The sequence below is a fragment of the Spirosoma areae genome (assembly GCF_054781775.1).
The window spans coordinates 57,672-173,014 of sequence record NZ_BAAGTT010000029.1; the positions used below are offsets into that span (position 1 = coordinate 57,672).

97 protein-coding genes and 1 pseudogene (2 of these 98 cut by a window edge) are annotated in these 115,343 nt (G+C 49.8%); 39 read left to right on the forward strand and 59 right to left on the reverse strand.

Annotation, left to right across the window (positions count from 1 at the left end; translation table 11 throughout):
- The 5 genes from ACYVI1_RS16865 to ACYVI1_RS16885 form a co-directional block, all read right to left on the reverse strand.
- Positions 1-1,780 carry the 5' portion of a TonB-dependent receptor gene (locus tag ACYVI1_RS16865; RefSeq protein ID WP_460911859.1) on the reverse strand. 536 nt of this gene lie to the left of the window's left edge, so only the first 1,780 of its 2,316 coding nucleotides appear in the window; its start codon is at positions 1,778-1,780; its stop codon lies off the left edge, out of view.
- A gap of 593 nt (positions 1,781-2,373) precedes the next feature.
- Positions 2,374-3,687, reverse strand: a complete 1,314-nt coding sequence (locus ACYVI1_RS16870; RefSeq protein WP_460911861.1) for a tetratricopeptide repeat protein — start codon at positions 3,685-3,687, stop codon at positions 2,374-2,376.
- Positions 3,688-3,786: 99 nt separating this feature from the next.
- Complete coding sequence (locus ACYVI1_RS16875) at positions 3,787-6,030, reverse strand: DUF4331 family protein (RefSeq protein ID WP_460912051.1); 2,244 nt, start codon at positions 6,028-6,030, stop codon at positions 3,787-3,789.
- A 55-nt stretch (positions 6,031-6,085) separates the two neighbouring features.
- The gene (locus tag ACYVI1_RS16880) at positions 6,086-7,840 is read right to left on the reverse strand and encodes a DUF4331 domain-containing protein (protein ID WP_460911863.1); all 1,755 of its coding nucleotides are present in this window, start codon (positions 7,838-7,840) and stop codon (positions 6,086-6,088) included.
- Positions 7,841-8,447: 607 nt separating this feature from the next.
- Positions 8,448-8,945, reverse strand: coding sequence for a DUF3299 domain-containing protein (locus ACYVI1_RS16885; protein ID WP_460911864.1), 498 nt, complete (start codon positions 8,943-8,945; stop codon positions 8,448-8,450).
- Between the two features lie 90 nt (positions 8,946-9,035).
- On the opposite strand from ACYVI1_RS16885, the gene ACYVI1_RS16890 reads away from it, so the two are divergent.
- From ACYVI1_RS16890 to ACYVI1_RS16910, 5 genes are all read left to right on the forward strand, one after another.
- Positions 9,036-10,598: a sensor histidine kinase gene (locus ACYVI1_RS16890; RefSeq protein WP_460911866.1), complete on the forward strand. Its 1,563-nt coding sequence runs from the start codon at positions 9,036-9,038 to the stop codon at positions 10,596-10,598.
- A 4-nt stretch (positions 10,599-10,602) separates the two neighbouring features.
- Complete coding sequence (locus ACYVI1_RS16895; RefSeq protein ID WP_460912052.1) at positions 10,603-11,259, forward strand: response regulator transcription factor; 657 nt, start codon at positions 10,603-10,605, stop codon at positions 11,257-11,259.
- Between the two features lie 157 nt (positions 11,260-11,416).
- On the forward strand, positions 11,417-12,052 hold the full coding sequence (locus ACYVI1_RS16900) for a peroxiredoxin (protein ID WP_460911868.1): 636 nt from the start codon (positions 11,417-11,419) through the stop codon (positions 12,050-12,052).
- A gap of 134 nt (positions 12,053-12,186) precedes the next feature.
- Entirely contained in the window at positions 12,187-12,432 is a 246-nt protein-coding gene (locus ACYVI1_RS16905) for a hypothetical protein (protein WP_460911870.1), read from the forward strand.
- A gap of 113 nt (positions 12,433-12,545) precedes the next feature.
- Positions 12,546-13,319 carry a glycoside hydrolase family 25 protein gene (locus tag ACYVI1_RS16910; protein ID WP_460911872.1) on the forward strand — a complete coding sequence of 258 codons (774 nt, stop codon included), beginning with the start codon at positions 12,546-12,548 and terminating at the stop codon, positions 13,317-13,319.
- Between the two features lie 70 nt (positions 13,320-13,389).
- On the opposite strand, the gene ACYVI1_RS16915 is transcribed toward ACYVI1_RS16910, so the two are convergent.
- The 4 genes from ACYVI1_RS16915 to ACYVI1_RS16930 all read right to left on the reverse strand — a co-directional run bounded on the left by ACYVI1_RS16915 (position 13,390) and on the right by ACYVI1_RS16930 (position 15,979).
- A complete protein-coding gene (locus ACYVI1_RS16915; RefSeq protein ID WP_460911874.1) occupies positions 13,390-13,674 on the reverse strand; it encodes a putative quinol monooxygenase in 285 nt (94 codons plus the stop codon).
- A 48-nt stretch (positions 13,675-13,722) separates the two neighbouring features.
- Positions 13,723-14,466 carry a shikimate dehydrogenase family protein gene (locus tag ACYVI1_RS16920; RefSeq protein WP_460911876.1) on the reverse strand — a complete coding sequence of 248 codons (744 nt, stop codon included), beginning with the start codon at positions 14,464-14,466 and terminating at the stop codon, positions 13,723-13,725.
- A 79-nt stretch (positions 14,467-14,545) separates the two neighbouring features.
- A complete protein-coding gene (locus tag ACYVI1_RS16925; RefSeq protein WP_460911878.1) occupies positions 14,546-15,184 on the reverse strand; it encodes a DedA family protein in 639 nt (212 codons plus the stop codon).
- Positions 15,185-15,217: 33 nt separating this feature from the next.
- Positions 15,218-15,979, reverse strand: coding sequence for a phosphosulfolactate synthase (locus ACYVI1_RS16930; protein ID WP_460911881.1), 762 nt, complete (start codon positions 15,977-15,979; stop codon positions 15,218-15,220).
- Between the two features lie 130 nt (positions 15,980-16,109).
- Between ACYVI1_RS16930 and ACYVI1_RS16935 the strand changes: the two genes are divergently transcribed.
- The 3 genes from ACYVI1_RS16935 (at position 16,110) to ACYVI1_RS16945 (ending at position 20,571) form a co-directional block, all read left to right on the forward strand.
- A complete protein-coding gene (locus ACYVI1_RS16935; protein ID WP_460911883.1) occupies positions 16,110-16,559 on the forward strand; it encodes a PaaI family thioesterase in 450 nt (149 codons plus the stop codon).
- A gap of 845 nt (positions 16,560-17,404) precedes the next feature.
- Positions 17,405-19,414, forward strand: coding sequence for a hypothetical protein (locus tag ACYVI1_RS16940; RefSeq protein ID WP_460912053.1), 2,010 nt, complete (start codon positions 17,405-17,407; stop codon positions 19,412-19,414).
- Between the two features lie 701 nt (positions 19,415-20,115).
- Entirely contained in the window at positions 20,116-20,571 is a 456-nt protein-coding gene (locus ACYVI1_RS16945) for a PPC domain-containing DNA-binding protein (protein ID WP_460911885.1), read from the forward strand.
- Between the two features lie 61 nt (positions 20,572-20,632).
- Here the strand turns inward: ACYVI1_RS16945 and ACYVI1_RS16950 are convergent, their stop codons facing one another.
- The 3 genes from ACYVI1_RS16950 to ACYVI1_RS16960 form a co-directional block, all read right to left on the reverse strand.
- Positions 20,633-21,229, reverse strand: coding sequence for a bifunctional nuclease family protein (locus ACYVI1_RS16950; RefSeq protein ID WP_460911887.1), 597 nt, complete (start codon positions 21,227-21,229; stop codon positions 20,633-20,635).
- A 98-nt stretch (positions 21,230-21,327) separates the two neighbouring features.
- A complete protein-coding gene (locus ACYVI1_RS16955) occupies positions 21,328-22,290 on the reverse strand; it encodes an electron transfer flavoprotein subunit alpha/FixB family protein (RefSeq protein WP_460911889.1) in 963 nt (320 codons plus the stop codon).
- A 100-nt stretch (positions 22,291-22,390) separates the two neighbouring features.
- Positions 22,391-23,128: an electron transfer flavoprotein subunit beta/FixA family protein gene (locus tag ACYVI1_RS16960; protein WP_460911891.1), complete on the reverse strand. Its 738-nt coding sequence runs from the start codon at positions 23,126-23,128 to the stop codon at positions 22,391-22,393.
- A 184-nt stretch (positions 23,129-23,312) separates the two neighbouring features.
- On the opposite strand from ACYVI1_RS16960, the gene ACYVI1_RS16965 reads away from it, so the two are divergent.
- Positions 23,313-23,642 (forward strand): tetratricopeptide repeat protein, encoded by a 330-nt coding sequence (locus tag ACYVI1_RS16965; protein ID WP_460911893.1) that lies wholly within the window; start codon positions 23,313-23,315, stop codon positions 23,640-23,642.
- Between the two features lie 46 nt (positions 23,643-23,688).
- Here the strand turns inward: ACYVI1_RS16965 and ACYVI1_RS16970 are convergent, their stop codons facing one another.
- Complete coding sequence (locus ACYVI1_RS16970; RefSeq protein WP_460911895.1) at positions 23,689-24,474, reverse strand: hypothetical protein; 786 nt, start codon at positions 24,472-24,474, stop codon at positions 23,689-23,691.
- Between the two features lie 217 nt (positions 24,475-24,691).
- Between ACYVI1_RS16970 and ACYVI1_RS16975 the strand changes: the two genes are divergently transcribed.
- The 5 genes from ACYVI1_RS16975 to ACYVI1_RS16995 all read left to right on the forward strand — a co-directional run bounded on the left by ACYVI1_RS16975 (position 24,692) and on the right by ACYVI1_RS16995 (position 28,749).
- The gene (locus ACYVI1_RS16975; RefSeq protein ID WP_460911897.1) at positions 24,692-25,507 is read left to right on the forward strand and encodes a DUF6597 domain-containing transcriptional factor; all 816 of its coding nucleotides are present in this window, start codon (positions 24,692-24,694) and stop codon (positions 25,505-25,507) included.
- Between the two features lie 75 nt (positions 25,508-25,582).
- Entirely contained in the window at positions 25,583-26,413 is an 831-nt protein-coding gene (locus ACYVI1_RS16980) for a hypothetical protein (RefSeq protein WP_460911899.1), read from the forward strand.
- Positions 26,414-26,446: 33 nt separating this feature from the next.
- Positions 26,447-27,064 (forward strand): DinB family protein, encoded by a 618-nt coding sequence (locus tag ACYVI1_RS16985; RefSeq protein ID WP_460911901.1) that lies wholly within the window; start codon positions 26,447-26,449, stop codon positions 27,062-27,064.
- 14 nt (positions 27,065-27,078) lie between these two features.
- Positions 27,079-27,519 carry a nuclear transport factor 2 family protein gene (locus tag ACYVI1_RS16990; RefSeq protein WP_460911903.1) on the forward strand — a complete coding sequence of 147 codons (441 nt, stop codon included), beginning with the start codon at positions 27,079-27,081 and terminating at the stop codon, positions 27,517-27,519.
- A gap of 219 nt (positions 27,520-27,738) precedes the next feature.
- Positions 27,739-28,749 carry a hypothetical protein gene (locus ACYVI1_RS16995; RefSeq protein WP_460911905.1) on the forward strand — a complete coding sequence of 337 codons (1,011 nt, stop codon included), beginning with the start codon at positions 27,739-27,741 and terminating at the stop codon, positions 28,747-28,749.
- A gap of 33 nt (positions 28,750-28,782) precedes the next feature.
- Here ACYVI1_RS16995 and ACYVI1_RS17000 read toward each other — a convergent pair whose 3' ends face one another.
- From ACYVI1_RS17000 to ACYVI1_RS17010, 3 genes are all read right to left on the reverse strand, one after another.
- On the reverse strand, positions 28,783-29,973 hold the full coding sequence (locus ACYVI1_RS17000) for an Nramp family divalent metal transporter (protein WP_460911907.1): 1,191 nt from the start codon (positions 29,971-29,973) through the stop codon (positions 28,783-28,785).
- Between the two features lie 63 nt (positions 29,974-30,036).
- Positions 30,037-30,510: a Dps family protein gene (locus ACYVI1_RS17005; RefSeq protein ID WP_460911909.1), complete on the reverse strand. Its 474-nt coding sequence runs from the start codon at positions 30,508-30,510 to the stop codon at positions 30,037-30,039.
- A gap of 91 nt (positions 30,511-30,601) precedes the next feature.
- A complete protein-coding gene (locus ACYVI1_RS17010) occupies positions 30,602-31,540 on the reverse strand; it encodes a sugar phosphate isomerase/epimerase family protein (protein WP_460911911.1) in 939 nt (312 codons plus the stop codon).
- Between the two features lie 747 nt (positions 31,541-32,287).
- On the opposite strand from ACYVI1_RS17010, the gene ACYVI1_RS17015 reads away from it, so the two are divergent.
- The 3 genes from ACYVI1_RS17015 to ACYVI1_RS17025 all read left to right on the forward strand — a co-directional run bounded on the left by ACYVI1_RS17015 (position 32,288) and on the right by ACYVI1_RS17025 (position 40,490).
- Positions 32,288-35,356: a SusC/RagA family TonB-linked outer membrane protein gene (locus ACYVI1_RS17015; protein WP_460911913.1), complete on the forward strand. Its 3,069-nt coding sequence runs from the start codon at positions 32,288-32,290 to the stop codon at positions 35,354-35,356.
- Positions 35,357-35,476: 120 nt separating this feature from the next.
- Complete coding sequence (locus tag ACYVI1_RS17020) at positions 35,477-37,000, forward strand: SusD/RagB family nutrient-binding outer membrane lipoprotein (RefSeq protein ID WP_460911915.1); 1,524 nt, start codon at positions 35,477-35,479, stop codon at positions 36,998-37,000.
- Between the two features lie 139 nt (positions 37,001-37,139).
- Complete coding sequence (locus ACYVI1_RS17025) at positions 37,140-40,490, forward strand: VCBS repeat-containing protein (protein WP_460911916.1); 3,351 nt, start codon at positions 37,140-37,142, stop codon at positions 40,488-40,490.
- A 3-nt stretch (positions 40,491-40,493) separates the two neighbouring features.
- Here the strand turns inward: ACYVI1_RS17025 and ACYVI1_RS17030 are convergent, their stop codons facing one another.
- The 3 genes from ACYVI1_RS17030 to galK form a co-directional block, all read right to left on the reverse strand.
- The gene (locus ACYVI1_RS17030; RefSeq protein WP_460911918.1) at positions 40,494-41,174 is read right to left on the reverse strand and encodes a cell division ATP-binding protein FtsE; all 681 of its coding nucleotides are present in this window, start codon (positions 41,172-41,174) and stop codon (positions 40,494-40,496) included.
- Positions 41,175-41,257: 83 nt separating this feature from the next.
- Complete coding sequence (gene fsa, locus ACYVI1_RS17035) at positions 41,258-41,923, reverse strand: fructose-6-phosphate aldolase (protein WP_460911920.1); 666 nt, start codon at positions 41,921-41,923, stop codon at positions 41,258-41,260.
- A 28-nt stretch (positions 41,924-41,951) separates the two neighbouring features.
- Positions 41,952-43,121: a galactokinase gene (gene galK / locus ACYVI1_RS17040; protein WP_460911922.1), complete on the reverse strand. Its 1,170-nt coding sequence runs from the start codon at positions 43,119-43,121 to the stop codon at positions 41,952-41,954.
- 344 nt (positions 43,122-43,465) lie between these two features.
- Here galK and ACYVI1_RS17045 point away from each other — a divergent pair, with 344 nt between their 5' ends.
- The 3 genes from ACYVI1_RS17045 to ACYVI1_RS17055 all read left to right on the forward strand — a co-directional run bounded on the left by ACYVI1_RS17045 (position 43,466) and on the right by ACYVI1_RS17055 (position 45,446).
- Positions 43,466-44,185: a tetratricopeptide repeat protein gene (locus ACYVI1_RS17045; protein ID WP_460911924.1), complete on the forward strand. Its 720-nt coding sequence runs from the start codon at positions 43,466-43,468 to the stop codon at positions 44,183-44,185.
- A gap of 71 nt (positions 44,186-44,256) precedes the next feature.
- Entirely contained in the window at positions 44,257-44,607 is a 351-nt protein-coding gene (locus tag ACYVI1_RS17050; protein ID WP_460911926.1) for a transmembrane 220 family protein, read from the forward strand.
- Positions 44,604-45,446 (forward strand): hydroxymethylglutaryl-CoA lyase, encoded by an 843-nt coding sequence (locus ACYVI1_RS17055; RefSeq protein WP_460911928.1) that lies wholly within the window; start codon positions 44,604-44,606, stop codon positions 45,444-45,446. Before ACYVI1_RS17050 ends, ACYVI1_RS17055 begins: the two co-directional genes overlap by 4 nt.
- Before the next feature lie 55 nt (positions 45,447-45,501).
- On the opposite strand, the gene ACYVI1_RS17060 is transcribed toward ACYVI1_RS17055, so the two are convergent.
- Entirely contained in the window at positions 45,502-46,026 is a 525-nt protein-coding gene (locus ACYVI1_RS17060; RefSeq protein WP_460911930.1) for a DUF7935 family protein, read from the reverse strand.
- Positions 46,027-46,109: 83 nt separating this feature from the next.
- On the opposite strand from ACYVI1_RS17060, the gene ACYVI1_RS17065 reads away from it, so the two are divergent.
- Positions 46,110-46,406, forward strand: a complete 297-nt coding sequence (locus tag ACYVI1_RS17065) for an iron-sulfur cluster assembly accessory protein (RefSeq protein ID WP_460911932.1) — start codon at positions 46,110-46,112, stop codon at positions 46,404-46,406.
- Between the two features lie 114 nt (positions 46,407-46,520).
- The gene (locus ACYVI1_RS17070; RefSeq protein WP_460911934.1) at positions 46,521-50,360 is read left to right on the forward strand and encodes a sensor histidine kinase; all 3,840 of its coding nucleotides are present in this window, start codon (positions 46,521-46,523) and stop codon (positions 50,358-50,360) included.
- A gap of 63 nt (positions 50,361-50,423) precedes the next feature.
- Here ACYVI1_RS17070 and ACYVI1_RS17075 read toward each other — a convergent pair whose 3' ends face one another.
- Positions 50,424-51,017, reverse strand: coding sequence for an HNH endonuclease (locus tag ACYVI1_RS17075; protein ID WP_460911936.1), 594 nt, complete (start codon positions 51,015-51,017; stop codon positions 50,424-50,426).
- Positions 51,018-51,305: 288 nt separating this feature from the next.
- On the opposite strand from ACYVI1_RS17075, the gene ACYVI1_RS17080 reads away from it, so the two are divergent.
- Positions 51,306-51,677 carry a CoA-binding protein gene (locus ACYVI1_RS17080; RefSeq protein ID WP_460911938.1) on the forward strand — a complete coding sequence of 124 codons (372 nt, stop codon included), beginning with the start codon at positions 51,306-51,308 and terminating at the stop codon, positions 51,675-51,677.
- Between the two features lie 57 nt (positions 51,678-51,734).
- Here the strand turns inward: ACYVI1_RS17080 and ACYVI1_RS17085 are convergent, their stop codons facing one another.
- The 7 genes from ACYVI1_RS17085 to selD form a co-directional block, all read right to left on the reverse strand.
- The gene (locus ACYVI1_RS17085) at positions 51,735-52,742 is read right to left on the reverse strand and encodes a 3-oxoacyl-ACP synthase III family protein (RefSeq protein WP_460911940.1); all 1,008 of its coding nucleotides are present in this window, start codon (positions 52,740-52,742) and stop codon (positions 51,735-51,737) included.
- 63 nt (positions 52,743-52,805) lie between these two features.
- The gene (gene purS, locus ACYVI1_RS17090; RefSeq protein ID WP_460911942.1) at positions 52,806-53,057 is read right to left on the reverse strand and encodes a phosphoribosylformylglycinamidine synthase subunit PurS; all 252 of its coding nucleotides are present in this window, start codon (positions 53,055-53,057) and stop codon (positions 52,806-52,808) included.
- Positions 53,058-53,117: 60 nt separating this feature from the next.
- On the reverse strand, positions 53,118-53,885 hold the full coding sequence (gene pssA / locus ACYVI1_RS17095) for a CDP-diacylglycerol--serine O-phosphatidyltransferase (protein ID WP_460911944.1): 768 nt from the start codon (positions 53,883-53,885) through the stop codon (positions 53,118-53,120).
- Positions 53,882-54,520, reverse strand: coding sequence for an MBL fold metallo-hydrolase (locus ACYVI1_RS17100; RefSeq protein WP_460911945.1), 639 nt, complete (start codon positions 54,518-54,520; stop codon positions 53,882-53,884). Before ACYVI1_RS17100 ends, pssA begins: the two co-directional genes overlap by 4 nt.
- 107 nt (positions 54,521-54,627) lie before the next feature.
- A complete protein-coding gene (locus ACYVI1_RS17105) occupies positions 54,628-55,329 on the reverse strand; it encodes an SAM-dependent methyltransferase (protein ID WP_460911946.1) in 702 nt (233 codons plus the stop codon).
- 61 nt (positions 55,330-55,390) lie between these two features.
- Complete coding sequence (locus ACYVI1_RS17110) at positions 55,391-56,158, reverse strand: alpha/beta fold hydrolase (protein WP_460911947.1); 768 nt, start codon at positions 56,156-56,158, stop codon at positions 55,391-55,393.
- An 81-nt stretch (positions 56,159-56,239) separates the two neighbouring features.
- Positions 56,240-57,331, reverse strand: coding sequence for a selenide, water dikinase SelD (gene selD, locus ACYVI1_RS17115; protein ID WP_460911948.1), 1,092 nt, complete (start codon positions 57,329-57,331; stop codon positions 56,240-56,242).
- A gap of 328 nt (positions 57,332-57,659) precedes the next feature.
- On the opposite strand from selD, the gene ACYVI1_RS17120 reads away from it, so the two are divergent.
- A complete protein-coding gene (locus ACYVI1_RS17120; protein ID WP_460911950.1) occupies positions 57,660-61,046 on the forward strand; it encodes a TonB-dependent receptor in 3,387 nt (1,128 codons plus the stop codon).
- Between the two features lie 192 nt (positions 61,047-61,238).
- Here the strand turns inward: ACYVI1_RS17120 and ACYVI1_RS17125 are convergent, their stop codons facing one another.
- From ACYVI1_RS17125 to ACYVI1_RS17135, 3 genes are all read right to left on the reverse strand, one after another.
- Entirely contained in the window at positions 61,239-61,520 is a 282-nt protein-coding gene (locus ACYVI1_RS17125; RefSeq protein WP_460911951.1) for a type II toxin-antitoxin system RelE/ParE family toxin, read from the reverse strand.
- Complete coding sequence (locus ACYVI1_RS17130; protein WP_460911952.1) at positions 61,517-61,750, reverse strand: hypothetical protein; 234 nt, start codon at positions 61,748-61,750, stop codon at positions 61,517-61,519. The genes ACYVI1_RS17125 and ACYVI1_RS17130 overlap by 4 nt, the downstream gene beginning before the upstream one ends.
- 117 nt (positions 61,751-61,867) lie before the next feature.
- Positions 61,868-62,863, reverse strand: coding sequence for a patatin-like phospholipase family protein (locus tag ACYVI1_RS17135; RefSeq protein ID WP_460911953.1), 996 nt, complete (start codon positions 62,861-62,863; stop codon positions 61,868-61,870).
- A 253-nt stretch (positions 62,864-63,116) separates the two neighbouring features.
- Between ACYVI1_RS17135 and ACYVI1_RS17140 the strand changes: the two genes are divergently transcribed.
- Positions 63,117-64,091: a polyprenyl synthetase family protein gene (locus ACYVI1_RS17140; RefSeq protein ID WP_460911954.1), complete on the forward strand. Its 975-nt coding sequence runs from the start codon at positions 63,117-63,119 to the stop codon at positions 64,089-64,091.
- Positions 64,092-64,200: 109 nt separating this feature from the next.
- Here ACYVI1_RS17140 and ACYVI1_RS17145 read toward each other — a convergent pair whose 3' ends face one another.
- Positions 64,201-65,571 carry a GAF domain-containing sensor histidine kinase gene (locus ACYVI1_RS17145; RefSeq protein WP_460911955.1) on the reverse strand — a complete coding sequence of 457 codons (1,371 nt, stop codon included), beginning with the start codon at positions 65,569-65,571 and terminating at the stop codon, positions 64,201-64,203.
- A gap of 109 nt (positions 65,572-65,680) precedes the next feature.
- Positions 65,681-66,472 carry a sterol desaturase family protein gene (locus tag ACYVI1_RS17150; RefSeq protein ID WP_460911956.1) on the reverse strand — a complete coding sequence of 264 codons (792 nt, stop codon included), beginning with the start codon at positions 66,470-66,472 and terminating at the stop codon, positions 65,681-65,683.
- Between the two features lie 201 nt (positions 66,473-66,673).
- On the opposite strand from ACYVI1_RS17150, the gene pafA reads away from it, so the two are divergent.
- Positions 66,674-68,350, forward strand: coding sequence for an alkaline phosphatase PafA (pafA, locus tag ACYVI1_RS17155; protein ID WP_460912054.1), 1,677 nt, complete (start codon positions 66,674-66,676; stop codon positions 68,348-68,350).
- Positions 68,351-68,486: 136 nt separating this feature from the next.
- On the opposite strand, the gene ACYVI1_RS17160 is transcribed toward pafA, so the two are convergent.
- Entirely contained in the window at positions 68,487-69,263 is a 777-nt protein-coding gene (locus tag ACYVI1_RS17160; RefSeq protein WP_460912055.1) for a biotin--[acetyl-CoA-carboxylase] ligase, read from the reverse strand.
- A gap of 106 nt (positions 69,264-69,369) precedes the next feature.
- Here ACYVI1_RS17160 and rsfS point away from each other — a divergent pair, with 106 nt between their 5' ends.
- Both rsfS and ftsH read left to right on the forward strand, forming a co-directional pair.
- Positions 69,370-69,765, forward strand: coding sequence for a ribosome silencing factor (rsfS, locus tag ACYVI1_RS17165; protein ID WP_460911957.1), 396 nt, complete (start codon positions 69,370-69,372; stop codon positions 69,763-69,765).
- 177 nt (positions 69,766-69,942) lie between these two features.
- Positions 69,943-71,970 carry an ATP-dependent zinc metalloprotease FtsH gene (gene ftsH / locus ACYVI1_RS17170; protein WP_460911958.1) on the forward strand — a complete coding sequence of 676 codons (2,028 nt, stop codon included), beginning with the start codon at positions 69,943-69,945 and terminating at the stop codon, positions 71,968-71,970.
- A 125-nt stretch (positions 71,971-72,095) separates the two neighbouring features.
- Here ftsH and ACYVI1_RS17175 read toward each other — a convergent pair whose 3' ends face one another.
- Positions 72,096-72,587 carry a metallophosphoesterase family protein gene (locus ACYVI1_RS17175; RefSeq protein WP_460911959.1) on the reverse strand — a complete coding sequence of 164 codons (492 nt, stop codon included), beginning with the start codon at positions 72,585-72,587 and terminating at the stop codon, positions 72,096-72,098.
- 148 nt (positions 72,588-72,735) lie between these two features.
- Here ACYVI1_RS17175 and ACYVI1_RS17180 point away from each other — a divergent pair, with 148 nt between their 5' ends.
- The gene (locus tag ACYVI1_RS17180) at positions 72,736-74,589 is read left to right on the forward strand and encodes a glycoside hydrolase family 2 protein (protein WP_460911960.1); all 1,854 of its coding nucleotides are present in this window, start codon (positions 72,736-72,738) and stop codon (positions 74,587-74,589) included.
- Positions 74,590-74,679: 90 nt separating this feature from the next.
- Here ACYVI1_RS17180 and ACYVI1_RS17185 read toward each other — a convergent pair whose 3' ends face one another.
- From ACYVI1_RS17185 to ACYVI1_RS17290, 22 genes and pseudogenes are all read right to left on the reverse strand, one after another.
- Complete coding sequence (locus tag ACYVI1_RS17185; protein WP_460911961.1) at positions 74,680-75,396, reverse strand: GIN domain-containing protein; 717 nt, start codon at positions 75,394-75,396, stop codon at positions 74,680-74,682.
- Between the two features lie 226 nt (positions 75,397-75,622).
- A complete protein-coding gene (locus ACYVI1_RS17190) occupies positions 75,623-76,864 on the reverse strand; it encodes a NupC/NupG family nucleoside CNT transporter (RefSeq protein WP_460911962.1) in 1,242 nt (413 codons plus the stop codon).
- A 124-nt stretch (positions 76,865-76,988) separates the two neighbouring features.
- Complete coding sequence (locus ACYVI1_RS17195; protein ID WP_460911964.1) at positions 76,989-77,564, reverse strand: Uma2 family endonuclease; 576 nt, start codon at positions 77,562-77,564, stop codon at positions 76,989-76,991.
- A 73-nt stretch (positions 77,565-77,637) separates the two neighbouring features.
- A complete protein-coding gene (gene ppk1, locus ACYVI1_RS17200) occupies positions 77,638-79,983 on the reverse strand; it encodes a polyphosphate kinase 1 (RefSeq protein ID WP_460911965.1) in 2,346 nt (781 codons plus the stop codon).
- Positions 79,984-80,050: 67 nt separating this feature from the next.
- On the reverse strand, positions 80,051-82,051 hold the full coding sequence (gyrB, locus tag ACYVI1_RS17205) for a DNA topoisomerase (ATP-hydrolyzing) subunit B (RefSeq protein ID WP_460911966.1): 2,001 nt from the start codon (positions 82,049-82,051) through the stop codon (positions 80,051-80,053).
- Between the two features lie 372 nt (positions 82,052-82,423).
- On the reverse strand, positions 82,424-82,828 hold the full coding sequence (locus tag ACYVI1_RS17210) for a hypothetical protein (protein ID WP_460911967.1): 405 nt from the start codon (positions 82,826-82,828) through the stop codon (positions 82,424-82,426).
- 103 nt (positions 82,829-82,931) lie between these two features.
- Entirely contained in the window at positions 82,932-84,143 is a 1,212-nt protein-coding gene (locus ACYVI1_RS17215) for an alanine dehydrogenase (RefSeq protein WP_460911968.1), read from the reverse strand.
- Positions 84,144-84,238: 95 nt separating this feature from the next.
- Positions 84,239-84,658, reverse strand: coding sequence for a tRNA (adenosine(37)-N6)-threonylcarbamoyltransferase complex ATPase subunit type 1 TsaE (gene tsaE / locus ACYVI1_RS17220; RefSeq protein ID WP_460911969.1), 420 nt, complete (start codon positions 84,656-84,658; stop codon positions 84,239-84,241).
- Between the two features lie 76 nt (positions 84,659-84,734).
- Complete coding sequence (locus tag ACYVI1_RS17225) at positions 84,735-86,024, reverse strand: Gfo/Idh/MocA family protein (protein WP_460911970.1); 1,290 nt, start codon at positions 86,022-86,024, stop codon at positions 84,735-84,737.
- Positions 86,025-86,117: 93 nt separating this feature from the next.
- Entirely contained in the window at positions 86,118-87,851 is a 1,734-nt protein-coding gene (locus ACYVI1_RS17230; protein ID WP_460911971.1) for a RagB/SusD family nutrient uptake outer membrane protein, read from the reverse strand.
- 48 nt (positions 87,852-87,899) lie between these two features.
- A complete protein-coding gene (locus tag ACYVI1_RS17235; RefSeq protein WP_460911972.1) occupies positions 87,900-91,151 on the reverse strand; it encodes a SusC/RagA family TonB-linked outer membrane protein in 3,252 nt (1,083 codons plus the stop codon).
- 181 nt (positions 91,152-91,332) lie between these two features.
- Positions 91,333-93,105, reverse strand: a complete 1,773-nt coding sequence (locus ACYVI1_RS17240) for a phospho-sugar mutase (protein ID WP_460911973.1) — start codon at positions 93,103-93,105, stop codon at positions 91,333-91,335.
- 62 nt (positions 93,106-93,167) lie between these two features.
- Positions 93,168-93,395 carry a DUF2442 domain-containing protein gene (locus tag ACYVI1_RS17245; protein ID WP_460911974.1) on the reverse strand — a complete coding sequence of 76 codons (228 nt, stop codon included), beginning with the start codon at positions 93,393-93,395 and terminating at the stop codon, positions 93,168-93,170.
- Between the two features lie 13 nt (positions 93,396-93,408).
- Positions 93,409-93,597: pseudogene (locus ACYVI1_RS17250) on the reverse strand (DUF4160 domain-containing protein); the annotation flags it as partial.
- A 207-nt stretch (positions 93,598-93,804) separates the two neighbouring features.
- Entirely contained in the window at positions 93,805-95,982 is a 2,178-nt protein-coding gene (locus ACYVI1_RS17255; protein ID WP_460911975.1) for a peptidase domain-containing ABC transporter, read from the reverse strand.
- Positions 95,983-96,089: 107 nt separating this feature from the next.
- The gene (locus ACYVI1_RS17260; RefSeq protein ID WP_460911976.1) at positions 96,090-96,599 is read right to left on the reverse strand and encodes a peroxiredoxin family protein; all 510 of its coding nucleotides are present in this window, start codon (positions 96,597-96,599) and stop codon (positions 96,090-96,092) included.
- Positions 96,596-97,279 carry a hypothetical protein gene (locus tag ACYVI1_RS17265; RefSeq protein ID WP_460911977.1) on the reverse strand — a complete coding sequence of 228 codons (684 nt, stop codon included), beginning with the start codon at positions 97,277-97,279 and terminating at the stop codon, positions 96,596-96,598. Before ACYVI1_RS17265 ends, ACYVI1_RS17260 begins: the two co-directional genes overlap by 4 nt.
- A gap of 751 nt (positions 97,280-98,030) precedes the next feature.
- Positions 98,031-98,237 (reverse strand): hypothetical protein, encoded by a 207-nt coding sequence (locus tag ACYVI1_RS17270; protein ID WP_460911978.1) that lies wholly within the window; start codon positions 98,235-98,237, stop codon positions 98,031-98,033.
- 19 nt (positions 98,238-98,256) lie between these two features.
- Positions 98,257-98,478 (reverse strand): hypothetical protein, encoded by a 222-nt coding sequence (locus tag ACYVI1_RS17275; RefSeq protein ID WP_460911979.1) that lies wholly within the window; start codon positions 98,476-98,478, stop codon positions 98,257-98,259.
- 155 nt (positions 98,479-98,633) lie between these two features.
- Complete coding sequence (locus ACYVI1_RS17280) at positions 98,634-99,161, reverse strand: helix-turn-helix domain-containing protein (RefSeq protein WP_460911980.1); 528 nt, start codon at positions 99,159-99,161, stop codon at positions 98,634-98,636.
- 354 nt (positions 99,162-99,515) lie between these two features.
- Entirely contained in the window at positions 99,516-100,577 is a 1,062-nt protein-coding gene (locus ACYVI1_RS17285; protein WP_460911981.1) for an NAD-dependent epimerase/dehydratase family protein, read from the reverse strand.
- 93 nt (positions 100,578-100,670) lie between these two features.
- Positions 100,671-102,623 carry a KUP/HAK/KT family potassium transporter gene (locus ACYVI1_RS17290; protein ID WP_460911982.1) on the reverse strand — a complete coding sequence of 651 codons (1,953 nt, stop codon included), beginning with the start codon at positions 102,621-102,623 and terminating at the stop codon, positions 100,671-100,673.
- 354 nt (positions 102,624-102,977) lie between these two features.
- On the opposite strand from ACYVI1_RS17290, the gene ACYVI1_RS17295 reads away from it, so the two are divergent.
- From ACYVI1_RS17295 to ACYVI1_RS17330, 8 genes are all read left to right on the forward strand, one after another.
- Positions 102,978-103,748, forward strand: a complete 771-nt coding sequence (locus ACYVI1_RS17295; RefSeq protein WP_460911983.1) for an FHA domain-containing protein — start codon at positions 102,978-102,980, stop codon at positions 103,746-103,748.
- 81 nt (positions 103,749-103,829) lie between these two features.
- Complete coding sequence (locus ACYVI1_RS17300; protein WP_460911984.1) at positions 103,830-104,777, forward strand: hypothetical protein; 948 nt, start codon at positions 103,830-103,832, stop codon at positions 104,775-104,777.
- A gap of 6 nt (positions 104,778-104,783) precedes the next feature.
- Positions 104,784-105,386: an FHA domain-containing protein gene (locus tag ACYVI1_RS17305; protein ID WP_460911985.1), complete on the forward strand. Its 603-nt coding sequence runs from the start codon at positions 104,784-104,786 to the stop codon at positions 105,384-105,386.
- Between the two features lie 3 nt (positions 105,387-105,389).
- On the forward strand, positions 105,390-106,181 hold the full coding sequence (locus ACYVI1_RS17310; protein WP_460911986.1) for a PP2C family protein-serine/threonine phosphatase: 792 nt from the start codon (positions 105,390-105,392) through the stop codon (positions 106,179-106,181).
- Between the two features lie 50 nt (positions 106,182-106,231).
- Positions 106,232-107,005, forward strand: a complete 774-nt coding sequence (locus ACYVI1_RS17315; protein WP_460911987.1) for a caspase family protein — start codon at positions 106,232-106,234, stop codon at positions 107,003-107,005.
- 33 nt (positions 107,006-107,038) lie between these two features.
- A complete protein-coding gene (locus ACYVI1_RS17320) occupies positions 107,039-109,258 on the forward strand; it encodes a serine/threonine-protein kinase (RefSeq protein WP_460911988.1) in 2,220 nt (739 codons plus the stop codon).
- A gap of 19 nt (positions 109,259-109,277) precedes the next feature.
- A complete protein-coding gene (locus tag ACYVI1_RS17325; RefSeq protein WP_460911989.1) occupies positions 109,278-110,183 on the forward strand; it encodes a tetratricopeptide repeat protein in 906 nt (301 codons plus the stop codon).
- 29 nt (positions 110,184-110,212) lie between these two features.
- Positions 110,213-111,868, forward strand: coding sequence for a LamG-like jellyroll fold domain-containing protein (locus ACYVI1_RS17330; RefSeq protein ID WP_460911990.1), 1,656 nt, complete (start codon positions 110,213-110,215; stop codon positions 111,866-111,868).
- A 159-nt stretch (positions 111,869-112,027) separates the two neighbouring features.
- Here ACYVI1_RS17330 and ACYVI1_RS17335 read toward each other — a convergent pair whose 3' ends face one another.
- Positions 112,028-112,810: a hypothetical protein gene (locus tag ACYVI1_RS17335; protein ID WP_460911991.1), complete on the reverse strand. Its 783-nt coding sequence runs from the start codon at positions 112,808-112,810 to the stop codon at positions 112,028-112,030.
- The gene (locus ACYVI1_RS17340) at positions 112,807-113,394 is read right to left on the reverse strand and encodes an RNA polymerase sigma factor (protein WP_460911992.1); all 588 of its coding nucleotides are present in this window, start codon (positions 113,392-113,394) and stop codon (positions 112,807-112,809) included. The genes ACYVI1_RS17335 and ACYVI1_RS17340 overlap by 4 nt, the downstream gene beginning before the upstream one ends.
- Before the next feature lie 230 nt (positions 113,395-113,624).
- On the opposite strand from ACYVI1_RS17340, the gene ACYVI1_RS17345 reads away from it, so the two are divergent.
- Together ACYVI1_RS17345 and ACYVI1_RS17350 are read left to right on the forward strand one after the other, a co-directional pair.
- Positions 113,625-114,464 carry a class I SAM-dependent methyltransferase gene (locus ACYVI1_RS17345; protein WP_460911993.1) on the forward strand — a complete coding sequence of 280 codons (840 nt, stop codon included), beginning with the start codon at positions 113,625-113,627 and terminating at the stop codon, positions 114,462-114,464.
- 155 nt (positions 114,465-114,619) lie between these two features.
- A protein-coding gene (locus ACYVI1_RS17350; protein ID WP_460911994.1) for a WD40/YVTN/BNR-like repeat-containing protein crosses the window boundary here: on the forward strand, positions 114,620-115,343 show its 5' portion. The gene runs 608 nt beyond the window's last position; the window shows 724 of its 1,332 coding nt (coding positions 1-724); its start codon is at positions 114,620-114,622; its stop codon lies off the right edge, out of view.

Consider the following 115,343-nt stretch of genomic DNA (forward strand, 5'->3'; position numbering starts at 1 on the left):
ACAAATACCACACAGCCGCATTGATGAGTAGTTTTGGAAAGGGTTTAACAATAAAGCCCAGGTCAGAGCCATAAGCGGGTGGCAATATCTCCCGCCCGCCCTGCGGAACAACCACCCGTGTGTCGTTAGAATGAAAGCCCTTACCAGTGTTCAGATACACCTGTACTCTCGTATTGACAGTGTAGTACAGATTCAGTTTGGGCGAGATGGCAGTTGCGGTAGCCTGTTTTTTTACAACCGGCAGTTCTAAAAAATCTTCATACTGGTTACGAAAGTAGTCGACCCGGACGCCCGCGTTGGCTGTGAATTTAGCCGAAACCTGAATTAATTCGTCGACATAAACAGACGCATTCAACTCATTGATATTCCCAAACTGGATCGAATTTAGGGTTTCGGTTCGATTCGTTGTATGCGAGAGTTCTGTATTCTGAGTAATATCCTGCCGGTATTGCGCTCCCACAGTCGTCGTCCACTGACTTCGGCCTACATTAGTTTGCGTTGAATAGCTGCCATTATAGCCGAATAAATTCCGTTCTTCTTTCTGCCGGATTTGATCGCCATTGCTCGAATCGGCTAAGAAAAAGGTGAAGTTAGAATACAACTCAAAGGTATAGTTGCTATAAAAAAACTGGTTTTTGATAATATGGTTCCTGGGTGTTGCTGTCACAAGCTGCGCGTTCAGGTTTGTGCGGCTGGTTTCGCCCCCTTCTGTAGGGTCTATTGAGCCAAAAAAGTCCGTCAGGCCGGATTCAACTGCCCGGTCGGGAATCTGCCCGGAGTGGTTCCATTTGCTCCAGAATGTTGAGCCGCTGAGCGTTAGATTTGTGTTGGATGAGAGGTGCCCGTGATACTTACCGATTACGTTCAACCGTTTGAAATTCTGGGGGTTATCAAAATATGAGTTTGTATATGAATACTCGGAAGCCAAATAAGCTGACTGATTTTTGGCCTTTCCTTTATGCCCCAGCAAGTCCAGCCCGGCCACGGCGCGATAGGTGTCATACTGCCCCGCTTCAAGTTTCACAAACGAACGGTCGAGGGCCGTCCGCGTGCGGAAGTCGACCCAGCCTGCCGTGGTAAAATTGCCTTTTTCGGCATGATAAGGTCCTTTTTTGAAATCGACCCCGTCAACTAATTCCGGGATTACGAAGTGCAGGTCGGCATAGCCCTGCCCATGAGCGTGCGAGACCATATTGACCGGCATCCCGTCGACCGTCAGGCGGATGTCGGTGCCGTGATCGATGTCGAAGCCCCGCAAAAAAATCTGCTCAGCTTTGCCGCCACCCGCGTGTTGACCTATAAATAGCCCCGGCACTACCCGCAAAATTTCCTGCGAATTTGTAATGGGCCGAAGTTTAATATCCAAACTACTGATTAGTTGCTGGTCATGCGCCCGCTGCGCCAACACCTGCACTTCGCTCAACTCGACGGATGCCGCACTGAGTGTAGTTCGTATACTTGTCGTATGGTCATTCTGTACCATTGCATCAACAATCTGCGAACTGAAGCCAACGTGTGAGATCTCTACTTTATAAGGAGCCGCCACCAGCGCGTCAAAACGGTACTGACCTAATTCGTTCGTTGTAGTAGCTTTATTCACCCCAGTCAGTTGCACACTTACTCCGCTCAAGGGCAAATTTGTCGCCTGATCGTAGACTGTTCCCCTAATGTTGCCCAAGTGTGCGTAGGTCTGTACACTGGCAAGTAAAAAAAAGATAAGTAGGAGCCAGTTCAACCTGTTGGCAAATCCTGTATGAAATAGACTATAGAAAAAAGACATATCCGAAGCATGGATACGGTACGTCGGCATAAATGGCGGACAGCACCAGGTGTAATAATAAGACAAATAAAGCCAGTCGTCTGACTGATAAGAAGCGGTCAGAAACACCGGCTTCCTGTCTTATCGTGACCTGGGAGGTGGGGATATAACCCGGTTGGCGCCGGACAAACGTATAGATTGATAGTTAACTAAGGGGATCGTTACAAGTTCATATACGGGTGTTACAAACGGCCAGGACAAATGAGGGAGACAATGAGCATCAACTCCATATACAACTGAAATTAGATGATGAGGTATCGTATCGGTAGCTGACTGGTAGCGGGTAGCTAACGCTTCATTCAGGAAATCCTCAAGGCTGCTCATACGTAAATATCGACACTCCTGATAGTGGCCGTCTACGTTAGTTTCCACCAGCACGAACTCATACTGATCCTCCGGGCGGCTTAGGCAGCCCGCGCCAATCACCAGTAGGTAATTAGCCAGTAAGAGGAGAGCGATCCAGGAGCGGGCCAGCATCGGGTTAGTAAAGTGATTGGCTTCTTAAATAGTGGACGGCCTGTAAATGACCCAGAAACCAATAACCAGGCTATAGGTCAAAGTGTATAATTCGGATTTGTTTTTCGGGCGGCTGCAATGAGTTTATTGCCCTGGGCTGCATTACCTAAAGCCAATTCAATTGCCCCGGCCTGTTGCAGCAATTCAGGATCTTTTTTTCCTGTACGCAAAGCCACCTGCATGTGTTGCTGCGCTTTTTTCAAATCATTTTGCTTGTAAAAAACCCAGGCCATTGCCTGATTCACATCTATATTTTTAGGCCGCTTTTGATACTCTTTCAATCCGTAAACCATTGCTGAATCTAATTGCCCTGACTTTATGTAGAGTTTACAGAGTTCCAGATCGACGGCATGGCCGGAGCGGGCATCGTCATCCAGCATTTTAGCAACTTCAATAAATTTCTTTCCGGCTTTTGCCCGATCCCCCTGTAACGCGTAGATTTCAGCCATTTGCTCGTGGAATGAAAATTCGGGCATAATTTTAGCCGCTCTGTCCAGCGTGACTAAGGCTTTATCATACTCTTTCCGGGCTTTTTGAATGCGGGCCTGCCCGGCCAGTGCGAAGGCATAGCTGGGACGCATCGTTAAAATTTCGGTATACTGTCGTTCAGCATCGGCGAGCCGTCCTGTTGTTTCGTACAAATGACCGAGGATGTTTTTGCTCCAGCAATAGGGTTCCGAACCGGGCAATCCCGCCTGTACGGCTAACTTCATTGCCTCAATGGAACTGGGATAATTACCGTAGATCTCGCGCAGATAGGATGCCCGTGAGTACGACTCAAGCGAAGGTTTCAACCCCTGCATTTTATCCGACACCACCACCGCTTCTTCGTAGTTACCCAGTTCGACATTGGCATCGACCAGCACACCGTACACATAGGCATTATTGGGGTTAATCTGCCTTGCTTTTTCGGCCAGTTCGCGGGCTTCAGCAAACTGGTGCTGCGACATTTTGACCGACGATTTAAAGGTAGTAGCCTCAAAGTTTTTAGGATCCATTGCCAGCACACCGTCTAAAATGTGCAGAATAGCCGGATAGTAATACGGGTGTTCGCCCGTAATTCGAGCTTCCGATAAGTAAATTACAGCCAGTTGAAGCCGAGGTTTTATCTCATTCGGCTCTTTCCTGACTCTATCAGTCAACTCGGCCACTTTTTCTTTTGTTCGCTGCCACTCGGTTGCCGATGCTAATTCACCCCGCCGTTCGTAAAGAGGTGGTATGTCCATCGTAGACAGGGTGGTTGTGGCGGTTTCTTTTTGCTTATTCGTGCAGCCGAACGGTAGGAACAAGACCGATAGCATCAGGATAGCTGCAGGCAGGAGTTGTTTACCGGGAAATGTAAAAAAACACATAGAGGAAAAGTAGTTTACGATAGTTGATTTGTGAAGTACGGTACATAGTTTAAGTTTTAAATAACCGCCACTATATACCGTACTTCATAAACCTATTAATTAATGCCGGACCACCTTAATGGTCTGCCGGTCGGTTGGCGTCGTCACCTGCAGGAAGTAAACGCCCGGTTGTTCACCCAATCGGATAGTTCGGCGTTCAACAGCACCCGCTTCGCTTACCAACTGCTGGCTGAATCGCTGACCCCGGCCATTTGTTAGCCACAGTTGCACCGGCTGACCAGCCGCTCCGCGTACCTCAACCGTAACTTCGTTATTGGTAGTCGGATTGCCCAGCACACGAACAGCTAACGGCGCAACCGGCTCGGCACTCAAACGGGCTGAAGCACAGAAGTTTGCAAAGTTGAAGAGGTAAGTGACTTCCGAAGCTGCGTCGCCTACGTAACGGGCTTTTACCAGAATATCGCGGCCATCCCGGCGTCGCTCAGCGTCAATTACGCCGTTAACCTTCGTGCTATATTGTTTGACACCTGCAGCCTGGTATTCAACTACCCGGTTTTGATCTCCGCCTATACGCCCGAAGACGACATCACCTGAGATGCAGTTATAGGCTACCACCGTGACTGCCAGAGGTTTACCCGTGTTTGCTTCCGGTCCTACATAGCCATTGCCAATAAAACCACGCCAGGGATCCTGCACAAAGGGAAACGCTGGTTTGAAAGTTGTATCGTTTTTGGTAACTCCGGCATTAAAACCGAGCACTTTCCCCAACTGGGGCGTAACCGGGGATTGACCGGGCACGAAATCATCGTACCACAACCCAATGGCCGCCAGCACCACACCCCCTACCGCCTGCAACTCAATGGTGGTCACGTCATCCTCCAGCCGGCGCCCGTTGGGGAAGCCATCCATGTTAGGAATGAACTGCATACCCGGCTTGGCATAGGCGGGGTCGGTCAGCCCCAGCACGGCCGCCTGCACCAGGCCCAGGGAGGAGAAGTTGGGGTCGTTGCGGGGGGTGGAGGGCACGGCCATGTTGAGCCGGAGCATGTCGCCTAAGGTGGGCAGGAAGTTGTTGACGAAGGGCTTGCCGGCCGACAGGGGGTCGCCGGGGGTTTTGCCCGTGGCGAGTTGGTAGGGTCGCAGGTTGGGCACGCCGGTGTAGAAGATGGGCAGCAGGTCCACCGCTCGGGGACTGGCATTGTCGGGCAGCAGGATAGTACCAAAGATAGCATCATCAAGCGCTGTGCCCGTCACACCCGACGTGCCTTTCACGCCATATAAACCGGGCTTGCCATTGCGAAAATCAAACGCCCCTAAAGAATTCTTCTGAATCCGAAGAGCCGATAATCCTGGCACGGCACCCCCAAATTTAGAGTCGTCCATGTACAGAGCTAACTCTGGATTACTGAAGTACTTGGCGAACTGCAGGTCCTGACCACCATACGGTTTGAAGGTATTCCAGCGGTCTTTCATGCCGATGGGAATAATAACTTCATTGGTCAGGGGCATACCCAGCCGTGAGACCTGAACGTACTCACCATCATAACTCACGTCGTTTTCGTTGTTGATGGTTTTAATTCGCTGACGGCTGCTGGACGCCCACACACCGATCACAAAGTCAGGGTCGAGAATGTTAGCGGCCTGCGAAACGCTCTTGCCATTTTTCTGCAAGGTGGAAACGGGTACTTCAAGAGCAATTGTATGAACGTTGTAACGAGCCAGTCCATCGCGGCCCGGTTGCCGGAATCCACCTACATCGAACGCGCCACCGAGATCGACAAAGAACGGGTCATCGATTGGACCACAGAAAACCCGCTCACCCGTTGAAGCTGTGGCAATGGCTTTTGTGGCTAACTCATTGTAATTAGCTGCACCCAGTCCCACCGTTTTATCCTCAATAGAGCGCGGGCCAATGTTAGGCGGTGGTACGATGCCATTACTGACGATAGTCGTCCACGTATTTCCCCCGTTCATGCTGCGCTCGCAGGTGTAGGTGGCTTTTTGGTTTTGCTTGCCTAACCGAATGTTGAAAAATGTGGTAGGATCTTCGTTTGTGATTTTAAACGTGAACCGATAGGTAATGTCATCACCCGGCGTGGCTGTATTATTGTCCACATGGATTTCATAGCGGATGCGTTCGCCAAAGTTGTACCAGTTTGGACCACCTGCTGCGTCCTCAAACGGAATGTAGTTGGCAATAAGAACGATTTTCTCCGCATTGACTGGGCTTTTGAAGGCATAAACGTCGGTGTTGTCGGCCAGCGGGTCATTTGAGATTAAGGGAGCCTCGCGGTGCGACGACGCCATAACCTGACTGAAAGGCAGATACATCAGAACTGCCATCAGTAATAGGGTAAGATTTTTTTTCATTGTCTTGTCCAAAGAATGATGAGCAGAATTAATAACGATTCTTTTTAGTGAAGTCGAAGCCTCTCCACGGAGTCTGAACATAGGGGAATGAGGCTTTCAGCGTCGTATCGTTTTTGGTAACGCCCGCACTGAAACTGAGCACCTTCACTAAATTGGGTGTAACGGGGGATTGACCGGGCACGAAATCATCGTACCACAACCCAATGGCCGCCAGCACCACACCCCCTACCGCCTGCAACTCAATGGTGGTCACGTCATCCTCCAGCCGGCGCCCGTTGGGGAAGCCATCCATGTTGGGAATGAACTGCATACCCGGCTTGGCATAGGCGGGGTCGGTCAGCCCCAGCACGGCCGCCTGCACCAGGCCCAGGGAGGAGAAGTTGGGGTCGTTGCGGGGGGTGGAGGGCACGGCCATGTTGAGCCGGAGCATGTCGCCTAAGGTGGGCAGGAAGTTGTTGACGAAGGGCTTGCCGGCCGACAGGGGGTCGCCGGGGGTTTTGCCCGTGGCGAGTTGGTAGGGTCGCAGGTTGGGCACGCCGGTGTAGAAGATGGGCAGCAGGTCCACCGCTCGGGGACTGGCATTGTCGGGTAGCAGAATGCCCCCAAAGGCGGCTTCGGCCAGGGCCGTTCCGTCCAGGGCGGGGTTGTTTTTGAGGCCAGCCAGGCCAGGTTTGCCGTTGCGGAAGTCAAATGAGCCTAACGACTTAGCCTGGATCCGTACCGATCTCAACGAAGGCACGGCTCCGCCAAACTGGGAATCGTCCATGTAAAGGGCCAGTTCGGGGTTGCTGAAGTACTTGGCGAACTGCAGGTCCTGACCACCATACGGTTTGAAGGTATTCCAGCGGTCTTTCATGCCGATGGGAATAATCGCTTCATTCACTAAGGGCATACCCAGGCGCGAGACCTGCACATATTGGCCATCGTAGCTCACGTCGTTCTCGTTGTTGATGGTTCTGATCATTTGCCGACTGGCCGACGCCCATACACCAATGACAAAATCGGGGTCGAGAATATTGGTTGCCTGCGAAAGGCTTTTGCCATCTTTTTGCAACAAATTGATTGGAATTTTTAGGGCGATCGTGTGAACATTGTACCGGGCAAGCCCATCTTTGGGAGGGTTGACTGGGTTGCCGTCGGGCCGGAAGTTGCCCACATCGAACGCACCCGCCAGGTCGACAAAGAAAGGGTCATCGGCAGGGCCGCAGAATACTTTTTCGCCCGACGACGTTGTGGCAATTGCCTCCTCAATTAGTGTATTGTATGGTTTACCTAAACCAAGACCCGGCGTGTCGATAGAGCGCGGTCCAATGTTGTAGGCGGGCACGATTCCATTACTGACAATGGTTGAAAAGGGGCCGCCGTTTACGCTCTTTTCGCAAATGTAAGTGGTCTTCAGGTTTTGCTTACCCAGCCGGATATTAAAAAATGTGGTCGGGTCTTCGTTTCCTTTCGTAAACGTGAAACGGTACGTAATATCGTCCGTTGCTGTTGATGCTTTATTCTTAATATGTATCTCGTAGCGGATACGCTCGCCAAAGGTATAATAGTTGGGACCACCATCGGGTAACTGAAAAGGAATGTAGTTCGCGATGATGGTGATGGTATTCGGATCGTCCGGGCTTTTGAAGGCATAAACGTCGGTGTTATCGGCTAACGGATCAGTCGATATCAACGGGGCTTCGCGGTGGCTGGAAGCATAACTGACAACCGTCAGCAGTAGCAGGGCGCAACTAAGGAATAATATCCTCAGTCGGCTAATACACAAAGGAAACGTGTGCATACTATTCTTTTGTTTTAAGGTGAAAAAATAGACTCATCAACGGTAATGTAACTACTCAATTGACCAATAGGTTGTAAAGTAAATATATAACAACTAAATTTTAGTGATATTGGCTAACTTAATGTTAGAAGGGAAATTACTCAATTTTGAGCCAACGGTAACTTCTACGTATACATGGCTGTAGAGGAAATGTTATTTGTTAACCCATACTAAGTTTGCCTACTCAAAAGTAAATAAATTGTGCTTATTCAATAATTTATTTACTTTTTGGAACAGGATGCTTAGCCGCTCGTCAAGTGCAGACTTGAACAAATATACTCTCCTTGTCCATATATGGATTTTAGACCTGAGTATAATTCCTTAAAAAATATACTGACGTATAGAGGACATCGGTCGTAGTGGGCTATTCGGCCTGATTTTGCTGAAAAAATGAATAGTACGAAGAGAGGTAAACCATACTGAAGAAGGAGTAGTTTTATGAAGGTTATTTCCAGCAAAAAGCCCCCTCAGAATATCCGAAGGGGCTTTTTGCTGGAAATAATCAGATAGACTAACCAATTAGGCAGAGCTATTTTTCAGTTCTGCTCAGGCAGTCAGTATAAACTTACTATTGATCGATCATTTCGGCATCCGCCAGAATGTAATTGAGTTCGTAAATATTGTCAGCATTCAGCTTAAGGGTTCCCCGGAAGGTACGGCGCTCATCAGTTTTGAATTTCTTGTCGGTCTTCTTGAATTTTAATGACACGACCGATTCTGGTCCGGCGCCCCCGCAGAAAAAACAGGCACTGTACGGAAACGCCGACAGTACATAAATGTTCGATTCAAGGTCGACGGGTAACACATACCCCGTTAGTTCGACGGTTTTACCATTCAATTTCTGAATATTTTGCCCAAACGTAGGGTAAAGCATGTAAACCGACTCTTCGGCATACCACTTCTTTTTAAACGTAACATCGCGCAAGGTCTCCCACGACAGTTTTACGGGTTCAGCAGCAGCCAACACTGGCCGCTTTGGGTAAATCTGTTCTACTGGTGGCGCAGCCGGACGGAACGCCGGAGTTATAAATGAGACAACAAACAGGGCAAGCAGTAAACGCTTCATACGCTGGAATACGTTAACGATAAGTGAACAAAGGTAAAACTACAAAAAAGATTACTTTTACAGACTCATTTTGTTTCGATCACGCTGCCCGTGTCCGACTCACTTAACGATAACACCAAAGACAGTTCGGTAATTCCCGTTCGGTTTACCCGGCTCTACATGACGCTGCTTATTATTCTGGCTATCCTGCTGACGGTGGGCCAGGTACTAACGCAGTGGCGGCTTCGGGCGGTTCAGGACGAACTGTGGGTCATTCGATATACCGCTTTGCAACGACACCAGAGCCAGCAGATTGTGAAGCAGGTGCTTCAGTTAGCCGATGCGAACGAACAGCCTGATTTTTCCCGTAATGTGGCCGATTTGCGCCAGGTATTTCCCGTATTCGAGCGGTATCATTTACAGGGCCGTCAGGGTCAGGCCGACAATCCGAAAGTAAGCATTGTCAATTCTGATACCATTCAGCAATTGTACAAAGACATCTGGCCACAATTTAGCGCACTTCGTCAGGGTGCCCGCCGGTTGATGCGTTTACAGCGGTTTGGTGAAATTCAGCAGTCCGACGTTCAGGCCAGTATTGACCTGATGCTGGCAAACGAAAAACCATTTCTGGAGAAAATAGATGGTATCGTTCGGGAATACACGAGCGAACTGAGGGCCAAACTAAACCTCCTGCAATCCATTGAGTTTTATCTGTATCTGCTAACAGTGCTGGCTTTAGTAGGGATTGGTTTGTTGATTTTCCGGCCCGCAGCCCGAAAGCTAAAGCAAACCTTTGCCCAGTTGATTGAAGCTGAAAGCCAGACAACAGCCGCCAACAAAAAACTGCTGAGCGCCAACAAGTCACTGAAAGAAACCCGCCAGCAACTCTTTGAGGCCACGAAACTTCAATATCAGCAGCAAATTGACGAACAGAAATTACGGACGTCGTACCTGATTGCCGGTCAGGAAGAAGAGCGTAAACGCTTATCACGTGAACTTCATGACGGCTTGGGACAAATGCTCACGGCCATTAAACTACAAATTGAAGGACTGGAAACAACGCTGACCAGAGCAGCAGCAACTGAACAAATTTTACCGGCAACGTATGCCAAAAACCTTAAGACGTTAACTGGTTTGGTTACGCAGACTATTCAGGAAACCCGAACTATTTCGAATAACTTAATGCCCAGTGTATTAAGTGATTTTGGTATCGTGCCTGCTCTTAAAATGCTGGCTGAACAGGATCGTAGTGAAGCGATTGACGTAACCTTTGAAACAAACCTGACGACTGATACGTCCAGATTGGATAAAAACGTTGAGATTATGCTGTATCGCGTAACGCAGGAAGCCGTTAGCAATGCCGTCAGACACGCGAACCCATCTCATATCCATATTGCACTTAAAGAACGCGGGAATATATTACAACTGTTGGTAAGTGATAACGGACAGGGCTTTCAGGTATCGCAAAAAAAGCAACCCAGCTTAGTAGCCAAATCAAGCCTGAACGGCGAAGTAATGAAACATCGTCCTCCTTCGCAGGGATTACATAACATTCAGGAACGAACAAAACTGCTTAACGGTAAATTTAAACTTAACTCAGCACCCGGAAAGGGAACCAAGTTGCAGGTCAGTGTACCTTATCAACCGAATACTGCTCATCATGACGCCTATTAAATTAATGTTAGTCGACGACCACTCGATTGTTCGCGACGGAATACGACTCTTGCTGGAACAAGCTGACGGCCTGGAAATTATTGATGAAGCGAACGACGGCGAAGAGGCTCTGGATAAATTGAAGAATCACCAGGCAGAACCGGACCGTCTTCCGGAACTGATTCTGATGGACATCTCATTGCCGGGTATGTCGGGAATTCAGACGACGCAGGTAGTCAGTCGATTATATAAAAATGTGCGGGTGCTGATGCTTTCCATGCATAATAATGAAGACTATATTCTGCGATCGGTAGAGGCCGGAGCCTATGGGTATATTTTAAAAGATTCATCATCGGATGAGATGATTAAGGCGATTCGTACCATTGCCACTGGAGAGAAATATTTCAGTTCACCGGTGGCGTCGATTATTCTGAGCGGCTACATGCAGCAGTTGAAAAAAGGTAGCCGCCAGGGTCGTACCGAGCGTCAGTCGAAACTCTCGAATAAAGAGAAAGAGATTTTACAGTTCCTGGTCGATGGCATGAGCAGCCGCGAAATTGCCGAAAAACTCCAGCTTAGCGTCCGAACGGTCGATAATCACCGGGCAAATATGATGCGTCGGCTACAGGTGCGTAATGCCGCCGAACTGGTGCGGATGGCCGTAGAGGATAAGTTAATCTAAAGGAGCAGGGTGAGACCCAGGAAGCAATGCTGAAGGGTTGCGAAGTCGAAAATTGTTTTTTAGGTTTGCTTTCCAAACCGACACCAAACCGGTTTTTTACCTTTCTCGATTACTATATTTATAATGTAGATTTTGTCAACTAAAACCACTGTTTATCATGTCACTTCGCTTAGGAGATATTGCCCCCGATTTTGAGGCCGACACAACCCAGGGCCCTATTCATTTTCACGAGTGGCTGGGCAATTCGTGGGGTATGTTGTTCTCGCACCCCGCCGATTTCACGCCCGTTTGCACCACCGAACTGGGCAAAACAGCCCTGCTTAAAGATGAGTTTGGAAAGCGCAATGTAAAAGTTATTGCCGTATCGGTCGACGATCTGGAGTCGCACAATCGCTGGACACCCGATATTAAGGATGTGACCGGCTCGGAGGTGAATTTTCCGCTTATTGCCGACTCTGACCGGAAAGTTGCCGAACTCTACGACATGATTCACCCGAATGCCAGCGAAAAAACAACGGTTCGTTCAGTGTTTGTGATTGGCCCTGACAAAAAAATCAAATTGACACTAACCTATCCGGCTTCAACGGGGCGTAATTTTAACGAGTTGCTGCGTGTAATTGATTCGCTTCAATTGACAGCCGACTATCAGGTGGCTACACCGGCCGACTGGGTGGAAGGCGACGATGTGATCGTTACCTCCGCTGTTACGAACGATCAGTTGGAAGCTAAGTTTCCCAAAGGGGTTACGTTTGTGAAGCCTTATCTACGCACAACACCCCAACCAAACAAGTAAGTTATAAGGTTATTGAGGTGTAAGGTTATAAAGTTGAGCAGAACACATATAACAACTTTATAACCTTACAACCTATAACTTTATAACCAGTTCCAGAGTTATGTGCTTCAAGATAAACCAAAAATCTCACTGTTATGGCGAAGCACAAGAATAACAATCCTGAGCATACTGAAGGGCCAGTGGCTACTGCTATTGAAGAACAGACTGCCAAACTGCCGTCCGATATTTTTTTGTGGGCTTCTTTAGGGTCTATGGCGGTTTCCCTGTATTTGCAGGCAACCGGCGACAGGGACCGTAGTTTATTTGTTGGTCAATGGGCGGCTCCATTCCTGCTTCTTGGTGTATATAATAAGCTGGTCAAAGTGGAGGGTCACGACTGATGACAAACCAAAACGTATGAAACAAAAGCCTTCTGCACCGGTAGAGGGCTTTTTTGTGTCCCGTAGGTTTGGATTTTAAACCGTAATTTCGGGCCGTAAATAGACGTCTCTGCATGAAGTTTCGCGTTTTGTATAAACTCATCTCCCGACGATATGGCGTTTGGATTGCGCTGTTGCTGATCGTATTGGTAACGTTCTGGATTGTTCGTTTCCGCCGGCCTGATGCGATGAACTGGCAGTTTGTTCGTGCATTTGGCATACGGTTACCCATGCGTTATAGCATTCATGGCATCGACGTGTCGCGGCATAATGATCGAATCAACTGGGAGCGTGTTCGGCAGATGGAGGCCGGGGGCGTTCGGCTTCAGTTTGTGTTTATAAAAGCCACCGAAGGCGCAACCCTGACCGACAAACAGTTCGTTAAGAACTGGCAGGAAGCAAAAAAATCAACCCTGCGCCGGGGAGCGTATCATTTCTATCATCCTACTCGTGATCCGCTTAAACAAGCCACCAATTTTATTCGGCATGTCGACCTCGATGCGGGTGATTTTGCCCCCGTTGTCGATTTCGAGGTGATAAACGGCCAATCCGACGAAACGATAGTTGATGGCCTGCGGCTATGGCTCGAAACCGTTGAAAAGCACTACCAGGCCCGGCCCATTATTTACACCAACGGCAACCTGTACCGGCGCTATATCAAGGGAAATCTGGATGAATATCCACTCTGGATTGCTGATTATTCAACCCAACACCTCCGCCGGTATAACGCCGATAAACTCTATCTCTGGCAACATAATCAGAATGGCTGGGTGCAGGGAATTCGGGGGCAGGTCGACTTCAATGTGTTTGTCATGGACGAAAACCGGCTGCGGGATATCTGTCTATAAACCGTTTACCGTAGAGTCGGGTTTGACCGATCCGGAGGCCCCAGAATCTGACTCCATGATAAACAAAATTTCAGACGTTAACTTTGGTCAGGTCAGCAGGTCTGGCCAGCCAGTCTTTTGCTTTGGCACCAAATGCTTTCATGTGAGGCATTTGGGTGTGAGCCTCAAGCCCAGCTTCGTTGTCCCAACGTTCATGCATAATAAATCGCTCCGGGTGTTCCGTGCTTTCGTATAATTCATAAAGCTGGCAGGCGGCTTCAGTTCTTACGGCCTGAACGAGTTCGCGTAAGCTATTTTTAAGGTCTGTTTCGGCTCCCTGTCGGGCGGTGATCGTGGCAAACACTAAAAGAGGCATAACTAAGGGTTTTAATAGAAGTAGCAAAAAGAATTGGCCATGGTAATCTTATCGTTGCCAGATTTCCCAGGCTTTTTCGGCTTGTAACTCCAGCATCCGTAATCCGTTATGCACAGCACAGCCGCGTTCACGGCCAAGCTGCATAAATTTGGTTTCGGCAGGATTGTAAACCAAATCATAGAGCAGATGACGGCTGGTGAGTTGGTCATAGGGTAGGGCAGGAGCCTCGTCGATGTGTGGGTATGTGCCAACCGGCGAGCCGTTGATTAGGAGTGAGTAATCACCCAAAATGGTGGCTACCTCATCATACGTGAGCGTATTGCTGGTTTTGAAACGAGACACAACCGTGTATGAAATACCCAAATCCGCCAGTGCGACTGTAACAGCTTTGGAAGCTCCACCCGTGCCCAGTACAAGAGCCTGCATATCGGTTGGCGTCTGCCTGAGGAGCGTGAGCCAATCCGTCAGCGATTGCCGAAAGCCAAAATAATCGGAGTTATAACCCGTTCGGGAGCCATCCGCTTCCAGTTTAATGACATTTACGGCCCCAATTTTTTCGGCTGACTCATCTAATCGGTCTAAATAGGGCAGGACAGCCTGTTTATGCGGGATTGTTACATTTAACCCACGTAAGCCAGTCAGCGTGAGTAGGTCTGGCAAGGCCGCAAGACTGGGCATCTCAAATAAATCGTATCGACTATCGGTGATGCCATCACGGGCAAACTTCTCGGTGAAGTAACGTTGCGAAAACGAGTGGGTAAGCGGAAAACCGATGAGGCCGTAACGGGTCATGTCGTCAATTACTGGTTACTAAGTGATTGGTTAGTAGGTTATTGATAACTGATAATGTCGGTTTGTCAGTAACTACTAATCAAGCCCGTTTCTTAATAAATTGATAAATAATTGGCACTACCGATAGACCGACGATACCAAAAACGACTAATTCAAAGTTTTTTTGAACGATGGGGAAATTCCCGAAGAAGTAGCCTAATAGCGAAATGCTTGTCACCCATAGGATAGCTCCTAAAATACAGAATTTAATGTAGGTACCGTAGTTCATGCTGCCAGCGCCAGCCACAAAGGGCGCAATAGTCCGCACAATGGGGATAAACCGTGCGATAATGACGGTACGACCACCGTACTTTGCATAGAATTTTTCTGTTTCGGAAATATACTCCCGCTTAAAAAACAGGATTCGTTCGCGACTTTTGATGCGGTTACCAAGAAATTTCCCAACAAAATAGTTGACGTTATCGCCGAGGAGTGCAGCACCAATAAGGAGCGGGATAATGACCCAAACACTTAACTCGTTTGTTGGCCGGGCCGCTAAAGCTCCAGCCGCAAATAAGAGCGAATCGCCGGGGAGCAACGGCATAACAATCAGGCCCGTCTCGGTGAAAATAATCAGGAACAGGATGGCGTAGAGTAATATGCCGTACTCATTAGCCCATAAATCAAGGTAACGGTCAAGGTGCAATAAGAAATCGAACAATGATTTTATGATATCCATAGAAATTGTTAACTCACTACTAAAGACTATTTATTATTTATCAAGGAAATGGGTAAACGTATCACCACGCAGTCCTAACCGAATAGTTTCTAACGGAATAACTTCCTGAGGGGCAATATTGCCGAGATTGACGTTGGCTCCGAGGAGTTTAACAAACCACACCTGCTGTTCTTTTTGGGGGGCTTCCCACAAAATACTTTCAAAGGGAACCTGCGTTAGAATTTCTTCAACCAAGCCCTGCCGCACTTCGCCACTCGACCGAAACAGGCCCACTGTACCTCCTTCCCGGGCCTCGCCAATAACTTTCCAGGCACCCGCCTGCAACTCAGACTTCATTAACTGAATCCACTTATAAGGCGGAATAATCTTGGCTTCGTCTTTCGAGCCAACTTCCGAGAGCACAGTTACCTGCGTAGCCAGTTTCCGAATATATTCGCATTTATCATCCTGAACCATATCAATCGAGCCATCGGAGACCTCGGCATATTCCAACCCGTATTTATCTAATAACTTACGGTATTCCTCGAATTGATTGCGTACTACAAAAGCTTCAAATAAAGTGCCGCCAAAATAAACGGGCAGGCCCGCTTCGCGATAGATGGCTAACTTTTCTTTCAGATTTGGAGTAACGAATGACGTTGCCCAACCCAGTTTAATGATATCGGAATAGCCGGCAGAAGTAGACAAAAAATCTTCTACTTCCCGCAGGCTTAACCCTTTGTCCATAACCATCGTTAATCCACTCTGGCGAGGCTTTACGGTGCGGTCGGGTATCTGCGTAAGTGTATAATTCATCAGAAGTAATCGAGTAGGCGTAATGAAAAACGCCCAAAAGTAGCATAAGTCTTGAAAAACTCCCAAGAAAGTCTATAAATAATAGCATCCTACGGGTTTTCAACTTAGTTAAATGCTATTTTTGTCCGGTATGAATAACACAACGAATTCGCGCCTTGAACTCTGGCGCGCTCAGATTGGTCAAAACATAAATAATAGTCTGTCACCTTTCGGGCGCTGGCTCAATGGTATAATCCGTGAGGCTGATTATGGACGGTTAGTTGCTGATTTCACCATCCGTGATGAGATGACGAACCCAGCAGGTGTTTTGCATGGCGGTGTAGCTGCTGCTATACTGGATGATTTGGTAGGAACCATGGTTTTTATGCTTGGACGGGAGTACGCATACACATCAGTTAATTTAACAATTGATTATTTACACGCGGCCCGGGTGGGCGACGTCGTCAGCAGTACAGCCAATGTGGTGCGGGCAGGCAAAAACATTATTCACTGCGAAGGCCAAATTATGGCCCACGATGGTAAAATAGTTGCTAAATGCACAACAAATATGATTCAAACATCAGTAAAGCTGAGTTTGTAGATGAAATTTTTGATCGAATCAACTGTCGTTCAGAGGATAAGTCGTTATGAACAACAAGCAAACACCTGTACAGCCTCATTTACCAGACAGCAACGATTTATGAAATAAGCCAGGTTGGCGCATACTAGCCTACTATAGTAAAGAAGGAATGGGCATTCAAATCGGAACAACACAAACTAAATGGCAGTTTAATAGAAGAAAAATAGGAAGAACTAAGAAAATGTCATGAAAAAAATATTTGTTTGAGGTCAGAACAGGGAATTATTTTTTTATCACCTCATTATCACTATAATTGACCAATAATAGAAATTAAAGAAGTTTTGAGTATAGTTCAATCAAATTGGCAATGGTAGTGGCAGTGACCTGTGGCCCTTTCGTTGACCGTAATTTTTGTGAACGAATAACTTGCAGTGACAGCTAAAGTGTGTTATTTCGTGCTAATTATTGAAAAAATATGGGATAGATGAATTGACTTTTGCAAATCAGTCTTAACATTGCAGAAAAATCGTGGATGAGGGGCCATTTATTGGTGTACATCATTAAATGGTCTATGTGGCGAGGTCATTTTTGACCTCAACTTTAGGGAAAAAGGCATGTTTCGGGTAGTATTTCAGCTTTTTCAGGAACACAGAGAAACATTTACCCCGAAAATTAGTCTTATAGTGGGTTTAGCCCTTTTATGGATGGATAGCCAGCCGTTTGTGCGAAAAATCCATAGTTTAAATGGGTTTGCCATTCCCTAAGTTTCCATTGCCGCATTCGGAAGAACAACCATTAAATTAGAAACATTGCGTCAAATTAACTCAATAAGTATGCGAACATTTATCCAACAACACCCCATGAGGATGCTGGCTGGACTCGTGTTGCTAAGTTTTGCAATACCTTCTGTTAGTCTTGCTCAACAGGCTAACGACACGGTCCGGGTTCAACCCGCCACAGTAAGTCCATCAGCGACCGTTCCTTCCGGGAACTACACACGCGAAAATATCTATCGATTAGGTAAAGGTATTTATACCGATACCTTACGAAGAGGTGATTTCAAGGCACAGGCCAGTGATGTCGCCGAGCTGGATGACTGTGATACGACCTTCCAAACATTTATTTTAGTCCGGCGATTGTCGCCTTGGCGGGTAGGCTTGTTCGCGGGCCCCAACTTTGCGTATTGCGGTACTTGGGAGAATACATTCGGCCCCAACAAGCGCGATAACACCTTATATAATGGCGCTGGTTTTAATATCACCGGCAATGTCGATTATTTCCTTACGCCCGCTACTCGTCGGCTACGTTTTGCAGTAGGTGCCGCTTTTGGGTATCAGAACTATATAACGCGTAGTATCTATACCGATTATCTGTACAATCTGGCAGCATCACGTGGTTTCACCCGGGATCAGGTGACAATCCGGCAACGGGCTTCTGAAGATATGTTCCTGACCGTTGGTCCGGTTCTAACGTTCACCATTGCACGGAGCCGTCGAAATCCGGGTGCTACTACGTTCATTGAGGCCGCTGCAAGGGGCGGTTTGTTTCGTACAGAAGCTGCTACTATTACAGCCTTTACGCCATCTACACTGACACTGCCAAATGTTCCGTCTTTCGTCGAAGGTGGTGGACTTATTCGGTCAGTTAACCCCAGCACTCGCCTATATCACTTAGGTGCGTTAGGTTCGTTAGGGATTTTCTTCCCGCTACGGAATAACTGGAACATTGGTGTTCAGGGACAGGGATTCATTACGCAGTTGAACTATTTGATCATCAACGGAGTGGATGACCAACTCTACGAGTTTAAGCGTAAACACGGTGGTTTTAGTGCTGGTTTGGCTGTTCGGAAAGGGTTTATTCAGAAAAAACTTATCCCCAAAACACCAACCGTTTGCCCAACCTGCGACTCGATTCCTCAGTTGAACATCCGTTTCAACGGAGCTTCGCTTAAAGGTGCTTCGCTGTCCTTCGTTGATAGCACAAACGCGCAACAGTCAGCACCAGTTAATACAGCGGCTACGGCTCCCGTGATTAGCTGGCGTAGCACGACTCCGAATCCGAAAAACGAAACATTTACCGCTCGTTTATATTATCGTCCGGATTCGGTAGTTGCCGGTGCAACGGATCAGGTAATTGCTCAGTTAGAAAACACGACTGATACAACCCTGACATTCCCAGCCGCTTACTTCTCGAATGGTCAATTGAACCCTGGCTTCTACTACGTGACAGTTCACAACAAGCAAACGGCTAAATGTGGTACTTGCATGAGTGAAGTGGCAACGACGAGTTTCTCAAGCATTCGTCCAAGAATTACTACCCTGGCCGATTGCGAGTATCGTCACCGTCTGGAACGTTTAGAGGTATTCTACCGGACCCCTTACACACGTGAAGTGGCCAGTGTCTGCTACTGTAACGGGACAATTACCTCAGTAGGTGATACCGTTACTCGTCTTCGCTACCGTGGTCTGAACCGTCTCCTGGCTACTGCCGCGATTGAATTCGATACAAACACGGTCATTATGAACCTGAATGATCTGCCGGGCGGTTTAGCTCAGCAACTTCAGGCTGAGAAGGCTAAAATTGAAAGTGGTAATGCCATTCGCTTCAAAGGTCGCCGTGTACGTCCGCAAGTGCAGTACTTCCGCGCTGTATTCACGGTTACAAAACTGCCTTGCAATGGACAGCCTGAACAAACAGTGGGTAGCTTCAACACCACGATTAGCGACAACAGTTACTCAATTACTGACCTGAAGCCGCTAACAGATGCTCAGAAAACTAAACTGCTGGCTCCGCCTGCACCAGTTAAGAAAAGAGCAACCCGTCGCCGGGCTGGTAACAGCGGTCGCCGGTCGGATGTAATGTTCGGAGTTGAATAACCTAATAACTACTAATCAAAAAACCGGAGGCCAACGCTTCCGGTTTTTTGTTTTAACAGACTTAGCTTGATGCGTTTGCAGAGATGTCCGGTATTTCCCTTATTGATGGCGGATAGTTCGAGAAGCTAGTTTAGTTCTTCTTATATACCTTCCTGTTTAACCCCTGCTTATTGTGGAGGAGGCAGTACTTTCTTAGGATTTCACTCGTTCACAACGAGAGCCTTTCGGTTTGGCAAGTACATAAATGTTGAACTGCCACGTTATAAAATCGGTCTTTTGAGCTGATAGGTATCGCCTGTCTGTCGAATGCTTACAGGCAGATTTGCGGCTGTTTAGCTAACCTGATGCGACCAACGGAACAGATGAATTCAACAGTTTTTTCATTCTACAGGGCACTGGTTAATAAATTACTGTGGGTGATGTCAAATAGATGATGCTAAGCGTGTTTAACTTGTGGGCGGCTGGTTCAGGTGTATTGCGGGCGTAACTGTCGATGGATAAGTAGTTAATTTCGACAAATTTTGACGGGAGCGGTATACCCGGTTTAACTTGAGCCGGTGCCATTAGAGCCGTACTAAAAAAGGGATAAAGGCCAAAATAGCCCGAATTATACAGGTTCGCATCCCTCGATTCAACCTCACTATCTGATAATATACATGCGAAGTTTTTTATTGTTTACCCTTTTTCACTGGTTTACTACTATGCTGGACGCACAGCCCAACTCCTCAACTGCACCTACCGCTTCGGCTACAATGCACACGTATTCATTTCGATTAAGGCCTGGGCAAGATCTAAAAAAAGAAATAGAATCGGTCATTCGCCAGGAGCGGATCGAAGCTGGGGCGGTGCTAACCTGCGTTGGTAGTTTAACGGATGTAACCTTGCGACTGGCTAATCAGGAAAGCCAGACTGTGTGGCGAGGCCATTTTGAGATTGTTTCGCTGGTTGGAACACTCTCGACCGGCGGCAGTCATATTCATTTGTCCGTGTCGGATTCTACCGGGCGAACAGTGGGCGGCCATTTACTGGATGGCTGCAAAGTCTATACAACCGCTGAAGTGGTTATTGGCGTGATGCCCGATATCGTTTTTGCACGGGAGCCTGATCCTACGTCTGGCTATCGTGAATTGGTAATCCGGAAGAAAAAAAGAAAATAACCGCTAAAAAGCCATCCGATTGTGATGGCTTTTTAGCGGTTAAAATATTCATGAAAGATTCCTAATTACGCTTGCTCATCTCATCGCGGATTTTGGCGGCCCGCTCATATTCTTCGTTACCGAGGGCTTCTTCAAGCATGCGTTGGAGCTCTTCGGATGAAGCGTTTTTTAGTTGATCGCCAAATGACCGCGTTGACGACCGATTTGACGAACGCACAAGTTCTTCCTGCTCTTCTTCCTCATCGTTGCCGGTAGCCGTAATGCCTGCTTCAGACAAGATTGATTCATTGGTATAAATAGGCACGTCGAATCGAATGCCAATCGCAATCGCATCGGAGGGGCGGGCGTCAATGACCGACTCCCGAACACCGTCGAAGCAAACAATCTTGGCAAAGAAAATACCCTCACGTAAGGCTGAAATCATGATTTCACGAACCGTGAACTTGAATTGTTCGGCAAATTGCTTAAACAAATCATGCGTCATAGGTCGGTTTGGTACAATCTTTTCAATTTCGATTGCAATAGCCTGCGCTTCGAACATGCCGATAATGATGGGCAGCCGACGGTTGCCATATTCCTCACCTAACACCAGCGCAAATGAGCCTGACTGCGACTGACTGGGTGACAATCCTAATATTTCCAGCTTAATCTTATCCACGACGCGAATTTAACAAAAAGTCGTAAGCGATAGAGTCGGAAGTAAAAATAGCGGGTAATGTTACTAACAAATTTCCGACTTCATCGCCAATCACCTTTCTATAAAGCCTTCACCGCTTTCGTAAGGCGGGGTAGTATGTCGAAGACGTCGCCAACAATACCATAATCTGCCGACTTGAAAAACGGAGCGTCCGAGTCTTTATTAATAACTACGATTACCTTCGAGGAGTTTACGCCCGCCAAGTGCTGAATGGCGCCCGATATACCACAGGCAATGTACAGGTTCGGGCTGATTTTCAGACCGGTTTGGCCAACGTGCTCGGAGTGGGGCCGCCAATCCAGGTCAGATACTGGCTTTGAGCAGGCCGTAGCGGCATGAAGTGCTTTGGCCAGGTCTTCAACGAGCCCCCAGTTTTCAGGCCCTTTCAGTCCGCGTCCCGCCGATACCACAAAGTCGGCTTCGGGCAATAGGATATCACCTGACGATTTCTCTGTGCTCTTAACCGAAACGACAAAATCAGCATCGTTCAGCGCAGGCGTAAATGATTCGACGGAGGCCGTTGACTCAGTTTCTTTGGGCGTAATTGTATTTTTCTTGATCGCCAGAATTTTTACGTCGGCTTTCAGGTCGTTATAGGCAAATGCCTTACCGGTGTAGATGCTGCTTTTAACCCGAAACCCGTTCGACAAATCGGGCAGTTCAATAACGTTTGCGGCTAAACCAGCTTTAAGTTTACCGGCCAGCCGGGCCGTCATTGCATCGGCCAGCGATGACTTCGCCAGCACGATAACCTTGCTGCCTTCCTGTTGAGCAGCAGCGGCTACGACGGTAGCATAGGCCATGCCATTTGGCTCGTTTAGCTTCGCATCCGTTGCGTGCAGTACTTTGGTCGCTCCAAAGCGGCCCGCCGAAGCCAGCTCGGTGTCGTCGGCAACACCAGCTATGATAGCAGTAGCCGATGTGCCAGTCATTTCGGCAATTCTGGCTCCGTAAAAAATAGCTTCCTGAGAAGATTTCTTGAGTTTACCCTCGTCTAATTCGACAAATATGAGAACGGACATTTTAGTAAGAGTTATAAAGTCATAAGGTTGTAAAGTTGTATAGTCGTTCTGTCAGCGAGAACTTTCTAACTATAAAACTCTTCAACTATATAACTTTGGTTTAAATGACTTTTGCTTCGGTGCGGAGAAGTTGAATCAGTGTTTCTGCTTCGTCGGCTGAAATCATCTTTACAGCGCCACGCGGGGCCGGAAGTTCATAACTGCCAACGGTCGTAAGTTTATCGGTGCCAGTTGGCTCCACTATTTTGAGGGGTTTCGTGCGGGCCGTCATAATGCCGCGCATATTTGGAATTTTCCACTCGGCAATTGGCTCCTGACAGCCCAGCACAAGGGGAAGTTTAGCCTCCAGGCTTTCTTTGCCTCCTTCAATTTCGCGGGTGATTTTAGCCGTGTCGCCATCAAGGTCGAGGAGCATAACGGGTGAGATAGAGGGCATTCCGAGCATTTCACCTACGATGCCGTGAACTTGTCCGCCGTTATAATCAATGGATTCGCGGCCCATGAGAATCAGGTCATAGTTATTTTCTTTAGCGATGGCGGCAATCTGTTCGGCCACAAAGTAAGCATCGGTCGGCTCCGCATTTACCCGAATGGCATCATCGGCGCCAATGGCAAGGCACTTGCGGATAACAGGTTCGGAGTCGGCTTCGCCAACGTTCAGCACTGTAATCGAGGCCCCCATTTTTTCTTTCAGCTCAACGGCCCGCGCCAGCGCATAGTCGTCGTAGGGACCGGTAATAAAGGTTACACCCGCCTTGTTCAGTTTCGTGTTATTGTCGGTGAAGGCGATTTTGGTGGTGGTGTCGGGTACACTCGTCACACACACTAATATTTTCATGCTTTTGGGGGTTTTGTGGTTTTGGTAATGATTCGTCGGTCGTCGTTAGTTGGTCCAAATAATCGTTGAGCCACTTGCTTAATGACGACCGACTAACCGCTATTGACTAAATCACTACTTTTATGGCTCAAATCTACAAACATTATTAAAAAATAGTATGCACGCATACTATTTTTCTTGCACGATGAACAACGAACGTATTGAAGAACTAAGCCGATTTGTAGAAGAAGAACCCAATGAGCCATTCAATGTTTATGCACTGGCAATGGAATTTCTGAACGGTCGGCCAGAACAGGCACGCATCTACTTCGACCAGCTATTGATCAATCACCCGGACTATTTGCCGACCTATTACCATGCAGCCGCTCTGTATACCAAATTTGAGGAACGTGACCGGGCGGCTGAATTATACGAGAAAGGAATTGCGCTGGCTCAGGCGCAGAATAACCAAAAAACCCTTCAGGAATTGCAGCGGGCGCAGCAGGCCTTTGAAGACGATGAAGATGAATGGTAACAAATTAAACGTTTCAACCGGCCCGGCGGCCCGGTTGAAACAAACATTACCGTCGGCGTGTCGGTCTCTGTTCTACTAAATTTTGTTTGAACAACAAAGGGACAGTAGCCTGTTCGGGCAGGGTGTAATTAATTGCCAGATAACGTGCTCCCGCCACTTTGGGTAGATACACAAATCCCCGCACTGATTCGCCGGAGGCAAGTGTAGTTGCTTTCAGGGCCAGTTCGCGCCAGCGATATTCTTCATAATCGTATCGCTGCATTCGATCGGCGAAGGTGCCGTGGTCGATGGCGCGTTTGATGGCAATACCCTGATAGATACCATAATGTATTGCCCGGTTATTGCCGTACTCGCGGTAGGAACGACTATTGGCTGAGGAAGACACATCCGACGCAACAGCCGCTACCATTAGAATCGTATTGAGGACTTTAGCCCGTTTCAGGCGTTTTTCTTCCTGCTTACGTTTCAGAGTCAAACGCCCGGCTTCGTAGGCGGGGTCGGCGGCTGTGCGGTTAAGCGTCAGGCCTGGGTTGACAGGGTCAGAGAGGGTATCCTGAGCAGCACCGAGCGCAACGAAATGAAAATCGGCGGGGTTAACCTCAATTGGGTAGTCGGTATGGTTTTTTACTTCGATATCCAGCGTAACAAATTCTAAATCTTCCCGCTCGAAGGAGGCCACTACACCCACGCCATTCTGCTCGGCTTTGGTGACCGGACGACCCTCTATTCGGGTTACATCACCCGACACCGGCTCAAGCACGTAAGTCGTAACGGTTGGGGCGCAACCGCTCACTAAGCCGGATATAAGGCCAACGCTAAGTATAAAGTTCAAACTGGAAAAAGGCTTCATCAGGTATATGTATTGACGCAATGGGGTCGCTTTACTACCTGTAAAGTTACGCAACAGGACAATTCGGTAGTGTTAAAAACAGGTTAGTTTTTTATGGATGGCTAATTACGCTTACCGTTGGATAAATTGCCGGTAAGGCATTGCCATTCAGTGGGTTAAAATTGACAATTTCAACCGGAAAACCCGTCAGCACCTACCTATGTACTACCGGAAATTCGCTCCATCTACGCCCTTATCGTCCTTCGTTGAGTGTTACTTCGTGTGGGAAAAACGCGAAACGCTTGCCAATCCGTTGTGCATCGAGTCGCCCCCAACGGGCTTTGCGTCCATGATGTTTAACTATGGCGATGTCTATCGGGTCGATACTGGTAAACACGAATCATTGGCAGCGCCGTCGGCTTTCCTGACCGGACAGGCCACGCAAAGCTATACTCTAAACCTCAGTGGGCGCGTTGGTATGGTGGGTATTGTTTTTAAACCCGCGGGCGTATCGTCGTTGTTTGGCCTGCCCATGTATGAGTTCACCAACGAACGAATCAACCTGGCCGATGCACTGGGAAAAACGTTCACGTTCCTGCACGAGCAAATTATGGAAGCTGATGGCCCACTGGCGCGGGTTCGGTTGCTCGATCAGTTTCTGAATCGTCAGCTACTCAAAAAAGGCAGCACATTTGACCGGACAGACTTTGCCGCGAACCTGATTGTGGACCGAAAAGGCATCGTGAATGTGGGCGAACTGATGACCGATTTATACGTTTGTCGGCGGCAGTTTGAGCGGCATTTTTTGCAGAAAGTCGGGGTCAGCCCGAAATATTACGCCCGTATTCGGCGCGTTGGCTTTCTCTGCGCCCAGTTAGCTACTCAACGCTGGCAGGTGACCGACTGGCACGATCTGATTTATGAGTGCGGCTATTATGACCAGTCGCATTTCATCCGGGAGTTCACCCAGTTTATGGGCAAGCGGCCAACCCATTACGTGAAGGATAACCTCGAACTGACAAATTATTTATCCTGAGCGAATGTCGCATTTTTACAATTTCTGCACCTGAGTCTCTCATAGCTTTGCCATCGAATCCACGTAAACGATACGATGATGAAGCAATTTCTGATCCTCTTCACGCTGCTACCCGTTCTGGCCTTTGAGTCCGACGAGCCGGTTAGCAAACTCAATGGTGCGTTCCGTCAGACAAAAAACAAGTACGGAGCCATGACCGAATGGAAAACCCGTGATTCGGTCACGGCCATTAAGGTTTTCCGGGACGGTTACTGGTTCAGTGCCTCCTACGATGACAAACGCCGGGGGCGCTACGATGAAAAAATAGCGGGTGTTAAGCTGTTTAATGGGGCCTGTGGTGGTACCTATGAACTCAAAAATGGGAAGTACATTGAGAAAGTGAATTTCTACTCCTGGGATTCCACGGCGGTCGGCAATGTCTTTACATTCGACTACAAAATTAGCCAGAAGCAATACGAGCAGTTTGGCGTTATGAACTCCGGGAAGTATCAGAACTACCCCATTAATGAAGTCAGCGAACGGGTCAGGGTCAGTGAACCGCTGAAAAATGCGGGCCTGGAAGGGGTTTGGTTCATGAAAGAAGGTGATTGGGGTGGGGTAGAGCGTTTGGGCGAAGGCAAGTATAAACACATGCAGGTGGTTAAGGTGTTCAGCTACCCAATGGTCGTTTATGCTTACTACAACCCTGCTACCCGGCAGTTCGACGGCGCAGGCGGAGCCACGTACCAGTTCGATGGAAAAACGCTGACTGAAACCAACGAGTTCTGGTCATGGCAACCCGATGGTAAACGAAAGGGAAATGCCGAGAAGTTTACCGTTTCGCTCGAAAATGGTCAATACGTGCAGCAGGGGTGGGAAGGAAAACTGCGGGAAGTATTTGCCAAAGCGCCGGCACCGGCAAAGTAATCTTATATTATTCACTCATATCAGCTTATTGCCATGCGAATTCTACTTACTCTGTGTTTTGCTTTTTCGCTGATGATCCCGGCAACATATGCCCAGAAACTCTGGACCGAGGCCGACCGGAAATACACGGTCGATAACCTCAAACGCACCCGCGATGACCTTACCCGCGAAACCGAAAATCTGACCAATGCTCAGTGGCAGTTTCACGAAACGCCCGACCGCTGGAGTATTGCCGAAGTGGTGGAACACCTGGCCCTTTGGGAGATTATCTGGGCGCGCGAAATCGGAATGGGTATCCGCAACACCCCCCGCCCTGATCTTATAGCGACCAGCAACCCGGATAGTTATTACCATGATTTCATTATGGAGGCCAACGCGCACAAGTCTCCCGATTTTTCGCGGCCAACGGGTTTTATTCAGGGAAAAAATAATTTGACATTTTTCCGGCGGCTTCGCGATCAGGCCATTGGCTTTGCCGATACAACGCAGGCCGACATGCGGGCGCAGTTTGAACTAACGGCCACAAAATTCCCGCGCAATATGCACCAGGTGTACATTTACCAGTGGGGACACGTGGACCGGCATTTGCGGCAGATTCGTAAAATCAAGGAACATACAAATTACCCTAAAGAAACAGCTTTGACGAAATAAACACACTTAAAACTATGGAAACGCTCAGCAAAACTGACCTTACCGAACAGACCCGAAAGGGTGCGTGTCTGGCTTTCTTTTCGGCTTATCAGGACCTGGATACAGCCCGCATGATACAACTCGCCACGCCCGATGCAACCGTGCATTTTCAACCCATGGGCGACGATGGAAAAGGGTCGTTCTGGGAGTTTGGCAAGACTGTCTGGCAACTGATCATGGATAGCTTTCCCAACGTTGATAATACCGTTGACAGCATGACCACCGAAGGCGATACCGTTACGGCACATGTAGCTATTTTTGGGAAACAGAATCAGGATTTTATGGGAATCACCAACAGAGGTTTGCCATTCAACAGCGATCATGTTTTCGTATTTCAGTTCGATAATGCTGACCGTATTACCCATCTCGATATTAATTGGGATCATGCCCATTTTAGCCGACAATTAGGGGCCTGATTTTTGCCGCAAATACAGGGATTTCTATAGTAAAATGGGATTGACTGCTCTGTGCAGTCAATCCCATTTTATTGATACAGTGGTAGATAGCGTATGCGTAGCCAAGCTACGAAGGAGTAAATTTGATCCGTTCACTCAATAATTAGTTCTGAATCAGTAGAGAAAAGAAAAAGGGAATAAAAATTGCTGTACTTTTTAGACTTGATAACCAGTGCTGCTATGAAAATGTATACACTAACTATAGGCCTGTTCGCTATCGGCCTGGCTGCTCAAACCTTCGCCCAAAGCCAGATCATTACCCCTAACGATCAGGTGGTCAGTTTCCAGTCGCCGAATGGCACCAATAATCTGTTTATTGGCCAGAGTACCAGTGCGGTTATCGGTGGCACTTTCAACACATTTATAGGTAGTCAGGCCGGGCAGGGCAATACAACCGGTTCCTACAACACGTATTTTGGCTACAAAGCGGGTTTCCCCAATACCATAGGAAGCCATAATACATTTGTTGGCTACGAAGCCGGTAAGCTCAATACCGATGGGAACGATAACGTATTTATCGGTTATAACGCGGGGCAGGGCAGTCGGCGGGGGCAGCGCAATTTGTTGATCGGGCCTAATGCGGGATTCGATGGGACGGATGGGCAGGACAATACGTTGCTGGGAGCCAACGCGGTTGGGGTAGGGGTAGGCTTATCGAACGCAACGGCCATTGGGGCCAACGCCCGTGTGCTGAGCAGTAATGCGCTGGTGCTGGGCAATAATGTCAACGTCGGCATTGGCACATCAACTCCGCAGAACCGGCTTGAATTAACCGCCGGTGCCGATGGTCGTAGTGGTCTCCGGCTGACGAACCTGACAGCCAACTCGCCCGCTTCCAGCGAAATAGCTGGTAAGTTTCTGACCGTCAGTGAGAAGGGCGATGTTACACTGGCTGGTCGGCTGTCGGCCTTTGTTATGCACGTGCAGCCAGCATCTGAGCAGCAGTGGGCCGATCACGTATTTGCACCTGCCTATCGCCTGAAGCCCCTGGCCGAAATAGAGCAGTACATCCGCCAATACAAACATCTGCCCGATATGCCCAGCGCCAGCGAGATGGTGAAACAGGGTGCCGACCTGACCACCTTACTGGCTACATTGGTGAAACAAAATGAAGAACTTACCCTGCGCCTGATTGAGCAGCAGAAGCGCATCGAACGACTCGAACAGCAGAATCGTCAGCTTAGGAAATAGCCGGGTGCGGGAGGCAGGGATTATGCGCCCTGCTCACGTTCCCTGAAATGCCAGCCAGACATTCCACAGGCCCAGTATAGCGGTAACAACAACCACCAGGCCCATGCCTATATTTTGCGGCACGGAGTTGCGGTAGGTGTTGCCTAATAACGTTTGGTTATTGACAGCGGCAAACAGAAAAATTGTCACAAAGGGAAGCAAAATACCATTTATGGCCTGAACGGCCACGATTATTGGTATCGGCGTAGCGTTTAAAAAACCAAAAAGCAGGCCCGTCGTCATGACCAGAAGCCAGATGAGCCGATAGGTAGGCGAATTTTTGCGGACTCCCAGCAAACTTTGCGCCGTAATGGCAGCCGCCAGTGGAGCCGTCAGCGACGAAGCAAATCCAGCCGCAAACAAGCCAAAGGCAAACAACGTCCCTGCCCAGGTACCGAGCCGTTCGGTTAACACCTGCGCCATGTGCGGATACGAGAAATCGCCGGGAATGAGCAGCCCGGCCAGTAGCAGCACCACCGATATAATACCACCCAGCACCACGGCCACCCAGATGCCCAGCCGCATTTCACTCAATGATTGCCCCGATACAATACTCGATCCAAAGAATAAATTGTAAGGAACAATGGTCGTTCCGATCAAACTGTTGATCAGCAACAGTGAGCCATCTGGAATTGTGGGAACAACCAGGGCAGTGGTTAGTTCTGAAGGGGATACGGGCGCACCGAAAGCGACGTAAATAAAAGCGCCACCCATTGCAAAGACAATCAGCCCCAGAAAATTAGCTAAACCCTGCGTTGAACCGATCCACAGCAACGTTATGCAGACCAGCCCAACCACAACGGTTAGGAATGGGACTGGTAGGCCCGTCAGTAGCTTAAGACCCGAAACGGTTCCAAGAATGTTGCCCGCCTGGTAGGCTGCACAGCCCAGAAAGATAGCCAGAAACAACGCCCAGGCTACCCAGCGGCCCCGCACTCCGACGTAGGTTTGCCGAATAACCTGCCCCAAATCCTGACCAGTAGCAATGGTAATTCGGGCGGCTGCCTCCTGTAGCCAGACCGTACCTAAGGTGGCGAAAGTCAGCACCCAAAGCAGTTGGAGGCCATATTTCGACCCGGCTATGGCGCAGGCCGTAACTGAACCAGGACCAATAAACGCGGCTGAAATAACTGACCAGAAGAGTACACTGCCGAGGCCAGAGCGAAGGGAGAGGGATTTAGGCACTTATAGAATGATGAATGATGAATGTAGGCAATAACAACATAATTCATCATTCATCATTCATAATTAAGAAAGGTACTTCCGCAACATCCAGGCCATCGCTTCGTGGGCTTCCATAAGGCCCGTCAGGAAATCAGCCGTACCGGCGTCGTTTAATTCTTCGTCACACTTCTCAACATCTTCGCGCAGTTCACGAACGATCTGCTCATGGTCGGCCAGCAGATTTTTGAACATATCGGGCGTTCCTTTGGGCTTTCCGGCATCTTCTTTCAGGCTCGTGTTATGAATAAACTCGGCCATTGTTGCCAGTGGCGTACCGCCCAACTGCCGGATTCGCTCGGCTACTTCGTCAATCTCCGCTTCAATGGCTTTATACTGCTTCTCAAAGAATTTATGGTATTCCATGAAATTTGGCCCGGCCACATTCCAGTGATACTTGCGTGTTTTGATGTAAAGGACGTGCAGGTCCGACAGAAAGTCATTTAGCAATACGTTGTCCTGTTTGAGGACATCTTTTTCGAGACCAATATTGGGTTCCATAAGGATAACGTGAGTTTAAATAGAAATTAGTTTGGTGAGTAACCATGACATTCACCCACCTGAATAACCGCTAAGTATCCCGTTTGTTTCGTTATCCGAGTAAGCCCGCAAATACATCGCGCGCGTAGGCCAAATCCTGTTTATGGGCTTCTACCGGCCCCATTGTGTTAGGCGAACCTTTCTCTAAACACTGCTCCAGCACTAACAGGGGTTTCACACCCTGCGCTTTCAGGTCGGCGGCCAACCGCCGGTAGTCGATGTCGCCATCGCTGAAGGTTTCCTGCCAGATTCCATTTTTTGATTGCCGTATGTGTACTTCCATAACCCGTTTGCCGTATAATTTGACTACATCGAACAACGCCACCTGCGAATTGCCCGACCCCCTATACACCCAATGGGCGTCTAAACAAAGCGACACGTTTTTGGGGTCGGTGGCCAGCAGCATGTGGTGAAATTCGCGGGCGGCCTGTCGATGTTCGGGCGCATGGGTATGGTAGGCCAGGGTGATGCCCCGCTTGCGGAGTTCAGCGCCCAGCCGGTCAAGGTTTTTGGCCTGTTCAGTTAAATCGGCGTCGGTTTTGTCGTCCTCGGTGCCCCACTTGATGGGATTTGGATTTGTTACGATGGTACGCGCCCCCAGTGGTTTAGCCGCATCGGCGATGGCCAGCACCGAATCGATGGATTTTTGCGCGTCGTCGGCCAGGTGAAGCGAACTGTTAACGTACAACGATAGCATCGCCAGTTTATACCTGATCAGGTACGGAGCCAGCTTTTTAACTTCGTCAGCCGTATTAAACGATGGTTCATAGGCGGTCAGGCCGGTTTTAACATACTCACTCAGCGATGCGTCGGGATCGGCCATCCACTGCTTTTGCTCACGCCCGTAGAACGTTCCCCAAGTATAAGCGTTGCAGGAAATGGGCATCGGTCTATCCAGCGATTCAGCAATAACGGATTGATTAGTAACTACGAATGAGACCCCGCTAAGAGCCGTTAGTGAGGTTAGAAAGTGGCGACGATTAATAGGCATAAAGCAACGGTTTTTGAGCAATAGAAACTGATTCAGATAACGACCCGACGCGGCTGTTCTACTCATCGGGCCGAAAAGCACCCTCCCAAATTACTGCTGGCGGTATTCATGTATTGTCGATGAACGCACTACACTTTTGCTATGAAGCCAGGCCTGTAACATGGGTAGTATCAGGGTAACGTAATAAGGTTGTTGCTGCTGCCTGGGCCTACCGTTGCGGTTTCAGCTCACATATTAACAGGCTAAGCCTCTTCTGGTAAACATAAACGTCTGTATTTGGAGCAGCTTCTTACTATAATAATAGAACGCTGATTTTTATGATTGATAAGGTTTGTTATGATTTAATAGAGTAAAAAAGAGAATAATTTATTAGAATAATCTAAAAAAATTAGTGAAAATCATACCTGTCATAAAAATCAGCGTTCTATTGACTTGAAGAAAGTGAATAGTGTACAGATAGTAAAAAAAATGAATATTTAGTGTGAAGTCAGTAAAGAATTTAAAAATCAAATTTCTATATTTGGATACTGTTGCCTACAGAGGTACTGGGCTATAGCAGCGAATGACACCTGCCAGGCTGGTTATTTAGCTCATAAATTCATCCTGCGATTAGTCAAAACGTGTTATTATTTAGCAAAATTGTATTACATAAACCAGATAGACATAGCCTATATTTGACAATTGCCAACAATCGCTGTAGTGAACAGAATTGGTAGTACAAACCTTACTCTTAACTATTTCACAATTATGCGGAAACACTTACTTTATCTCAAAATCCTTTTTCTCTCCCTTTTGACCACGCTCGGCTTTGCTCAGAGTTCGGAAGTGAGAGGCCGTGTCACCGGCGAAGGAGGTACGCCCATCTACGGAGCCAACGTAGTGGTAAAGGGTAGCCGGCAGGGAGCCGTCACCGATGACAAAGGAGACTATCGATTACAGGTACCTAAGGGGTCGACGCTCACAGTTAGTTTTATTGGCTATGTGGCTAAAGACGTTGCTGTTGGCAATAGTACTGTACTCGATATATCGCTGGCCCCGCAATCGTCGGTTCTCGACGAAGTTGTTGTTACGGCCCTGGGCATTAAGCGGGAGAAAAAAGCGTTGGGCTATGCCATTTCTGAAGTGAAAGGAGAGGAACTGACCCAGGCCCGAACGGTTAACTTAGCAAACAACCTGCAGGGCCGCGTGGCTGGTCTGAACATTGCCAACACCGCAACAGGACCGGGTGGCTCAGCCCGGATTATCATTCGGGGCAATGGCTCGATTTCGGGCAATAACCAGCCTTTGATTGTCGTGGATGGCACACCCATCAACAACGATAACTTAGGCGCTGCCGGCATGTGGGGCGGTGGCGACAGTGGCGACGGTATTTCCAGCCTTAACCCCGATGAAATCGAAACCATCAGCGTGCTGAAAGGCGCTACCGCTTCGGCCCTGTATGGATCGAGGGCGTCGAACGGCGTTATTCTGGTGACTACCAAAGGCGGCAAAGCCAACAAAGGTATCGGTGTTGAAATTAATAGTAACTACGTGGCCGAGAACCTGTTACTGCCAACCTATAAAGATTATCAGTATGAATACGGTGCAGGTAACAACGGCATTAAACCGACAACTATTGCCGAAGCCCTGACGTCGAATAGCTGGGGGACCAAATTGGATGGGTCGTCTACGATTAATTTCGATGGCGTATCGAGGCCTTATTCAGCCTACCGCGATAATCAGTCGAAGTTTTACCGGACGGGCAGTACGTTTACGAACTCAGTCGCGCTTACCGGCGCTACGGAAAGTATTACGTACCGCCTGTCGATGAATGACCTCAACAACCAATCGGTTATTCCGAACAGTGGGCTTCGCCGGAACAATTTTGCGCTGAATGTTAACGCGAATTTGGGGTCAAAGCTATCCATCGTGACGAATGTCAAGTATATTCTGGAGCGAACCAAAAACCGCCCCCGCTTATCGGATTCGCCGGGTAGTGCTACCTACGCCCTCAATGCTATGCCCACTTCGCTGGACATAGCGTCCTTAGAAGCAAGCCAGTACAATGCCGATGGTTCCGAAAAAACCTGGTCAGATAATATTTATATCCAGAATCCTTACGTGGCTGCTTACGGCTGGCGGCAGGAAGATAAAAAAGGCCGGATTATTGGCGTTATCGAACCGCGTTACAATTTTACCGACTGGCTGTTTTTGCGGGGCCGCTTAGGCTTCGATAACTTCAACTACCGCAACCTGACGATCACGCCCTATGGAACGCCGTTTCAGACACGCGGAGGCATGGGCGTTACGAACCGCAACTTTACCGAAACGAACACCGAATTGTTGCTGGGGGTAAACCGGAAATTCGCCGACCGCTTTGGCATCAATGCCCTGTTTGGCGGTAACCTGATGCGTCAGGTGTATCAGAACTCAAACTACGGCGGTAATAACTTTAACATTCCCTTCTTCTACGACATCTCGAACATCGACCCAGCGGCCCGCAATTCCAGCGAAAACTACATCGAAAAACGAATTAATTCGGTGTATGGATCCGCTGAGTTCTCCTATAACAATTACCTGTTCATAACGGCTACGGCCCGCAATGACTGGTTCTCGACCCTGGCAGCGGGCAACAACAGCATCCTGTATCCGTCGGTAGGAGGCAGCTTTGTGCTTTCAGAAGCGGTTAAAATGCCCAAAGCCATCAATTATCTGAAACTCAGAGGGTCCTGGGCACAGGCCGGGGGTGACACCGACCCGTATAATCTGTCGCTCTATTATGGCCTGGTTGGCGCTCATTTAGGCGCTCCGCTGGCGCAGATCAATGGCGACCGGGTGCCAAACTCCAACCTACAGCCACTGACCTCGACCACGTCGGAAGCAGGTCTGGAAGCGCGTCTGTTTAACAACAAACTGGGTATCGACTTTGCCGTGTATACCCGCAAAACCACCAACGACATTGTGGGAGCCACCATATCCAATACATCGGGCTACAACAGTGCGTTGTTCAACGTCGGCGAGATTTCTAACAGAGGCATCGAACTCCTGCTAACCTACCGCGTAGCCGGAGGCAAAGACTTTAGTTGGGATGCGTCGTTCAACATGGGCTACAACAAAAGCGAAGTAGTAAGCCTGTATGGTAACCTGACCACCCTGCGCGTAGACGAAAACCGTACCCGGATTGCTTATATTCACCAGGACGTGGGCCTGCCCTACAGCCAGGTGAAAGGATTTACCTACAAGCGCAGTACGACTGGAGCCATCGTTTATGACTCGCAGGGCTACCCCATGCAGGGCGATCTGGTCAACTTTGGCACGGGCGTTGCACCCACTACACTTGGGTTTAATAATTCCTTCCGGTACAAAGGCATTGGTCTTAGCTTCCTGATTGATGGCAAATTTGGGGGAGTACTTTACTCTGGAACCAATGCGTATGCCAACAATCGCGGTTTGCTCAACACCACACTCGAAGGGCGCGAAACGGGTATTGTTGGCGTGGGAGTAAACGAGAAAGGCGAGCCGAATGCAGTGAGAGTTCCAGCGCAGCAGTACTACCAGCGCCTGTTTAACATTGCCGATCCGTTTGTGTACAGTGCCGACTTCCTCAAACTCCGTCAGGTCATTATCGACTACACGCTTCCGGCGAAGGTGTTTGCCAGAACGCCAATCAAAGGAGCGTCTATCTCGCTCGTTGGGCGCAACTTAGCCATCCTGATGAAGCACACCCCGAACATCGACCCCGAATCGACGTATAACAACTCGAACGCGCAGGGGCTTGAACTGGCAGGTGTACCGGCCACCCGGACGGTGGGGGTTAATTTGAATCTGAAATTTTAAAACAGTTTCAGATTCCAGGTTTCAGGTTGGCTGATCATGCGAAAACAACTGTGCCGGTGCGGTCGGCTAATCTGAAACCTGGAACCTGAAATGTCCAACCCTCTTTAACGAAATTTCGATATGTTACGTAAACTATTCATAAGTATCACTCTTTTGGCCAGTCTGGGCGCGTGTACGAAGGATTTTGAGACCATCAACGTCAATCCAAACGCCCCGGCGGCCGTTCCGCTGGACTACCTGTTGTCGGCCTCGACGCTGTATATTCCGGGAGCGGCTGGTGATCCGGGCTATAAATCCTGGCGGGCCAATTTCATTTATGCCTCCACGGTCATTCAGCAGATGTCGTCGGTTGAGGTTGGTTTCTATCGCGGAACCGTCTATACCTACCAGGGCGATTTGAGCGAAGCCTATTTTGTGAATTCCTATCCGAATTCAATCAAAAACCTGGTCAACCTGATTACGCTGGCTAAAGCCGATCCGAAAAATGTAAATATTCTCTCGATGGCCCGCATTCTGCGCGTTGTGGAGATGGCTATTCTGACGGATCTGTATGGCGATGTGCCGTACACCGAAGCAGGTTTAGGTTTTCTGAATGGCATTTTCTCGCCGAAATACGACGCTCAGAAAGACATTTATGCCGACATGCTGAAAGAACTGGATGAAGCTGGTAAGGCGCTCAGCGCCAGTGCCTACATTCCTAAGACAGCCGACTTTCTGTATGCGGGCGATTTGGATAAATGGAAAAAGGCCGCTAATTCGCTGATGCTTCGACTGGCCATGCGGATGCAGAAGGTAGATGCTGCGGCTGCTCAAACCTGGGCCAAAAAAGCCATCGACGGTGGTATCATGGCCAGCAACGACGATACCTTTGCCATCAAATTCTCCAACACGGGAGCGGGTACCAACTCGAACGCCAATTCGTGGAACCTGGGGGCTGGCCGGGGTATTGCAGCCGGTAATAACATTCAATGGGCCAAAACATTCATTGATGCGATGAAAGCCCGCAAAGACCCACGTTTGCCCGTCATTGCTGCCCTGAAAAGTGGCGACCGGACCGTAGCCAAACAGCGCGGCATTCCGCCCGGAACGGACCCTACCGGCTTAAAAGCCCTCGACGAAACCAATTTGGATAACTATTCGCGGGTGGCCCCGAATATGTACGCGCTGGACAATCCGTTCTTCATCATGACCCACGCCGAAGCCCGGTTGCTGAAAGCCGAAGCCATTGAGCGGGGCTGGGCAACCGGAACGGCCAAAGCCGAATTTGACGCCGGACAGGCAGCGGGTCTTCGGCAGTTGACCGTGTATGCTGGCACGATTGCTGATGCCGACGTGGCTACGTATGCGGCTGCTAATCCGTATCCGGCGGGCGCACTGGATGCAAAAATGAACGCCATCCATACCGAAATGTGGCTCATTACGGGGTCAGTGCTCAACCACATTGAGGGCTGGTCGAACTGGCGCCGAACGGGCTATCCCGTTCTGACTCCGGTAAATTATCCCGGCAACGAAACCAACGGGCAGATTCCGCGCCGGTTGCGCTATCCGCAGGGCGAACCGGGTATCAATCCCAATATTCAGGCAGCCATCACGCGGCAGGGGCCGGATTTGTTTACGACCCGTGTTTGGTGGGATAAGCAGTAATCCCCTCGCCCCTGGAGCCGGGGTGGTCCGGCGTTCCAGTGAGGGAGAGTTCAACCTGAGAAAAATGCCTTCAGCATCTGGAGGCATTTTTCTTGTTATCTTAGTCGATTATACGGCCTGTTGCCAGGTAACTTAACGCATGAAGTTCATTTATTTTCTTATCCTGATTTTGCTCGTTGCCGGCTGTAAAAGCAAATCGTCTGATTCGATGTTTACCCGGTTAACTGCCGACGACACACATATCGAATTCGCGAATACGCTTCAGGAAACCGAAAAAGACAACGTTCTCAACTACGAATATTTTTATAATGGCGGGGGCGTGGCAGCCGCCGATTTCAACAACGATGGCCTGATTGATTTGTACTTCACCGCCAATCAGGGTGCGGATAAATTGTATCTGAACGAAGGAAAACTGTCGTTCAAAGACATCACCAACGAGGCCGGTATAACCTGGCACGGCGAGTGGAAAACCGGGGTAACCGTGGTTGATATTAACAACGACGGCTGGCAGGATTTGTACGTATCCGTTTCGGGCAACATCAGCAAACCGGCGCTGCGTCGGCATAAACTTTATATCAACAACAAAAATGGCCGCAACGGTGTGCCTTCCTTCACTGACCGGGCTGCCGACTACGGGCTTGACCTGACGACCTACGCTACCCAGGCCGCTTTTTTCGACTATGACCGGGATGGCGACTTAGACGTTTACCTGCTCAATCATAACGTAAAGGATTTCAAACGCTTCGATGCAGACGCAATTCATGCCATGCGCGATTCGCTGGCCGGTCATCGGCTGATGCGAAACGACGGGCCGAACCGGAAATTTGTGGACGTGAGCATTCAGGCGGGCATTAAAGGGAATCCAATCGGTTTTGGGCTGGGTATTCATACCGCCGATTTGAACGGGGATGGCTGGACAGATATTTACGTTTCCAATGATTACCTGGAAGAAGATTATCTGTATCTGAATAATAAAAACGGGACGTTTACCGATGTTGTGAAGCTGGCAACGGGTCATGTGAGTTACTTTTCGATGGGCAACGATGTGGGCGATATCAACAACGATTTGCTGCCCGACATCGTCACGATGGATATGCTGCCCGAAGACAACAAACGGCAGAAACTGTTGTTTGGCCCTGATAAGTACGAAGCCTACCTGTCGATGCTCCGCAATGGATTCCATCCCGAAGTAATGCGGAATATGCTGCAACTGAATATGGGCACGGAGCCGGGAGCCGGGAGCCGGGAGCAGGAAGCAAGCAATACTACCCTGCGCCCTGCACCGCACTCCCTGCCCGTGTTCAGCGAAATTGGTCAACTGGCGGGCATTTCAGGCACCGACTGGAGCTGGTCGGCACTGCTGGCCGATTATGACAACGATGGCTACAAAGACCTGTTCGTGACCAACGGCTACCTGCGCGATTACACGAACAACGATTTCGTGAAATACTACGCCGACCAGGGGCAGCAAAAGAACCAGTCCGTAATGGAGGTTATCAGCCACATGCCCTCTACTAAAACGCCAAACTACATCTTTAGAAACGAGCACAATCTGACCTTTTCCAATAAACAAACCGACTGGGGGTTCGATACGCCGGTCATTTCCAATGGGGCCGTTTATGCCGATCTGGACAACGATGGCGACCTGGAAATCGTGACGAATAATATCAACGAAAAAGCGTTCGTCTACCAGAACTTTGCCGTTGAGAAGGCTGAAAACCACTTCATTAATCTTGTCCTGAACCCAAGCCAATCCAGCGGTGCCCCGACGGGGCCGGAACAAGCCGCGCAATCGGCAACGGGTACAAAAGTGTACGTATACTGTAGCGGCCTACAACAATACCAGCAGTACACACCAACGCATGGGTTCCAGAGCAGTATGATGATTCCAATGCACTTCGGCCTGGGAAAACAGCAATCGATTGATAGCCTGGTGGTTATATGGCCGGATGGACGCGTTCAGAAACTCCGAAATATCAAAGTCAATCAACGATTAACCGTTAATTACGCACCTGATTCTTCAGCGACTACCCCAAATCCGGGCGCTGTCAGGCCGATGTTCACCCTGACGAATACGCTGGATTTTGACCATCAGCAACTTCCCTTAAATGACTTTGGCCGGCAATTACTGCTGCCGCACATGTACTCGTATGCGGGTCCGCGCATGGCCAAAGGCGACGTGAATAAAGATGGACTGGACGACCTGTACATTGGGGGCGGAAAAGGGCAGCCGGGTGAATTATTTCTGCAACAGACGAGTGGCCGTTTTTTGAAAAGTAGTCAGGCTGCTTTTAAACAGGATGCGCTTTGCACCGATACCGATGCGGCTTTTCTGGATGCCGATGCTGATGGCGACCTGGATTTATACGTTACCAGTGGAGGCTACGAATATCTGCCAAACGATCTGCTGCTCCAGAATCGGCTTTACCTGAACGATGGAAAGGGGAATTTTACGAAAGACAGTAACCGATTAGACCTCAACGATTACGCAGGCAACAGTGTCGACGTACTTGATTTCGATAAAGATGGCGATCTGGATTTGTTCGTATGCGGGTCTGTCAGCCCGAATCAGTATCCCCGTTTTCAGCCGAGTCGATTGTATCGAAATGAAAAGGGGAAATTTATGCTGGTGAAAAATGAAGCGTTTACAGATTTAGGCCTATTGACGGATGCCTGCGTTGTCGATTTTAATAACGATGGTTTCGACGATATTGTGGCCGTAGGAGAGTGGACGCCCGTTATCCGACTGCAAAACGAGCGGGGCGTTTTCAAACGCATACGCGATGACCTGGAGCAGACGACTGGCTTCTGGCAAAGCGTCATCGGCGACGATTTCGATCAGGATGGCGACGTTGATCTGATTGTGGGAAACTACGGCCTGAATTGTCATTTCAAAGCCTCACCCGATTTACCGCTAACCATGCTGACCGATGATTTCGATGGCAATGGCACCCTCGACCCCATCATTTGTTATTACATTCAGGGGAAAAACTATCCGGCCTACAGCCGCGATGAACTATTAGACCAGTTAGCGCCCCTTCGCAAAAAGTACACATCCTACGCCACCTATTCAGATGCCACAGCCGACGACGTATTAAACGAATTTAAAGGAAAAACGCCTGCAAAATCGGCGGTCAATGAGTTGTCGACGCTCTATCTGGTCAATAATAAAGGCCGTTTTGAGCGTAAGGGATTACCCATTCAGGCGCAGTTCTCGCCGGTATATGCCCTTGCTGCGCAGGATCTGAACGGCGACGGATTTAAAGACATCGTGATGGCAGGAAACCAGACCCACGGGCGTGTCAGAACGGGGAATATCGACGCGAATTATGGTCAGGTTTTTTTGAACGACCGGAAAGGTAATTTTACATACCTGCCGCAATATCAGTCAGGTCTCTACCTGCGCGGGGATGTGCGGTCGCTCACATTTGTGAACAATCAGTTGATTGCAGGCATTAATAGCCAGAAAGTGCAGGTGTATAGGAAGTGAAAATTACCCCTTCAATTCCACGACCTGTCCATCTTGGCAGCGCAGCACACGGGCAGGATATTTGTGGAGCAAATCATAGTTGTGGGTCGCCATCAGGACGGCAGTTCCGGCATTGTTGATAGCTTGGAACACCTTCATAATCTGGTCGGCAACGGATGGGTCGAGGTTGCCCGTTGGCTCATCGGCAATTAGAATTTGCGGCTCATTGAGCATGGCGCGGGCAATTACCACCCGTTGCTGCTCACCACCCGAAAGCTGATGCGGCATCTTTTTCTGAGCCGTGCCTAAGCCAACCTGCATCAGCACGTCGGCAATGCGGTTGTTCATGTCGGTCTTGTTGGACCAGCCGGTTGCCTTGAGCACAAACTTCAGGTTGTCTTCGACTGACCGGTCGAAGAACAACTGAAAATCCTGAAAAACAATCCCAATTTTCCGGCGCAGTTGGGGTACATCGCGCGGTTTCAGGGCATCGAGCGTATACCCAGCCACTAAGCCTTTACCATTTTGAAGCCAGAGATCGGCGTAGAGGGTTTTAAGAAGCGATGTTTTACCGCTGCCCGTGCGGCCAATCAGGTAGGCGAACTCGCCCTTGTCAATCTGAAAGGAAACATCGCCCAGAATTAATTTCTTACCCTGATAAATATCGGCGTGATCGAGAGTGAGAACAGCTTCAGAGGAAAACATAAGAAAGTACGATTTACGATTTACGAAGTACGATCTGTTGAGCAGTAGCTATATATCGTACCTCGTAAATCGTAATTCAGAAATCATTTCACCGGCAGATTTGCTTTTTCGTGGTCGGCTAGGAATTTAGCCAGACCACTGTCGGTAAGGGGATGGTTGAGCAGCATTTTCATCACGCTCAGGGGAGCCGTCATGACGTCGGCACCGATTTCGGCACACTGAATAACGTGCATGGGGTGACGCACCGATGCGGCCAGAACTTCGGTCGTATAGCCGTAGTTGGTGTATATGTTCACAATCTGCTCAATCAGCGCCATCCCGTCAGTCGAGACATCGTCCAACCGACCCACAAACGGCGAGACATACGTAGCGCCTGCTTTAGCCGCCAGCAAGGCCTGACCTGCCGAGAACACCAGCGTACAGTTGGTGCGAATACCTTTTTCTGAGAAATATTTAATCGCCTTGATGCTGTCGCCACTCATCGGCACTTTCACCACGATGTTCTCATCAATATCAGCCAGTTCTTCGCCTTCCTTAATCATCTCGTCGTATTTGACCGAGATAACCTCTGCGCTTACATCGTTTTGCACGATTTCGCAGATTCTCTTGTAATGAGCCATTACGTTGTCTTTGCCCGTAATGCCTTCTTTGGCCATGAGCGAAGGGTTGGTGGTAACACCGTCAAGAATACCCATATCCTGAGCTTCCTGAATGTCAGCCAGATTGGCTGTGTCAATGAAAAATTTCATAGTTAACGGAAAATTGATTGTCTGTGAGTTAGTTCATCATTCGATTCGTCCCATCCTGAATTTTGCAGACGTGAAGGTACGTATCTTTCCCCGTTCGGGCTTTGTATTGTTTCAGAATCGCATCCGTAAAGTCGGCCAGTGATTCCTCCCGAACCAGATTGATGGTACAGCCGCCGAAACCACCGCCCATCATTCGCGCGCCGAGCACACCCGGCTGCTCCCGTGCAATGTCCACCAATATGTCTAATTCTAAGCAACTGACTTCATACCAGCGGCTTAAACCTTCGTGGGAGCCGTACATCAGTTGGCCAAACCGGGCAATATCGTCTGCTTCAAGCGCAATTACACCATCGAGTAGTCGTTGATTCTCCTGAACAACGTAGGCGCACCGGCGGTAGATAAGCGGCTCCGCATCGCGCAGATGCTCATCCAGCATAAGCATCGTTACATCCCGCAGGCTCCTGATGTTGGGGTAAAACGCCTGCAAAAAACGCACGCCGGCTTCGCATTCGGCCCGGCGCGTGTTGTATTCCGATGTGACTAACGAGTGCTTCACCTGCGAGTCGCAGAGAACGATGCTGATGCCATCCATTTGCAGGGGCGCATAGGTATAGTCGAGCGAACGGCAGTCAAGTTTAATCACGTGGTTGGCTTTCCCCATCATACTGGCAAACATGTCCATGATGCCAACTTTGGCCCCAACAAACTCGTTTTCGGCCCGTTGCGACAGGCGCACCATCGTCACCCGGTCAAGTCCTAAACCAAATAATTCGTTGAGGGCAAAGCCAACGCCATTTTCGAGCGCGGCCGACGAGGACAGGCCTGCTCCTAAGGGAATGGTTCCACCAAATACACAGTTGATTCCAGAAAACTGATGCCCTGCCAGCCGAAACTGGGCCATTACGCCCAACAGATAATCGGCCCAGGTATGGGTAGGTGCGAGGCTATCGAGCGACCCCTGATAGGTTTCGTTCAGGTCATGGGCCACCAGATGCACTTCCTTGTCGGGGCGGGGGCCAACGGCTAAATAAATGGCTTTGTCGATGGCAGCGGGCAACACGAACCCTTCGTTGTAGTCGGTATGTTCGCCAATTAGATTGACACGTCCGGGCGAGCAAATCAGGAGTGGGCCGGGGTCGGCCGGGTTGGTGTTGAAGGAATTCTGAAACGAAGCGGTGAGTTGGCTAATCAGATTCATAGACTGGGTTTAGGAAATTTAGCGGTCCGATACTGCTAAACGCATAACCCGCTAAACAACAAGACCGCCCGGCCTACCGAAACCGAACGGAAATAAAAAATGGCAAACCAATGTCTCACCGCTACGACCACCTACCCTTGCTTCGGTCAAGACCTGGGGGATTCAGCAGGAGCTGGTAGCACCGATTTGCCGATGCAAACTTACGCAATTGTTAATCAAACCACAAAATTTCACCCGTACCTTTGCCGAAAGTAATTATGAATGGTTGAGTGATAGAATGATTGAATAGCTGACGCATAACCTACTCAATCATTCTGTCACTCAACCATTCTATCATTAAACTAATGAAGCGTTTATTCTACATTATTCATTTTACATTCTTTCTTGTCTGCGCCTGCACGTCGTCGGACAAGTACCTTGAGCAGGGGCGGGCGTATTTGAAGGCCGGTAAGTTTAGCGAAGCTGTGCAGGCATTGAACCAGGCTATCGAAGCCGACGATGCGAATGCCGAAGCGTTTAACTCACGGGGTGTAGCTTATTTTGAACTGAAAGAATATGGAAATGCGGCTCTCGATTATGACCAGGCTATTAAGTTGACGCCCAAGTTTTACCGCCCCTACTATAACCGGGCGCTCCTGAAAGTAGCTCAAAATGACTTAACCAGTGCCCTGACCGATTATTCGGATGCAATACGGCTGGCACCCGACACAAGCAAGGCCATCAGCGCCGAACTGTTCCTGAACCGGGGGCAGTTATTCGCTACGCAGGGGCAGGTTCAGCCCGCCCTCACCGATTTTTCGCAGGCAATTTCCTTAAACCCTATGAATGCGCTGGCGTTATACAATCGGGGCAATCTGCGGTTTCAGCAGAAAGACCTTGCCGGGTCTGTCGCTGATTTTCAGCAGGCGGTAACAGCAGACCCAAAATTCGGAAAAGCATTTTACGGCTTAGGCATCGCCCAACTGTTGAGCAAAAATCGTGAAACGGGTTGCCTGAGTTTGAAACAGGCGCAGCTATTGGGCTACGCTGATGCTGCTAATGCCATAGCAGAATATTGTAATTAAGTCGTTAATTAAGAGGTAATTGTCTCTACTTATTTACTGCCGACTATTCACTAACGACTACCGACTTTTTTATGCGTAAACCTGTCTCTATCATTTTTGGGCTGCTATTCATTCTGTTCGCGGCCCTGCAGTACAACGACCCTGACCCGGAAGTTTGGGTGCCTATTTATGCGGCTGCGGCTGTGGCCTGTTTCATGGCCTATGCAGGCGTGGGGCGATGGTGGTTCTTTGCCGTCATTGCCGGTATGTATGTCGTAGCGGCTGTCTATCAATGGCCCCCCGCGTTTGAAGGCTTTTTGTTCGGTGAAATGGGGATGCGGAGTTTGAACATCGAACTGGCCCGCGAATCTGGTGGCTTAGCGATTTGTGCGGCTGTGATGGTATGGCTGGCTCTACTGACACGGAACCCTGTTCGCCGATGAAACTCGTTGAGTGCCCCCGCGATGCCATGCAGGGACTGACGCATTTTGTGCCGACAGACCTGAAAATTCGCTACCTGAATGCCCTGCTACAGGTTGGCTTCGATACGCTCGACTTCGGAAGTTTTGTGTCGCCGAAAGCCATTCCGCAACTGCGCGACACTGCTGAAGTGCTGGCCGGTCTTGATTTATTCACTACGCAAACAAAGTTACTGGCCATTGTGGCTAACAGGCGCGGGGCCGAACAGGCCGTTTCGCATCCGCACATTCGGTATGTTGGTTTTCCGCTTTCCCTTTCCGAAACGTTTCAGCAACGGAACACCAACAAAACCATCGAACAGGCCTTTGCGGAGGTTGCCGACATCCAGAATCTGTGCGTTGGGGCCGGGAAAGAATTGGTCGTTTACCTGTCGATGGGCTTTGGCAATCCCTACGGCGACCCCTACAGCCCCGACCTTGTGGGTGAGTTTGTCGCCCGCCTTGTCGATACAGGTATAGGCATTATTGCCCCCTCCGACACGGTTGGCTCCTCCACTCCAGAAGCCATTGAAACCCTCTTCAGGCACTTGATCAACACATTTTCGGGGGTCGAGTTTGGCGCTCATCTGCACGCCCGTCCTGGCGAAACGGATGCGAAAGTGCGGGCTGCTCTGCGGGCGGGTGTCCGGCGGTTAGACGGTGCCCTGCGTGGTTTTGGGGGATGCCCAATGGCAGCAGACGATCTTACCGGCAACCTGCCCACCGAAGAAATTATGCAAACACTAACCAGCGAAGGAGTTGCCCTGTCAATCAATCAGGAAGCGTTTCAAAAAGCCCTGACCTTATCGGCGGGGGTGTTTTAGGGCATGGGGCCAGGAGCGCGGAGCAGGGCAGGAATCGCTCCAGCCCCGTGCTACATTACATAAACATTGCCTGAATTTCTTCCTTGAGGGCCTTGAGGGCGTCAGAAGTGGGTTGTTTCTCTTTCTGGATAATGCGCTCAAAAATGCGTTTGGATAAATCGAGGGCGGGCGCGTCGGGGCGGGTGTCGCCTGATGCCTGGTTGATGAGCGTCATCACGTCGTTCATGGCGGCCTGAATCTGGTCCCAAACCCCCTGGCTCATGTATACCTGCTGGGAGAGGTTATGATTGTATTCATCTCTGATTTCGTGCAAAAGTCGTTGCTGGAAATCCAGTACGGTGGTTGAACTGCCGCCCAGCCGGAGCAATAAATTATTGGGGCTGATGCGTTCCAGAAACAGAACCATTCGCTCGTAAGCCTGCAGCCGGATCGGTACCACGGTTTCGGTATATCGGTTTTTTACCTCATAGCTGTGGCGGTCAGCTTCGCGCTCCAGTAATAATTTAACGGTTAAATACATGCCGTATAAGACTAAACCGGCGGGTACAATCAGTTTCAGGAAGTCACTCAATAGGTCCATAATGGGGAAACGTTGTTCCGTGAAAAAAGGTAAATTTGACAAAGAGCAATCGGTTTATCGGAAACCGAATACCAAACGTTCGTATGCTGACACTTGATAATCCTGTTATTGTTCGGCCCGAAGCGCGTCAACAGATTCTGGATACATTACGGGCTAATAAAATACCTGGCGACTATGGGTTGCGGGTTGGCGTTCGGGGCGGAGGGTGCGGAGCATCCTGGCTTTTGGGTTTCGACTTGCCCAGCCCCACCGACGAAGTGTATAACGTTGAAGGCGTGCAGGTCATTATTGATCGAAAACATTTACTCTACGTGCTCGGCGCTGAGATTGGTTACGAACCGGGTGGCTTCACGGTGGAAAAGGCCGGGAGCACGGAATAGAAATGGAGTAGGGAACTGGCCGTGTGCGTCCTGCACCTTGCTCCATGCTCAATGCTGGTGAAAACTTGGCATGATTTTAGGGCTGTTTTTAAGTTAGGGCAATACCTCCGTTTTGTGAAGCGTATCGAAAAACATATTTTTCTTTTTCTGGCAGCCGTTTCCTTCGGTCTATCGGTATTGTATTTTCTTTTATTAGAACAAAATGCCCCCGGAGCCCCCGAAGAACAATACCTTAGCGCTGTTCAACAACGGGTTAAAGAGGAAATTCTGGTAAGTACCGGTCACCTCAATAAAGTGGCCGAGTTGCTGTCACAGAAGCCTAAACCTTCCTTTGCTGACCTGCAAATACCCTCTGAGTACCCTTATTTCGTATTTCGGGACAAGCAATTAGTGTACTGGTCTGATTACCGCTTTATTCCTAATTACGCCCGGCTGACCACTGTTACCAGCTCTAAACTTATTGATTTTGAACAGGGCCGCTACATTGTCAGTCATCAGCGGGTACGCAAGGGGGCAGATGAACTGGATATATTCTCGCTGGTAAACATTTACCGGTACTACCACAGTAACAATACCTACCTGCAATCGGGCTATAATCCAAATTTGTTCGCGCTTGACCCCCAGGCCGTTACGGATGATCGACAGAATACAATTCAGGCCATATACGATAACAACTCAGCGTTCCTGTTCTCGGTGGTGCCGCCAAAGATAGAGGCTTATCGGAATCATTCGACACCAGTCAACACGGTGATTCTGGCTTCCTTGGGGGTGCTTTTTCTGGGGCTGTATGTGTGCCAGCTAATGATTCGGCTGACGCGCCAGCGTCGGTACGAACTGGGTTTTGTTTGGCTGGCTGGCTATCTGCTCGCAACACGAGCACTCATGCTGTATTATGGTGTGCCCTTCCTGTTCATCGAGTCCGATCTGTTCAATTCTAAATTCTACGCATCGTCGGTGGTTGTCCCTTCGCTGGGCGATTTGCTGCTCAACGCGTTCGTTGTGGCCATTCTGGCCTTTTACTGGGTTAGGTACTACTATCGTTCGCAAACGTATTTAGCGCTTTTACGTTTGCCCAACTGGCTTCAAACAGCCCTGTCGGTGGGTTGTGTTGTGGCAAGCTATGGCCTGTTTACCCTTTGCTACATTGAACTCAATAATATTTACGAGAAGTCGCAGTTTACCCTCGACATTACCCTGAACATTCGCTTTTCATTCCTGAAAATGATGTGTTTAGTGGTTTTTATTATCATCTCCTTTATTTATTTTCTAAATACTCACCTCTTAGCCAGCCTGTTTCTACGGTATAATCGGATTAAGCATGCCGGGATTGGCGTCCTGCTGATTCTGGGAGGCACTGCGCTGAGCTGGGGTGGTTGGCTACTGCTGGGCTTGCCAACAGAGGGTGTGTTTTTACTCAATGGCGTCTATTTTTTACTTATTTATATCAGCCAGCTTCCAAAAACGCTTTACATATTCCGCTATAAAACGTCCATCTATCTGTTTCTGGCCGCCTTCGTTTATGCGGTTATGACGGCTTACGTAGTTTATAACCAGGAAATCAGAAAACAATTGATTCAGGAGCAGGAGTTCGCTACGCAATTGCTGGCCGAGAACGACGAGTTTGGCGAATTTTTGATGAGCAAAGCGCGGGAGTCAATCCGGCGGGATGCTGAGATTGGACGCGCCCTACAAACCGATACACTGCTGGTGCGCGAGCGGATTCAGCAGCGGGTTAAGAGTTTACACTTAGATAAATATTTTGATAAGTATGACATTGAGGTGTTTTCGTTTCGGGCCAATGGGCGACCACTCGATATTAGCCCGGATCCTGTTTCGTTAGCGTCGCTCAATACACGTTACCGCCAGGCGGCTTATCAAACCGAATACTCAGGTATATATTTTGTAAATGAGGTTGGGAACCAGTTTGTAAAGCAATACCTGTGCTTCGTTCCAATTCAGCAGGCGGGATTGGTGTCGCTTGTATCCCAGTCTCAAGTTGCTGCCGATACCCTTGGCTATGTAGTGCTGGACCTGCGGCTTCGGAATGAACGGCCGAAAAGCGTTTATCCTGAGTTACTGGTCGACACGAAGTTTACCCAGAATCCCGAAACACAAGAGTATAGTTATGCCTTTTTTAGAGGCCCGCGTTTGGGGGTCCAACCCGCAGGCCTGGTGCAACACAAGCCGTTATATACGACGGGAAGTTATAACTACGAGCGTAAGCTTGATTTTTCTCTACTGGATAACCCGGCTCTCTACCTGAATGGCGTTTCCAGCAACGGCTATCAGCACGTAGCGCAGCGTGGACAGGATGGCCGTATCGTCGTTGTGTCGTCGGCTGAGTACCCGTTTGCAAACTTCTTTTCAAACTTCTCATTTCTCTACCTGCTGCTGGTGCTGACCATCATTGGCGTCATCATAGCTTATGCCATCAATTATGGGTTTTCGCGATACAATATCAACTACTCGACTAAAATTCAGATTTTGCTGAATATCGCTTTTTTTCTGCCTCTGCTGTTTGTTATCATTTTGATTGTCAATGTAATAAGCTCCAATTATAACACCAATCAGCAGAACAGCTATATCAGCAATACCCGCAACATTGCGGCTAACTTTCTGACATACCTGGACGAACACCTGCAGGCAAAGCGGAGCAAAGCATCAATGGAGGAAGAATTAAGCAAGATTGCCCGCGATGCTGATATTGATATCAACCTGTTCGATATGCAGGGGCGGCTCTACACCTCCACCCGCCCGCTTATTTATGAAAGTGGCTATCTGTCTAAACTAATAAATCCAGAGGCTTATAGCCATATAATCGAGGATAAGGAAAACCAGATCCTACTGAACGAATCGCTGGGCAGTAAAGAATATCGAACGGCCTACACGGGTATAAAATCGTATAACGGGCGGTTGCTCGGTGTATTGAGTGTTCCATATTTCTACGCCAGGGCTGAACTCGACCGGCAAATTATTGAAGTGATTGCCTCGGCCCTGAGCATCTTCACGGCGCTGTTTCTGCTGTTTTTGATTCTGTCCTATTTTGCGTCGCATGTGCTGACCAAGCCCCTGCGAATACTGACGCAGAAAATCAGGAAAACGAACCTTGAGCGGCCTAATGACCCGTTGCCCTTGCAGTCTGACGATGAAATTGGTTTGCTCATTCGGGAATACAACCGGATGCTGGTTAAACTGGAAGAGAGCAAACTGGCTTTGGCTCAAACGGAGAAACAGTCGGCCTGGCGCGAAATGGCTAAACAGGTTGCCCACGAAATCAAAAATCCGCTCACACCCATGAAACTAACGCTGCAACACCTGCAGCGAACATTTCCAGCTCCCGCCGAATCGGCTACTGAAGGCAGCGACCCGGCTCGGCGGGTAATCCTGCGGACGTTTGATTCGCTGTTGGATCAGATCGATAACCTCAGCGATATTGCTACGTCGTTCTCGGAATTTGCCAAAATGCCCCTGCCTAAGCGAGAAACGTTTGAGGTAACGGGCGTGCTCAACAAAGCTGCCGATTTATATGCGGATGATAAACGAATTATGCTCCGGCGGGACATTGTCGAAGGGCCGGTTATGGCCATTGGCGACCGGCAAATGATTGGTCGAATCCTGACCAACCTGCTGATTAATGCCATTCAGTCGGTTCCGCCGGGCCGTAAGCCCATTATTGACCTGAAACTATATACCCACAGCGATAAGGTTCAGATTGAAGTCCACGACAACGGAGCGGGAATTCCCGAAGCCATCCGGGCCAAGGTGTTTCTGCCAAATTTCAGCACCAAGCGGGGTGGTTCGGGGCTGGGGCTTGCCATTGCCAAACGGGGAGTCGAGCACGCAGGCGGCACGATCTGGTTTGAGACGACCGACGATGTTGGCACGTCGTTTTTCGTATCGCTACCGTTAGCGGGCGTTCACGGGTCGCTCATCGACGAGTCGATTAACTATTGATTCTGTGAATTCTTTAGATTCTACAGCATTAATCAGACTCCACCTTTGACTGGAATTTATAACTCACTCGATTGTAACGTGCTTCCAGTTCTCACCCGACCGGATGCGGTTGAGTTGTGTATGGGTGATGCCAAACTGTTTAGCAATCATTTTCAGTCGATTTTTGTCGTTCAGCAACAGTTTTTTAATAATGCGGACTTTACTTTCGGTGAGTTTGTAGTTACGCGTCTGGCGAGGAAGCTGCCGATTTTTAAGATATGGATTATTCCGATTGTGGTCAATCATTTCTTCTTTAGTCGCCCATTTCAGATTTTGATAGTGATTGTTCTGCTTGTCGTGGTCGAGGTGAATGACGAAAATCTGATCAGGCGTATCGCGGTTAGTAAACTGCTCAGCTACTAATTTATGCACATACCGGTTCAGCGTTTTGCCTTCCGACCGGATATTCAGCGACCGATATCCCTGAATGACTGAGCCTTTAATGAGTTTACTAAGCGCTTTGGTAGCCGGATGTTTGGCGCTGGTGGTTGCGCTGGACTGATAGCTGCGTAAGCGCCCATAATTGGAAACTTCATAACGGGGAGGATTGACAATACCTTCAAACGAAATTAGTACCCACTTTTCATTCCAGAAGCTTTGATTGGCTTTTGCATCCATAACCGAAACTGTTTTAGGCGCAACTATGTCCTGTGCGGTAGTCTGTAGTGCTTAACAACAATCCATTAAAATGGTTGTTTGTTTTTACGAATAAGTTGACTACAGAAACGTGAAAAAACAAAACAGAGTGTTACAATGTATGCCTTTATATCCTGATGAGATTAATTAAGCGCGTTCGTTTCTGCATCTGACAGAAGACGATTTCACCGAACCGAAACCCCTTTGGGGGCAGGGTTGTTACGTATTGAGCAAGTCGGGCTATCCAGCTTTAGGCTATTTTCTGAAACAATGGAAGTTCAAAAAAGAAAGACAATGGTTGTGGGAGCAACCGAAAAGCCTGGTCGTTATGCCAACTTAGCCGCTCATAGCCTGCTTCGCCATGGACACGACATTGAATTAATTGGCTTGAGAGCAGGCCAAATTGACGGCCACCGCATTCAAACCGACCACCCACGGCTGGACGACGTCGATACGGTAACGATGTATGTTGGTCCTCGTAATCAGCCAGATTTATACGAGTACATCAAAAGCCTGAAGCCCCGTCGGGTTATTTTTAACCCTGGTGCTGAAAACCCTGAATTTGAACGTCAGTTGCGGGCCGAAGGGATTGAGCCAATCCAGGCCTGCACGCTGGTGATGTTATCGGTGGGAACGTATTAGTCCAATAGTGAATGAGTGAATATAGTGTTTGCGTTAGCTATTCACTCATTCACTCATTCACCATTTAATTAGTGCGGATGCCCAGGTGAAGCCACTGCCAAAAGCGGCCAGGCAGATTAAGTCGCCGGGCTTCACGCGGCCCTGCTCAAAAGCTTCGGTTAGGGCAATCGGAATGGAAGCCGCCGTGGTGTTGCCGTATTGCTGAATATTATTGAAAACCTTCTCTTCAGGTAAGTTCATCTGCTGCCGAACATAGTCCGAAATGCGAATATTAGCCTGATGTGGCACCAGCAGCGTTAAATCCTGTGCCTGATAGCCGTTCGCTTCCAGGCTTTCATTAATCACCTCCATAAACCGCACAACGGCATGTTTGAAAACCATGTTGCCGTTCATTGTCACGTTGTAATTGCCCTCGGCTAAGGTAGCTTCCGAAATCCAGCGACCATCGCGGCTACTGCCCGGATCGCGAATGTAAAGTTCCTCGGCATAACGCCCGTCGGCGTGGAGGTGCGTTGACAGAATACGGTGATCAGGGTCGGTGGTAGCCTGAACAACAGCCGCGCCTGCGCCATCGCCAAAAATGACGGCTACGCCCCGACCTTCATTGCTTTTGTTGAGCAGCGACGATTGAATTTCGGAACCGACAACCAGAATGGTTTTATACATCCCGGTTTTAATGAACTGGTCGGCAATGGAGAGCGCGTAAACAAAGCCCGAACATTGGTTACGGATGTCGATAACGCCCACGCCCTCCAGACCTAACTCCCGCTGCATCAGAAAGGCTGAACCCGGAAAATAATAATCGGGTGTGATGGTGGCATAAACAATGAGGTCAACATCCTTCGCTGACAGACCGGCCCGGTCGAGGGCCATGCGCGAGGCAGCCGTAGCCATGCTGGCATTCGTATCTTTCCCGTAGGTAAAATACCGCCGTTGCTTAATACCCGTCCGTTCCTGAATCCAGGCATCGGAGGTGTCCATGTATTGGGTCAGATTGTCATTTGTGACAATGTTTTCGGGGACGTAAAAGCCTAACCCTTTAATGCTTGAGTAAGTCGTGTTCATTTGTTGATGGCAAAAAGCCAGCAAAAGTACGAAACCTGCGAGGTTTTCTAATACGCAGAGTTTTCAGGCAGCGTGCAGGTCAAACGAGTAGTCTTCCATAATCAGATTGGCCAGCAATTGACGGCAGGCCGAATCGACGGTTGTACGGGCCTGCTCTTCAGTTTCGGCATCAACTTCCAGCCGGATGTGCTTTCCGACGCGGACGTTATCGATGGTATCCATCTGAAGATTGTGAAGCCCCAGTTTAACAGCTTTGCCCTGCGGGTCCAGAATTTCAGCCCGGGTCATGATGTTGATTTCGGCGATGTATGTCATGAGTAATGATTGAATGATAGAATGAGTCAATGAATGAATAGTTGCTTTGGGAATATTCAGTCATTGACTCATTCTATCATTGAAAATTAATGATAGAAGAATGTATAGCAGGATAATGAGCGGGATTGCTGCGAATTGCAAAAATAACAGCAGTAGAGCGGATAAAAGCAGAAAACTAAACTTTATCCGGTTTTCGGCCCAGCCGAACGATTTGAATTTGAGGGCGAAAAGAGGTATTTCTGATACCATCATAAATGAAAAAGCAATCATTATACCCAGCCCAATATCGTTTTTCCAGATGGCATCGTACTGTGGTTGATACCGTTCCATGAGCGGGAAAGCGGCAATCAGCATGGTGTAGGCCGGAACGGGAAGGCCAATAAAGGATTCGGATTGGCGGGTATCTATGTTGAAATTAGCCAGTCGTAAAGCAGCCAGCATCGCAATCAGAAACGCGCCATACGAAATCGAACCCAGGCCCTGAAACCAGCTAAGCTGAAAAACAAGGGTTGCTGGCAGCACGCCAAACGTCACTACATCAGCCAGCGAATCCAGTTCCTTGCCAAACGGGCCGGAGACCTTCACCAGACGGGCGACAAAACCGTCGCCAAAGTCGAGAATGGCCGCTAAACCAATTAGCCAGGCAGCCGTGTCGAGATGACCACGAAGAGCCATAACTAAACCAATACATCCACACAGCAAATTGCCGCAGGTCATGGCGTTGGGGAGGTGTCTGAGCAGAGGTTTCAATAATGAATAATGAATGATGGGTAATGGAGAATGGGTGATGGATAATGAATTTGCCGAATGCACACATTCATTATTCATTGTTTGATAAAGGGGTTGTTTCGTTTTTCGTGGCCGATGGTGGTTGGCTCCATATGACCGGGATACACTACATAATCGTCGGGCAGGGTATAAAACTGCGTTCGAATGCTGTTGATGAGGTCCGTATGGCTGCTTAACGGAAAATCCGTGCGTCCCACGCTTTCCCGGAATAATACATCGCCCCCAACTATATACCGTTCGGCATGATTCACAAACGCAACATGACCTGGCGCGTGGCCCGGTACAAAGATGACATCTAAAATGGTGTTCCCAATAGTAAATTGGTCGCCTTCTTTCAGAAATTCATCAATTTCAGCATGCTCATAGCCTCGTAAACCGTAGAGCATGCAGCGCGTTGGCACATCGTCATAAATGACCTGATCTAACATGTGAAGATAGGCTTTGATGCCGAATGTACGTTTCACATAGGCCAACCCGAACACATGGTCGAGGTGAGCGTGAGTGAGTAGTACATACCTGACCTTAAGTTTTTTCTCCGTAACGAACCGGCTCAACGCTTCTTTTTCAACCTGATCGTAACAGCCCGGATCGATAATAACGGCTTCATTCGTCGCATCATCGGCAACAACGTAGGTATTTTCCTGGAAGGGTGAAAACTCGAAGGCTTGAATCATAGAGTAAGTCATTAGTCGTCAGTTGAGAGTAGCTGTCCCCGCCGGCTGACCGGCGAAAGTGATCTCATGCGCCAGCCACTACCGACTGACGACTCATGACCAACGACTTACAAAAGTAGAAACACCGTTGGTTTTTTTCGGAGATCGGGCGTTTGGTTTTTCCATTCACGAATAGTGAAGGTACGGACGAATGCGTCGGGCGCGGTCAGATTGCAGGCTACGCACAGGCGCGTGTTGGGCTGGCAGTTGGCAAGTATATCCGCAAAAAGGGCGTCGTTTCGGTACGGCGTTTCCATGAAAATCTGGGTTTGCAGCCGTTGCTGCGCTTCTTTCTCCAGAAACCGTATGGCGCGGGCGCGGTCGGCTTTTTCGATGGGGAGGTAGCCATGAAACACAAACGACTGCCCGCTCATGCCCGATGCCATCAGTGCCAGCACAATAGAGGATGGCCCTACCAGCGGTTCCACGCGCCACCCCAGCGAGTGCGCCATACCCACCACGACCGAGCCGGGGTCGGCCACACCGGGGCAACCCGCTTCTGATAAAACGCCCGCGTTGCGCTTCCGTTCGGTCAACTCCTGAATCTGTCGGCGTGTATCGGCGGGTGGTGTGTCTTTGTCGAGGTCAAAAAACGTTGTTTCATCGATGACACGCGCTGTTTTCAGGCCCGTAATGAACCGGCGGGCCGAGCGGACATTCTCCACAAAGTACGCATCTGTTTTTTCGATAACGCTTTGAATATGAAGTGGTAGTACCTGACTGCTCGTGTCGTCGGCGAGGAGGGTAGGAATGAGGTATAGGGTTGGCATATTTTATTGTTTCAGGCTTCAAGTTCCATGTTGGGCAAACAGAAATCTGAAACGTTGAACATTAAACAATGAATTTCATTAATGTTTCGACAAACTCCACTGGTTTTTCGGCCTGTACCCAGTGGCCCGCGCCCTCAATGGTTACGATTTGAGCGTTTGGGAAAATGCGTTTGATGGTCGGAATATCTTCGTCCAGAATATACGGTGATTCGCTGCCCCGAATAAAGAGCGTCGGCTCAGTTATAATACGTGGATTGGTTAACTCTTCGCCAATGCCATGTAGCTCGCGCTCAATGATGGGCAGATTCAGCCGCCAGTCAAACATGCCCTGTTCGTTGCGATACAGGTTTTTTAGTAAAAATTGCCGCACGGGTAATAACGGCTCGTATTGCTGCAAAACAGCGTCGGCTTCGCTGCGACTTTTGATGACCGGCAAGTCAATGGCTTTCAGGCCCCGTATGAGTTCGGCATGGTGAACCGGATAAAATTTGGGCGCAATATCGACCACAACGAGTTTTTCAAATGTGCCCGGATAGAGCATCACATACTGCATCACCGTTTTCCCGCCCATCGAGTGGCCTACTAAAACAGGGTTTTCAAGCTGCTGATCGGTCAGAAACTCGCGCAGGTCGTCGGCCATACTCTGGTAATCCTGCTCATCCGAACGGGGCGACTGACCATGATTGCGCTGGTCGAGGGCAAATACACGATATCCCTGGGCGGCAATGGTTTTGCTGACGGTCAGCCAGTTGTCCGACGAGCCAAAAATACCATGAAGAATAACAAGCGCCGGGCCAGTTTCGCCGATTTGACGGAAGAATAATTTCATCTGAATAAAGAGCGCAAGCGTGAAAGAGTGAAAGAGCGAAAGCAACCTAAACGCTCTTTCACTCTTTCGCTCTTTCACCCTTTAATCTACAAAAATAACCTTTTCCCGTCTCTCAATCAATTCGCCGAAGGGGTGCAACGTAAAGCCATTCTCCTGGGCTACGCGCTCAAACTCAGTTGTACTGCCTGGCTCAACGGCAATCAGCAGCCCGCCGGAGGTTTGCGGGTCGGCCAGAATATAGCGTTGTCTTTCAGTGAGTTCGGCAATCTTATGGCCATAGCTATCCCAGTTGCGAATGGTGCCACCGGGATAACTTTTCTGCGCCAGATACTCCTCCAGCATGGGCAGTTTCGGTACGGCATCGAACTGGACAACTGCACTCAAACCCGAACCTTCGGCCATTTCGGTGAGGTGACCCAATAGCCCAAAGCCTGTTACATCAGTTAAGGCTTTCACATAGGGCAGTTTACCCAACACCGCGCCAAAACGGTTGAGTTGGGCCATTTGTTTAGGCGCAATGTCGGCATGTTCAGGTTTGAGAATTCCTTTCTTCTGAGCCGTAGTCAGAATGCCAACGCCGAGGGGTTTGGTCAGATAGAGACGGCACCCTTCCGTGCCAGTATTGTTTTGTTTGAGGTGCTCAACCCGAACTTTACCCGTTACGGCCAGACCAAAAATAGGTTCCGGGGAGTCGATGCTGTGCCCTCCGGCGAGCGGAATACCGGCTTCGCGGCAAATGGAACGTGAGCCTTCGAGCACTTGCCCGGCCACGTCGGGCGGCAGTTTATCGATTGGCCAGCCCAGAATAGCAATAGCCATAATGGGTTCGCCCCCCATCGCATACACATCGCTGATGGCGTTGGCCGAGGCAATTCGGCCGAAATCAAACGCATCATCCACAATGGGCATAAAAAAGTCGGTTGTACTGATGATGGCTTCGCCCGTGCCGAGGTCGAATACGGCGGCATCATCGCGGGAGTCGTTACCAACCAAAAGCCCCCCACCCCCCAGCAGGGGAGCCTGTAGCGACGGCAAAACTCCCCCTTTGGGGCGGTCCGACGGGTAGGCGGGGGTGAGAATCTGGTCCAGAATTTTAGGCGAAATCTTACAGCCGCAGCCCGCTCCATGACTGTATTGCGTAAGTTTTATAGCGGTTGTTTCGGTGAGCGTCATAACAGGACAAAATTAAGTCAGAAGTAGGTTAACTCCGCTGAAGGATATTGGTTAAATACGGTCGGTGGTGGCCAATGGTTCGATTGTTTACTTAGAGCTACCAAAATGATGCGGTAAACTTAACAATATCTTAACGTTCAGTAATATAATGTAACTGATTAGAAATAGGGATATTCTTAGAGTATGCTCTACTTTCCTTCATATATTGGTACTTTTTTAAGATGGGGGTCTTTGATGACGCGAAAAAAAAGTAGCATATTTGTAGATGAATTGAGTACCTAACGAATACGATTAGCGTCTCAAGGCTACTAACCAAACAAACACTTCTATGTCTAAAAAATTACTGCATTTTCGGGCGGCTCTTGTGCTGGTCGGCAGTATGCTATTGTCCGTTCTCAGTGGGAGCGGGGTGATGGCGCAGGTAACATCGGCAGCCATCAATGGTTTCGTAACCGACCAGAAAGGTGAACGACTACCAGGGGCTACCGTCGTAGCTGTCCATACGCCGTCGGGTAGCCGCTATGGAACCATCACGAACACGTCGGGTGTGTACACCCTGCCTACCGTTCGGGTTGGGGGCCCTTATACAATCACGGTCACGTTTGTGGGCTTTAAAGAACAAATAACGAATGACGTATTCGCCAATTTAGGTACAACAGCCGACGTGAATGTGAAACTGGTTGATGAGGGCACTAACCTCAGCGAGGTTGTTATTTCGACCAACCGGACAGACATCTTCAGTTCAGACCGCACCGGTGCCGCTGCCTCTTTTGGCCGGGAAACCATTAACACGACCCCAACCATTGGCCGGACCATTAACGACATCACCAAATATAATGCCTATGGCAATGGTCAGTCGTTTGCCGGTCAGGACAGTCGTTTTAACAACATCACCATCGATGGATCGGTGTTCAATAACGGTTTTGGATTGGGTAACCAGGCAGCAGCCGGTGGCCGGACGGGTACGACGGCGGTGTCGTTAGACGCTTTGGATCAGGTTCAAGTCAATGTCGCTCCATTCGACGTTCGCCAGTCGGGCTTTACGGGAGCTGGTATCAACGCCGTTACGCGGTCGGGAACGAACGAATTTTCCGGTTCGGTGTATACGCTTTTCCGCACTAGTGATTTTGTAGGTCAGAAAGCTAATGGCGCTGATCTGACGCCTAAGCCAAACATTAGCGAGAACACGTATGGGTTCCGGTTAGGCGGGCCGATCATCAAAAATAAACTGTTCTTCTTTATCAATGCCGAACAGTTCAAGAGCAGTACACCTGCCTTAACCTGGTCGCTGGACCGGGGTGCCGCTGGCTCAAACGTGTCGCGTGTTCTGGCGTCTGATTTACAGGACCTCAGCCAGTTTCTCCAGACCAATTTTAATTACGATTTAGGCGCTCTGGATGGGTATAACAACGATGTAAAAAGTAAAAAAGGACTTGTCCGGCTTGATTATAATATCAACGACAATCATAAACTGTCGGTTCGCTACTCGCACCACGATTCAGAATCAGAGCAGCTTATTAGCGGAAGTAACAGCAGCAATACGGCCGGTAACGGCAACCGGACAAACAGTAACCTGGCGATGTCGGGCGAAAACACGGGCTATCTCATTGCTGACAACACGCGATCCATTGCGGCTGAGCTGACCTCTAATTTCGGCGGCAAAATGGCCAATGATTTTATTGTTACTTACAATAAGCAAATTGAGGACCGTACTTACCGAACCGGGGTTTTTCCAACAGTCGACATTTTGAAAGATGGCAGCACCTACACAGCCATTGGTTTCGATCCGTTCACGCCGAATAACAAACTAAATTATTCGACGTTTAACATCACCAATAACTTCAGCTACTTTGCTGGTAAGCACACACTCACGTTTGGAGCCGTATATGAGCACTTCACGTCGAATAACGTGTTTTTCCCGTCGTCCAATGGGGTGTATGTGTACAACTCTATTGCTGATTTCAAAACGGCGGCTCAGGCATTCCTGACAAGCCCGAATAGCGTGACCTCGCCGGTTACCGTTAACCGCTACAACCTGCGCTACTCGTTAATACCGGGCGGTGGTGAGCCGTTGCAGACCCTGAAGCGGAATTTGTACAGTGCTTACGTACAGGATGAGTTTCAGGTTAATCCGAATTTTAAGCTGACACTTGGTCTCCGGGGAGACATTTTTGCCTATGATAACTCGACGGCGAAAGACTTTAACAACCCGGTGGTAGCAGGCCTGACCTTCCGCGATGAAAATGATCAACCATACAAGGTCTCAACCGGCACATACCCGAAAGCCAGTTTGCTACTGTCTCCCCGGTTAGGCTTTAATTTCGACGTGAAAGGCGATAAGACAACGCAGATTCGTGGAGGGACCGGGCTTTTCATCTCGCGTATTCCGGAAGTGTTGATTTCCAATCAGTTGGGTAACAATGGTGTTAATACCGCCGTCATTAACGTGACTAATACGAAGGATTATGCCTTTACAACCGACCCAAGCCGGTATATCCCAACCAGCGGGACAGACATTACCAAGTTGCCGCCTTATGTTATCAACGCATCGGACGCAAACCTGAAGTATCCGCAAATCTGGAAAACGAACATTGCTGTCGATCAGAAACTGCCGTTCGGGCTAATCGGAACTGTAGAGTTTATCTATAACAAGACGCTGAATGCGTTGCGCTATCTCGACGCCAACCTGAAAGCCCCGGATCGTGATTTCACCGGTCCTGACACGCGCGACCGCTTTCCGGCTTCGAACGTAGTCAGCACCGGTACAGGAGCTGCTAATACGGTGGCTATTGCCCGTTTTTATAACCCATCTATCTCGAACGTGTTTGTGCTGAAAAACACGAAATTGGGTAATTCTTACATTGCCACGGTTAAGTTAGAGAAACCGGCTACCCGCGGGTTTGGTTTTATGGCATCCTATACCTACGGCGAGGCAAGAGATATAGCCTTTGTAGGCAGTACGGTGCAGGCTAACGTGCCGTCGGTAGGAGGCCAGAACTATTTGCCCTTAAGCTACTCGGACAATGACCTGCGCCACCGGATTGTGGGGCTGGCGAACTACCGGCTCAACTATGGCGGTAAGGTTGGCGGCTCGACTACCTTCACACTCGGGCTTATCTCGGCCAGTGGTGGTAAAATCTCCTATACGCTCAACCAGGACCTGAACGGGGACGGGCAAACAACCAACGACCTGATTTATGTGCCCCGGAACGCGTCGGAACTGTCATTTGCGTCACTCGTAGTGGGAACGGGACCTTCGTCGGTAACGTACACACCGGAGCAACAGAGTGCAGCGTTTGAATCGTACATCAATGGAAATGACTACCTGAAAACCCGCCGGGGTCAGTATGCCGAGCGAAATGGTGGCGCTTTCCCCTGGCTGACCCGGCTGGACCTCACGGTTATTCAGGAATTCTATATTGCCGTAGGCGCTAAAGGCAAGCGCAATACGATTCAGGTTCGTGCTGACATTTTAAACGCGGGTAACCTGATTTTCGGTGGTACGTCTGGTCTGGGGAATAATGCAACTACATTTAACCCGCTGGCCTTAGCAAGCGTCAGTGCCGCAGGGGTTCCCCAATACCGGTTAGCCACACAGGTAATTCAGGACGGTGGGGTTAACAAAACGATTTTGCTTAGAGACTCCTTCACGCCGAATGCTTCGGTCAACAACGTGTGGCAGGCGCAGTTGGGTTTGCGGTATAGCTTCAACTAAGTCAATTCGATAACGCATGAAAATCCCCCGCCACCTTGCGTGCGCGGGGGATTTTTGTTTATGCTCATTCCATCAGGGCATAATGGCCAAATTACCCGCCACCCGATTGGTTTTAAGCATGTCCGTTCCGGCCTGATAGCCCTGTACAATCATCCGGCCGATGTTATCAGACGTAAATTTCATTAAGTTAAGCTACTCATCACTACCACGACGAGTCGATAAAATGGCCACAACTTCTATAGCTTCAGGCTGTATTTGATAGTAGAGAATTGCTTGTTTATTGATTACACACTCACGAAGTCCCGGACGTTTTTCTGATTTGCGATACATTTCAGGCATTTGGCTGATCAATTCTAATTTGTCAGATAATAAAGCCAAAAAGTCTGTCTTAGTTTTTTGTGACCATGCCTCACCTAAATAAGTAGCCAACTCGTCTAATTGACTCTCAGCTTCAGCAGAAAAATAAACGGTCATTCGGCATATTTCGTTTGAATGTCGGCAAACGATTTCCGGCGTCCGGCCGCTAAATCCGCTAATCCCCGGTTGATGGATGCTTGCTGATTAGGGGATAGGTCATCCCAAAAATCGTCGGATTGTTGAGCAACTTCCCGACTTAATAGCGTCAGATGAGCCTGAAGAACAACATTATCGTTAAGTTGATCAATCAGGCGGTGTAGGTTTGTTTTAAGTTCAATCGTGTTCATACTAAACCATTGGTTTCTATGTAAATATAGTGCGCTGAACCCAATTTGTAAAGAAGAGTATAACTTACCGCCGAATGACCTTATCGCTCGCCACCCGATTGAGAAAAGAGCCTTCCATCAGGGCATAATGGCCGAATTGCCCGCCACCCGATTGGTTTTAAGCATGTCCGTTCCGGCCTGATAGCCCTGCACAATCATCCGGCCGATGTCCTCGGAAGTGAATTTCATCAGGTTCAGGGAAAGCGGTTCCGTTGGGCGAATGATGGTCAACTCTAAAGCACGTCCATGTAGTTTCTCCCGCTCGGCAAACCGTTCGGCCCAGGCAATATCATTATTAACTAATTGATTGACTGTAATGTCTTTAACCCGGTCGGCCAGGTTTAGCAGGTTTCGGTAGTTGAAATTTTCGTTGTAAATCTTTTTGGAATGACAGGCCACGCAAACAATAGTCGTTGCTCCGTCTTCAATAGCCACCCGCAGAGGAGCTACCTCCCGGAGTCCACCATCTAAAAAGGCCCGCCGGTGGTCGCCCCCGATTTGTACGGCAGGCATCAGGAAAGGTAGTGAACTGCTGGCATAGACGTAATCTAAAAAATTAGGATCATGGGCGTCGGCATAGCACATGTCGCCCTCGATAATATCGACCGCGCCCACTTTAATGCTCACGGGGCCGGTTTTAATAGCTTCAAGATCAACATGATTCCGAATGAGAGCCTTGATGGGCGAATTGTCGAGTAAGCCCTCAAACCGACTCATAACCGTGTTGTAACCCATGCGAAATCGCGAACGGATGACCGCCACATCACTGGGCTTGGTAATGTTCCGAATCCAGAACTCGATCAGGTATTTACCAACTTTTACCCAGTCGACCTGGCCCGTTTCGGCCTGCTGGCGTGCCGATTCGTTGGCCAGAAACGTGGCGTTAAGGCTACCTACCGAAATGCCGTAGAGTTGATCAGGTACAAACCCTGATTCAAACAGGGCCATAGCGGCACCAACCTGAAACGCACCTTTAAGCGAGCCTCCCCCCAGCACAAGCGCTTTAATGGGTGGTTGGGTGGGGGGCGGAACGGCGGCTCGTTTTGGAACAGGCGGGGTCGGATTATCAATCATAAAGACGTATACTGGTAGAACAAAATGACCTACATGGATGGTAAGTTGCGGTTTTTCAGGCAATAAACAAAACGAATCGGGGGAGATAGTTGTCCGAAAGGTATCCTGGTTTTCTAAACGGCTTTTCGGGGTCTGCGCTTTCCTTACTATACTTGCCGAAGAATAGTCGTAAGTTGTAAGTCATCAGTCGTAAGCAGCGGCAAAAGTTAACGACTTACTTACGACTGATGACTTACAACTTACGACTTTACCAATGCCCCTTACCGTCGCTGACATACAGGCCCCAATCGCTGTCGAGATGGCGTTGTTCGAGCAAAAATTCCGGGGTCAGATGAAAAGCGACGTGATGCTGCTCGACCAAATCATGAATTACATCGTGAAGCGCAAGGGGAAGCAACTTCGCCCCATGTTTGTGTTTCTGATGGCCGGTGTTTGCGGGCAAATTACCGAATCTACCTACCGCGGGGCATCGCTTATTGAACTCCTGCATACGGCTACGCTTGTTCACGACGACGTGGTGGATGACTCAAATTACCGGCGGGGATTCTTCTCGATCAATGCACTCTGGAAAAATAAAGTAGCCGTGCTGGTGGGCGATTACCTCCTGTCGCGCGGGCTGCTGCTCTCCGTCGATCATGGTGATTTCGACCTGCTTCAACTCGTGTCGACGGCCGTGCGGGAAATTAGTGAGGGGGAACTGCTTCAAATTGAGAAGGCCCGCCGGTTAGACATTACGGAGGCCGTTTATTACGAGATTATCCGTCAGAAAACAGCTTCGCTCATTGCAGCCTGCTGCGCGGTTGGGGCGCGGTCGGTGGGTGTTGATCAGGATACGGTCGGGAAGGCCCGGACGTTTGGCGAAAAAGTTGGTATTGCCTTCCAGATCAAAGACGACCTGTTCGACTATGGTACGGCGGAGATTGGTAAGCCGCTTGGCATCGACATCAAAGAGAAAAAGATGACCCTGCCGCTTATCTATGCGCTTAATAAGTCTGGGTTTATGGAGAAACGCCGGATCATCAATATCGTTAAAAACGAGAGCGAGAATCCCAAAAAAGTGAACGAAGTGATTGCCTTCGTGAAAAACTCAGGGGGTATTGACTATGCTACCGAAGCCATGAACCGCTACGTAGCCGAAGCGCAGATTCTTCTAAACTCCTTTCCCGATTCGGCCTACCGCCAGTCATTGCATCAGTTAGTGCAGTACACTATTGACCGGAGCAAATGAACGTAAAAAAGTAGACGAGGCCGAGTCGTTATCGTGGGATAAATACTATTTTTCCAGCCCTACGACGGGCATAGTACGTTTATGATTGCGTTCTACTTATCCTGGAAAATCAATTGCCCATTGCTGGCAAATAAACCTGAAACGTCGTTCCCTGACCAGGCTGGCTTACAGCCGTAATGGCTCCCCCATGATTGATAACGACTTTTTCGCAGATGGCCAACCCAATGCCCGTACCTGAAAACTCGTTTTTGGTGTGCAATCGCTGAAAAACCTGAAAGACACGATCCAAATATTTCTCGTCAAAACCGATACCGTTGTCGGTCACCTCAATCCGATGGTACATTTTGGTTTTTCGGGCAGGACTGACCAATGAGGGCAATTCGGTTGCCGCCACAGATTGGGTACTTACCCGAATCTGGGGCGGCACCGGCACGCCGGACGAATCCATCCGACGAAACTTCAAGGCGTTGCTGAGCAGGTTTTGAAAGAGTTGCTCTAACTGTCTGTAGTTACCTTGCACCACAGGTAAAGGAACCACGTAGAGCTGGGCACTGGCTTCCCGGATTGGCATGTCTAAATCCTGTAATACCGTATCAATCACCTGGTTCAACGAAACGGGCAAATCCGATTCCTGCCGGATGGATATTCGGGCGAAAGCCAATAAATCTTTAATCAGGACCGACATTCGAGCTGCGGCCGTCTGCATCCGCGTCAGCAGGTCGATGCCTTCACCCAACTCAGCCGCGTGCCTGGTCCGAAGCAGATCGCCAAAGGACTGAATTTTACGCAAAGGCTCTTGTAAATCATGACTGGCGACGTAGGCGAACTGCTGCAGATTTGCATTAGAACGCTGGAGATCGTAAACAGATTCCTGCAATGAACGGGTGCGTGCCTGAACCTGTTGCTCCAACTCATCCGACAAATTCCGGTACCGGTTTTCACTTTCTTCAATCCGCTGTTGGGCTGCTATCTGCTCGGTTATTGTAAGCTGACTTTGTTCCAATAACTCGATTTGTTGCAGATGAAAAGAGATTAAATCGGCAAACAAACTGAACATCCCAATAATTTTTGAATTTTCGAGCTGTGCCGGTCTGGGGTCGATAGCGCAAAGAGTACCAAAAAATTCGCCCGTTTTGAGAATAATGGGAAATGAGATATAACTCTGAAACCCATACATCAAGGGGGTGTGATGCGTACAGTACGTTTCACTTTCCTGTACATGATCGATGATGACAGGTTGATGAGTATCCCGAATTTCATCACAAATGGTTGTTCCTACCTGGAGTTCACCACCGGGTAGCAGCCCGAATTGAATATCGTCACGAACACTGCACGCAATCCACCTATCCTGAGTCACACGGGCAATAGCGGCAAACCCCATTCCTGTTGTCTGGCACACGACATCAAGCAGCGTAGATATCATGGGAATTTTCTTTACCCGTTCAATATCTTTTGCGAAATCAACGTCTGTGTAAGTCATTTTACCGGATAGTACTGATAGTCAAATATAAGCGTTTTAGAGGGTTTTCTATAAATGGGTATTTTGCTGGTACTGGCTTACCTATACTGTTCTGATATACTACGAAACATTAGCCTGCACGCTTCCCGATTTTCTTTGTTTTCTCCCCAAACAACTGGTGAAAATCGGGGCTTTCGGTCTTCATCCATTTATCCCAGAAGGTAAAATACAGACCATAGTTGAACCGAAACTGCGTGTGATGCAAACTATGGTGGGTGGCGCCAATGAGCCATCGTCCCAGCCAGTGCCGGTCGAAATTACGAGGATAAATTTCGGTGTTCAGGTGATTGATCGCGCTCGATAGGGTCATAATGATGAGCAGTATTCCAACGGCTGTACTATGCAGCGGCAGCACAAACACCACAACTGGAATGAGAATTGCCTGTAGCGTGCTCTCAGTCGGATGAAAAGAAAAGGCGGTCCAGGGCGACGTTGTGATGCTGTCGTGATGGGTTTTATGCACCCAGCGATATACACCGGGCCGGTGCATCCAGCGATGAAGCCAGTAATAATAGGTTTCGTGGATAAACAACACCAGCAAAATACTGCCCGGATACCAAAGTAAAGGGTAAGCTCGCAAATCCGTGTAAATCAGGGTGTATCCGTTCTGGAACGCCAGCATGACAGCCAGCCCCAGAACCGTAAAAATGAGCGAGGTCAGCACCGACCAGCCAATCTCACGGCGGTCCTGACCAGCCTTACGAGGACGCGTTTGCACAGCCCGATGAGCAAACTGTTCTTTCATTGATACGTTAAACAACCACCAGAAGGTCAATGAGAACAAAACGTACCGTCCAAAAATAGCGATAAAAAAAAGTAAGGCTGTCAGCCAGAATGTAGCCGGGCCGGTAAGTTGAATCATAAAATAGTATTCAGCCAAAGGAGCCGTTTTTATAGCAACACAATCGGTACGGGTAAAGTTAGAAATAGTTTACAGGCTAATTAGGCTGGATTAACGCCCGGCTCGCCGGGCGTATGTTCACAAATGCTTCATTCGGATACCCTCCCTCACCCATCAAATTGTTTGTACATTTGCGGATACGTACCTCAACTATATGGCATGATGCGCCTGATTGCCCCCCTTTTTCTCGTTCTGCTTGGCACAGCAGCAATTGCTCAATCCCAAACCACATCAACGGCCAAAGCCAATACGTCGAATCAGCGGTTGGCCCCACCCAAGCTTGTCGTGGGTATTGTTATCGATCAGATGCGCTATGACTATCTGCACCGGTATTACGATAAATTTGGCACGGCAGCTTCCAGCGGGGGCGGGTTTCGGCGCATGATGGACGAGGGATTCAGTGCCCGCAATAACCACTATCACTATGCGGCTACCTACACCGGACCTGGTCACGCGGCTATCTATACCGGCTCGGCCCCGGCCCTGAACGGCATCGTCGGTAATGATTTCTACGAGCGCAACGTCGGTCGATTGATGTACTGCGCCGAAGATACCACCGTTAGCACAGTAGGAAACACGGGTTCGGCCGGTAAAATGTCGCCCCGTAACCTGTTGGTGACCACCATTGGCGATCAACTTAAACTGGCCACCGATGGCCGGGCTAAAGTGGTTGGTATTGCGCTGAAAGACCGGGGAGCCATTCTGCCTGCCGGACACGCAGCCAACGCGGCCTATTGGTTCGACTCAAAAGATGGCAACTTCATTAGCAGCACGTTTTACCAGCAGGAACTGCCCCAATGGGTACAGGCATTCAACGCCCGAAAACTGCCTGAACAGTTTATCAGCCAGAAATGGGAACCCACACTTCCACTGAATCAATACACCGAAAGCACCAGTGATGACCAGGTTTATGAAGCCTCGTTGCCGGGCGAAGCCAAACCCGTTTTTCCGCATGAATTTATTGTTCAGACGGGGAGTAGCAAGTACGAAGTATTACGCACCAGTCCGTATGGCGACCAGCTAACGAAAGAGTTCGCCCTGGCAGCGCTCAAAGGCGAGCAGTTGGGCCAGCGTGGCGTGACCGACATGCTCTGTGTTAGTTTCTCATCGCCCGACTACGTGGGTCATGGCTTCGGTACGCATGCCATTGAAACGGAAGATCAGTACATCCGGCTCGACCGGCAGTTGGCCGACCTCTTTACTCAGTTGGATGCTACTGTTGGCAAAGGTCAGTGGCTGTCGTTTCTGTCGGCCGATCACGGCGTAGTTGATGCACCTGGTTTTCTACAGCAGTACCGACTGCCATCGGGCGTAAAAGGCTACGGCGAAGTTGGCGAAAGCGTTAAGGCCACACTTGAAAAAAGGTACGGGCCAGGGCAGTGGATGCTGTCGTATGTTAATCAGCAGGTGTATCTGAATCATGCACTGCTGGCCGAGAAAAAAATGGCAATGCAGGAGGTATATGAGTTGCTTCGGGTGGTGCTGTTAAAACAGAAAGGGGTAGTGAATGTAGTCAATCTACACAACCTTGGGGCGGAAGCGCTGCCCGAATTGCAGGCGAACCTATTCCGAAATGTGTATCACCCGAACCGCAGTGGCGATTTCTACGTGATGCAGGCACCCGGATGGATAGAGGGCCGCACCAAAGGCACAACCCATGGCACAACTTACGCCTACGATACGCACGTTCCGTTCCTGCTTTATGGCTGGGGCATTCGTCCGGGCCAGACCTTCCGCCGAACGCACATCCACGACATTGCACCAACGATAACGGCCCTCCTTGGCCTTCTCGAACCCAGCGGCTGCATCGGCAACCCAGTGGAGGAAGCTATTAAGTAATAATGAATAATGACTTACGCAACAACCCCTAAATCCCCTAAAGGGGACTTAATTCGAGCACGAGCAAAGCCCCCTTCAGGGGGTTGGGGGTAATTTTGCGTAAGTCCTGTGAATAATGAATAATTGTGCAAAAAAATCATTCATCATTCATCATTAAAAAGCTCACTTCCTTAAAGCCAAAATACCGCATCTGCCCGTTCTCGGCGATGGCCAGCCGACCGGCAGCGTCAATACCTACAATAATGCCCCGGAAGGAGCGGCCTTTGCTCTCGAACGTATGCTCCTGCTGATACCGGTATAAGGTCTGTAAATAATTGATTTTGAGACTGTCACGCTGTCCGGAGCGGAGTTGCAGATACCGCTGTTCCAGCGTTTCACACAGTCGGCTCAACAGGCCCGGCAGGTCGTAGGCGTTTGGGAGCGGGGCCTGTTGCTGTAAAGAGGTAGCCGTTGGATACTGGAAGTCAGTTTGATTTACGTTCAGGCCTATACCCACCACCGACCATGCAATGGCGGAACCATGCAGCGTGTTTTCGATTAGAATACCGCCTATTTTCTGATCGCCAACATAAATATCGTTGGGCCATTTAATACAAAGGTCATCGCCCAGGAGTGGTTGCAGTGTATCGAAAATGCCCAGTGAAATAGCCATATTGAGCCAAAACTGATCCGTTGCAGCCAGAAAAGAAGGTTTTAAAACGACCGACAGTGTCAGGTTCTGACCCGATTGAGTTTCCCACTGATTGCCGCGCTGCCCCCGCCCAGCCGTTTGCTGATCCGTGATGACAACAGTACCTTCGGCAGGGTCAGTTTGGGCAATCAAAGCAGACGCTTCGTCGTTAGTAGACTGACAGGTTGGCAGGTATTGGATTATTTGTCCAATAAATAACGTTTTGGGATAGATTTTGTACAAACTATTGTTTAGTTTAGTAGAATAGAGCGTGAATGAATGGTACGCCTTGCCCTTTTCAGGCATCGTACCCGCTGATTGGCTCATCGTGCAATGTTAAACCGAAAGCATGAGAATTAACAAAAACAAAGAATTTACCGCCCAGCAAATCCGCGATTTCGTTGTGCGGGGTATGCAGGAGAAAAAAGGACAGGACATCGTTGTGATGGACCTGCGTAATGTTAAAAACGCCATCTGCGACTATTTTGTCATTTGTTCGGGTAACTCCGACACGCAGATTGACGCAATTTCGACTTCGGTAGAAGAAGAAGTATACAAGGCCAGTCATCAGGACCCCTGGCATAAAGAAGGTAAACTAAACAGGGAATGGATTCTGTTAGACTATGTCGATGTGGTCGCTCACGTCTTTAAAAAAGACCGCCGATCCTTCTACGACCTTGAACAGCTTTGGGGCGATGCTGAAATTCACCTGGTTGAAGACAGCGCCCTTGCCGCAACGTCTTAAATGGTAGTTGATTAGCACCCAATAGCGTTTCAGTGGCAGGCAGGTGCCTTAAACAGAATAGGCTCAGGTTGGGCCGCTTGTGGGGACGAGTAACCGTCTATCCCATCCGTTTCGTAATAGAAACCTTCATTTACGAAACGTTGTTACGTTTTAAATACGTTTGTACAATCTGAAGAAATGGCAGAAAATAATAGAAATCCGTTAGTTCCCCGTGGCGGGCCACGCAAGCCCAACTTTCAGGGCTGGATTGTCGCCTTACTCATTGCCGCCATTCTTGGCATTACCTTTTTTAACAAAAGCTCAGCCACTCGCGAAACGACGCAGAAGCGGTTTGAACGGATGGTGAAAGATCGGGAGGTGGCCGAGGTAATCGTTGTTAATGACAAAATAGCCGAAGTAACCCTGACCCAGCAAGCCGCGCAAAGCCCAAAATATCGGGGTCTTTTTGCCGATAAACCTTATTTTGGTTCTGATCGTGGCCCCCATTTTCAGTTTCAGATAGCGTCGGGTGAAACCTTCAAGAAGGATTTGGACGCTTTTCAGCAGGGTGTTTCTGATAACGAGAAAATCGACTACAAATTTGAACAACGGGGCGACTGGGGCCAGTGGATTGGCTCGTGGGGATTCCTGATCGTTATGATTCTGGCCATGTACTTTCTGCTCGGCCGAATGTCGGGTGCAGGCGGTCCGGGTGGTCAGATTTTCAACATCGGCAAGTCGAAAGCAGCACTTTTTGACGCAGACAATAAGGTAAAAATTACCTTTAATGATGTCGCTGGCCTGGACGAAGCTAAAGAAGAGATTAAAGAAATCGTTGATTATCTGAAGAATCCAACCAAGTTTACCAAACTCGGTGCGAAGATTCCCAAAGGTGCACTGCTGATTGGCCCTCCAGGTACGGGTAAAACCTTACTGGCGAAGGCAGTAGCCGGAGAAGCGGGCGTTCCGTTCTTCTCGCTGTCGGGGTCTGACTTTGTTGAGATGTTTGTTGGCGTTGGCGCGGCCCGTGTGCGTGACCTCTTCAAACAGGCTAAAGAGAAAGCTCCCTGTATCATCTTTATCGACGAGATCGACGCCGTTGGCCGTTCGCGGGGCCGTGGTTCGATGCCCGGCGCCAACGACGAGCGCGAAAACACGTTGAACTCGCTGCTGGTTGAAATGGATGGTTTCGCTACCGATTCGGGGATCATTATCCTGGCTGCAACGAACCGCCCCGATGTGCTCGACTCGGCATTATCACGTCCTGGCCGCTTCGACCGCCAGATTAGCATTGACAAACCCGATCTGGTTGGCCGGGAAGCTATCTTCCGGGTACACCTGAAGCCAATTAAACTGGCACCCGATGTTGACCCGCGGGAGTTAGCGGCTCAAACGCCAGGCTTTGCCGGGGCCGAAATTGCCAACGTGTGCAACGAAGCCGCCCTGATTGCTGCCCGCAGCGACAAAGAAGCCGTTGATATGCGGGATTTTCAGAGTGCTATGGACCGGGTTATTGGCGGGCTGGAAAAGAAGAACAAAATCATCTCACCTGAAGAGAAAGAAATCGTTGCCTATCATGAAGCCGGACACGCGGTGGCTGGCTGGTTTCTCGAACATGCTGATCCACTCGTGAAAGTAACGATTGTGCCCCGTGGCGTGTCCTCGCTGGGATATGCACAGTATTTGCCGCGTGAGCAGTATCTGTATCGTACTGAGCAACTCATGGACGAAATGTGCATGGCCTTAGGTGGCCGGGCGGCTGAAGACATCGTTTTTGGTAAAGTATCGACGGGTGCTCTGAGCGATCTGGAGCGTATTACCAAACTGGCCTATAGCATGGTAACCATGTACGGCATGAATGATAAGATCGGCAATGTATCGTTCTACGACTCGAAACAGTCGGACTACGCATTTAATAAACCGTATTCGGAAGAGACGGCTAAGTTTATTGACGAGGAAGTTCGCAAGATTGTCGATATAGCGTATAGTCGCACGAAAGACATGCTGGCCGAACACCGTGAAGCGTTGGAAATTATCGCCAAAGAATTGCTTGAAAAAGAGATTCTGTACCAAAACGATCTGGTTCGGTTGATTGGCAAACGTCCTTTTGAGCGCGAAACGGTTTACCAGGCCTACAAGAATAAAGCGGTAGCCGAAGAGATTAAAGAGGAGATTGGCAAAGAAGCTAAGCCTGCCGAAATCGAACCCGAATCGCTGCCTATGTAAGTTCTCATAATTTTTGAAAAAAGGCTTTCCCTGACAGGGAAAGCCTTTTTTATTGAGCGTAATGTTGGGTTTGAGCGTTAGGTTGAGGGCCAAGGAATTTCACAAATTGCCCATTTCCACTCACTTTACTTTTTCCCCAGTTCAATGACCTGCATATCCAGTATTCGACCCGCGTCAAGTGAGAATCGGATGGCGGTTCGCATAACATGGAAGCCTGTTTTACCGGCCGCACCTGGATTGATGAATAGCAGATTATGCAGGGCCGGGTCGCGCGTGATTTTGAGAATATGCGAATGACCACAAACAAATAGGTCAGGTGGATTCGTCAGTAATGCAGGCCGGACAGTGGGGTTATACTTCGGCGGTGATCCACCGATATGAGTTATCCAAATGTCTAAACCTTCGCAACTAAAGCGCTGATTGGTAGGTAGTTCGCTCGTTGTGCGGTCAATATTTCCACTCACGACACGCAGGGGGCGGAAATCCCTGAGTTGTTCAGCCACGACTAATGCACCCACATCGCCCGCGTGCCATACCTCGTCGCAGGTATTAAAATGCTGAAGAATCTGCGGGTCCAGATAGCTGTGTGTGTCGGAAAGAAGACCGATGCGCGTCATGTGTAGAGTGTATAATCCAGTGAATAGGCAAAGTAAACAAAATAGATGGGCCGTACTTATCAACCGCTTCCAGTCGTTTTTACTCTAAGCGGTGCTCTGCTATCAAAACATTGTGTCAGGAGGGCCGGTTTTCCTATCTAAAAGTAGTATGCGACCTAAAAAGCACATCAATACTGGTTTTTCAGCCAGCCGTCCAGAACCGTCAACCAATGAATCCAGTGATGGGCTACCCCGATCAGTACTCCGCCCCAACACTCACCTTTTACTCGATGGCGAGTGGAAATTTACGCTTGACCCTGACGACCGGGGCCTGCGGGAGCATTGGTATGTAGCGCACGTTTTCGAGAGTACAGCTCACTGGCCGGGTTCTATCGAAGCGCACATGGCTGCCGCCAACCGGCAATCCACACCAACGGGATGGCAGGATAAAGTAGTCGCCTGGTACGAGCGGGAATTTGATTTACCCAAACGCAGGGAACCGCACGCCCGGTCTATCATTCAGCTTACATTTGGGGCCTGTGGCTACGAAACCCGTGTCTGGCTCAACGGTCATCCACTCCGCACAGTTGAAGATGAGGAGGTACATTTAGGGGAATATACTTCTTTTTCTTATGAACTCCCGGACGAATGGCTGCGCTCGGTTAACCGGCTTACAGTACGGATTGCCGATACGATGGATGCCGAAATCCCGCGTGGCAAGCAGGAATCCCACGTCTATAAACGGGGTGGCATCTGGTACCAGACCTATACAGGCGCTGTTCGCAGCGTTTGGCTGGAAACTGTTGAGAGCAACCGGCTGCGGTCGCGCGTTGGGGTAGAAAGCGTCGTCGAGGATCGGCTTGTGCGCTTTAGTGTAACAACCCGCATTCATGATCCAGGCGATTATGTAGTGTCTATTCAGGTATTTGCCCCGCACGCCCCTAAACCATTAGCTACGTCTGAGTTTCCATTTCGGCTGGAGGCCGGACAAAAACAACATCGCGTTGCACTCGACATTCCGGATGCCAGCTTATGGTCGCCCGAAACGCCGGTGCGCTACAAACTTATTGCACAACTTATTGATAGTGATGGCTATGTTGCCCAAATTGAAACCCAGTTTGGGCTGCGAAAAATTGAAGCCAGAGGGCGGTATATCTATCTGAACCACGAGTCGGTTTATCTCGACGGTATTCTATATCAACCTGGCACAGCAACCTATGAGGAAATGCAGCAGCACATGCGGGCGATGAAAAAGTTAGGCTGTAATCTGGTGCGCGTTCATATTGCCGGGGTTGATCCGCGTATCTATAACTTAGCCGACGAATTGGGGCTGATGCTCTGGGTTGAGGTACCCAGCCCGCACAGTTCAACGGCCCTCAGTCGCCAAAACCATAAGGCAGAACTGTTGCGGATGCTGGCCCTGATTGGTACGCACCCGTCTGTAGTTATCTGGAGTTTATACAACGAAGACTGGGGCGCGCAGGATATTGCAACAAACCCAGACACACGTCAGTATATTACGGACATGTATCACTACATGAAACTTGAGTATCCGCAGTTTCTGGTTGTCGACAACGATGGCTGGCAGCACATCTCTGTTGAAGGCCGGCTGAAGTCGGCCCTGCTTACCGCTCATCTCTACACGCCGGACCTTGATCATTGGCACATGCTGCTTAAACGGCTGGCTGATGGTGAACTCAACGATGTTGCCGCCTTTCCACTTGTTGTAGGCGACCCGTATTTCTACCGGCGGCAGTTACCCTTGGTCGTAAGTGAATGGGGCGGGTTTGGATTTGCCAACTATGGCGGACCCGCCGAAGCAGAGGATCGGGCCGAGCGCATCCGGCTCTTTAAAGAAGAACTGCGGAAACATGACATTGCCGGTGATATTTATACCCAGGCAACAAATATTGAAGACGAACGGAATGGCCTGATCGACTCGCAAACAGGCGACTTAACCGTTCCAGCCGATCTGCTGAATTCAAGAAAAAAGAAGCCGCTAAAAAAACTCAAAACTGTATGATCTGATACCCGATTTGACCAGCATAGGATGGCGCCTACGGATACCAGGTACTTTGCGTCAGTAGGCGCCATCCTATGCTGGTCAGGCTTATTAGTCACCTTGCACCGAACTGGCCCCGCTTACCTGCTGACGAACCGTCGGCGTTCCACGATATCGTATATTACTGGCTCCACTGGCTTCGACTGCCAACGACGTTGCTACGCTGACACGCGCCTTGCTGGCTCCTGACACATCGAGCGTGGCCGTACCTACTGGATAATCGAACCCCTGTAGAATTGAAGCTCCCGACACGGTAGCCGCCAGGGATGTTCCAACACCCGTTAGTTGCAGGTTCGATGCACCCGACAGCGTCAGAGTTGCCCGGGTGGCCTGTACGGCGAATTGCCCTTTGGAGGCTCCAGACAACTCAATGTCCATCGTGCTCAGATTGGTAAATCCAGTTACGTTTGACCGGCTGGCTCCCGAAAATGCAGCACCCCGCAGGGTAGGCATGGTAATCGTGAATGATGTTTCGTACTGTCGACTGCGGGAGTTACGGTATTTCGCGAATAGTGTACCGTTACGCGTGTAGACCTGCAGATCGTCGAGGTTGCGCTGATCGCCCTCCGCTACGATGCTAAAGGCCGCGCCGGGCTGTACCGTAATGATAAACGCACTGCCCATATCGAGCCGATCGAAGTCGGTTAGCGAATACGTTTGCCGGGAATCCCGGAGGGGACCAGCATCTTCGCGGTGCAGGCCGCAGGAACTTAAACCAATTAGGACAAGTGCTGTGGCGATTAACTGGAAAAAATGGGTGTGTTTCATAAGTGTATTGACTGGTTGTATAAAAAGGCATAGACAGCCCTTACTTAGCCCGCGTTGGTTTTAGCGTGTTGACGGCCCTAAACTGTCCTTTCCTCCATTAGACAACCAACTTAACGCTTCCCCCTATGCTATTGAAAAAAAATAGCGCGAATAGTTAGTCAATAAAAACAGGCAGCCTGGTGAGCTGCCTGTTTTTATTGACTAACTATTCGCCAGATTTTTGGTGTTACAGCAGTAATCCTGCCAGCGTTGCCGACATATAGCTGGCTAATGTGCCACAAATGAGAGCTTTAAAACCTAATTTAGCCAGGTCGCTCCGACGGTGGGGGGCCAGTTCGCCAATGCCACCCACCTGGATGGCAATGGAACTGAAATTAGCAAAGCCGCAGAGGGCAAAGCTGACAATGGCAATTGTTTTCGGTTCGAGCGTTTGCTTGATTTTTACCAGATCTAAGTAAGCGACAAATTCATTCACAACCATTTTGGTGCCCATGAGTGCACCGGCAGCTTCGATGTCTTTGGTAGGTACGCCCATTGCCCACGCAAAGAGCGAGAATAATTTGCCTAATAGAAGATTAAGGCTTAAGTTATCTATACCAATTACATAAAAGCCAAACCGAAACAACAGGCTGTCGATCAGGGCAATGAGTGCAATGAACCCAATCAGCATGGCAATTACGTTGAACCCAACTTTCAGACCCTCGCTGGCACCGGCCGCAATGGCGTCGAGCAGGTTGGCGTGCACTTTTTTTATCTCTACTTTCACCCTGCCCTGCGTTTCAGAAACCTGCGTTTCGGGCATCACGATTTTACTGATTACCAACGCCCCCGGAGCGGCCATAATACTGGCCGCCAGCAGATACGGGGCCGGTACGCCGAGCGAGATATAAACGGCCAGTACGCCCCCTGCAATACAGGCAAACGAGCCAGCCATACTGGCCAGCAACTCGGAGTTAGTCATACCATTCAAGTACGGCTTAATCATGATCTGAGCTTCGACCTGACCCACAAAGGTGCTGGCTACGTTCGAGAGGGCTTCGGCACCGCTTACCCCCATAAGCCACTTCATGGCGCGGGCCATAACGGCCACAACGCGCTGCATAATGCCGAGGTGGTAGAAAATATTGACCAGAACGGCCACGAAAATAATGGTCGGAATAACCTTGAAGAAGAAGATAAAGTCGTTGCCGGGGCCGAAGGCTTTGGTCAGGACGTCGGTTCTGACGAGCGATGAAAATACGAATTCGGCGCCTTTATTAGCTTTTTGCAACAGCCGATCCACATAATAGCCTAAACTCTGAAAAAGCTGTTGTCCAACATCGGTTTTTAGTACGAAAACGGCCAGTCCGAACTGGAGTGATAAGCCCACACCAACAGTACGATAATTAATGGCTTTGCGGTTGTTGGAGAGAGCATAGGCAATGCCCAGAATTAAAACAATGCCAATCAGGCCGGTAAAACGATCCATTCAGGTAAGGTACAGTTGCAGTTAGGTCGGCTAAGATACAAGAAAAAAGGAGAAGGGAAGAAAGCCGGAAGGAGACTGTACTTAACTCCTTCCGGCTTTCTTCCCTTCTCCCTATCTCTTTTCTCTAAACAAGATTAGCCAAATCAAGCGTAAAGCCGGGCAGCACAGTCTCGCCCGACAGTTGCCCAAGTCCGATGATTTCCTGACGTTCCTGATCAGGTCGGTAGATATACGTAATTTGGTTCGTCAGGTCAATTAGCCAGCCTAATCGGCAACCGTTCACCATCCAGTCGTCCATTTTCTCGTGGCAGTCTTTCAGCCGATCATTGAGAGACCGTAATTCGAGAATGAAATCGGGGCAGAGAGGAACAATCCGGCGCCGTTGCTGAGCGGTCAAGCCCTCCCAGCGACTCTGTTCAGTAGCCGATACGTCTGGCGACATGATGGAGGTATCGGGCAAACGGAAGGCGGTCGACGAGTCAAAAAATTTACCAAACCGTGATTGCCGGTTCCAGATTGCAAAATCAGCACCAATCTCAAAATTATAATTACCTGTTTCTCCGCCTGTATTCGCCATAAAAACAATATCGCCGTTCTTCCGACGCTCGAACTTCAGGTCCGGGTTATCCTGACAAAAACGAATGAACTCATCGTCGTTCATTCGTAAATCTTCCGGCAAATGTACCCGTATTGATTCCATATCGTAAAAATAGATACATCAAAACTACAAAGAAAAGAGAGAAAAGCCTGCTCACGCCTTTTCTCTCTCCCTGTTAAATATTCGCAATAGCCCGCTCGGCTCCTTCCTGGTATTCTTCTTCAATCTGAGCAACTTCAGCGGGCTTAATCTCCAGGTCAAACAGCCGCACATCCATAACTTCCTTATCGGTCACGTCGAAGAAACGCTGGTGCATATTGAATGACTCATTGCCCGGCTCTACATCGCATTTTTTGAAGTCGCCGTCCTCCTTCAGTTCATAGGCGTTGACATTGTCGAGTAAGTTGTACTTCAAAATCAGAATGGCCTGTTGTTTCACGCGTGGGTCGGCTAAATAAAACAGGGATTCGATACGCCGGTCGAAGCTTCGCACCATCACATCAGCACTGCCGCCATACACCTTCGGGTCGCCATTATTATGGAAGTAAAAGACGCGGGTATGTTCCAGAAAATCGCCCACGATAGACCGAACGGTGATGTTATCACTTAAGCCGGGCCGGTGTGGGCGCAGGCAGCAAATACTCCTGACAATTAGCCGAATGGGTACACCGGCCTGCGTGGCCTTATACAGTTCATCAATAACGGCCTTGTCCTCCAGCGAGTTGACTTTAAGGCAAATGCCGCTGGGAAGCCCGCGCTGGGCATTGTCGGCCTCTACCCGAATCAGTCGCAGGAGCTGGTCGCGCATGTCACGCGGGGCTGTAATGAGGTATTGGTATTCGTTTGGCACCGAATGCCCGGTGATAACGTTGAAAAACTCCGAAATGTCGTGCGTGTAGGTTTCGTTAGTAGTCAGCAGGCCAATGTCGGTGTAAAGTTTCGACGTATCTTCATTATAGTTGCCCGTTGCCATGTGAGCGTAGCGAACCACACGGCTACCCTCCGAACGCACGACCAACAGCAGTTTGGTATGGGTTTTGAACCGGCTGATGCCATAAATCACGAAACAACCGGCTTTTTGCAGGCGTTGCGCTTCACGGATGTTGTTCTCTTCATCGAACCGGGCTTTTACCTCAAACAAGACCGACACGTGTTTGCCGTTTTCGGCGGCTTTAAGCAAAGCTTCCGTAATGCGCGACCGTTTGGCCAGCCGATATACGGTGATTTTAATGGCCAGCACGCTGGGGTCTTCGGCGGCCTGTTCGAGTAATTGCAGCACCGGCTCGAAGTTGTTATAGGGATGATGCAACAGCATATCCCGCTGCTTAATCACCTCAAAGATGTCGTCGGTCTTATCACGGACCAGCCCCAGGGGTGGCACGGGCGCGTGAGGCCGGGGCATATCGTCTTTAAATTCGGGGTGGCCGATGAGTTGCCAGAACGCTGAATAATCGAGCAGGGTGCCCGACTCAAAAATATTCAGATCATCAATCTCCCACCGCTTCTTCAGCAGGTTGAGCATCCAGGGGTAACTCAACTGACCGGGTTCAGCCGTGTTGTTGGTTTCAATCTCAACCCGGGTAACCCGTCCCAACCGGCGGTTTTTTATTTTCTGCCGAACTTCATCAATAAAATCGACTTCATCGTCATCGTTTTCGTCGAGGGTAAAATCACCATTGCGCGTAATTCGAAACAGATTGACCGCCAGCGTTTCGACGTTGCGGTACAGTTTTTTAATATGTTGCCGAACAACTTCTTCAATTGGAATAAAAATAATCTGCTCGTCCCGCTCGAAGGACAGAAATCGGGGAAGATTAGCCGGAATTTGTACAAAGGAGAGCCGCTGCCGGTCGTCCTCATCCTCAACCGATGTGTTTTTAGCGTCAATGCTTTCAGGACTTTGCGTCACCACGCCGAAAATCAGCACTTTGGCCAGCAAGACTGGAAAGGTGTGCGTATAATCATAGAGCATCGGGGTTAAGGTCGGGTAAATGGCCCGGTCGAAGTAATTAGTGGCTTCGGCCTGCTCCTCGGCACTAAGATCAGCATAGTCCACTAACTGAAGCCCATTTTCGGCAAACAGCGGCAGGAGTTCTTCCGAAAAGACAACCTGCTGCTGTTGGCAGTATTGATGAGCGGCTGTAAATAAGGCTTTCCGAAACGGCACTTCGCGCAGCCCCGAATAGTCGACCCGCTGTTTATGATAATCGAGGTAATTGTACAAACTCCCAACGCGAATCATAAAAAACTCGTCGAGGTTTGACGCTGAAATGGCCAGAAACTTAAGCCGCTCCATCAGCGTTCGACTCGGACTTCGGGCCTGATCCAGCACCCGCTCATTAAATTTCAGCCAGCTTAAATCGCGGCTAAGGTAATTGCTCTGGTCAATGACACTACTGACTTTCTCGCTAACTTTTGCCATCTTATCAGACGTCTCGGTGGGCATGCTGGTTTGCCGATGGGTGAATCGGGAAACTAAGTTGCCCAGTATTGTGCGGGTAGGATTTAAGGAATAACGCATACTGCTTTCAACAATTGAAGTACAACAAAAAAGCGGGCTTTTCGGCCCGCCTTATGTTATCATTCGGTTAAACATCCACTCGGGCATATTTTGCATTTCGTTCGATGAAGTCGCGTCGGGGAGCAACGTCATCGCCCATCAGGGTCGAAAAAACATGGTCGGCATCGGCGGCCGACTCTACCGTTACAAGTTTGAGACTCCGGCGGTCGGGGTCCATCGTTGTACTCCAAAGCTGCTCGGCGTTCATCTCGCCCAACCCTTTGTAGCGTTGCACATTCACGCTTTCTTCGCGACCACTACCGGCTAACTCTCTAACAGCCGCTTCGCGTTGCGCTTCCGTCCAGCAATACCGCTCTTCTTTACCTTTCTTAACCAGATAAAACGGCGGTTGAGCAATATAGATGTAGCCATTATCGATCAACGCTTTCATATTCCGATAAAACAGCGTCAGAATCAGCGTTCGGATGTGGCTGCCATCTACGTCGGCATCAGTCATGATGATGATTTTATGATAACGAAGCTTATCTAAGTTCATTACCGTTTCATCGTCCTTTTTTTCGAGCCGGACGCCCAGGGCTGTCCAGATATTCTTAATCTCTTCGTTCTCGTAAATCTTGTGCTCCATGGCCTTCTCGACGTTCAGAATCTTACCGCGCAACGGTAAAATGGCCTGAAACGCCCGGTTACGGCCCTGTTTGGCAGTACCACCGGCGGAGTCTCCTTCAACTAAGTAAAGTTCGCATTTCTCCGGGTCGGTGTCGGAACAGTCGGCGAGTTTGCCGGGCAGCCCCATTCCACCCATGAAGTCTTTGCGCTCGGTCATGATGCGCTTGTAGGCCAAATCAGCGGCAATCCGCGCCTGCGCCGACACAAGCACTTTTTTTACAATGCCTCCGGCCGTTTTCGGATTCTCTTCCAGCCAGGTTTCGAGCATGTCGGCCATGGCCTGGCTCACCGCGCTCACAACATCCTGGTTGCCCAGCTTGGTTTTGGTCTGCCCTTCAAACTGCGGTTCCTGAACTTTCACCGAAATAACGGCGGTCAGGCCCTTGCGAAAATCTTCGCCACTGAAGGCTATTTTACCCGAATTCTTCGGCAGCACACCCGGATTTTTGTCGGCGTAATTCTTTAGCACCCGCGTTAGGGCCGAGCGGAACCCCTGCACGTGTGTACCACCTTCGTGGGTATTGATGTTGTTGACATACGACAGCACGTTTTCGCCCGCTTCGTAGTTGTACACCAGCGCAACCTGCACGGGCGTTGAGCCTTTGGTGCTCTCCATGTAAATGGGTTTCATCCCATCGAGTGGAGCGCGTGTTTCGTCTAAGTACTGTACAAATTCGACCAGCCCGCCTTCTGAGAAGAAATCATCCTGACGCATGGGTTCACCGGTTTCGTCCAGTTCGCGCAGGTCTTTCAGGAAAACGTGAATGCCTTTATTCAAATAAGCCAGTTCGCGCAGGCGACCCGCCACCGTATCGTATTTGTAAACAATGTCGGTGAAGATACTGGCATCGGGCTGGAAGTGTACCGTTGTGCCATGGTCATCGGTTTCGCCAATCAGCCGGACATCGTATTGCGGGATGCCCGTTTTATAGGCCTGTTCAAAGATTTGGCCATCGCGACGTACTTCCACGCGCAGGTCAGTGGAGAGGGCATTCACGCAGGATACTCCCACGCCGTGCAAACCGCCCGAAACCTTGTAATTCTCTTTATCGAATTTTCCACCCGCGTGCAGCACGGTCATAACGACCTGAAGGGCTGAAACGCCCATTTTGTCGTGAATCCCGGTTGGAATACCCCGCCCGTTGTCCTGAACGGTAATGGAATTGTCTGGATTAATGGTTACCGTAATTTTATCGCAGTAGCCCGCCAGTGCTTCGTCGATGGAGTTATCGACAACCTCCCAAATCAGGTGGTGCAGACCGCGCGTACCTACGTCTCCAATGTACATGGATGGACGTTTGCGAACGGCTTCCAGACCTTCTAACACCTGAATGTTATTGGCGCCATAGTTGCTTAGCGCAGTTTCAACGAGGGCATCTGCTTCAATTAATTCGTTGGTCATATCTAACTTGGAAAAATGTCGGTAAGCACGTTGTTTAGAGTTCAGGAATTAAGACATGTTGAAACGCCTTATAGATTGTAAAAATACAAAATTATTCTGTCTTTTCCTACCCGATTCGGTAAGATTGGGTTAATATACAAAAAAACTGATTAATCCCCAAGTTGTTTATTGAATAGTGTCTTTTGGGGCATTCGTGGCCTTTTTGATGGCTATTGTCTGACGTGAATCAGGCAGGTAAGTAACGGGTAAAACAGGATTTAAGGCACTCCTATAGCCAGGATATCTTTTCCCGAAAAAGTATTATTGACTACCCGGAAAAAAGAAGGCCGAATCGGGGAGATTCGGCCAGGCCACAGTGGGTAAAACCAGGGGTTAATCTTCGGGGTAGGGAATATAAACAAAGCCCGCAAAATCGCCATGAACAACAAACAGGCAGCAATATTCGTCGGGTTTTTTGTAATTCTCTTTCCATAACTCGACCGACTCCGGACCAATCAGGGCGCGTTGCGTGAATTCATCCAGAAACGAGGCTTTATAATTCCACTGATTAGCTAATTCGGTAGCGCCAATGAGCAGTTGTCCAACCGGTATATCCCGACGGGAGGCCACAAAAACGGGATAATCCGAAAAACCGCGTTTCCGAATTTGATACGATGCGTCTTTAAGCTGGTCGGACACTTTCACAAAATCCGACGAAATAGTGCCCATCAACTCCTTGTTGACATCATACGAGTTGGCGTCGTCGAGCAGAGTATTTTCGTTGCTGTGGTTAATCATGATAAAAAATTTACAGTTTACAGTTTACGGTCTACAGTTGGCTGACGCGTCAATAATTTGCGTGTCAGCTAACTGTAGACCGTAAACTGTAAACTTTTTCAACTCAGAATCGGGCGGCCAGCAAGAGGTCTAAATCTTTGAAGCGCATATTGAACTTGCGGGCGATGTAGGCGTTGGTGAGCGTTCCCTTATGGGTATAAACACCTTTCATAAACCAACGGTTCGCATACATCATCTGCTCGATGCCGCCGGTCGTGCCGGTTTCGAGCAGAAACGGCAGGAAAATATTGCTCAGGGCCATACTGGCGGTATAGGCCACGCGGGCGGCAATGTTCGGAACGCAGTAATGAATAACCCCCATGTGCCGGTAGGTGGGCTGTTTGTGCGTTGTCATGCGCGACGTCTCGAAGTTGCCACCCTGGTCAATCGACACGTCGATGATGACCGAATCGGGTTTCATGCGGCTAATCATTTCTTCGGTCACAACGATTGGGCTAAGGCCATCTTCGGCCCGCATGGCGCCAATCACCACGTCGGCTCGCTGAACCGCTTCGCTTAAAGTATCAGAGTCGATGATGGATGTGTACACGTGCTGACCAACCGCGTATTTGAGCCGCTGAAGTTTATACAGGTGTTTATCGAACACTTTCACATCGGCTCCCATGCCCAGACAGGTGCGAACGGCATATTCGGTAACGGTGCCCGCGCCAAGCATGACGACTTTGGTGGGTGGAACGCCCGTGATACCACCCAGAATGATACCCCGGCCATTGTCGGCATTGCTCAGGTACTCGCCCGCAATGAGCATGACGGTGCTGCCCGCAATTTCGCTCATCGAACGAATGACGGGTAAACCACCAGACTGGTCTTCGATGTATTCGTAACCAAACGCAGTAATATTTTTACTGTTGATTTTTTCAAAGTAGGAACGGTCATGAGCCGGTAAGTTTAAGGCCGAAATAACCGCGCTGCCGGGTTTTACGTGTTCAAACTCGTCATCAACTAAAGGCTCAATCTTCAGAATCAGGTTGGCCTCATAGACTTCTTTGGGCGAAGCCGCAATTTGTGCGCCCGCTTCGCTGTATTCTGTATCTGTGAATTTGGCCTTTTCGCCCGCTCCCCGTTCCACGATCACATTATGCCCATTTCGCACCAGAATGGCCACTGCTTCGGGCGTGAGTCCAATCCGATTCTCCTGAAGTGATACCTCTTTGGGCAAGCCAATAAGCAGGCCATTCCGGCTGGTTTTCACGGCCAGTGGCGCTTCTTTGGGATACAGGGCCGTTTGTTTAGCCAATTCCTCGAATCCAGTCATTAAATGATGTTTCAGGTTTCAGGTTCAATGTTCCTCCAACTGTACCTAACTACGCTGGCAGCCGGGCTGGAACGTTGAACCTGGAACAGTAAACTTTAAACATTATTCGTTTCTACCCTTCTTCGACCATCAGCATCTGCCGAGAGATGAATTTGGTAATAGGTTGAAGGCCAGAGCGTTGAAATACGCCCGGGCCACTCGATGAAACAATAATCGCCCGAATCGAAGTATTCTTCGATGCCAATATCCAGCGCTTCGGCCTCATTGCGAAGCCGGTAGCAGTCGAAATGATAGACCGAGCGGCCTTCGTGCGTGGTGTATTCGTTAACAATCGAAAACGTTGGACTTTGCACCAGACTGACAACGCCCAATGTTCGGCATAGCGCTCTGATAAGCGTTGTTTTACCCGCACCCATGTCGCCTTCAACCAACCAGACCGACCAGTTCCGCCCGTCGGCCAGCAGCCTGCGCGCTACGGTGTCGAGTTCATCGAGGTGGTCGAAATGGAAGGTCATAATAGGGTAAGGGGTCAGGAATAGTATAAGTAATTGACCACTCCTGACTAAATCAGCCCGCAAAGATAAGAATTTTTTAAGCTGTCCACTTTGTTCGCATGGGACGACTTAGCAGCCGGTTCGCTTCTGCATCGTTCTCAAAATTTTCTTTATCGGGATTCCAGTGGAGAGGGTGGCCCAATTGGTAAGCGATATTGCCGAGGGTACAGATTGATGCCGTTCGGTGGCCCACTTCCACATCGGAAATTGGTTTTTTGCGACTCTTGATAGCGTCCAGAAAGTCTTTGTAGTGGTTGTCGCTCAGGTAAACATGCTTCTCATTCTCGCCAATAACTTTGTCTTTCAGCGTTTCGGGCAGGGTCGTCAGTTCGCCACGGGCTACCTTTACTTCGCCTTCCGTGCCGATAAACTGGCAGAACTGTTTGCCGTCAACGGGGGTGTGGTGCATCTCAATACCGTTGGCATACCGATACACTAACCCTTTACCATCGTTGCCGGGCAAGATGGCAACCGGACCAGAATCATCCATGTCCAATCCCCACTGCCCGATGTCGAACATGTGAGCGCCCCAATCGGTCATGCCGCCCCCGCCGAAATCGCGGATGTCGCGCCATTTGCCCCAGAATTGGGCGTTTACGGGCGGGTTCAGCACGTTGTTATACGGTCGTTGGATGGTGTTCGGGCCAAGCCAGGCGTCCCAGTTTAGCCCGGCAGGAACGGGTTCGGCGGACAGGTCGAAGTCGCGCGGGGGACCACCCACATTAACGTTCACGGTTTTGATCTGGCCGATGTAGCCGTTTCTGACCAATTCGACCGCTTGCCGAAACTCTTTCCACGACCGCTGCATGTTGCCCGTTTGAAACACACGCTTGTATTTTCGGGTAGCGTTCACCATGTCGCGCCCTTCCTGAATTGTGAGCGACAGCGGTTTTTCGCAGTAAATATCTTTTCCGGCTTTGGCGGCTGCTATAGCGATGGGGCTATGCCAATGGTCGGGTGTGGCAATAACAACGGCGTCAATGGCCTTGTTGTTGAGCAGGGCGCGGTAATCGTCGTAATGCTGGCAACCCGTATAGGATAACTTGTCGGCTTTATCAGCATAAAATTTATTCACGGCTTCGCTGAAAACGGCCATTTTGGACTGGTCAACATCACAGGCCGCCATCAGGCGGGCGTCGTTTTTCAGAAACTGATTTCGCAGACCCCCGCATTGCTTGCCGAGGCCAATAAATCCCACAGCAATCTGGTCGGAAGGAGGCAGGAACCCACGACCCAGCACATGACGGGGGACAATATAAAAAGCCGACAGTCCGGCGGCCTGTTTTAGAAACGTTCGTCGGTTGGGTTGAGTAGGCGAAGTGCTCATGCGTCTAATTGTGTTGGAAAAACAAAAAAGTGGTCAACAGGCAACCTTTACTTGCCTGTTGACCACGTCACTTATTCACTGGTACTAATTCGGTTAATTATAGCCCGGATTCTGCGTCAGGGTTTCTTTACCATCTTTTTTGCTGTTGAAAATTTCCTGCAACGGAATCGGGAAATACTCGTGGCGGCCTTTGATAAACTGAACGCCGGTTAAGTACGACCGCTTCTTGGATTCAGCCGCATAATAGGCGTTCAGAACCTGGTCGGCAATGCCCCAGCGCACGAGGTCGAACCGGCGGTGACCCTCCAGGCCAAACTCCAGCCGCTCTTCAAACTGTACGGCTTTGCGGGCAGCCGCCTGATCCGTCCAGGCTGCGGTATATTCTTTGATGACGTAATTAGCGGCTGGCGCTGTGCCATCGGCATTTTTCACAAAGCCTTCGGGGTTGGCGGCCCGCTTCCGAATCTGGTTGACGTAGGCACGGGCTTTGTTCAGGTCGCCAATTTCGACCTCAATTTCAGCTAACCATAGTAACACATGGTCGTAGCGAATCAGGCGGTAGTTGTTGGCATTCAGGCGGGGGTTGCCCGCAAAGGTGTTTGTACCCACATCCGACCGATACATAACGTGCTTCTTGGGCGAATAGGGACCACCATACGCCTGGTCGCGAACATACGCTTTGCCGGGATGAATGCCCCAGTCCAGAAAGGCAATACCCCGCCGGCCAACCGTCCAGTCTAAGCGTGGATCGACAGTGCCCGTATAAGGCGTAAACAGTGCCGTTGATTCGATGCCCTGATCGCTGGTTACGTCCGTTGCATTGAAGCTGTCAATGAGGGGCAACCCATTCGCGTCGGTTTTAAAGGCATTAACCAGATTTTGCGAGGGTTGGAAAAATCCGCAGCAAGTTGTTACGCCACCACCGCCGTAGGGGTAGTTCAGGGTAGCCCCAATATTACCATTTTCACCACCCGATGCGCCATCATTAACGGAGTGTTCTATCTCAAAAATAGACTCGGCGTTGTTGTTGGTTACGGCCTTAAAGTTGTCGTGATACCTATCCATCAGCTTATATTGACCACTGGCTACGATGGCTTCGAGCAGCGGTTTGGCTTCAGCATATTTCTTCTGGAACAAATAGGCTTTACCCATTTGGGCAGCCGCAGCCCATTTTGTCGGGCGTCCAACCTGCGTTTGTTTAGCCGGAAGCACGTCGTAAGCGGCTTTCAAATCAGCGATGATGTTCGGCCAGATGTCGGTGTTGTTTGGCATCTTCGTGCTTTCGAGATCGTTCGGATTGTAAATCTTCTCGTCGATGTAGGGCACCATGTTGTACATCTTCTTAAGCTCAAAGTGAAAGTGGCCCCGCAGGTAACGCGCTTCAGCCGTAGCCTGCTGCTTCTCAGCATCGGTCATATCTTTGGTTACGGCCAGTGACTGCAACACATCGTTGGTCCGGGCAATACCGTCGTACATTCCCCGCCACTTACCCCGAAAGTAGATGTTGTCGGACTGGATATTTCCCTGCTCGATAAGCGAAATGGGTGGCTGGTCGCCTGCGATGGTTCCCTTGTAGGCGTCGTCGCTGGCCACGCTGCCAAAGACCCAGTTATCCGCCCCGGACTGGTAGGAACGGTAGGCCCCTTCGGCGGTAGCCCAACCGTCTAAAAGAGCGTAAGCACCGATCAGCAGGGTGTTGATGCCCGTTTTGTTTTGCAGCGTCGAAACGGCGAGCGCGGCTTTAGGCTGCACATCCAGGAACTTGTCGGCGCAGGACGTAGCTATGGCCAGACAAAGTGCGAAACTAAATATGGTTAGTTTTTTCATGATTGATTTCAGAGACCTATACCGTTTGTGAAACCGTATAGGTTTAGTTTAAAAGCTCAAATTCAGACCCACTAATACTGTTTTTGCGACTGGATACGACCCGCCATCCACACCAATCTGACGGTCGTTGCCCGCCGAGTAGGCACGGAGGTTAATTTCTGGGTCCATACCGGAATAGTTCGTAACGGTGAACAGGTTTTGCCCCTGGATATAAACCGACGTTGCGCCCATGCCCAGTTTAGAGAGCAGAAGCTGAGGCAGTTGATACGTTAGCTGAATGTTTTTCATTCGAAAGTACGAACCGCTTTCGAGGTAATAGGTCGATGGCTGGATACTAACCTGGTCGCTCGACTTGAGCTGGGGCAGAATGGCATCCGTTTTGCCGGGTCGCCATGACTGATACAGCATCCGGGTGCTGCGGTTACCGCCAAACGTTGGGAAATCGGTCCAGTACTTGGTGTAGTTGAAAATCTGATTGCCGTCAACACCCTGCCCAAACAGCGTCAGCCCGAAATTTTTGTAATTCAGGTTCAGGTTCAGGCCGTAATTGAATTTTGGGTGCGGGCTGCCAATGATGCTCAGGTCTTTGGTATTAATAACGCCGTCGCCATTGATGTCGCGGAATTTGAACCGACCGGCCACGTTTTCTGCACCTGCATTCCCGAACTGCACAGGAGCCGCCTTTGCTTCTTCGTTGGTCTGGAAAATCCCGTCGATGGTGTAGCCAAAGAACGACGCAATGGGGTAATCCTGCTGGGTCACCACAAAGTTCTGAATCCGTTCGTCGTTGATACCGAAATACTGGGTGCTGGGGTCGCCGTTGGTTTTGGTAACCACGTTGCGATAGGTACTGAAGTTAGCACCAACGGAATAGCTGAGGCCGCTGCTCCCGATTTTGTCGCTGTAGTTAATCATCAGGTCGACCCCCCGATTCTGCATCGACCCGATGTTCTGGAAAGGAACCGTAGCAACACCCTGCGTGAGGGGCGCCTGCACCGGAAAGAGCATGTCCGACGTAGTACGGGTGTACCAGTCGAAGCCGACGCTCAGTCTGTTTTTAAGCAGCATCGCATCAAAGCCGATGTTCAGGCTGGTGGTGGTTTCCCATTTGGCGCGGGCATTACCAAACTGCGTCAGTTCGTAGCCCGGTATTGCTGAGGTACGTGTGCCATTGATGTCATAGAACGACGTGATGGGGTTGGTACTAAACTGGGTGAAGGAGTTATAGTTACCAATTTCCTGGTTGCCGGTCTGACCGAAACCTGCCCGAAACTTCAGGTCATTAACGAACGTAATTGGTTTAAAGAACGATTCATTCGACACTCGCCAGCCCACACTGGCCGCTGGAAATACCGCCGAACGCAACTCTTTGGCAAAGCGCGAGGAGCGGTCCCGGCGCACCGTCAGGTCGATCAGGTATTTGTCGTCCAGGGCGTAGTTGAGTTTGGCGAACTCCGAAGCCAGCCGCCAGTTCGACGCGCCCCCGTTGTTGGTCTGAACGCCCGTACCCGCGCTCAGATACTGGTTTTCGATGTCATCCACGGCAAAGTTTGTGCGGCTGGCATCAAAAAATTCAAAATAGTTTTTGATCGACTCGGTCCCGACAATCACGTTGAACCGATGCCGGTCGCCCAGCGACAGGTTATAAGTCAGGGTGTTATACCAGGTCCAGGTCCAGTCGTAGTTGTTGCTGGTCTGGAGGCTGTTAGAGCCCCGCGCTTCCGAGGCTTCGATGTTGCGAATCGAATAATTGCGGAAATTGAACAGGTTATAGTCGATGCCGAAACTGGTGCGGGCCGTCAGGCTGGGCAGAATGTCCACCTCGGCATAGGCGTTGCCAAATATCCGCATCTCTTTCTGAACATTCTCTTTATTGCGGAACAGATCGGCCATTGGGTTAAACGCGTTGTCGAGATCGCCCCCGCGCGTACCGGCAAAATTTCCGGCTACGTCATAAACGGGAATAATGGGCTGAATACGATAGGCAAACGAAATGGGGTTGCTTTCGGCGTTGTTACCATTAGGCTGACCGATACGTTCACCATACGCCACCTGGAAGTTCTGGCCTACCCGAACCCGCTTATTGATGTTGAACTCCGTGTTTGCCCGCAGTGAGTAGCGTTTGTAGCCGGTATGTTTCATAATACCTTCCTGGTTGAAGTAGTTCAGCGACATGGCATACCGGCCCGTTTCGCTACCGCCTGACACGCCCAACTGGTGATTCTGGATGGGTGCCGTCTGGAAAATTTCCTCCATCCAGTCAGTTCCTTCCTTATTGGCTTTCGTGATGAGCAGAAAATTAGGCGAGTTGATGTCGTTATTGTAGCGGGTGTAGGTGCCATCCGCATTTTGGGCCACGCGCGGATCGCTGGCCGATGCACCACTTGGCAGGACGAAATCAGGTATAACCGGCGTTGGCCCGTTTCCGAACTGCGAGTGGGCCGGGTTGCCGTTGGCGCCCACGGCACCGGAATTTATCCGGGATTCCCAGGTTAGCTGTGCATACTCCTGCGTATTGAGCATATCTAATAATTTGCCATGCCGCTGCGAGCCGTAATAGGTGTCGTAGGTGAATTTGGGCTTACCGGCTTTACCTTTTTTCGTGGTGATGATCACCACGCCATTGCCCGCCCGCGAACCGTAGATCGAAGCTGCCGAGGCATCTTTCAGGATTTGCATGCTCTCCACGTCGTTGAGATTCAGCGTGTTGAGGTTCCCTTTCGTGGGAACACCGTCGATAACGTAGAGGGGCGAATTGTCGTTGATAGTACCAAAACCCCGAATACGAACCATCACGCCCCCACCCGGTGAGTTTTCGTTCCCAACCTGTACACCCGCCACGCGACCCTGTAGTGCCTGCCCAACGTTGGTAGCCGGAACCGACAGCAACTGCTTCGTGTCGACCGTAGCCACCGCTCCCGTAATGTCGCGTTTGGCCTGAGCGCCGTAGCCCGTCACAACCACTTCGCTCAGCGTTTTAATGTCGGCGGCTAACGTAATGTTTAGGCTTGTGCGGGAACCAATCGCCACATCCTGTGAGGAAAAGCCGATTGCTGAAATCGTCAACACATCGCGGCCCGCTGTTACATTGAGTGAAAATTGTCCATTGGCATCCGTAACTACCCCGGTTTGCGTTCCTTTCACGACAACGTTGGCACCGGGTAGGGCACTATTGTCATTGCCGTCTGTTATACGGCCTGTTATTTTGCGATCCTGGGCGAATGCCCCTACGCACAAAAGCCAGCTTACCACAAAAAGCGGCAATGTCCGGTACGCTTGTCGTAAAGCGTTGTTCATCATCAGGTTTGATTAGAATTGGTGAAAGAATTACGCAGGTACTATTGCCTAAAGGTAATCAATCCTGAATTCTAATTAATCTTACTTTAAGCCTAACGATTTAATAATAGCCAAAAAAATGCCCGGATGTTTTAGATCCGGGCTTTGTGCATTGCTATAGTACAATTTTTCTATGAAACGCAAATTATACCAATTGCAAGTCATCAATTACCCGCTGCACTTTGGCCTTTAGTTGCGCGTAGGTATCGTCAAATGCTTCTTTGCTCTCGAGTGGTTCGACTACGCTGACGTAGAACTTAATCTTGGGTTCGGTGCCCGAGGGGCGGGCCGACACTTTGGTACCATCAGCCGTGAAAAATTGCAGCACGTTCGATGATTCGATGCCCATTTTGCCAGCTTCTATAGTCGATGTTTGACCGGATTGAGCATCTAAACGCCCGAATTCACGGCGAGTCAGTTCTTTGTAATCATCCACCCGCACCACCGCTGAGCCAGCTATTTCTGTTGGAGGATTTGCCCGGAAATCGGCCATCATCTGCTGAATCTCCTCGGCACCCGCTTTTCCTTTTTTGGTCAGCGACACTAATGATTCGTAATAAAATCCATTTTCCTGATACATGGCCATAAGCATGTCGAACAGGCTCTTGCCCTGATCTTTGGCTGATGCCGTCAGTTCGGCAATGATGGCGCAACTCGCAATAGCGTCTTTGTCGCGCACGAAATCCCCGATGAGGTAGCCGTAGCTTTCTTCACCGCCCCCGATGAATTTTTCTTTGCCTTCGAGTTCACGAATGACTTCGGCAATGTATTTAAAACCCGTCAGCGTGTTGTAGCAGGTTACGCCGTAGTTTTTACACATCTGGTCGATGAGGTCGGTGGTTACGATAGTCTTGGCCACAAACTCCTTGCCGGTCAGCTTGCCCGCGTCGCGCCAGGCGTTGAGCAGGTAATAAATAATCAGGCTGGCCATCTGATTGCCGTTAAGCAGTTCAAATTCGCCGTGGTGATTGCGGGCGCCCGCACCCACGCGGTCGGCGTCGGGGTCGGTCGCCATCACCAGGTCGGCGTTGATGGAGTTGGCCAGGTCGAGCGCCAGTTGCATAGCCGCCCGCTCTTCGGGATTTGGCGATTTCACCGTCGGGAAATTCCCATCGGGCGTAGCCTGTTCCTCCACGATATGCACGTTGGTGAAGCCCAGCGCGTCGAGTACACGCGGTACGAGCGTAATGCCCGTTCCGTGAATGGGTGTGTACACAATGCTCAGGTCGGACTGGCGTTTAATCACGTCTGGGTTCACGGCATTCGATTTGAGCCGCTCCACATAAGGCGCGTCGATTTCTTCGTCAATCAGGCTAATGCGTTCGGGAATGCCCTCGAATTTAATGTCATCGACCGACGTAATCTTGTTGACTTCATTGATGATGGCTTTATCGTGCGGGGAAACTACCTGCCCGCCGTCGTTCCAGTACACTTTGTAGCCATTATACTCCGGCGGGTTGTGCGACGCCGTGACCACAATACCACTCTGGCAGCCCAACTGCCGGATGGCAAACGATAATTCGGGCGTTGGGCGCAAGGCACTGAACAGGTACACTTTAATGCCATTGGCCGAAAAAATGTCGGCCACGAGCCGGGCAAATTCGGGGCTCATCCGGCGGCTGTCGTGGGCGATGGCCACGCTGATGTCCTGGCCCCGAAAAGCTGCGTTGATGTAATTGGAAAGTCCCTGCGTGGCGGCCCCGACGGTGTAGCGGTTCATGCGGTTGGAGCCGACGCCCAGAACACCGCGCAGGCCACCCGTGCCAAACTCAAGGTCGCGGTAGAACGAGTCGGTCAGTTCGGTAACGTTGCCCGAGTCGATCAGATGCTGAATGGATTCTTTGGTGGCGGCATCATAATTACCGGCAAGCCATTTATCAACGCGCTGTTGAGTAGGGGAGTCGAGGGCCGTTGTCATGCTTGTGTATTCTATAGTTAGTTGTAAAATGAATGTACTATTTTTAGGCAAAAAGAAGCCTGTTATCGGGAATAAGTCAAAAAGCCCTGAGCTGTTAAATCTTCATCTAACTCTTCCCAATGAATGCCGTATCCATCAGCGACCAGCTCAAATTGGTTTCGTTGTTCGGGAGTGGCCCGTTGCAAACGAGGAAACCAGGCCAGCGGACTGCCTACCACTCGTCCGTCGTTCAACTCGACATAAACCCGAGTGTCGTCAAACCATACATTCTTAGCCCTGAACGTGTCCATTTGAGTTAATGGTTTACTGCTTGAAAAATTCTTTCCACCGATTCTCAATGATGTCCTCGACCATCCAGTCCGGGTTCTCTTCAATCAAGCCTTCGGCAATTTTCAGGTCTCTGGATTTCATACCATAATTTTCTAACAACTGAACGGGCTTTATCGAAAACCGCGCTTCTTCATCACTATTTCGGACATGAACATGAATTGGTAGGTGGTCATTGCTCTAAAACAAGAATCGAAAGCCAAATACTCTAAAAATTTCGGGCATTGTGATTATGGTGTTAATCCGCCAAAATTACGACTACCTGTTTCATCACCAAATCTGCCTGGTAGATTCGTGGTAGATTTAACGTAAAAAAGCCGGTATAAGCAATGTTATCCGGCTCTACCTGACTCAACTACAAGTAGCTACTCTCTACCTCAAAATCGGCTCCAGCGCAGCCCGGTTTTCATCGAGCCAGTGGTGAATGTCAGCGAGTTGCAATTGCCCATTCGTGAGTGTGTACACCCGTTTGGCGGTCTGTGCCAGGCGGGGCTTGTGGGTAATCAGAAGCATAGCCATCTGCGGGCGCAACCGATTGAGCAGGTTCATCACAAATAGCTCGGTGTTTTTATCCATCGCTGCCGTTGGTTCATCGAGCAGGAGCAGTTGCGGGTTACGGTACAACGCCCGCGCCAGCGCGACCAACTGCCGCTGCCCACCCGACAGGTTTACGCCATCTTCGCCCAGGAGGGTCAGGTAACTCTGCGGAAAGGTTTCAAAGTAGCGGTCGAAGCCATATTGCTGGCAGAAGTGAATTAGTCGTTCGGCTTCTTGGGCCGTGTTTCCCAGACAGATATTATCGAGCAATGTGCCACTGAACAAGTTAACCTGCTGTGGTACAACACCGATACTTTGCCGCCACATTACGGTTTCCATTGCATTCCAGTCAATTCCATTGAGTTTAATTTGTCCACCCTCAGGAGCATAAAAACGCTGGAGTAATTGGAGTAATGTACTTTTCCCGTTGCCACTTTCGCCCAACAGCGTAATCAATTCACCTTTGCGGATGGTCATGGAAATATTTTCCAGCAGCAACGGACGACCCGGAAAGCGAAAACTAAGATCCTTGATAATCAGCGACTCGAAACGAAATTCTGGATCAGGCACCGAACTTACGTCGGTCGGGCGTTGCTGTTCGGGAGTAAGATGGGCATATTCGTACATGCGCTCGAAGGCAACGTTGGCTTCCTGCAACTGTATGTTGGTGAGGGCCAGACTCGCTACGGCGGGCAGGATGCCGCCAACTAAGGTCAGAATGGCCATCATCTCACCCAACTGCAAGGATTTTTGTACGACCTGAAACGATGTAACCGCAATCAGTCCGGCAATGAGCAGGGCACTGATGATTTCGGCAGTCAGGTTGAAGCGAAGCCCAACGGTACCGAGTTGATACACTTTATCCTGAAAGCGGCCGTAAATCGCTTTGGTGATGGCGCCAAAAAACGCTTCCCGGTTGGTAGCCTTGATTACGTCGATGCCCTGAATAGTGTCGACGTAATTACTTTCGGTGTGCGCCGAAGCCGCCATGACCTCGCGTTGTCCGTCGATGATGCACCGGTGATACCGCCACACCAATCCGCCATATAGCGGGATGCTGGCAAGGCTCAATACCCCCACCCAAATCGAGTAGGTGAACAGATACCCTGCCGACACCAGAACGACTAATGCGTTGATGACTACGGCTCCCGTAACATGGCTGATGCTGCGCTGAATCCGGCCCGTGTCGTTCAGACGAGCGATGAGTTCGCCGGTTTTTCGGCTGTCGAAAAACGCTTTGGGCAGGTAGAGCAGTGCGCCGTAAAACTGGTTGATGATCCGGTTGTTGAAATCGCGGCTTTGTCGATTTAGCAGAAAACCGCGCAGATAGCCCACTACAGACCGCGCTAACAGCAAAAAGGCCAGTAATGCCAGGCCAAGCATCAACCGTTTCGTATCGTGTTTTGGCAGAATTTCGTCGATGAGTTTTTGCGAGAAAATAGCCGTCGACAATCCAAGCCCGGCCGTTACGATGCCTAATCCGGTAGCAATGCCCAGCAGGGGAGCATCATCGTGGATGAGGCCGAGTAGCCAGCGTCGTTTGGCCTTTGTTTCGTCGGTTTGTTGCTGTAATGCACCGTTTGGTGTCAGCGTCATCAGGATGCGCGAAGGCCAGATAGCCGCCAGTTCATCGTTGGTATACGTAACAACGCCCTGGGCTGGATCGCCAACGATGAAGTGATTACGGGCGGCATCCCAGCCGTAGCAGACTATATAATGTTGAAGCCTGTTATCAATTAATACATGCAAAATGACCGGTGCGTTGACATCAGTTTTTAGGTTTTCGACGGAAACAGCCTCTATACCCTCGGCATCGAAACCGATTTGCGATGCGGCCTGATACAAACCCAGCAGCGAGGTGCCTTGTGGGTCGGTGCCACTCAGCTCGCGCAGTCGTTCGAGTCGGCTGTGGCCGCCATAGTAGGCTAATAATGAGGCCAGACAGGCCACCCCGCAGTCGGCTTGCCCCTGTTGCCGCACGAGTGTTCGACTGATGTGTTTGAGCGGTTTCATATCAGAAGGTGTGATGGGTAAAATATTCGATGAAAAGACAAAGCAGGTCCCACAGAACCGATAAAATCTGTTCCATATTTAATAGCCAGAATGTAATGAGAAATAGATCAGAGGTGCCGGGCAACGACCTCGATGCTGGTTTCGCCCCGGAAATGTTTCGCCAGCGACCCATCGGCGTGGTAGATTAGCACGTCGGGCACCGATGTGAAACCAAACGTTTCGTAGGCCGTTTGTTTGTCGATATGCGCTACCTGCACATTGGGCAGGTTGTTGATTTTGTGCGTTTTCGCAAACGTTTTCAACGCGGGCGCAGGTGCCGACGAGAGCATAAGCACTTGTGCGGAAGCCAGCGAAGCCGCTTTCTTCTGCAACTCAGCGGCCTCACGCTGGCAATGGTCGCAGTCGGGATCGAAATAGATCAGCACCGCCGGACGGTTGCTTAATGCTGCGCTACTAATTTCAGAACGGTCGATGCTATACGCCGTAAAGTCAGGTAATGTCTGAATCCGCTTAGCGACTTGCTGTTTATGGTTTAATTTATTGGTAAATCCCCAACCCAGATAGGCCAGCACAGCTAATACCAGGACAGGCAATGCCCATTTCAGATGCGTTCTCATGACATACTGACGGTTAAAAACATTATGAAAGCGACCCACACTAACAGACCGGAGCCATAGGAAGCCGCCACTAAGCCAAACGCCTTTGGCATCGGTATTTCGATTACTTGAGAAACCCCATAAGCCAGTACTAACCAGTAAGCTAACTCGAAGAGGTTAGCGAGTTGAAGCGGGTACAGCAGGTAATTATCAATCGACTGGGACTCGAACAGATTTAACAAGCTAAGCGGGTAAAAAAACTGCAAATCGTTTAGGCTGTAATCGGTTTGCACGAACAAGAACCATATCAGCTTGATAACGGCCGGAAATAACAAGACCAATTCTGCCTGAACTGCTACCCGAAAGAACGGCTTGAATACCCACCGATTTGTTGCGAAATAGTAGCCCAGACTGATCAGAGCCGCTACAAAAGTAAATTTGATCAGGTTGAAGACGGGCAAAATCACATAAGCCAGCCAGGACCACTGATGACTTTGATCGATACTTTCTTCAATCTGCTCGAACGTCATTTGCTCCGCGAGTGCGTTGAAATATAGTTCGTCGGAAATAAGCAGATGCTGCCCGGCAAATGTTAGCAATAAAGTACCTATTGTTATAGACAAAAACAACACCCAGCCATTCTCGATTGGGGCTGGATGTTCCAGATTTTGTAATGGGAAAGAAGTATCGGAGTAAGCCATTTCAAGTCAAAAATTATTCCTGGCGTTATAAATTATTTTGAAAACGTATTATTTTTAATTCTCAATTTCCAACCCTTGTTTCTATGCGAATAAGCAAGCAGATGAGTGTGGTAGCCAGATGAGACAAGAATTTACTTCTTAACACTCAATTTTTTTAAAATAATAGTGTAAGCCTATCAATAGAGTTGCATAAAAAAACATCAAAATATAAAGAGTAGTCTATATCTTATAATTTGTGAATGCAGAATACATTCTAAACAGAACCGGTATTGCGCCAAAGCAACCAAAAATAACCTTTAACGATTTCATGTAGCCTGATGATTTATAGAACAAGTACAGTACATAAAATGTATTGTACTTGTTCTTATATTTAGTGAGGAAAATACTCCCACATGTTAGTAACTACTCCCAATAAACTGCATCCCCTATCACAATGCTACCGATGAGAAAAGAGCCTAATGTGAATCCATCACAAAAACCAACTGCAAAACTTTTCTATCTAATCACTGCTTTCTTCGGCTTCGTTTTTCGGCAAAATGAAGAATAAGTAAGCTTAGAAAGCAGACAATCATAATTACTGTAAATATTACAGCTTGACTTTTAGAAGGTCCAGGTTCAAAGAGGTAAAACCTGCTGTACCATATGAAAGCACAAACAGCTACTATTTGAATAGATTTAGTAAAGAACTTCATTGTAATGCAAGATTTACAAGCCGTACACCAATATAAATGGTGTACGGCTTCAATGCAATTTAAAAAAGATCTTTCGCGTCATTTAAGCCACAGGCAATACCTGAAGCAGTGCCCGCACCACTAAGGACTTTACCCGCTAAACTAAAAAATCCACCAACAGCAAGAGTTAATCCAAGGCCAATGCAAAGTCCACTGGCAAAATCTCCCCAATTCGGCCTTCCGGCTTGTATATTTTCGAGTTCCTTACTTGTCAACGTCTTCATCATGTTTATCTTTCAATTTTGTTTAATAAAGACTGCCTATTGCTGCTCCACAAACAGGTACGACCGCGCCACCAAGCATTGCTGCAAGTCCAATCCCTCCTGAGACTGCCCCCACTAATATAGATGCGCCTATAGCGACACCACATGCGAAGCCCGCTCTTTTATCGCTAAGTGAACCACCAAAAAAATTAGCCATTTGCTGGCTTTCCAGCTTTATCATAATTTTAAAATCAACAGGTTTCACCTACTCTATTTTCTCAGGCTTTTCGGCATCCGCCTTTGTTGCGCGTCAACAAGACAAAGGTGGCCGATGAAATGCCCCGGTGCATGAGCAAACTTACCCATTTTTCGTAGGTAGCCTTGCTCATTTTTGCATGAGTAAACTTACCCATAACTTACCTATGCCAGTAAGGCAGTTATCTGTTCACGTTCCATGAGCACAAAGCGGGTCAGGCTGCCTGGCCCGCCGGTTACGTTCAGTTTCTGAGAAATTTTAGCTTTGTGGTTGTTCACCGTTTTCGCGCTAATGAATAGAGCAGCAGCAATTTGTGGGCCGGTGCTGCCCTCAACCATAAGTTTCAAAACGCGCCGTTCGGCAGGCGTCAGGTCGTGCCAACCGGGGAAGGTTTCTGTTAGTTCATAGCCCGAATGTGTTTGCAGTAGAGAGGAGTGGTAAAACCGTCCGGCTTTGAGAGTAAGTAGACAATCGGTCAGTTCATCCACTGTGCAGAGCACATCGAATTCCAGATTATCCAGCACCGCCCAGAGGCTCTTCGTCAAAACGGACTCCGAGGTTAGGCAAACAATAATCGACGTGCCTGAGCTAATGGCCCGGATGTTGGTAAAGAGAGCTGGGTTTTCGAGGTTCTCGTTGGTGATGAGCGCAAAGCGCGGTAGCCCGGCTGCTACGCGCTTTTGAAATAGCATCGGGTCAGCCTGGGGTGTTTGGCAGTCCACCCCGGCTTTGTCAGCAGTAGCAATAATTTTGAGTAAAATTGAACGACGGTGGCATAAAGCGGTCAACAACATAGGTGGTAGGGCAGCGCATGAGACGTTAGGATAAGGAAGAGGATGAAGTACTAAAGTAGCTTTTTTTGTAATCAATAGTTGTTATATATGAAATTTATTTCTCTTGCATTAGATAATGGGGGGGGGATATCTGATTATGAACGACATAAATATAATAAGGTGCTCACGGTCTGGTTAGTCCAAAAACAGCGTGGTGTCAGGTTCTCAAACCTGACACCACGACACTGCGGTTTATCAACCAGTAAAATGATCTTACCTTAAAATCGGTTCCAGGGCAGCCCGGTTTTCATCGAGCCAGTAATGAATATCGGTCACAATCTCGCGGATGCCCAACTGGGGTTTCCAGCCGGTTAGTTTCGTCACATTGGTGTTGTCGGTGATGTAGAGCCGGATATCGGCGGCCCGGTTTTCGCTCACCTGCTTAATGGGAATGGTTTTGCCCGTTATTTCCTGACAGATTTGGGTCAACTCTTGCAACGACGCGCTGCTTTCCACGCCACCGCCCGCGTTCAGAATCTGCCCGTTTACGGCGTCGAGGTGGTGTAACTGCCAGTCGATCAGCCGGTAGAGGTCGGCGATGTGGAGCATATCGCGGGTTTGTTTACCCGTTCCACCGTACCCTATATACGCAAGCTGCTGCTCGAAATAATGTTTAGCAATCCAGAGCACCATCACGCCCTGATCGACTTTGCCCATTTGCCAGGGTCCGGTGATGACGCCACAGCGGTTGATAACCGTTCTCAACCCATAAAACTCGTTGTATTCCTGAATCAGCAACTCCGACGCCAGTTTGGTGGTACCATATAACGACCGCGCTCCGGTGAGCGGGAAATCTTCGGCAATTCCCCGCGCCGATACGCCCGGCACAGGCTGGTTGTCGGCGAGAACAAAGCGCGTGTCGGCCTCCTCAAAATTCAGCGTTTCGATGGTTCTAATTGGATAGACGCGACTTGTGGACAGAAAAATAAAATTAGCCTTGTGTTTCAGGGCATAATTGAGGCAATTGACCGTGCCAAACAAATTGGTATTAATGAGGTAATCGGGCGTGCCATCCAGCCCGGCCAGCACGGATGGTTCGGCAGAGGCCTCGATAACGGTGTCGACGGCGGGGAGCGCGTCGAAATCCTCTTTGTTCCGAATGTCGCCGTGCAGAAATTCGATACCGACCGCTTTGAGCCGGGCTAAGCTCAATTCGGAGCCGCGCCGTTTGAGGTTGTCGAGCGCAAAAATCTGATACTGCGGATAATTTTTCTTAAGCGAAATGGCCAGCGATGAGCCAACGAATCCGGCTCCGCCGGTAATGAGAATGTTCATAAGCAAGTAGATTGGCAGGAGACGCAATACCTTGCGTCTCCTGCCGGATGCTGTAGCTGACGCATAGGAGACGCAAGGTATTGCGTCTCTACATTAAGATGTAATACGTTTCAGTTGGATATTTTCGACGGGGCGAATGACTAAGGGTACCTTCTCAACTTTCACCGAACTGCTGTCTAAGCCGAACCAGCGGTCTTCGGGCGTGGTGAAGCCTTTGATGCTAAAATAGATATTCATGATAAAGCGTTCGCGGGCGGGCAGTTCGTTCTCGAACGACAGGAATTTTTCGAGCACCACAAAGCGGAAATCACCGATTACATTCTGGCGGCTGAGCGATTCGTAGCGGCTCGTAATGTCCACTTCCTTGTTCTTCACCATATCTTCAATCACCTTTCTGAAGAACAGGTTGATGCGTTGCTCGACCCGAAAACCTAATTTAAACGTCACTTTATAGGCATCGTCAGGCGCAATGGTGTTCACTTTGTATTCCATCGTGTAGGGGTCGTCGGTGGTATCAACGTGAACGAACCAGTAGATATCGGCGCGTTTGGGGCGCTTTTGAAAGATGGAATAAATGATTTTTGATTCGATCTCCGATTGCCGGGCCGCATTGCTCATAAAGACAATGTGGGTGGAATATTTCGGAATACTGATGTCGCGGCTCAGTTCTTTAATAGCCTGAATATAGTGGTCGATTCGGACGTATTCGGTCAGGCGAAGTTTAATCTGGAAGGCCTGTAGCCAAATGTACATCACGCTGGCAATGGCTGAACCAATCAGCACCGATACCCAGCCACCATGTGGAAACTTAATCAGGTTAGCAACCAGAAAAGACCCTTCGATACCCAAATAAACGAATAAGAACACAACAACCCACCACGCCTGGTACTTATGGGTATACAGGTAATAGGACATCAGCAACGTGGTCATCAGCATCGTCAGGGTAATGGCCAGCCCATAAGCGGCTTCCATGTTCGACGACTCGCGGAAGTACAGCACCACCCCCACGCAGCCTGACCAAAGCAATAAATTGACACTTGGTACGTAGAGCTGACCTTTCTGAACGCTGGGATAGCGAAGACGAACTTTAGGCCAGAAGTTCAGCCGAATTGCCTCGCTAATGAGGGTAAACGAGCCACTGATAAGAGCCTGGCTGGCAATAACCGTAGCGGCTGTAGCGACTGAAATACCGATGGTCAGAAACCAGGGTGGCATCACTTCGTAAAACGGAATACGGTTCTGAAGTTTTTGGCCTTCAATACTAAGCAACCAGGCGCCCTGCCCAAAATAATTCAGGACTAAGCAGGATTTAACAAATACCCAGCTAACCCGGATGTTGGACCGCCCGCAGTGCCCCATGTCCGAATACAGAGCTTCAGCGCCCGTTGTGCAAAGAAATACTGAACCTAAGAGCCAGAAACCACCGGGATACTCCGACAAGAGCCACCAGGCATAATAGGGGTTGGCAGCGGCCAGAATACCCGGCGCCTGGGCAATCTGAATGATACCGAGCGTGCCGAGCATGATAAACCAAACGAGCATAATGGGGCCGAATGCCGTACCGACTACGCTTGTTCCGAAGGTTTGAATCAGAAACAGAAGGGTTAAAATGGCAATAACAATCTCAATAATCTGTATATGCGTGATCGCCGGATAAAGCAGCCGAAGCCCTTCAACCGCCGACGAAACCGAAATAGGGGGTGTAATAATCCCATCGGCCAGCAGTGCCGATCCACCAATTATGGCCGGCAAGGTTAGCCAGCGGGCATGCCGCCGAACCAGCGCGTAAAGCGCAAAAATACCACCTTCGCCCCGGTTGTCGGCTCGTAAAATCAGAATGACATATTTGACGGTGGTTTGTAAGGTTAGCGTCCAGAGAACACAGGAAAGGGCACCACGCACAACATCGGCTCGTACTGGGTTGTCAGGACCGACAATAGCCCGAAGTGTGTACAGGGGCGATGTACCGATGTCGCCGTAAATGATACCCATTGCCACCAGCAGCCCGGCGGCTGAAACGGTGTCTAAATGTTTCTTATCTTCCATAAATCAGGCTTTCGCCTTTTGGTCTACAAGCGGGGTCAAAACCGGGCAAAGATAACCCATGTTTGGCTTCATTATTCGCACGTCAACTGAAAGTTTAGTGCTTTGCTGAACGGCCAAAAAAGAGGTTAGAACGGGTTGCCGTTAACGGTAGCCCGAAATCCAGCGGGGGCTATCGACCGTATATACACTGACCGCTACGGGTACAAGCTTACGTTTTGTTTAATTAGGTGTGTTGGGTAGATGGCCCGTTTGCTAAGCGGGCTATCTCTTTTTGGGGATTGCGCCCGACACCTCCGGGTTGAGTAGATTTGCCATTTTTGTATATTGCCTGGCTATTCTTTCTTCAGCCTGTTCATGCCCTCTTCACCAGCCGCCTTTACTGATGGTCAATTTGAACAATTGATCGGAAACCTGAGCCAGCTCCCCACGTTCACGATTGGTCGGGGAGCCGATAATGAGCTAATCGTACCCAACAGCAAAGTAAGCAGCCATCACGCCCGCCTGATTCAATGCACGCCCACGAGTTTTTTGTTCGAGGACCTGTCCAGTAAGAATGGCTCGTTTGTGAATGGCATTCGAGTCACCCGCAAAATTGTCGACAGTCACGATACCCTGCGGCTCGCTGACGCCGATTTCACGGTTGACGAGCTACTTGCCCTACGAAAGGTGGATCCCATTATACCCATGCAAACGGCGCCACCCGTGCCGCCTGGGGTTGACAACCGGCCTGACGCCCTCGATTTTACCGGTCAGTTTGCCGACCTGCAGCAGGTTCACGAACAATACCCGCAACTCCGCCGGGACTGCCGCAACCGCGAAAAAATGATTCGGACTGGCAGCGTCATTCTTTCCTCCATTGTGGGCATAAGCGCCGTTTTCACAACGGGCGGATCGGCCCTGCCGCTGCTGCATATCCTGTCGGGCGCTGGCCTGAGTGTGCTGGTGCCGACCCTGTGTTCCACGCTGCTGTCGACGGAGGAGAAATTAGAAGTTATTGACAAAGAATACCGGGAACGGTATCGGTGTCCCAATCCGACCTGCCGCGACCCATTTGGCGCGCGCGAATGGGACCTGCTCGCCCAGCAAAAGAGTTGCCGACGCTGTCAGGCGGTGTGGGTGAAGTAAATTTTTTTGATTTCTCACTTACCTTTTCTGGCGGTGCCCGATACACGGACATCTTTCACTAATTTATTCTTTTTGTCAACCATGTCACAACTTGCCAGTCAGACAGACCTGCCAACCGACGCCTATTCCATGACGCCATCGACTACCACACCCGCCAAATCTGGTCCTGATAAAAATAAAGTACTGGCTATTTCCGCTGCTACGCTATTGTTGGGCAGTGCCGCCTGGGCCATTAGCCAAAAGATTACCGAAAGAGGAAAGCAGCCATCAGACAATGAGATGAATACGTCAAATTCTCCTTCTCCTGTTGCGCTTCCTGCCGATGTTGATGTGGCCGGTAAAGTAACCGACGGCATGTCGTTTGAGCAGGCGTTCGGTGCCGCCCGTGCTGAGGTCGGTATGGGCGGAGTGTTTAGCTGGCACGGTCGCTGGTACAATACGTTTGAGAAAGAAGAATGGAGCGGTCTGTCGCTGCAGCAGCGACAGGAGTATACCGAACAGATTACCGGAGAGAAACTACCGGTTAAGCCCTACGCACCACAGGTGGCCCAAACACCCGGAACTGCTTCCGGAACAACCGACCAAACAGAGCCTGTCCTTATTGAAGGCCACCTAAACGGTCAGCGCGTAATGGGCCTCGATTTCAACCACGATGGAGTGATCGACACCTTAGTAATGGACGGCGCCGACGGGTACACCTATCGGGTCGTGGATGCCAGCGGTGATGATGGGCTGGATACGGTTTATCGCTACGATTCACTCGATGGTGAGCTAACTGGCGCGGTTCGCATCGATCACCCGTTTGTGTTGTCCAACGAGCAGTTCAGCCAGGGTCTGGAGGCCAGCATGGCGAAAGAAGTAGTTGATTCGATTCTTGAGCCGGACGCGTCGGCGGCCATCCCAACTGCACCAGCCGAAGATAGTATAGTGGATGAACCTGAGCCCGATGAAGCAACTTATCTGGCTGACTCACACGAGCCGGACGATACGTATATTAACAATGGGGATGTTCGTGACATGGACGAGTAAGTGCTTATGAGTGCATTTAAAACAACCCTTATTACCTGCCAGCAGTGTGGCCGGCGAATTCTGGTTCGGACAGCCGATGCCGAACTGGGATCGATTACCTGCTCGCATGTCGGGTGCGGAGCTGTCAATGTGCTGCAAACAGCCTTTCAGTACGATGAAAACATTGTGCGGGGATTGCCCGGATTCGGGCAGTTGATCTATTTGGGCAGTTCGGCAACAGCCTACCCGCTTCAGTTTGGCCGTAATGTGATTGGCACGTCGGATACCTGCACAATGCAGGTAGACCGTTTTGTGCACAATGGCCGGTGCTACATCAGCCGCCGGCATTGCACGCTCACCATTACCTTCGATAAGTGGACTGGCCAACTGCGCTACCAACTTCAGGATGGGGCTGTCGATCTGCAAACGCAGATCATGCAGTACAGTCTCAACGGGACACAACTGAGGGGTACCCCGTTGCAGAAAGCCGAGATGATCGACGTTGGTGATGACGAAATTATTACTCTGGGTGGCCTTGACCGCTTTCGGTTGAGCCATTTCGCCATTTCTCCCGCTATGCTCGATACCTACAAAGTTGAGCTGGATTTTAACCCTGATCGCACGCAATAACGTATGCACATTCAGCCAGCTTTGCCCCTTGCCTTCTCCCATATTGGGCAACGGACGATCAATCAGGACGCGCTCTATCCGGCGGTTAACCGGGCAACTGAGGCTACCCAGCTTTTTATCGTCTGCGACGGGATGGGCGGTGCCGACAAAGGAGACGTGGCCAGTCAGTTGCTGTGCGATGCAATCGTGCGTTACGCATCGGCACTGGGTGGCCCTATTTTTGATAGCGCCCACCTGCAGGCTGCGCTCGATCAGGCGTATGAGGCTTATGAGGCCTATTTGCACCAGCATCCGCTTGCAAGCCGCATGGGGTCGACTCTCGCTTTGCTGCAATTTCATGAACGGGGCGTTACCATCGCACATATCGGCGATAGCCGGGTTTATCAGCTACGGGCGGGCAAAATTATTTTTCGGACGCAGGATCACCGGCAGGTGGACGACATGGTTAAGGCTGGAATAATTACCCCTGAGCAGGCACTAACGCACCCCTGGCGGAATCGGCTGAGCCGGGCCGTTGTTGTCAGCTCGGTTGAGGCAGACAAACCAGTCATTCACGCTGCTCCCGACCTGACAATGCTGGCTGACATCCGGGCGGGCGACTATTTTTTTATGTGTACAGATGGCGTACTGGAACAAATTGATGATCTTACAGTAGAAGCCTTACTGTCTGATAGCCAGCCTGATAGCGAAATAATAGAGGCCATGCAAGCCCTCTGTAGTGGCCAGACAAAAGACAATTATTCTGGTTATTTAATTGGCATCAGTCAGGTAACGCAAATGCAGCTTATTGGTTAGTAAGTTAGTGGTTAGCAGGTTATAGAATAACCTAAATTTGCCTTAAACAAATGCCGATTCATCTCCTGCTCTACTTAGGATTACTGATTAGCTGCCAGCAAACTGCATCGACCGGGCAAACGTATGCCGTTGTTATTGGTATTTCTGATTATCAGGCCCTTACCTACGCCACCGGCGATTTACGGTTTGCCGACCGGGATGCCCGGCAGGTTGTCGCTTTTCTTCAACGCAGGGCAGGCGGGTCGGTACCGGCTTCGCATATCCACCTGCTAACGAACCGTCAGGCAACTCAGGCAAACATCCGTCAGGCACTGATGCTCTTTAAGCAGGCTGGTCCCGGCGACCGCGTTATCCTTTATTTCTCAGGTCATGGCCTGCCCGACAGTTTTGTTCCCTACGATGCCCGTCCGGGAGACCGGAGCCGGTTGCTAACCCATCAGGCTATTAAAGCCGCTTTTCATGAATCCAAATCCCTAACAAAACTAAGCATAGCCGACGCCTGCCTGTCGGGCGGCATGACCCGGCAGCAGGCAAGCCCGCGCACGATAGCGAAGGGTGTGAGCGAGGGCAGCAATGTAGCCATGATGCTGGCAAGCCGATCCACTCAGTATGCGGTCGAAGACGGCCGATTGGCTGGTGGGGCGTTCACCTATTTCATGCTGCGCGGATTGACCGGGCAGGGCGATCTCGACGGCAATCGAATTGTAACGATACGGGAGTTGCATCGGTATGTAGCTCCACACGTGAAAAAACGGACGCGGGGACAGCAGACACCGGTTTTTTATGGCCGGTTTTCGGATGACCTTCCTTTAGCGTATCTTTGATTTGTAAGCTGCTCTGCACCCTCCTTCCACGCTATGAATCAACCGTTTACCTCGTTTCAGGACTTCAAGCGACGCTATCCGATTCGCCCGAATGATGAAGGGTCGCTGTTGGGTAGCGGCTCCTATGGTCGGGTCATCAAAGTCGAGGATCAGGTTGAAACGGAGTGGGTTGCCATTAAGATCAGTGAGTTTAAGGGCAATGATACCAAATCGCTGAAGGCCGAAGTCGAACTGGCGCAGCGGGTTCCCCGGCAAACCAACATTGCCCGCTACGACGCCTGTTATCGGCTCGAAACCGACACCAGTGTGAGCGATTTCGCCATCATGAAATATTATCCCGATGGTAATCTGGCTGACCTTATCCGTCGCGTAACGCTGACACCTACCCAAATTTATGACATCACGCAGGGCATTCTGCTGGGCCTTCAGCACCTGCACCGCCAACGAATTGTTCACCGTGATTTCAAACCGGCCAACATCCTTATCTCCCGTGATTATGCCGGGCGGTTCATTCCTAAAATCGCCGATTTTGGCCTGAGCAAGTTGGTGAGCGACGACGAACTCGACAGTTCGGACTTTGATTTGAGCGACGGGCGGGGCACACCTTCCTACAAAGCTCCGGAGCAGATTGAAGGCAGCCGGGTTAGTTTCAACCTCGACTTATGGGCGTTCGGCGTTATTCTCTACGAACTGATGACGGGCGAAAAGCCGTTTCGGGCCAATTTACGCAACAGCAGCGATCAGTCGGTTCGGCGCGAAATCGAGAAGAAAATCATAACCGTCGAGCTGCCCGCCCGCCTGAACCAGGTTGCCGAGCCATATGCGTCGATGATTCGGCGGTGTTTAGTGCGCGACATCCATCAGCGTGCCCGCAAGGCACAGGAATTATTAGACTTATTGGATCAAATTCCCCAATTACTGGCCGAGGCCAATAGGTTGGTTGGCAGGCAGCAGTACAACGACGCGCTTGCCCTGTTTGAGGAAGTACTGGCCAAGCGGGAACATCATGCCGAAGCCCGGAAGGGCGTGGATCAGTGTAAGGCGGCTCTTGAGCAACAGCACATTAGTACGTTACTGAACGATGCCGATGCCCTGCTTGCTCAGCAGCAGGTTGAGCAGGCGAAAAGCAGGTATGAGCAGGTTTTGCATATTAATCCGGCTCACGCTGCCGCTGCCCGTGGCCTGGTATTCTGCATCGACCGGCTCCGCCCGCAGCCCGTGGTCATAGAGCCTGATGTAACAGATGTGTATCGGGAAGAACAAACGGACGTGTATGTGGCCCCATCGGCATCAGCCCCGGCCGGTAAAACGTCCAAACCGCTGATTGGCCGCGAATCGGTTGCGGTAGCGACGCCGGGTGTTCAGCCAACTCCACAGAGCGAACCGGTAGCCCAGCCGATTATCGCATCGCCTGTTAGGCAGCCCCTGGGAAAACCGTTTCCCTGGCGGGTGGTAGCTCCGGCAACAGTAGGGTTAGTTACCCTGGCGCTTTATTTTACCCTGAGAGATAGAACACAACCGGCAACGACGGGTACTGTTCAGCCAAGAGACAGCAGCGTTACCGTTAGGGCAGAAATAATTTCGGGCGGTAAAAAATTGCCAGATACAGTGACCGCGATTGTGCCCAGGCTGGGTGAGTCCAAAGATGCGCTGACCAAACGCCGAATTGACGTGGCTCTTGACAAAGCGCGTCGGGCGTATAAAGTAAAAGACTTTGAACAGGTTCTTGTGCTGACCAACAGCGCGCTACAGCTCGATCCTACGCGCCGGGATGTAGTTGCGCTGCGTGATGCTGCCCTGAAAGAAAGTCAAAAGAAACCGTCGGGAACGCCAGAGCCTGATAAGCCGACGCCCCTAACGACAACCGCCCCGGAAGTGCCAAAAGACGTTGTGCCAGCACCAGCCGAATCAGAGAAGTCGAAATTGTCGGAGCCGACTCCTGAAGAGAAGGCGAAAAATGAAAAACAGAAGCATCAGGATACGTATGACGAGTTGATTGACGAAGGCATGAAAGCCATTACCAATGGCAACAACAAAACAAAAGCTGTTGCAACGTTTAACAAGGCACAGGCACTGGCGAAAGACCATCAATTGAGTACCGCTAAAGCCGACGGAGCCTACAACTACAACATGAATAAAGCAAATAACCTCTTTGAGCGGGAGGAGTTCGACGGAGCAAAAGCCTGGTATGAGGTCGCGCTATCCGTGAAAGATACCCCGGAAGTTCGACGGAAAATTAAACTATGCCAATAAAGCAGTAACCTACATGTTTATGACTAAACCACTACACCGGTTCATCCTTTTCCTGCTGCTGTCGTTTAGCCTGCTGCCCGCCATTCAGGTACTGGGCCGGGCGCCGGAAAAGGTCCTCCTTGTCGATGACGAATATGATCGATACAAAAAACGGGGTGACGACCTGTTTAAGGAAGGTAAGTACCTCGAAGCCCGCCGACAATACCAGAACTGCCTCGAAGTCCCCGGCTTTGAAAATGATACGTACGCGAAAGGGCAGATTGACGAATGTGTTACCGGTTTGGCCCTGCGGCAGCAGGCTACCGATGCCGTGCAGCAGGGCAAAGGTCCGGAAGCAATTAAACTGTTCAATCAACTGCTCAATCTCAACCCCGACGATGCGACGACAAAGTCGCAGTTAACGGATTATTACGAGCGCGAAGGCAACAAGCTGTTCAATCAGAAAGCGTATGTGGCCGCCAGAAACAGCTATACGCAGGCCCTCAACTATGCCACTGCAACAAAGCGGGAGTCTCTCCTGATTCAGATTAATACCATTAAAGGAATTATTGCGCCCCCTAAACGGATTGGTTTAAAGGTTTTTACGGGCGCTGTAGCCATTGGGGCAGGTGTTTATGCGTTGCTCCTGCGTAGCGATTTTCAGGATAAACTGGGCACATTGAGTCAAATCAGCCAGACGGTTGACCCAACCGACAGCGGAATAATTGCTAACCCGGATTCCTACCGTCAGTATAATGAAGCGTATACGGCCGCCGAAACTGCCCAGCAAAAAAACGGCTTGTTTAAAGCCTGCATTGGTGTTGCCGCAGTGGCGACCATAGCCGAACTATACCTGTTGCTGCACAAGCCAAAGCTACGCACGAATGCGCTGCACTGGAAGCCATCCTCACAATCAGTGGGGCTGGCTATTGGCTACACATTTTGATTTATCCCACACCCTCTTGTCTCCTGATCATGAAAAATTTACCCGCTCTTTTTATTGGCCTGATGTTACTTGGCAGTTGTGGCGGACTGCTATGGAGTTGCGAGACCTGGGAACTCCCTACCAAAAAATTGCAGCGGAATTGTGTGCCGCCATCGGGTACGCTCGCGGCACAAGTTCAGCAACTGAAAGTAGACTTTTCTATAACTGGTAGCAGCGGCACTATCGACGGAGTCCTCTGGGATTTTGGTAATGGTAGTGTTACTGCCACCACCGGGATGACAGTCTCTTATACCTACCCCACACCGGGCACTTACAACGCAAAAGCTACTCTCACCAACACCTGCAGGCAGGAGGCTATTCTGTTGCGGACGATTTCGGTAAGCGATGCCATGCTGCCTACGGTGACGCTACAGGCGATTACGACCGTTTCGACCAACTCGGCGCCCACGGGCATGAGCATAACCTCCACTGGGAATGCAGCCATCACCCGGTATGGCATCTGTTATTCGGACAAAAATATGGTTCCCGAAGAAGGCAAAGACCCAAAACAGGAGCGAACAGGAGCCGTAGCTATTAACTCGCCCCTCCCTTTTTCACTTACGGGCCTTCAATCCAACACGCTCTATTACGTGCGTAGTTACGCCGTTAATTTGGCAGGACCTGCCTACAGTGCGGTGCAAACCTTCCGAACAAACCAGAACCCGGTGGTTGCTGTGAACGGTACCGCAAGCGTCGGTGCAACAACCGCTTCTGTTAATTTTGTGGTATCAAATTCGGGTAGCCCAGCCGCTATCGAGTATGGTATCTATTATTCATCCACAACCAACATGCCGGATGTTAACAGCCCGGCCGCTAAAGTCAGTCCCGCAGTGGGGGTCAGCGTGGTTGTTAACTTAATCGACCTGACCCCCAATAGAACCTACTATTACCGTTCGTTTGCCCGGTTGCCATCAGGAGAGATTATATACGGGCCGGTCATGTCATTTACAACGCAGGCTGATCCTGTCGCACAGGATTTGATAGCCTCTGTGGCCTTCACCAATGGGTCTTTACTGGATGTCAGTGGATACAACAACCACGTCAAATTAGTTGGTACCACGTTCATAGCTGATCGTAAGGGAAATGCAAATTCGGCTATTCTGCTAAATGGCGCGGGCGATTATTTCTACATGCCGGAGAATGGCACGCTGAATCCAGAGGCAATGTCAATTAGTTTGTGGATCAAACCTGCCGTCATACCGGCTAACGTGGATGGCCGGATGCAGATTTACAACAAAGCCCGCTTTAATGACGGTCTCCCGCAAACGTATAGCTCCTTAATTAAAGCAGAGAATGATGTTGGACCAAAGCTTACATTTATGACCAACATCAAGCAGGGTAGCAACTGTCAGGGCGGTGTAGGCTGGAAGGACCTGGAGTTTACCGCTCCAGTGGTACTTGCCAACTGGTATCACCTGGTATTTACATACAGCGGCAAAACGGCCCGGATGTATTTTAATAATATTTTGGTCTTCGAAAACCCTAACCTGGCTGCCAGTGGGATAGATCCATGTCCGGGTGGGGAATTAAAATTCGGCGCACAGTATAAAGACCTGCCCTGGTATTTCAAAGGCGCTATGGACGACATTCGGATTTATAAACGCGCGTTAACGGCCAGCGAAGTGCAGACGCTGTTTAACCAGTAAACTTATTGTGGATTCAGGTTGAGAACCCTACGCTCTCCCCTCTCCCCGTTGCTGTGTCCTCACAGCAACCTGTCCGGCAGGTAACGATAGGCTTATGCATAGGTTGCTGTGAGGACACAGCAACGGAAGAGGAGACACTCGTTAACCAATAAATCTGACCTACTCAATTTTTTGCAGCACCCGCTGTGCCAGCGATTGGAAGGGGTGGGCCTTGTCGGTACTGATTCGCTTCAGTGTTGGCAGGGCCTTCTCTTTTTGCCCGTTCTTGACATAGGCTAAGGCCAGAAACCACTCGGCTTTTTGCCGGAGTTTGGCCGAGGGAGCCGCCTGCGCCTTGAGGAGTAGGGGAATGGCTTCAACCGGCTGTTTATTCGCCAGGTAGCTCAGGCCTAAGAAATAATTTTTGTAATGAATCGTCTGTTTGTCGGCGGGCAGGGTGGTTAATTGCTCAATGACTTTGTCATAGTTTCCCGCTCTGTAATTCGAGAGAGCGTCCAGAAACTGGGTTTGGGCGGTGGGCGAAAGCGTACCCGATGGGAAATCTTTCGTCAGCTGATCGTCGGGAGAAAACGTTTCTGCATAAGCGATATCGGCCTGCCGGTCGGTGGTTTGCTGATAGGCATAATAGCCAACTCCCAGCACCACCACCGAAGCAGCCGCAGCCCAATACCGCCAGTTGACCAGGGGTCGAACAACGGGTTGGTTCGCAGACGTTGCCTGGGCAATTGGGGCGGTTGCCTGATACTGTGTTTTTGCCCGCTCCAACGCCCGTTCGATGCCCAATGCCCGCAAGCCTAAGCGGAGATCGCGCTGCCTATCGACCTCCTGGCGAAGCTCGGGATTAGCCTGTAAATCGTTCTCAAACAACACCCGATCTGCCGCCGACAACTCATTGGTCAGGTAGGCTTCAATGATTTCATATTGATCGTCTGATAGCTTCATAATCCTTGCTGATTGGCCCGTTGTTGATAAAATGCTTTCAACTTCTCGGCGCAGTCGTACCGTTTCGATTTAACCGATGATTCTTTCATGCCCAGCCGTTCGGCAATTTCCCGCAGGGATAAATCATCCACATAAAACCACTCAATTACTTTCCGGCACTCGTCTTTAAGCTGCTGAAGCGACTGCCGAACTACGTTCACAACTTCCATTCGCTCCAGGTCCTTCACTACGTCGGCGGTATCCAGTGTCTCGATGGTGTCGGGCATGGTAGCGCGGGTTCGTAGCCGGGCCGATCTTAACTCGGTGAGCCACACACATTTGCAGTACTCGAAGAGCACCGTGGTAACGCGGGTTCCGGCCTGAAACTGATATTTCCCCGTTTCGACATTGAGCAAAAAATTAAGCATTCCCTTCTGAAACGCATCTTCGGCATCCATCTCCGAGCCACTGTTGCTGAGCACCCAATAGCGAAATGAAGGATACGAGTCGGCATACAAAAACTGGTAAGCCCGTTCATCGCGACGACTCAGGGCATCATACAGGTCTTGGTCTGTTGCGTAAATGGGTAATGGTCGGGTTGCCATACGGTTGTCGAATTGGCGAAGATAAACCGCAACACCATACCATTGTACTCAACCGTCAAGTATTGGTGAATAGGGGACACGCTGAAAAGGTAAGTGGGCAAAATAATTTCAAATTTTCGCTCATGCCACTCACCTTTTTGGGGCTTCGCCGATAGACATCCGAAACGTAGCCAACTCACCTTCGATTCCTCACCATTTCTTACTTCTGGTCTAACCTTTACGTCAAAACCATGACTCCGACCTTCTTTTCCCACACGTCAGCCCAGGTTGACCCCGACGATTATTACTTCTACCACACCATTGATTTGCCCGGCTTAGGCGAAATGAAGGGCGAATGGGATCTGCGAATCGCGCCCGACGCGTATCTGGGCAACATCAATCTGGCTAACAAACGCGTGTTGGAAATGGGCACGGCCAATGGCTTCCTTTCCTTCTATATGGAAAGCAAGGGGGCGTCGGTGGTTAGTTATGATTTGTCGCCGGAGGATGACTGGGACATTGTTCCTTATGCTCACAAAGACGGAGCCGCCTGGGCGCCCAAACGAAAGAATCATATTCGAAAAATCAACAATGCGTATCGACTAAGCCACGCAATTTTGAATTCACGTGCTGATTTCGTCCAGGGCACCGTTTATCGTATTCCTAAGTCGATTGGCGTTGTGGATATTAGTACGTTCGGTAGTATCCTGCTCCACGTGCGCGATCCGTTTCTGGCCCTGGAGCAGGTATCGCGTATCACGAAAGAAACTATTGTGATAACGGAGATTCTGGACAATAACCGTCAGAAAATTATTAACCGGTTATTTGGCTGGCTCGGCAACGCGGCCGTGCGAAAAATTCGCCAGAAACTGCTTGGACCATCCATGATCTTCAGGCCTATTACCTCCGTGGGCCATCCTGAAGAAACCTGGTGGCATCTGACGCCCGAATTGCTCGAACAGTTTTTGGCCGTGCTGGGCTTCGGCGATGTGCAGATCAGCTACCACAACCAGTTTTTTGCCCAGCACAACAAGAGCCAGCTCATGTACACCATCGTGGCCAGCCGAACGGTGCCGATGGAGAGAAATTAAGCCGTATTGCGGCTGAACGGCCGACGCTGTTTCACTGATTCTCTGACGCTTAACGTACTATTCTGCTATCCCGTCCGGCTGGCAGAAGCGCATTTCTTTGCCCTAACTCGCCATCCGGCCAGCTTCTTTCTCATCAAAATCACTTATTGACGACCATGGACGTTTCATCAAAGTATTTCGCGCAACTTAGCCAGCCAGGCCCCAATTGGCTAAAGCATGTCTGGCGTTTTTTACTGGATATCCACCGTGTGGGCAAATTAAGGGAGCTGATTTCGTTTGTGTTATGGGAGGTTATCCATCGGCTTCGCTTCTATCAGTTTGGCAATCAGTATGTTAAGTTCACAAACGAGGCCAGTCCGTTAATCAGGAATGAAGCGGTAGGGCTGAGCGCAAACGTTATCACGAATGCGTTTTTAGCGGAACAGGGATTGTGTTTTCGGGCGGTAGCCATCGACTGGAAATTTTGCGTTCAAACGGCTGACGGAACCCTGTGGGGCTGTCGCTATTCGCACCTGAATGGGCTGTATCGCAGCAATGACCAAAGCAAGTCGGCCGTTCTGATGCACGAATTCGGGCATCCGGTCACATCCTTGTTTAATAGCCGGCAAAACCGATTATTTGTTTGTTCGAATGGGAGCATATACAAAAGCGACGATCAGGGCAAGTCGTTCGGCGTTGTTTTGCAACTCTCTACGCCAATCAGCTATTTTCTGTTCAACAACGGCATGACAGAACTCCCCGATCAGACACTGTTGATTGGCGAATATGGCTCTATCTGGCACGGAAAGACGTGGCAAAATCTGGCTTACCTGTACTACTCGTCCGATGGGGGTGACACCTGGACTACATCCGATTTTCTGATGCGGCAGGGCGTCAATA

Bases quoted from the DNA above. Each gene is read 5' to 3' on its own strand.
- ACYVI1_RS16870 (WP_460911861.1), bottom strand. From the start codon at position 3,687: ATGTGTTTTTTTACATTTCCCGGTAAACAACTCCTGCCTGCAGCTATC.
- ACYVI1_RS16875 (WP_460912051.1), bottom strand. From the start codon at position 6,030: ATGGCAGTTCTGATGTATCTGCCTTTCAGTCAGGTTATGGCGTCGTCG.
- ACYVI1_RS16880 (WP_460911863.1), bottom strand. From the start codon at position 7,840: ATGCACACGTTTCCTTTGTGTATTAGCCGACTGAGGATATTATTCCTT.
- ACYVI1_RS16885 (WP_460911864.1), bottom strand. From the start codon at position 8,945: ATGAAGCGTTTACTGCTTGCCCTGTTTGTTGTCTCATTTATAACTCCG.
- ACYVI1_RS16895 (WP_460912052.1), top strand. From the start codon at position 10,603: ATGTTAGTCGACGACCACTCGATTGTTCGCGACGGAATACGACTCTTG.
- ACYVI1_RS16900 (WP_460911868.1), top strand. From the start codon at position 11,417: ATGTCACTTCGCTTAGGAGATATTGCCCCCGATTTTGAGGCCGACACA.
- ACYVI1_RS16905 (WP_460911870.1), top strand. From the start codon at position 12,187: ATGGCGAAGCACAAGAATAACAATCCTGAGCATACTGAAGGGCCAGTG.
- ACYVI1_RS16910 (WP_460911872.1), top strand. From the start codon at position 12,546: ATGAAGTTTCGCGTTTTGTATAAACTCATCTCCCGACGATATGGCGTT.
- ACYVI1_RS16915 (WP_460911874.1), bottom strand. From the start codon at position 13,674: ATGCCTCTTTTAGTGTTTGCCACGATCACCGCCCGACAGGGAGCCGAA.
- ACYVI1_RS16920 (WP_460911876.1), bottom strand. From the start codon at position 14,466: ATGACCCGTTACGGCCTCATCGGTTTTCCGCTTACCCACTCGTTTTCG.
- ACYVI1_RS16925 (WP_460911878.1), bottom strand. From the start codon at position 15,184: ATGGATATCATAAAATCATTGTTCGATTTCTTATTGCACCTTGACCGT.
- ACYVI1_RS16930 (WP_460911881.1), bottom strand. From the start codon at position 15,979: ATGAATTATACACTTACGCAGATACCCGACCGCACCGTAAAGCCTCGC.
- ACYVI1_RS16935 (WP_460911883.1), top strand. From the start codon at position 16,110: ATGAATAACACAACGAATTCGCGCCTTGAACTCTGGCGCGCTCAGATT.
- ACYVI1_RS16940 (WP_460912053.1), top strand. From the start codon at position 17,405: ATGCTGGCTGGACTCGTGTTGCTAAGTTTTGCAATACCTTCTGTTAGT.
- ACYVI1_RS16945 (WP_460911885.1), top strand. From the start codon at position 20,116: ATGCTGGACGCACAGCCCAACTCCTCAACTGCACCTACCGCTTCGGCT.
- ACYVI1_RS16955 (WP_460911889.1), bottom strand. From the start codon at position 22,290: ATGTCCGTTCTCATATTTGTCGAATTAGACGAGGGTAAACTCAAGAAA.
- ACYVI1_RS16960 (WP_460911891.1), bottom strand. From the start codon at position 23,128: ATGAAAATATTAGTGTGTGTGACGAGTGTACCCGACACCACCACCAAA.
- ACYVI1_RS16965 (WP_460911893.1), top strand. From the start codon at position 23,313: ATGAACAACGAACGTATTGAAGAACTAAGCCGATTTGTAGAAGAAGAA.
- ACYVI1_RS16975 (WP_460911897.1), top strand. From the start codon at position 24,692: ATGTACTACCGGAAATTCGCTCCATCTACGCCCTTATCGTCCTTCGTT.
- ACYVI1_RS16980 (WP_460911899.1), top strand. From the start codon at position 25,583: ATGATGAAGCAATTTCTGATCCTCTTCACGCTGCTACCCGTTCTGGCC.
- ACYVI1_RS16985 (WP_460911901.1), top strand. From the start codon at position 26,447: ATGCGAATTCTACTTACTCTGTGTTTTGCTTTTTCGCTGATGATCCCG.
- ACYVI1_RS16990 (WP_460911903.1), top strand. From the start codon at position 27,079: ATGGAAACGCTCAGCAAAACTGACCTTACCGAACAGACCCGAAAGGGT.
- ACYVI1_RS16995 (WP_460911905.1), top strand. From the start codon at position 27,739: ATGAAAATGTATACACTAACTATAGGCCTGTTCGCTATCGGCCTGGCT.
- ACYVI1_RS17005 (WP_460911909.1), bottom strand. From the start codon at position 30,510: ATGGAACCCAATATTGGTCTCGAAAAAGATGTCCTCAAACAGGACAAC.
- ACYVI1_RS17010 (WP_460911911.1), bottom strand. From the start codon at position 31,540: ATGCCTATTAATCGTCGCCACTTTCTAACCTCACTAACGGCTCTTAGC.
- ACYVI1_RS17015 (WP_460911913.1), top strand. From the start codon at position 32,288: ATGCGGAAACACTTACTTTATCTCAAAATCCTTTTTCTCTCCCTTTTG.
- ACYVI1_RS17020 (WP_460911915.1), top strand. From the start codon at position 35,477: ATGTTACGTAAACTATTCATAAGTATCACTCTTTTGGCCAGTCTGGGC.
- ACYVI1_RS17025 (WP_460911916.1), top strand. From the start codon at position 37,140: ATGAAGTTCATTTATTTTCTTATCCTGATTTTGCTCGTTGCCGGCTGT.
- ACYVI1_RS17030 (WP_460911918.1), bottom strand. From the start codon at position 41,174: ATGTTTTCCTCTGAAGCTGTTCTCACTCTCGATCACGCCGATATTTAT.
- fsa (WP_460911920.1), bottom strand. From the start codon at position 41,923: ATGAAATTTTTCATTGACACAGCCAATCTGGCTGACATTCAGGAAGCT.
- galK (WP_460911922.1), bottom strand. From the start codon at position 43,121: ATGAATCTGATTAGCCAACTCACCGCTTCGTTTCAGAATTCCTTCAAC.
- ACYVI1_RS17045 (WP_460911924.1), top strand. From the start codon at position 43,466: ATGAAGCGTTTATTCTACATTATTCATTTTACATTCTTTCTTGTCTGC.
- ACYVI1_RS17050 (WP_460911926.1), top strand. From the start codon at position 44,257: ATGCGTAAACCTGTCTCTATCATTTTTGGGCTGCTATTCATTCTGTTC.
- ACYVI1_RS17055 (WP_460911928.1), top strand. From the start codon at position 44,604: ATGAAACTCGTTGAGTGCCCCCGCGATGCCATGCAGGGACTGACGCAT.
- ACYVI1_RS17060 (WP_460911930.1), bottom strand. From the start codon at position 46,026: ATGGACCTATTGAGTGACTTCCTGAAACTGATTGTACCCGCCGGTTTA.
- ACYVI1_RS17065 (WP_460911932.1), top strand. From the start codon at position 46,110: ATGCTGACACTTGATAATCCTGTTATTGTTCGGCCCGAAGCGCGTCAA.
- ACYVI1_RS17075 (WP_460911936.1), bottom strand. From the start codon at position 51,017: ATGGATGCAAAAGCCAATCAAAGCTTCTGGAATGAAAAGTGGGTACTA.
- ACYVI1_RS17080 (WP_460911938.1), top strand. From the start codon at position 51,306: ATGGAAGTTCAAAAAAGAAAGACAATGGTTGTGGGAGCAACCGAAAAG.
- ACYVI1_RS17085 (WP_460911940.1), bottom strand. From the start codon at position 52,742: ATGAACACGACTTACTCAAGCATTAAAGGGTTAGGCTTTTACGTCCCC.
- purS (WP_460911942.1), bottom strand. From the start codon at position 53,057: ATGACATACATCGCCGAAATCAACATCATGACCCGGGCTGAAATTCTG.
- pssA (WP_460911944.1), bottom strand. From the start codon at position 53,885: ATGAATAATGAATGTGTGCATTCGGCAAATTCATTATCCATCACCCAT.
- ACYVI1_RS17100 (WP_460911945.1), bottom strand. From the start codon at position 54,520: ATGATTCAAGCCTTCGAGTTTTCACCCTTCCAGGAAAATACCTACGTT.
- ACYVI1_RS17105 (WP_460911946.1), bottom strand. From the start codon at position 55,329: ATGCCAACCCTATACCTCATTCCTACCCTCCTCGCCGACGACACGAGC.
- ACYVI1_RS17110 (WP_460911947.1), bottom strand. From the start codon at position 56,158: ATGAAATTATTCTTCCGTCAAATCGGCGAAACTGGCCCGGCGCTTGTT.
- selD (WP_460911948.1), bottom strand. From the start codon at position 57,331: ATGACGCTCACCGAAACAACCGCTATAAAACTTACGCAATACAGTCAT.
- ACYVI1_RS17120 (WP_460911950.1), top strand. From the start codon at position 57,660: ATGTCTAAAAAATTACTGCATTTTCGGGCGGCTCTTGTGCTGGTCGGC.
- ACYVI1_RS17125 (WP_460911951.1), bottom strand. From the start codon at position 61,520: ATGACCGTTTATTTTTCTGCTGAAGCTGAGAGTCAATTAGACGAGTTG.
- ACYVI1_RS17130 (WP_460911952.1), bottom strand. From the start codon at position 61,750: ATGAACACGATTGAACTTAAAACAAACCTACACCGCCTGATTGATCAA.
- ACYVI1_RS17135 (WP_460911953.1), bottom strand. From the start codon at position 62,863: ATGATTGATAATCCGACCCCGCCTGTTCCAAAACGAGCCGCCGTTCCG.
- ACYVI1_RS17140 (WP_460911954.1), top strand. From the start codon at position 63,117: ATGCCCCTTACCGTCGCTGACATACAGGCCCCAATCGCTGTCGAGATG.
- ACYVI1_RS17145 (WP_460911955.1), bottom strand. From the start codon at position 65,571: ATGACTTACACAGACGTTGATTTCGCAAAAGATATTGAACGGGTAAAG.
- ACYVI1_RS17150 (WP_460911956.1), bottom strand. From the start codon at position 66,472: ATGATTCAACTTACCGGCCCGGCTACATTCTGGCTGACAGCCTTACTT.
- pafA (WP_460912054.1), top strand. From the start codon at position 66,674: ATGCGCCTGATTGCCCCCCTTTTTCTCGTTCTGCTTGGCACAGCAGCA.
- rsfS (WP_460911957.1), top strand. From the start codon at position 69,370: ATGAGAATTAACAAAAACAAAGAATTTACCGCCCAGCAAATCCGCGAT.
- ftsH (WP_460911958.1), top strand. From the start codon at position 69,943: ATGGCAGAAAATAATAGAAATCCGTTAGTTCCCCGTGGCGGGCCACGC.
- ACYVI1_RS17175 (WP_460911959.1), bottom strand. From the start codon at position 72,587: ATGACGCGCATCGGTCTTCTTTCCGACACACACAGCTATCTGGACCCG.
- ACYVI1_RS17180 (WP_460911960.1), top strand. From the start codon at position 72,736: ATGCGACCTAAAAAGCACATCAATACTGGTTTTTCAGCCAGCCGTCCA.
- ACYVI1_RS17185 (WP_460911961.1), bottom strand. From the start codon at position 75,396: ATGAAACACACCCATTTTTTCCAGTTAATCGCCACAGCACTTGTCCTA.
- ACYVI1_RS17190 (WP_460911962.1), bottom strand. From the start codon at position 76,864: ATGGATCGTTTTACCGGCCTGATTGGCATTGTTTTAATTCTGGGCATT.
- ACYVI1_RS17195 (WP_460911964.1), bottom strand. From the start codon at position 77,564: ATGGAATCAATACGGGTACATTTGCCGGAAGATTTACGAATGAACGAC.
- ppk1 (WP_460911965.1), bottom strand. From the start codon at position 79,983: ATGCGTTATTCCTTAAATCCTACCCGCACAATACTGGGCAACTTAGTT.
- gyrB (WP_460911966.1), bottom strand. From the start codon at position 82,051: ATGACCAACGAATTAATTGAAGCAGATGCCCTCGTTGAAACTGCGCTA.
- ACYVI1_RS17210 (WP_460911967.1), bottom strand. From the start codon at position 82,828: ATGATTAACCACAGCAACGAAAATACTCTGCTCGACGACGCCAACTCG.
- ACYVI1_RS17215 (WP_460911968.1), bottom strand. From the start codon at position 84,143: ATGACTGGATTCGAGGAATTGGCTAAACAAACGGCCCTGTATCCCAAA.
- tsaE (WP_460911969.1), bottom strand. From the start codon at position 84,658: ATGACCTTCCATTTCGACCACCTCGATGAACTCGACACCGTAGCGCGC.
- ACYVI1_RS17225 (WP_460911970.1), bottom strand. From the start codon at position 86,024: ATGAGCACTTCGCCTACTCAACCCAACCGACGAACGTTTCTAAAACAG.
- ACYVI1_RS17230 (WP_460911971.1), bottom strand. From the start codon at position 87,851: ATGAAAAAACTAACCATATTTAGTTTCGCACTTTGTCTGGCCATAGCT.
- ACYVI1_RS17235 (WP_460911972.1), bottom strand. From the start codon at position 91,151: ATGATGAACAACGCTTTACGACAAGCGTACCGGACATTGCCGCTTTTT.
- ACYVI1_RS17240 (WP_460911973.1), bottom strand. From the start codon at position 93,105: ATGACAACGGCCCTCGACTCCCCTACTCAACAGCGCGTTGATAAATGG.
- ACYVI1_RS17245 (WP_460911974.1), bottom strand. From the start codon at position 93,395: ATGGACACGTTCAGGGCTAAGAATGTATGGTTTGACGACACTCGGGTT.
- ACYVI1_RS17255 (WP_460911975.1), bottom strand. From the start codon at position 95,982: ATGAAACCGCTCAAACACATCAGTCGAACACTCGTGCGGCAACAGGGG.
- ACYVI1_RS17260 (WP_460911976.1), bottom strand. From the start codon at position 96,599: ATGAGAACGCATCTGAAATGGGCATTGCCTGTCCTGGTATTAGCTGTG.
- ACYVI1_RS17265 (WP_460911977.1), bottom strand. From the start codon at position 97,279: ATGGCTTACTCCGATACTTCTTTCCCATTACAAAATCTGGAACATCCA.
- ACYVI1_RS17270 (WP_460911978.1), bottom strand. From the start codon at position 98,237: ATGATGAAGACGTTGACAAGTAAGGAACTCGAAAATATACAAGCCGGA.
- ACYVI1_RS17280 (WP_460911980.1), bottom strand. From the start codon at position 99,161: ATGCTATTTCAAAAGCGCGTAGCAGCCGGGCTACCGCGCTTTGCGCTC.
- ACYVI1_RS17285 (WP_460911981.1), bottom strand. From the start codon at position 100,577: ATGAACATTCTCATTACCGGCGGAGCCGGATTCGTTGGCTCATCGCTG.
- ACYVI1_RS17290 (WP_460911982.1), bottom strand. From the start codon at position 102,623: ATGGAAGATAAGAAACATTTAGACACCGTTTCAGCCGCCGGGCTGCTG.
- ACYVI1_RS17295 (WP_460911983.1), top strand. From the start codon at position 102,978: ATGCCCTCTTCACCAGCCGCCTTTACTGATGGTCAATTTGAACAATTG.
- ACYVI1_RS17300 (WP_460911984.1), top strand. From the start codon at position 103,830: ATGTCACAACTTGCCAGTCAGACAGACCTGCCAACCGACGCCTATTCC.
- ACYVI1_RS17305 (WP_460911985.1), top strand. From the start codon at position 104,784: ATGAGTGCATTTAAAACAACCCTTATTACCTGCCAGCAGTGTGGCCGG.
- ACYVI1_RS17310 (WP_460911986.1), top strand. From the start codon at position 105,390: ATGCACATTCAGCCAGCTTTGCCCCTTGCCTTCTCCCATATTGGGCAA.
- ACYVI1_RS17315 (WP_460911987.1), top strand. From the start codon at position 106,232: ATGCCGATTCATCTCCTGCTCTACTTAGGATTACTGATTAGCTGCCAG.
- ACYVI1_RS17320 (WP_460911988.1), top strand. From the start codon at position 107,039: ATGAATCAACCGTTTACCTCGTTTCAGGACTTCAAGCGACGCTATCCG.
- ACYVI1_RS17325 (WP_460911989.1), top strand. From the start codon at position 109,278: ATGACTAAACCACTACACCGGTTCATCCTTTTCCTGCTGCTGTCGTTT.
- ACYVI1_RS17330 (WP_460911990.1), top strand. From the start codon at position 110,213: ATGAAAAATTTACCCGCTCTTTTTATTGGCCTGATGTTACTTGGCAGT.
- ACYVI1_RS17335 (WP_460911991.1), bottom strand. From the start codon at position 112,810: ATGAAGCTATCAGACGATCAATATGAAATCATTGAAGCCTACCTGACC.
- ACYVI1_RS17340 (WP_460911992.1), bottom strand. From the start codon at position 113,394: ATGGCAACCCGACCATTACCCATTTACGCAACAGACCAAGACCTGTAT.
- ACYVI1_RS17345 (WP_460911993.1), top strand. From the start codon at position 113,625: ATGACTCCGACCTTCTTTTCCCACACGTCAGCCCAGGTTGACCCCGAC.